Source organism: Bifidobacterium sp. ESL0819, from assembly GCF_052606245.1.
Map to the genome: position 1 here is coordinate 1672474 of NZ_CP199587.1, position 115343 is coordinate 1787816.

The 115343-nt window shown below is 60.4% G+C and carries 94 protein-coding genes, 3 tRNA genes and 2 riboswitches (1 of these 99 running past the window's edge); of the genes, 43 read left to right on the forward strand and 54 right to left on the reverse strand.

Annotated elements, in window-relative coordinates:
* Positions 1–480, forward strand: partial view of a response regulator gene (locus ACUIAD_RS07055; protein WP_445343167.1) — the 3' portion only. It extends 174 nt beyond the left edge of the window; 480 of the gene's 654 nt are visible here — the last part of the coding sequence; its start codon lies off the left edge, out of view; the stop codon is at positions 478–480.
* 51 nt (positions 481–531) lie between these two features.
* Here ACUIAD_RS07055 and ACUIAD_RS07060 read toward each other — a convergent pair whose 3' ends face one another.
* Positions 532–3087, reverse strand: a complete 2556-nt coding sequence (locus tag ACUIAD_RS07060) for a UvrD-helicase domain-containing protein (RefSeq protein WP_445343168.1) — start codon at positions 3085–3087, stop codon at positions 532–534.
* A gap of 204 nt (positions 3088–3291) precedes the next feature.
* Positions 3292–3585: a hypothetical protein gene (locus tag ACUIAD_RS07065; RefSeq protein WP_029678544.1), complete on the reverse strand. Its 294-nt coding sequence runs from the start codon at positions 3583–3585 to the stop codon at positions 3292–3294.
* A gap of 247 nt (positions 3586–3832) precedes the next feature.
* On the opposite strand from ACUIAD_RS07065, the gene ACUIAD_RS07070 reads away from it, so the two are divergent.
* Positions 3833–4423 carry a xanthine phosphoribosyltransferase gene (locus tag ACUIAD_RS07070; RefSeq protein WP_445343169.1) on the forward strand — a complete coding sequence of 197 codons (591 nt, stop codon included), beginning with the start codon at positions 3833–3835 and terminating at the stop codon, positions 4421–4423.
* Between the two features lie 38 nt (positions 4424–4461).
* Here the strand turns inward: ACUIAD_RS07070 and ACUIAD_RS07075 are convergent, their stop codons facing one another.
* From ACUIAD_RS07075 to ACUIAD_RS07085, 3 genes are all read right to left on the reverse strand, one after another.
* On the reverse strand, positions 4462–5454 hold the full coding sequence (locus tag ACUIAD_RS07075) for a D-2-hydroxyacid dehydrogenase (protein WP_445343170.1): 993 nt from the start codon (positions 5452–5454) through the stop codon (positions 4462–4464).
* Between the two features lie 73 nt (positions 5455–5527).
* Positions 5528–6697 (reverse strand): aminotransferase class I/II-fold pyridoxal phosphate-dependent enzyme, encoded by a 1170-nt coding sequence (locus tag ACUIAD_RS07080; RefSeq protein WP_110452175.1) that lies wholly within the window; start codon positions 6695–6697, stop codon positions 5528–5530.
* 372 nt (positions 6698–7069) lie between these two features.
* Complete coding sequence (locus ACUIAD_RS07085; protein ID WP_110452176.1) at positions 7070–8014, reverse strand: sugar-binding transcriptional regulator; 945 nt, start codon at positions 8012–8014, stop codon at positions 7070–7072.
* Between the two features lie 155 nt (positions 8015–8169).
* Between ACUIAD_RS07085 and deoC the strand changes: the two genes are divergently transcribed.
* The 8 genes from deoC (at position 8170) to ACUIAD_RS07125 (ending at position 13683) form a co-directional block, all read left to right on the forward strand.
* Complete coding sequence (deoC, locus tag ACUIAD_RS07090; protein WP_110452177.1) at positions 8170–8820, forward strand: deoxyribose-phosphate aldolase; 651 nt, start codon at positions 8170–8172, stop codon at positions 8818–8820.
* A 92-nt stretch (positions 8821–8912) separates the two neighbouring features.
* Positions 8913–10283 (forward strand): L-fucose:H+ symporter permease, encoded by a 1371-nt coding sequence (gene fucP, locus ACUIAD_RS07095; protein WP_445343171.1) that lies wholly within the window; start codon positions 8913–8915, stop codon positions 10281–10283.
* Positions 10284–10297: 14 nt separating this feature from the next.
* The gene (locus ACUIAD_RS07100; protein WP_445343172.1) at positions 10298–11314 is read left to right on the forward strand and encodes an aldose 1-epimerase family protein; all 1017 of its coding nucleotides are present in this window, start codon (positions 10298–10300) and stop codon (positions 11312–11314) included.
* A gap of 8 nt (positions 11315–11322) precedes the next feature.
* Positions 11323–12249 (forward strand): ribokinase, encoded by a 927-nt coding sequence (rbsK, locus tag ACUIAD_RS07105; RefSeq protein ID WP_445343173.1) that lies wholly within the window; start codon positions 11323–11325, stop codon positions 12247–12249.
* A 154-nt stretch (positions 12250–12403) separates the two neighbouring features.
* Complete coding sequence (locus tag ACUIAD_RS07110; RefSeq protein WP_445343174.1) at positions 12404–12529, forward strand: SDR family NAD(P)-dependent oxidoreductase; 126 nt, start codon at positions 12404–12406, stop codon at positions 12527–12529.
* Entirely contained in the window at positions 12526–12813 is a 288-nt protein-coding gene (locus ACUIAD_RS07115; RefSeq protein ID WP_445343175.1) for a hypothetical protein, read from the forward strand. The genes ACUIAD_RS07110 and ACUIAD_RS07115 overlap by 4 nt, the downstream gene beginning before the upstream one ends.
* 91 nt (positions 12814–12904) lie before the next feature.
* Positions 12905–13330, forward strand: a complete 426-nt coding sequence (locus ACUIAD_RS07120) for a TetR/AcrR family transcriptional regulator (protein ID WP_445343176.1) — start codon at positions 12905–12907, stop codon at positions 13328–13330.
* Entirely contained in the window at positions 13327–13683 is a 357-nt protein-coding gene (locus tag ACUIAD_RS07125; protein ID WP_445343177.1) for a hypothetical protein, read from the forward strand. Before ACUIAD_RS07120 ends, ACUIAD_RS07125 begins: the two co-directional genes overlap by 4 nt.
* 137 nt (positions 13684–13820) lie before the next feature.
* Here ACUIAD_RS07125 and guaA read toward each other — a convergent pair whose 3' ends face one another.
* Positions 13821–15383 (reverse strand): glutamine-hydrolyzing GMP synthase, encoded by a 1563-nt coding sequence (gene guaA, locus ACUIAD_RS07130; RefSeq protein WP_110452186.1) that lies wholly within the window; start codon positions 15381–15383, stop codon positions 13821–13823.
* 339 nt (positions 15384–15722) lie between these two features.
* Between guaA and ACUIAD_RS07135 the strand changes: the two genes are divergently transcribed.
* The 3 genes from ACUIAD_RS07135 (at position 15723) to ACUIAD_RS07145 (ending at position 21448) form a co-directional block, all read left to right on the forward strand.
* Positions 15723–18197 (forward strand): phosphoketolase, encoded by a 2475-nt coding sequence (locus ACUIAD_RS07135; protein ID WP_445343178.1) that lies wholly within the window; start codon positions 15723–15725, stop codon positions 18195–18197.
* Between the two features lie 158 nt (positions 18198–18355).
* Positions 18356–20044 carry a phosphate acetyltransferase gene (pta, locus tag ACUIAD_RS07140; protein ID WP_445343179.1) on the forward strand — a complete coding sequence of 563 codons (1689 nt, stop codon included), beginning with the start codon at positions 18356–18358 and terminating at the stop codon, positions 20042–20044.
* A gap of 177 nt (positions 20045–20221) precedes the next feature.
* Positions 20222–21448, forward strand: coding sequence for an acetate/propionate family kinase (locus ACUIAD_RS07145; protein ID WP_445343180.1), 1227 nt, complete (start codon positions 20222–20224; stop codon positions 21446–21448).
* Positions 21449–21590: 142 nt separating this feature from the next.
* On the opposite strand, the gene hisN is transcribed toward ACUIAD_RS07145, so the two are convergent.
* The gene (gene hisN / locus ACUIAD_RS07150; protein ID WP_110452190.1) at positions 21591–22391 is read right to left on the reverse strand and encodes a histidinol-phosphatase; all 801 of its coding nucleotides are present in this window, start codon (positions 22389–22391) and stop codon (positions 21591–21593) included.
* Between the two features lie 32 nt (positions 22392–22423).
* Positions 22424–23782, reverse strand: a complete 1359-nt coding sequence (gene aroA / locus ACUIAD_RS07155) for a 3-phosphoshikimate 1-carboxyvinyltransferase (protein ID WP_110452308.1) — start codon at positions 23780–23782, stop codon at positions 22424–22426.
* Positions 23783–23897: 115 nt separating this feature from the next.
* On the opposite strand from aroA, the gene ACUIAD_RS07160 reads away from it, so the two are divergent.
* Positions 23898–23971 (forward strand) — tRNA-Pro (locus tag ACUIAD_RS07160).
* A 339-nt stretch (positions 23972–24310) separates the two neighbouring features.
* On the opposite strand, the gene ACUIAD_RS07165 is transcribed toward ACUIAD_RS07160, so the two are convergent.
* From ACUIAD_RS07165 to ACUIAD_RS07185, 5 genes are all read right to left on the reverse strand, one after another.
* Entirely contained in the window at positions 24311–24994 is a 684-nt protein-coding gene (locus ACUIAD_RS07165; protein WP_445343181.1) for an NUDIX hydrolase, read from the reverse strand.
* A 36-nt stretch (positions 24995–25030) separates the two neighbouring features.
* On the reverse strand, positions 25031–25948 hold the full coding sequence (locus tag ACUIAD_RS07170) for a Nif3-like dinuclear metal center hexameric protein (RefSeq protein WP_445343182.1): 918 nt from the start codon (positions 25946–25948) through the stop codon (positions 25031–25033).
* A 42-nt stretch (positions 25949–25990) separates the two neighbouring features.
* Positions 25991–28879: a DNA polymerase I gene (gene polA / locus ACUIAD_RS07175; protein ID WP_445343183.1), complete on the reverse strand. Its 2889-nt coding sequence runs from the start codon at positions 28877–28879 to the stop codon at positions 25991–25993.
* A gap of 7 nt (positions 28880–28886) precedes the next feature.
* Complete coding sequence (locus tag ACUIAD_RS07180) at positions 28887–29534, reverse strand: ANTAR domain-containing response regulator (RefSeq protein ID WP_110452193.1); 648 nt, start codon at positions 29532–29534, stop codon at positions 28887–28889.
* A 49-nt stretch (positions 29535–29583) separates the two neighbouring features.
* Positions 29584–29657: transfer RNA gene (locus tag ACUIAD_RS07185), tRNA-Leu, on the reverse strand.
* A gap of 121 nt (positions 29658–29778) precedes the next feature.
* Between ACUIAD_RS07185 and ACUIAD_RS07190 the strand changes: the two genes are divergently transcribed.
* The gene (locus tag ACUIAD_RS07190) at positions 29779–30372 is read left to right on the forward strand and encodes an NUDIX domain-containing protein (RefSeq protein ID WP_110452310.1); all 594 of its coding nucleotides are present in this window, start codon (positions 29779–29781) and stop codon (positions 30370–30372) included.
* A 227-nt stretch (positions 30373–30599) separates the two neighbouring features.
* On the opposite strand, the gene pyk is transcribed toward ACUIAD_RS07190, so the two are convergent.
* The 6 genes from pyk to ACUIAD_RS07220 form a co-directional block, all read right to left on the reverse strand.
* Entirely contained in the window at positions 30600–32042 is a 1443-nt protein-coding gene (gene pyk / locus ACUIAD_RS07195; protein WP_110452194.1) for a pyruvate kinase, read from the reverse strand.
* Positions 32043–32153: 111 nt separating this feature from the next.
* Positions 32154–33155 (reverse strand): TerC family protein, encoded by a 1002-nt coding sequence (locus ACUIAD_RS07200; protein WP_445343184.1) that lies wholly within the window; start codon positions 33153–33155, stop codon positions 32154–32156.
* Positions 33156–33315: 160 nt separating this feature from the next.
* Positions 33316–35427 carry an excinuclease ABC subunit UvrB gene (uvrB, locus tag ACUIAD_RS07205; RefSeq protein WP_445343185.1) on the reverse strand — a complete coding sequence of 704 codons (2112 nt, stop codon included), beginning with the start codon at positions 35425–35427 and terminating at the stop codon, positions 33316–33318.
* Positions 35428–35465: 38 nt separating this feature from the next.
* A complete protein-coding gene (gene coaE / locus ACUIAD_RS07210; protein ID WP_110452311.1) occupies positions 35466–36098 on the reverse strand; it encodes a dephospho-CoA kinase in 633 nt (210 codons plus the stop codon).
* Positions 36099–36186: 88 nt separating this feature from the next.
* Positions 36187–37692: a 30S ribosomal protein S1 gene (rpsA, locus tag ACUIAD_RS07215; RefSeq protein WP_110452197.1), complete on the reverse strand. Its 1506-nt coding sequence runs from the start codon at positions 37690–37692 to the stop codon at positions 36187–36189.
* 103 nt (positions 37693–37795) lie between these two features.
* Entirely contained in the window at positions 37796–38716 is a 921-nt protein-coding gene (locus tag ACUIAD_RS07220) for a bifunctional methylenetetrahydrofolate dehydrogenase/methenyltetrahydrofolate cyclohydrolase (RefSeq protein WP_445343186.1), read from the reverse strand.
* 345 nt (positions 38717–39061) lie between these two features.
* Between ACUIAD_RS07220 and ACUIAD_RS07225 the strand changes: the two genes are divergently transcribed.
* Both ACUIAD_RS07225 and ACUIAD_RS07230 read left to right on the forward strand, forming a co-directional pair.
* On the forward strand, positions 39062–39937 hold the full coding sequence (locus ACUIAD_RS07225) for an ABC transporter ATP-binding protein (RefSeq protein ID WP_110452199.1): 876 nt from the start codon (positions 39062–39064) through the stop codon (positions 39935–39937).
* Positions 39934–40761 carry a metal ABC transporter permease gene (locus ACUIAD_RS07230; RefSeq protein ID WP_110452200.1) on the forward strand — a complete coding sequence of 276 codons (828 nt, stop codon included), beginning with the start codon at positions 39934–39936 and terminating at the stop codon, positions 40759–40761. The genes ACUIAD_RS07225 and ACUIAD_RS07230 overlap by 4 nt, the downstream gene beginning before the upstream one ends.
* Positions 40762–40767: 6 nt before the next feature.
* Here the strand turns inward: ACUIAD_RS07230 and ACUIAD_RS07235 are convergent, their stop codons facing one another.
* Positions 40768–41247 carry a 2-C-methyl-D-erythritol 2,4-cyclodiphosphate synthase gene (locus ACUIAD_RS07235; protein WP_110452201.1) on the reverse strand — a complete coding sequence of 160 codons (480 nt, stop codon included), beginning with the start codon at positions 41245–41247 and terminating at the stop codon, positions 40768–40770.
* 14 nt (positions 41248–41261) lie between these two features.
* Positions 41262–41882: a CarD family transcriptional regulator gene (locus ACUIAD_RS07240; RefSeq protein WP_110452202.1), complete on the reverse strand. Its 621-nt coding sequence runs from the start codon at positions 41880–41882 to the stop codon at positions 41262–41264.
* Positions 41883–42105: 223 nt separating this feature from the next.
* On the opposite strand from ACUIAD_RS07240, the gene ACUIAD_RS07245 reads away from it, so the two are divergent.
* The 4 genes from ACUIAD_RS07245 to ACUIAD_RS07260 all read left to right on the forward strand — a co-directional run bounded on the left by ACUIAD_RS07245 (position 42106) and on the right by ACUIAD_RS07260 (position 46022).
* On the forward strand, positions 42106–42837 hold the full coding sequence (locus tag ACUIAD_RS07245) for a response regulator transcription factor (RefSeq protein WP_110452203.1): 732 nt from the start codon (positions 42106–42108) through the stop codon (positions 42835–42837).
* A gap of 17 nt (positions 42838–42854) precedes the next feature.
* The gene (locus ACUIAD_RS07250; protein ID WP_110452204.1) at positions 42855–43985 is read left to right on the forward strand and encodes a sensor histidine kinase; all 1131 of its coding nucleotides are present in this window, start codon (positions 42855–42857) and stop codon (positions 43983–43985) included.
* 70 nt (positions 43986–44055) lie between these two features.
* On the forward strand, positions 44056–44673 hold the full coding sequence (locus ACUIAD_RS07255) for a LexA family protein (protein WP_110452205.1): 618 nt from the start codon (positions 44056–44058) through the stop codon (positions 44671–44673).
* A complete protein-coding gene (locus tag ACUIAD_RS07260) occupies positions 44670–46022 on the forward strand; it encodes a Y-family DNA polymerase (RefSeq protein WP_445343187.1) in 1353 nt (450 codons plus the stop codon). Before ACUIAD_RS07255 ends, ACUIAD_RS07260 begins: the two co-directional genes overlap by 4 nt.
* Here the strand turns inward: ACUIAD_RS07260 and ACUIAD_RS07265 are convergent.
* Both ACUIAD_RS07265 and ACUIAD_RS07270 read right to left on the reverse strand, forming a co-directional pair.
* Entirely contained in the window at positions 46019–46567 is a 549-nt protein-coding gene (locus ACUIAD_RS07265) for a ComF family protein (RefSeq protein WP_445343188.1), read from the reverse strand. The two genes, ACUIAD_RS07260 and ACUIAD_RS07265, sit on opposite strands and share 4 nt — an antisense overlap.
* 303 nt (positions 46568–46870) lie before the next feature.
* Entirely contained in the window at positions 46871–47683 is an 813-nt protein-coding gene (locus ACUIAD_RS07270; protein ID WP_110452312.1) for an HAD-IIB family hydrolase, read from the reverse strand.
* 92 nt (positions 47684–47775) lie between these two features.
* On the opposite strand from ACUIAD_RS07270, the gene ACUIAD_RS07275 reads away from it, so the two are divergent.
* Entirely contained in the window at positions 47776–48210 is a 435-nt protein-coding gene (locus ACUIAD_RS07275; RefSeq protein ID WP_258333147.1) for a metallopeptidase family protein, read from the forward strand.
* Positions 48211–48220: 10 nt separating this feature from the next.
* Here ACUIAD_RS07275 and ACUIAD_RS07280 read toward each other — a convergent pair whose 3' ends face one another.
* The 3 genes from ACUIAD_RS07280 to ACUIAD_RS07290 are packed head-to-tail and all read right to left on the reverse strand — an operon-like array spanning position 48221 to position 53191.
* Positions 48221–49744 (reverse strand): DUF5719 family protein, encoded by a 1524-nt coding sequence (locus ACUIAD_RS07280; protein WP_445343189.1) that lies wholly within the window; start codon positions 49742–49744, stop codon positions 48221–48223.
* A complete protein-coding gene (locus ACUIAD_RS07285) occupies positions 49741–52875 on the reverse strand; it encodes a glycosyltransferase (protein ID WP_445343190.1) in 3135 nt (1044 codons plus the stop codon). The genes ACUIAD_RS07280 and ACUIAD_RS07285 overlap by 4 nt, the downstream gene beginning before the upstream one ends.
* Before the next feature lie 58 nt (positions 52876–52933).
* The gene (locus tag ACUIAD_RS07290; protein ID WP_110452211.1) at positions 52934–53191 is read right to left on the reverse strand and encodes a WhiB family transcriptional regulator; all 258 of its coding nucleotides are present in this window, start codon (positions 53189–53191) and stop codon (positions 52934–52936) included.
* A 302-nt stretch (positions 53192–53493) separates the two neighbouring features.
* Between ACUIAD_RS07290 and ACUIAD_RS07295 the strand changes: the two genes are divergently transcribed.
* From ACUIAD_RS07295 to ACUIAD_RS07310, 4 genes are all read left to right on the forward strand, one after another.
* On the forward strand, positions 53494–54921 hold the full coding sequence (locus tag ACUIAD_RS07295; protein ID WP_445343191.1) for an LCP family protein: 1428 nt from the start codon (positions 53494–53496) through the stop codon (positions 54919–54921).
* A 73-nt stretch (positions 54922–54994) separates the two neighbouring features.
* Entirely contained in the window at positions 54995–56269 is a 1275-nt protein-coding gene (locus ACUIAD_RS07300; RefSeq protein ID WP_445343192.1) for an LCP family protein, read from the forward strand.
* A 174-nt stretch (positions 56270–56443) separates the two neighbouring features.
* Entirely contained in the window at positions 56444–58333 is a 1890-nt protein-coding gene (locus tag ACUIAD_RS07305; protein ID WP_445343193.1) for an FtsK/SpoIIIE domain-containing protein, read from the forward strand.
* Between the two features lie 77 nt (positions 58334–58410).
* The gene (locus ACUIAD_RS07310) at positions 58411–58689 is read left to right on the forward strand and encodes a WhiB family transcriptional regulator (protein WP_015021978.1); all 279 of its coding nucleotides are present in this window, start codon (positions 58411–58413) and stop codon (positions 58687–58689) included.
* 120 nt (positions 58690–58809) lie between these two features.
* On the opposite strand, the gene ACUIAD_RS07315 is transcribed toward ACUIAD_RS07310, so the two are convergent.
* Positions 58810–60297, reverse strand: coding sequence for a sensor histidine kinase (locus ACUIAD_RS07315; RefSeq protein ID WP_181414445.1), 1488 nt, complete (start codon positions 60295–60297; stop codon positions 58810–58812).
* A 168-nt stretch (positions 60298–60465) separates the two neighbouring features.
* On the opposite strand from ACUIAD_RS07315, the gene trhA reads away from it, so the two are divergent.
* On the forward strand, positions 60466–61386 hold the full coding sequence (gene trhA, locus ACUIAD_RS07320; protein WP_445343194.1) for a PAQR family membrane homeostasis protein TrhA: 921 nt from the start codon (positions 60466–60468) through the stop codon (positions 61384–61386).
* A gap of 162 nt (positions 61387–61548) precedes the next feature.
* Here trhA and ACUIAD_RS07325 read toward each other — a convergent pair whose 3' ends face one another.
* The 13 genes from ACUIAD_RS07325 to ACUIAD_RS07385 form a co-directional block, all read right to left on the reverse strand.
* Entirely contained in the window at positions 61549–62028 is a 480-nt protein-coding gene (locus ACUIAD_RS07325) for a GreA/GreB family elongation factor (RefSeq protein WP_110452216.1), read from the reverse strand.
* Positions 62029–62133: 105 nt separating this feature from the next.
* Entirely contained in the window at positions 62134–62541 is a 408-nt protein-coding gene (locus tag ACUIAD_RS07330; protein WP_110452217.1) for an FKBP-type peptidyl-prolyl cis-trans isomerase, read from the reverse strand.
* 89 nt (positions 62542–62630) lie between these two features.
* Positions 62631–62716, reverse strand: a tRNA-Leu gene (locus ACUIAD_RS07335).
* A 24-nt stretch (positions 62717–62740) separates the two neighbouring features.
* Positions 62741–63742, reverse strand: a complete 1002-nt coding sequence (locus tag ACUIAD_RS07340) for a Ppx/GppA phosphatase family protein (protein WP_181414446.1) — start codon at positions 63740–63742, stop codon at positions 62741–62743.
* Between the two features lie 11 nt (positions 63743–63753).
* Positions 63754–64479 carry a DUF501 domain-containing protein gene (locus ACUIAD_RS07345; protein WP_445343195.1) on the reverse strand — a complete coding sequence of 242 codons (726 nt, stop codon included), beginning with the start codon at positions 64477–64479 and terminating at the stop codon, positions 63754–63756.
* 69 nt (positions 64480–64548) lie between these two features.
* Entirely contained in the window at positions 64549–65145 is a 597-nt protein-coding gene (locus ACUIAD_RS07350; RefSeq protein WP_445343196.1) for an FtsB family cell division protein, read from the reverse strand.
* A gap of 102 nt (positions 65146–65247) precedes the next feature.
* On the reverse strand, positions 65248–66543 hold the full coding sequence (gene eno / locus ACUIAD_RS07355) for a phosphopyruvate hydratase (RefSeq protein WP_445343197.1): 1296 nt from the start codon (positions 66541–66543) through the stop codon (positions 65248–65250).
* A 43-nt stretch (positions 66544–66586) separates the two neighbouring features.
* Positions 66587–70207, reverse strand: a complete 3621-nt coding sequence (gene mfd, locus ACUIAD_RS07360) for a transcription-repair coupling factor (protein WP_445343198.1) — start codon at positions 70205–70207, stop codon at positions 66587–66589.
* Positions 70197–70796, reverse strand: a complete 600-nt coding sequence (pth, locus tag ACUIAD_RS07365; RefSeq protein ID WP_110452222.1) for an aminoacyl-tRNA hydrolase — start codon at positions 70794–70796, stop codon at positions 70197–70199. Before pth ends, mfd begins: the two co-directional genes overlap by 11 nt.
* Positions 70797–70836: 40 nt before the next feature.
* Positions 70837–71367: a GNAT family N-acetyltransferase gene (locus tag ACUIAD_RS07370; protein WP_445343199.1), complete on the reverse strand. Its 531-nt coding sequence runs from the start codon at positions 71365–71367 to the stop codon at positions 70837–70839.
* Positions 71364–74570 carry a UPF0182 family membrane protein gene (locus ACUIAD_RS07375; RefSeq protein WP_445343200.1) on the reverse strand — a complete coding sequence of 1069 codons (3207 nt, stop codon included), beginning with the start codon at positions 74568–74570 and terminating at the stop codon, positions 71364–71366. Before ACUIAD_RS07375 ends, ACUIAD_RS07370 begins: the two co-directional genes overlap by 4 nt.
* A gap of 9 nt (positions 74571–74579) precedes the next feature.
* Entirely contained in the window at positions 74580–75743 is a 1164-nt protein-coding gene (locus tag ACUIAD_RS07380; RefSeq protein ID WP_110452225.1) for a glycosyltransferase family 4 protein, read from the reverse strand.
* Positions 75740–76372: an NAD(P)H-dependent oxidoreductase gene (locus tag ACUIAD_RS07385; RefSeq protein ID WP_110452226.1), complete on the reverse strand. Its 633-nt coding sequence runs from the start codon at positions 76370–76372 to the stop codon at positions 75740–75742. The genes ACUIAD_RS07380 and ACUIAD_RS07385 overlap by 4 nt, the downstream gene beginning before the upstream one ends.
* A gap of 133 nt (positions 76373–76505) precedes the next feature.
* A riboswitch (M-box (ykoK) riboswitch) is annotated at positions 76506–76664 on the forward strand.
* Positions 76665–76761: 97 nt separating this feature from the next.
* Here ACUIAD_RS07385 and ACUIAD_RS07390 point away from each other — a divergent pair.
* The 4 genes from ACUIAD_RS07390 to ACUIAD_RS07405 all read left to right on the forward strand — a co-directional run bounded on the left by ACUIAD_RS07390 (position 76762) and on the right by ACUIAD_RS07405 (position 80905).
* On the forward strand, positions 76762–78501 hold the full coding sequence (locus tag ACUIAD_RS07390) for an ABC transporter permease (RefSeq protein WP_445343824.1): 1740 nt from the start codon (positions 76762–76764) through the stop codon (positions 78499–78501).
* Positions 78502–78521: 20 nt separating this feature from the next.
* Positions 78522–79874, forward strand: a complete 1353-nt coding sequence (locus ACUIAD_RS07395; protein WP_110452228.1) for an ABC transporter ATP-binding protein — start codon at positions 78522–78524, stop codon at positions 79872–79874.
* Positions 79875–79912: 38 nt separating this feature from the next.
* Positions 79913–79985: riboswitch (Fluoride riboswitch) on the forward strand.
* Between the two features lie 138 nt (positions 79986–80123).
* Positions 80124–80534, forward strand: a complete 411-nt coding sequence (locus tag ACUIAD_RS07400; protein WP_181414449.1) for a FluC/FEX family fluoride channel — start codon at positions 80124–80126, stop codon at positions 80532–80534.
* Positions 80531–80905: a fluoride efflux transporter FluC gene (locus ACUIAD_RS07405; protein WP_445343201.1), complete on the forward strand. Its 375-nt coding sequence runs from the start codon at positions 80531–80533 to the stop codon at positions 80903–80905. The genes ACUIAD_RS07400 and ACUIAD_RS07405 overlap by 4 nt, the downstream gene beginning before the upstream one ends.
* Positions 80906–80955: 50 nt before the next feature.
* Here ACUIAD_RS07405 and ACUIAD_RS07410 read toward each other — a convergent pair whose 3' ends face one another.
* The 6 genes from ACUIAD_RS07410 to ACUIAD_RS07435 form a co-directional block, all read right to left on the reverse strand.
* Positions 80956–81963, reverse strand: a complete 1008-nt coding sequence (locus tag ACUIAD_RS07410; protein ID WP_110452231.1) for a bile acid:sodium symporter family protein — start codon at positions 81961–81963, stop codon at positions 80956–80958.
* A 121-nt stretch (positions 81964–82084) separates the two neighbouring features.
* Positions 82085–82192 (reverse strand): L,D-transpeptidase family protein, encoded by a 108-nt coding sequence (locus ACUIAD_RS07415; protein WP_146208609.1) that lies wholly within the window; start codon positions 82190–82192, stop codon positions 82085–82087.
* A gap of 746 nt (positions 82193–82938) precedes the next feature.
* Positions 82939–83739, reverse strand: a complete 801-nt coding sequence (locus tag ACUIAD_RS07420; RefSeq protein WP_110452234.1) for an alpha/beta fold hydrolase — start codon at positions 83737–83739, stop codon at positions 82939–82941.
* Positions 83736–84842 carry a redox-regulated ATPase YchF gene (gene ychF / locus ACUIAD_RS07425; protein WP_110452235.1) on the reverse strand — a complete coding sequence of 369 codons (1107 nt, stop codon included), beginning with the start codon at positions 84840–84842 and terminating at the stop codon, positions 83736–83738. The genes ACUIAD_RS07420 and ychF overlap by 4 nt, the downstream gene beginning before the upstream one ends.
* A 56-nt stretch (positions 84843–84898) precedes the next feature.
* Positions 84899–85702: a pyrroline-5-carboxylate reductase gene (proC, locus tag ACUIAD_RS07430; protein WP_110452236.1), complete on the reverse strand. Its 804-nt coding sequence runs from the start codon at positions 85700–85702 to the stop codon at positions 84899–84901.
* Positions 85703–85712: 10 nt separating this feature from the next.
* Positions 85713–87092: an alpha/beta fold hydrolase gene (locus tag ACUIAD_RS07435; protein ID WP_445343202.1), complete on the reverse strand. Its 1380-nt coding sequence runs from the start codon at positions 87090–87092 to the stop codon at positions 85713–85715.
* A 434-nt stretch (positions 87093–87526) separates the two neighbouring features.
* On the opposite strand from ACUIAD_RS07435, the gene ACUIAD_RS07440 reads away from it, so the two are divergent.
* The 4 genes from ACUIAD_RS07440 (at position 87527) to ACUIAD_RS07455 (ending at position 93598) form a co-directional block, all read left to right on the forward strand.
* The gene (locus ACUIAD_RS07440; RefSeq protein WP_445343203.1) at positions 87527–88564 is read left to right on the forward strand and encodes a LacI family DNA-binding transcriptional regulator; all 1038 of its coding nucleotides are present in this window, start codon (positions 87527–87529) and stop codon (positions 88562–88564) included.
* 54 nt (positions 88565–88618) lie between these two features.
* Positions 88619–89602 (forward strand): ribokinase, encoded by a 984-nt coding sequence (locus tag ACUIAD_RS07445; RefSeq protein WP_445343204.1) that lies wholly within the window; start codon positions 88619–88621, stop codon positions 89600–89602.
* A gap of 274 nt (positions 89603–89876) precedes the next feature.
* On the forward strand, positions 89877–92636 hold the full coding sequence (locus ACUIAD_RS07450) for a DUF7134 domain-containing protein (protein ID WP_445343205.1): 2760 nt from the start codon (positions 89877–89879) through the stop codon (positions 92634–92636).
* A 272-nt stretch (positions 92637–92908) separates the two neighbouring features.
* Positions 92909–93598 carry a response regulator gene (locus tag ACUIAD_RS07455; protein ID WP_445343206.1) on the forward strand — a complete coding sequence of 230 codons (690 nt, stop codon included), beginning with the start codon at positions 92909–92911 and terminating at the stop codon, positions 93596–93598.
* Positions 93599–93617: 19 nt separating this feature from the next.
* Here the strand turns inward: ACUIAD_RS07455 and ACUIAD_RS07460 are convergent, their stop codons facing one another.
* Both ACUIAD_RS07460 and ACUIAD_RS07465 read right to left on the reverse strand, forming a co-directional pair.
* Positions 93618–96266, reverse strand: coding sequence for an ABC transporter permease (locus tag ACUIAD_RS07460; RefSeq protein WP_445343207.1), 2649 nt, complete (start codon positions 96264–96266; stop codon positions 93618–93620).
* 32 nt (positions 96267–96298) lie between these two features.
* On the reverse strand, positions 96299–97183 hold the full coding sequence (locus tag ACUIAD_RS07465) for an ABC transporter ATP-binding protein (protein ID WP_445343208.1): 885 nt from the start codon (positions 97181–97183) through the stop codon (positions 96299–96301).
* An 88-nt stretch (positions 97184–97271) separates the two neighbouring features.
* Between ACUIAD_RS07465 and ACUIAD_RS07470 the strand changes: the two genes are divergently transcribed.
* Positions 97272–97448, forward strand: a complete 177-nt coding sequence (locus ACUIAD_RS07470) for a hypothetical protein (RefSeq protein ID WP_445343209.1) — start codon at positions 97272–97274, stop codon at positions 97446–97448.
* A 197-nt stretch (positions 97449–97645) separates the two neighbouring features.
* On the opposite strand, the gene ACUIAD_RS07475 is transcribed toward ACUIAD_RS07470, so the two are convergent.
* The 3 genes from ACUIAD_RS07475 to ACUIAD_RS07485 all read right to left on the reverse strand — a co-directional run bounded on the left by ACUIAD_RS07475 (position 97646) and on the right by ACUIAD_RS07485 (position 102779).
* On the reverse strand, positions 97646–100297 hold the full coding sequence (locus ACUIAD_RS07475) for an ABC transporter permease (RefSeq protein WP_445343210.1): 2652 nt from the start codon (positions 100295–100297) through the stop codon (positions 97646–97648).
* Positions 100298–100350: 53 nt separating this feature from the next.
* Positions 100351–101241, reverse strand: coding sequence for an ABC transporter ATP-binding protein (locus tag ACUIAD_RS07480; protein WP_445343211.1), 891 nt, complete (start codon positions 101239–101241; stop codon positions 100351–100353).
* 218 nt (positions 101242–101459) lie between these two features.
* Positions 101460–102779, reverse strand: a complete 1320-nt coding sequence (locus ACUIAD_RS07485; RefSeq protein ID WP_445343212.1) for an O-acetylhomoserine aminocarboxypropyltransferase/cysteine synthase family protein — start codon at positions 102777–102779, stop codon at positions 101460–101462.
* A gap of 286 nt (positions 102780–103065) precedes the next feature.
* Here ACUIAD_RS07485 and ACUIAD_RS07490 point away from each other — a divergent pair, with 286 nt between their 5' ends.
* From ACUIAD_RS07490 to ACUIAD_RS07505, 4 genes are all read left to right on the forward strand, one after another.
* On the forward strand, positions 103066–103977 hold the full coding sequence (locus ACUIAD_RS07490) for a pyridoxamine kinase (RefSeq protein WP_445343213.1): 912 nt from the start codon (positions 103066–103068) through the stop codon (positions 103975–103977).
* A 743-nt stretch (positions 103978–104720) separates the two neighbouring features.
* Positions 104721–105239, forward strand: a complete 519-nt coding sequence (locus tag ACUIAD_RS07495) for a YraN family protein (RefSeq protein ID WP_445343214.1) — start codon at positions 104721–104723, stop codon at positions 105237–105239.
* The gene (locus ACUIAD_RS07500) at positions 105239–106825 is read left to right on the forward strand and encodes a YifB family Mg chelatase-like AAA ATPase (protein WP_445343215.1); all 1587 of its coding nucleotides are present in this window, start codon (positions 105239–105241) and stop codon (positions 106823–106825) included. The genes ACUIAD_RS07495 and ACUIAD_RS07500 overlap by 1 nt, the downstream gene beginning before the upstream one ends.
* Position 106826: 1 nt before the next feature.
* Entirely contained in the window at positions 106827–108488 is a 1662-nt protein-coding gene (locus tag ACUIAD_RS07505) for a DNA-processing protein DprA (protein ID WP_445343216.1), read from the forward strand.
* Here the strand turns inward: ACUIAD_RS07505 and ACUIAD_RS07510 are convergent.
* On the reverse strand, positions 108404–108748 hold the full coding sequence (locus tag ACUIAD_RS07510) for an MGMT family protein (RefSeq protein WP_445343217.1): 345 nt from the start codon (positions 108746–108748) through the stop codon (positions 108404–108406). The two genes, ACUIAD_RS07505 and ACUIAD_RS07510, sit on opposite strands and share 85 nt — an antisense overlap.
* Before the next feature lie 78 nt (positions 108749–108826).
* On the opposite strand from ACUIAD_RS07510, the gene ACUIAD_RS07515 reads away from it, so the two are divergent.
* The 3 genes from ACUIAD_RS07515 (at position 108827) to ACUIAD_RS07525 (ending at position 112760) form a co-directional block, all read left to right on the forward strand.
* Positions 108827–110728, forward strand: coding sequence for an FAD-dependent oxidoreductase (locus ACUIAD_RS07515; RefSeq protein ID WP_445343218.1), 1902 nt, complete (start codon positions 108827–108829; stop codon positions 110726–110728).
* Positions 110729–110935: 207 nt separating this feature from the next.
* Complete coding sequence (locus ACUIAD_RS07520; RefSeq protein WP_445343825.1) at positions 110936–112009, forward strand: succinate dehydrogenase/fumarate reductase iron-sulfur subunit; 1074 nt, start codon at positions 110936–110938, stop codon at positions 112007–112009.
* A gap of 73 nt (positions 112010–112082) precedes the next feature.
* Positions 112083–112760 (forward strand): O-methyltransferase, encoded by a 678-nt coding sequence (locus tag ACUIAD_RS07525; RefSeq protein ID WP_445343219.1) that lies wholly within the window; start codon positions 112083–112085, stop codon positions 112758–112760.
* An 18-nt stretch (positions 112761–112778) separates the two neighbouring features.
* Here the strand turns inward: ACUIAD_RS07525 and ACUIAD_RS07530 are convergent, their stop codons facing one another.
* Positions 112779–113546: an LOG family protein gene (locus tag ACUIAD_RS07530; protein WP_445343220.1), complete on the reverse strand. Its 768-nt coding sequence runs from the start codon at positions 113544–113546 to the stop codon at positions 112779–112781.
* Between the two features lie 235 nt (positions 113547–113781).
* Positions 113782–115134, reverse strand: coding sequence for a 3'-5' exonuclease (locus ACUIAD_RS07535; RefSeq protein ID WP_445343221.1), 1353 nt, complete (start codon positions 115132–115134; stop codon positions 113782–113784).
* Positions 115135–115343 lie beyond the last annotated feature (209 nt).

A 115343-nucleotide genomic window follows, 5' to 3' on the forward strand; every position in this document is an offset into this window, starting at 1 on the left:
CCTGGCATGAATGGCCTGGAATCGGCAGAGCGCATCATCGCCATGGATTCAACTGCCCGCGTGCTTTTTCTGACGACCTTCGCGGACAAGGACTATGTTTCCCGCGCCTTGGCCTTGGGAGCCAAGGGCTATGTGATCAAGCAGGACGTAGCTTCAGTGGTTCCGGCCCTTCAAGCCGTCATGGCAGGGCAGACGGTTCTTGGAGCTGAGGCTGTAGCTAATCTGTCAATTGTCAAGCAGGACGATCAGACACAAAAGAACCCAGCTGAGCCTGTTCCCCGGCGCTTCCAAACTCTGACAGACCGCGAACGTGAAATCGTCACTCTGGTTGCCGACGGACTCGATAACCAGGCCATTGCCAGACGACTCTACCTCAGCGAGGGCACCGTTCGTAATCACATCTCCGCCATCCTGGCCAAGACCAACCTGGCCAACCGCACCCAGTTGGCCGTGGAATGGCTCTCCTCGCATGAGTCGTGAGCATGCAGCTTCTGCGATCCGGCTTCTTGACTAGCGCCTGGTCTTGAACGTTCATAGCTTTTCGATTGGCGCCAAGCGCAGCATCAGCCTCTTTGTCCCCTCGGAGCCAAAGTCCACGGTCAGAACCGAATTGTGCCCCTTGTCCTGAATATCGACCACCTTGCCCAGGCCATACTGGTCATGGGCCACCCTGTCACCCAGGGAGAAGTCCTCTATGGACAGTCCGTTCGACTTAGGCTGGGCTGAGGCTTTGCCAGCGTGTGCGGATGACGACGAGCCTGCTGTGCTGCGCCTGGTCGTGACCCTTCCGTTTCTTGAGGAGAAACTGCCGGAAGACCAAGAACCGCCGCCTCTGCGGGAGCTGTAACCCGATGATCCGAACGACCGCCGCGCGGATGTCCGCGAGCGCCCATACCCATTGCGACCAGAGCTAAAGCCAGAACCGGATCCGCCGAAAGTCTGATGACCAAACGCAAGGCCATCGCTTACATCCTCAAAGCCGCCGAATTCGTCCTCGTCGTCCCCCAGGTCCCAGCCTGCGCGCATCCGCTCGCTTCCGGCCTGCCGACGTTTCCAGTCGATCAACTCGTCAGGGATATCGTCCAGAAACTGGCTGGGCAGCATATCATTGACCTGCCCCCATTGGGAACGTACGGCCGCCCGGGTCAGGTAGAGTCGACGCTTGGCGCGGGTCACGCCCACGTAGGCCAGTCGGCGCTCCTCCTGCATCTCATCGGCATCCTCCAGGCAGCGGGAGTGAGGGAAGGTTCCTTGCTCCATGCCGGTCAGGAAGACCACCGGATACTCCAGACCCTTGGCTGTGTGCAGGGTCATCAGCGTCACCTTGCCCGAGTCGTCGCCCAGTCCTGGCAGCTGGTCCGAATCGGCCACCAGTGCCGTGGTCTCCAGGAAGCCAGCAAGCGTAGCGTCTGGCGTCTTCTGCTCGAACTCGGCGGCCACGGACTGCAACTGGCCAAGGTTCTCCAGCCGGGAGGCATCCTGCGGATCCACCGACTTGCGAAGCTCGTCCAGCATGCCGGATTCCTCCAGCACCTTCTCAACGATCTGCGATGGCTTGGTACCGTGCTCTGCAGCGAAGTCGGTCAGGGAAGTAATCAGATCCCTGAAGGCCTTCATTCGCTTGACCATGAGCGTGGAAGCCCCGGGCACCTCCTCGATATGCTGCACCCCCTCCCAGAAGGAGACATGATGCAGATCCGCATAGGAGGTAGCCGCAGCCTCGGCGCGCGCGGCCAGGCCACGCTTAGGCACATTGAGTATCCTCCGCATGTTCACGTCGTCCTGTGGGTTGGCGATGGCGTGCAGGTAGGCCAGGGCGTCCTTGATCTCCTTGCGCTCATAAAAGCGGGTCCCGCCCACCAGCTGATAAGGCAGGCCTGCGTTGATCAGCCCCTCCTCCAAGGCACGGGACTGGGCGTTGGCCCGGTACATGATGGCCATGTCGGAGTATGGAATGCCCTCCTCGCTGCGCAGCCGGGCGATCTCGGTGGCGATCCAAGCAGCCTCCTGCTGTGCGTTGTCGGCGGCATAGCCCACGATGGGCTCCCCTTTGCCCAGTGCGGTCCAGAGCTTCTTGGGCTTGCGGCCCTCGTTCTTGACGATGATGGCATTGGCTGCGTCAAGAATGGTCTGGGTTGAGCGGTAGTTCTGCTCCAGGAGGATGGTCCGGGCTCCGGGGAAGTCCTTCTCGAAGTCCCTGATGTTGCTGATGTCGGCCCCTCGGAAGGCATAGATGGACTGGTCCGAATCCCCCACCACGGTGATCCAGGCCTGATCCTGCTTGTCGGCATCAGCACCGGCCAGCTCGCGCATGAGCACGTACTGGGCGTGGTTGGTGTCCTGGTACTCGTCCACCAGCAGGTAGCGGAAGCGATGGTGGTAGTACTGTGCCACCGTTGGGGACTGCTGGAGCAGCTGGACCGTGCGCACGATCAGATCGTCGAAATCGACGGCGTTGGCCTGAGCCAGCCGATGCTCGTACTCGGCGTAGACCACGGAGTAGAGCTCCTCCTCGTTGCCGAAACGGGCGGTGATCTGCTGGCCGCGCTGCCCAGGCCGGTAGTCGGGGGCGTACTCCTGCAGCTGCGTGCGCCAGTCCTGCAGGTTGTTCTTGTAATCAGATATATGGCTGAGAATGTTTCTGGGGGTGTAGCGTTTCAGATCGATGTCAAGATCCTTGCCGATCAGCTTGATCAGGCGCTCGGAATCGGCAGTGTCATAGATGGTGAAGCCTGATCCCAGCCCGATCTCCTTGCCATCCCGCCTCAGAATGCGCACGCAGGCCGAATGGAAGGTGGACACCCACATGCGGTCGGCTACGGGACCGATCAGCCTGCGCAGACGTTCGCGCATCTCGGATGCCGCCTTATTCGTGAAGGTGATGGCCAGTATCTGGCTGGGCCAAGCGCCGAACTGGCTGAGGATCCAAGCGATCCTGCGGGTCAGCACCCTAGTCTTGCCCGAACCAGCCCCTGCCCCGATCAGCAGGGCCGGTCCCTGGTATTGAACCGCCTCGGCCTGACGATCGTTGAGCCCCTTGAGCAGCTCCTTAGCGCTGCGCTGGATCAAGTCCGGTTCCTCGTTCACAAGCCACCTCTTGCCATCTGGTCTCGGTCACCGTCACAGGCCGGATGGCGCGCACCCGGCAAACAATTATTTCTACCACAATGCGGTGTCATCGACCCTGGCGCACAGATTTGCCGACTGACATAACGGCAGGTATAAAAGACCCCGTCCGCTTTTGAGAGGGGAAAGCGAACGGGGATGAGTCGGGAAGTCGAGATGACCCAGTCAGTTGCGCATTTGGTCCTTGGCGTTGTTGACAGCCTCGGTGGCGCCCTGCTCAGCCTTGGCCTTGCCGACCTTGACATCGGCCTTGGCCTGGTCCATCTTGTCGGAGGCGGCGTCCTTGGCGTCGCCCATCTTGTCCTGGGCAGCGTCCTTGGCATCGCCCAGCTTGTCGGCAACGGCGTCCTTGGCATCGGATGCCTTGTCCATAACCGTGTCCTTTACATCGCCTGCGACGTCGGAAATCTTCTCGCCGGCAGACTTCATGGCATCCTTTGCATCATCCAGAATCCCCATATGGTCCTCCTTAGGTCCTTTAACGCATCGCGACGATGCGTGACCATTGCGGTCGATTTTCACTGTAACAGTCAGGACCTTGAATCCTTGGATTGACGGGCTGACACGCCAGGAAGACACTCCAATCCGCTGGAGGTGAAACCTGGCGGATCAGGCCAGCCTGGCGACGGTCGCAGAACGGGGTTATGTTGGTTTCTATCCGTAGGGACCATAGGGGCCCCGCTTTCATGACGACAAGGACAATGACATGCAGGAACTTGAGGAGCGAATCCGCCGCCAGGGCACGGTCAAGCCTGGCAATGTACTCAAGGTGGACGCTTTCCTCAACCATCAGTGCGACGTGCGGCTCTTCGACCACATGGGCGCCGAATGGGCCCGCCTGTTCGCAGGTCACCGTATTGACAAGATTCTCACCATCGAAGCATCCGGCATCGGCATCGCCTGCCTAGCCGCCCGCCACTTCGGCGACGTTCCGGTGGTCTTCGCCAAGAAGACCCAGTCCATCAACCTTGACGGCGACCAGTACACGGCCCGGATATACTCCTTCACCAAGCAACGGGAGTATCCCGTCATCGTGGCCAAGCGCTTCCTCAATGAGGGCGAGCATGTGCTTATTCTTGACGACTTTCTAGCCAAGGGCAATGCCCTGCACGGGCTGATCGACATCTGCCATGACGCCAAGGTCATCGTAGAGGGCATCGGCATCGCCGTGGAGAAGGGCTTCCAGGAGGGCGGCCATACCCTGCGCAAAGAGGGCTACAACCTCAAGTCCCTGGCCATCGTGGAAAGCATGGACCCGGACCAGGGCACCATCGCCTTTGCTCAGAATCCAGCCTGAGTAGGTCGGCCCCGGTTCGGGTCGCTGCAATAAGAGGGTCAGTCCACCTGATGCTCGCTGGTGCCGCCCTCCAAGACGGTCTTCACGTCGTTCAGGGAGATATTGACCATGGCAGTCACGGCGGCATCAGTGTAGAAGCCGATATGAGGCGAAACCTCGACGTTGGGCATAGCCTTGAGGGTCTCCAGGGCCTGGTTATCGACCTTGGTCCCGCTCAGATCCTTTTCGAAGATGCCGGCCTCCCCCTCGATGGTGTCGATAGCAGCACCGGCGATGGACTTGGTCTGCAGGGCCTCAATCAGAGCCGGCGTGTCCACAATGGGGCCGCGGGCCGCATTGATCAGGAAGGCCGAGGACTTCATGGCATCCAGGGCCTGCGCGTTGATCAGATGATGGGTGGTCTCGTCCAGTGGCGTATGGACGGTGACGATGTCGGCCCGCTTCAGAAGAGTAGGCAGATCCACATAATCCAGGGTGTCTGCCAGCTCAGGGCGGTGAACAGGATCGTTGGCAATCACAGTGGAGCCCAAGGCACGGAAGATCCTGGCCACGGCCGATCCGATCTTGCCGGCTCCGATGATCCCCACAGTCAGGTTGTGGATCTCGTGGGCCTGAAGCCCGTCCCAGGTATAGTCGTCCTTGGCCTCGCGAGCGCTGGCCTCCCCCAGATGCCGAACCAGACGCATGACCTGGGCCAGGACCAATTCCGAGACCGACCGGGGCGAGTAGGCAGGCACGTTGGTGACGACCAGCCCGTTATCCCGGGCAGCCTGCAGGTTGACGATGTCATACCCAGTGATCCGCAGGGTCAGCTGCTTGAGTCCATATTCCTTGAGCCGCTGGTAGAGCTCTGGTTCGGACAGAGCAGCATGCTGCTGGATGACGATGCCGTCGTATCCCTTGATCATGTCCACGGTTGTCATTCCTAGATCGCGGTCGGTGGTATCCACCTGAACGTCATTGGCTTGGGCCCAGGCCTGAATGGCCTCCTGCTCGTCGGGGCGTACTGAATACATGAGAATACTGGTCATTTTTGCTTTTCCTTAATAACTGTCTTCATTGATGGTTGTCAGATGATGATTAGCGAATGGATAGCCGGAGCAATCAGCCACGATTTTCGCGCATATAGTCGCCAATTCGCTCCACGGCAGTGTGTAGATCCTCCATGGAGGCCGCATAGGAGATGCGGACGTAGCCTTCTCCCCCAGGTCCGAAGCTTGCTCCGGGGATTACCGCCACCTTGGCCTTTCGAGCCAGGTCGTAGACGAAGCTCCAGCTGTCCCGCATGCCCTCCGGCAGCCGGGCGAAGATATAGAAGGCGCCCTTGGGATCAATGACATCCAGACCGACCTCGGGCAGGGCCTTGACCAGATAGTCCCGCCGCTTGCGATAGGCCTCGCGCATCGGATCCGTGTCATTCATGCCCTTGGTCAGAGCCTCCTGGGCCGCATACTGGGCGTTGGTGGTCACTGAAGTGATAGTGAACTCATTGACCTTGCCGATCTGGTCAATGACATCTGCGGGGCCAGCGGCGATGCCGACCCGCCATCCAGTCATGGCATGGGACTTGGAAACCCCGCTAAGAACGACCGTCTGCTCGGGCAGGATGGTGCCCATGGAGACATGAGTGCCCTGATAGGTCAGCTCGGCGTAGATCTCATCACTGAGCACGAAGAAGCCGTGTTTGCGCGCCACCTGGGCCAGAGCTTCCAGATCCTCGCGGGCATAGGTCACGCCGGTGGGATTGGTTGGATAGTTGAGCACTAGGGCCTTGACCGGGCCTTCACTGTTTTCGACGGCAGCCTCCAGCTTGTCAGGTTTGAGAATGAAATCGTCATCAGAGGTGTCGACGAAAACGGTCTTGGCGCCGCTCAGCTGAGCAATAGGAATGTAGAGCGGGAAGATAGGCGTGGGCAGAATGACCGTGTCGCCCGGGTTGATCATGGCGGTCAGACCCGAGAAGATGCCTCCGGTGGCCCCGGCAGTAATCACCATTTGCGTGTTAGGGTCGTAGTCCAGCTCGTACTTGGCGCGAAGATAGTCGGCTGCTGCCTTACGAAGACTGGGCATGCCACGACTTTCGGTGTAATGACTCCGGTTGTCTTGGATGGCCTGGATGCCCGCCTGCTTGACGTGCTCGGGCGTAAAGAAGTCCGGCTCCCCAAGGGTCAGCTTCACGATGCCGTCGATTCCGGCGATCTCTTTGTTGAACCCGAGAATGTCACTCGGTGCCAGAGCTTTGACCCTGGCATTCATATGATCCGCCAATGTCATTGGCTTGTCCTTTCCCATGCGGTTACTGCAACCATTGTCGCTGGTGCTGCCCTACCGACTATGCGGTGACGATGCACGGGAAATGCTGTCGACGACTGCAGGGCCGGTGGGTTCCGATCCATGCAACCGTTCCTACAAGGCACGCGGCGTCACAGATCGAATCCGTGCCACCAATAGGTAAATCGTGTGCCCTGCATGCTGAAACCTCCTGCGGAATCTACAATCAGCATTGTCACCAAGCGTACAGCGAAGTTTCGGCAATCCTATAAACGCGACCATTATGTGACCAATCGCTTCCATGCTCCTGACGCGACAGGCATCCAAAGAGCCTATGGCAGACGGCACAATTCAGTCGACTGCATATAGGGTCGCTCATCCTTCAAGCAGCCGCATGGCAGCCTGCGAATCCGTGATCAGCACATTGGCATAACCGCCTAGAAGCGCCGCCCGCATGGATGCTAGCTTGGAAGGCCCTCCCGCCACCAATATGGAGTAAGGCTTCTTGCGCAGCCGATAAAGCTGTATCCCCACCGTTCTCGCATCAATGCTGTCATCCGCAATGGAGCCGTCGGCAACTATAAATCGTGAAAGCACATCGCCGACAGCCTTATGCTGCAACATAGCGATCTCCCTGCGAGAAAGATATCCTAGCTTGAAGAGCATGGTATCGTCACGAACGGTTCCGCAGGTAAACACGGCGATATCGGTCCGGTCCCCCTGACGGACGATCTCGTCTATGAAACGGTCCTTGAGCACAATGTCCCGTGTCAACGCATTGTCGAAAATGACCGGCAATGGCAGCACTGTTGTGGTGGTGCCGAAGGCCATGCCGAATTTCAGGGCGATATCCGCGGCATAGTTGTTGAAGTCGGATGCGGAGACGCTCCCCTTCAGCTGAACCACCGACACATCCTTGTGCTCATTGGGCCGCAGATGATCGGCTACGGCCTTGAGGGTCCTCCCCCAGCTGATGCCCAACCGGTCGTGGTCTCCGACAATCTCGGCGAGGTAATCTGCGGTGACCGCGCCCAGTTTGCCCCTTATAACGTCTTCATCACCGGTCGAGTCATAGGCAAGCCTGACGTCGCGCAGGCCGAATGCCACTTTGAGTCTTCTGGCAAGAGACTGCAGGTCAGTCTGCGGGTCCGCGATGAGCACGCGGACAAGCCCTTCCCGTCTGGCGAAGGCCAGGAGACGCGAAACCGTAGGACGGGAAACGTTCAGTCTGCGGGCGATTGCGCTTTGGCCCAAGCCCTCTTCGTAATACCAGTGACAGACTGTGACCGCTTGATTCCTATGCTGTTCATCGTTGATCATGAAACCTTCCCTTCTCATAGTCGCGCAAAACCAACATGCAAAAGAGCTTCACGGCTTGCCAGCGATTGAGCATTCATTTTTGAACATATGTTCATCTTAGTATTTTACTTTTGTGCATTCACTGTTAGTGTGAGGTCCACAAGGAGGTAACAACCATGCAGATCAATCGCCTCATCGATCACACACTGCTCAAACCAGACGCAACGCTTGCGCAGATTGACCAGGTCATCGACGAAGCCCTGAACAACCATTTCTATTCGGTCATGGTCAATCCCTACTGGGTTTCCCACGTCCATGAACGAGTCAAGGGGTCAGATGTCCTGACTGCCTGCGTCATCGGCTTCCCCCTGGGCGCCAACACCACGGCCAGCAAGGTAGCCGAAAGCCGGGAAGCCATCGCGAACGGAGCCGATGAGCTGGATATGGTGATCAACATCGGCGAAATGGCAGGTGGTCGGGAAGACCTGGTCGCCAAGGACGTTCGTGCGGTCGTCGAGGCCGTCCACCAGGCAGGAAAGGTCATCAAGGTCATCATCGAGACTGCTATGTTTGACGATAAGCAGATCGCGCGGGCCAGCACCCTGGTGGCTGACGCAGGCGCTGATTTCGTCAAAACATCCACCGGATTTGCCAGCCGCGGCGCCAGTGTGCACGACATCGAAGTCATCAAGCAAGCAGTCAACGGAAGAATTCACATCAAGGCCGCGGGCGGCATCCATACCAGGCAGGAGGCTGAGGCCCTAATCGACGCAGGCGCCGAACGGCTGGGCACCAGCTCCAGCATGGCCATCATCGGCAAGGCCTGACTTCGGCATCCGGGGGTCCGCCCCCGGACCGGCACTTAATACCCGGCGGACGCAGCGCGGCGGCCACCGAATGCAAACCCAAGGAGGGGTTCATGCAATCACCAACTTTACAGAAGCGTCCAACAGCTTCTTTCCATCTATTCAAACTGCATGCTCAGGAATTGGATGATGGATACCTGGACAGGACGCCTATGCTCCAGTACATTCTGCTCTCCTGTCTATTCCCTCTTTGGGGAGCGGCTGCCAGTCTCAATGACATACTCATAACTCAGTTCAAAACCATTTTCACCCTTTCCAATGTCGCCAGCGCCTTTGTGCAGACGGCCTTCTATCTTGGCTACTTCCTGATTGCTATACCGGCTTCACTCATCATCAAGAAGACCTCATACAAGGTCGCTATCATGATCGGCCTTTCGCTGTATACCATTGGGTGCTCGATCTTTTTCCCAGCCTCGCGCATGGCCACCTACGGATTCTTCCTAATCGCCCTGTTCGCCTTGGCCTGCGGCTTGAGCTTCCTCGAGACCTCGGCCAACACCTTCAGTTCTCTCATGGGGCCGAAGAAGTACGCCACCCTGCGGCTTAACATCTCTGAGACCTTTTACCCGCTCGGAGCCATCGCCGGCATACTCCTGGGCAAATACCTGATCTTCGGTGCGGGCCAGAGCCTGGAAAAGCAGATGCAGGGGCTTCATGGACAGGCCCGCATCACCTTCGGCGAGCGTGCACTTCAACACACCCTGCTGCCTTACAAATACATCATCTTCGTTCTACTGGTCGCCCTAGTGCTTTTCGCACTGACACAGTTCCCCTCAGGCAAGCCCAAGGTGGATTCGACCAAACAGCAGCCTCAGGCGCGCATAGGTGAAACACTGGTCTATCTTGCGCATAATCGCCGCTTCCTTTGGGGCATTTTCACCGAGTTCATGTATGTAGGAATGCAGACGGCCGTCTGGTCCTTCACCATCAGATTGGCCATGGAGCTCAATTCCTCGATCAACGAACGCTCGGCATCGACTTTCATGGTCTACAGCTATGCGGCCTTCTTCGTAGGCAAGGTCATTGCCAACTTCATGATGAAATCCATGCAGCCCGCTCGTGTCCTGCAATGGTTCTCGGCGTTCGGACTGGCAGCCCTGGTCTACATCCTCCTGGTGCGCAACATGAGCGCCGTCTATGCGGCCATCATCGTCTCGGGACTGTTCGGACCCTGCTGGGCCACTATCTACTCCGAGACCTTGGATACGGTGACCGACAAACGCCACACGGAAACAGCGGGAGCCATCATCGTCATGTCCATTGTGGGCGGTGCCTTCATCCCTGTAGCGCAGGGATTCGTCGCGGACATCTCGAACATGTCCCTGTCCTTCCTTGTCGATGTGGTCTGCTTCGCGGTCGTCTGCGTCTACTCCACAGCAAAGATGCGCGCCTTCAAAGCTGAGGGCGCTCGGCAAAACCAATGAAAGGAAAACCAATCATGCAACAGCTTCACCTCAATCATGACATGTTCGGCCCAGCCGAATTCACCCTCTATCAGGACGATAATTTCAAAGCCGTCACTTTCGTCTACCCTTCAGGAGTTGAAGCGGTCCGTCTGGAGAATTCCTGCGGACAGCTCACCGTCCTGCCCTACATGGGCCTGATCATCTGGGATGCGGTCTTCGACTCCATCAGTCTGAAAATGAAAGACATGTTCTCTCAACCCCTGCCCAGCACTGGCATCGCTGATACATACGGCTGCTTCCAGTTCACATCAGGACTCCTTGGCGGCGGAACACCGGCACCGGAGGATGACTATCAGCTCCATGGCGAGGCTCCGACCAGCCGTATGGACAATGCCTGGCTGGAATTCGGAGATGGGACCATGTCAATACATGGGCAATTCGAATATGTCAAGGGGTTCGGCGACCACTACCTGAGTCGGCCATCCGTAACATTGCACACGGATTCCGGTCTCTTCGACATCGGCTTGGAGGTCACCAACCTCTCCAACTGCCAAACCATGCCCCTGCAATACATGTGCCATATGAATTACGCCTACGTGCATGACGGACATATGGAGCAAAATGTGCCTGACGGTGCTTTCCGCCTGCGCCAGACCGTTCCCGCCCATGTTCATCCTACCCCGCAATGGCTGGCCTACAATGAAGACCTCAAGGCCAGCGGCGAGCTGATCAACGACCTGAACGACGAGAGCCACTACGATCCTGAAATCGTCTTCTTCTCCCAGAATCTGGCCAAGTTTACCGATGTCGCCGAGTTCCGACTCCACCTGGATGCCGAACACAACTTCCTGACAAGATTCAGCACTGAGCAATTCCCCATCGTCACCCGCTGGATCCTCTATAACGCCGATCAGCAGGTAGCGGCCTTTGCTCTGCCCGGCACCAGCACGCCCGAGGGCCGCGCCGCCGCTGAGAAGGCAGGCACCCTGATCCATCTGAAGCCCCAGGAAAAGCGTTCATTCCTGGTAACCACCGGCTTGGAAAGGTAAAGAAGAATATGGCTGACATCACTGTCATCGGTTCCAATATGTATGAGCTGACCACCTTTGTCGATCGCATGCCGGTCGAGGGAGAGACTGTGGAAGCTCCTGAATTCGAGATGGGGTTCGGCGGCAAGGGGGCCAACCAGGCCATCGCTGCCGCCCGCCTGGGTTCAAATGTCAATTTCATCACCATGGTCGGCAAGGACGAATTCGGCAGACAGCAGCTGGAGAACTACCGCAGCAATGGCATCAGAGCCGAGGGAATCGGCATCGCCGATGGAAGCAGCGGCGTAGCGCCGATCTTTGTGGACACCAGCGGCGACAATCGGATTCTGATCGTCAAAGGCGCCAACAAGCAGCTAACGCCTGCCGCCTTAGACGGCAAAAAAGACCTGATTAAGGGATCGAAACTGGTCGTTCTCCAACAAGAGATCGCCCTGGAGACGAACTACCATGCAATCGAACTGGCAGAGAATTACGGCGTCCCGGTCCTGCTGAACCCTGCGCCAGCCAATGACGATCTGAACATCGACTATGTCTCAAGAGTGGCCTTCTTTGCACCGAATGAGACCGAGCTGGCAACGCTCACCGGAATGCCCACAGGGACATTGGACGAGATCAAAGCCGCAGCACGGAACTTGATTAAGCGTGGGGTAGGCAACCTGATTATCACTATGGGCGGCAAGGGCGCCCTATGGGTCAGCGCCGACCAGGAGCTGCTGGTGCCTGCGGTCACGGTTGAAGCCGTGGATACCACTGGCGCCGGCGATGCCTTCATCGGCTCGTTCGCCCACTACTACACGCAGGGCGAGGATGTGCCAACCGCTCTGGGCCACGCCAACAGATATGCGGCAATCAGCGTCACGCATCGAGGCACTCAGAAAGCTTATCCAACGGCCGCCGAACTGAACAACCTCCTGCTGGAAATGGTGCAGGCATAAGGTCTTCGTTATAGTCGCATCGCCAGACATGGACGGGCAGACCGCCCTCGTCTGGCTTTTTATGTCCTCACTGCGAAATGCTGTCATATACTGTGCCTCAAAGACAGGTAAGAGACAGAGTTCTTGGAAATGTCGGTCAAAAAGGGGCGAGGAAATGACCAATCGAGTGAAGCTGGTCACTGGAGCCACCAGCGGCATAGGGTATGAAACCGCTCGAATGCTCGCCGATCATGGATACCGCGTATATGCGGCCGCCACCGGCTGGGAGAAGACATCATGAAAGGGTGCCTCTCCTATCGGATCGTCGCCCTGATGGGAAGTGGATTGACCCTTCAGGAGGCCTGCGATACTGCAGTCTACGGATTTGACGACCTCCTGAGGAACCGCTACGGCAAGGTCGGCGAGATCTCCATGATCGCTCTCAACGCAAGAGGGGAATGGGGAGTCGCCACCAACGTGGAATTCACCTTCTGCACAGTCAAGAAGGGCGAGCCGATACGCATACTCATGGCCAATCCGGATGGCAGGGGCGGAACACGAAACGAACCAGTGGCCAAGGAATAGTTGCAGGAATACGAACGCCCGCTGAAGGCGCCCATCAAATGACCGTTTATCATTCTTGACTGATTAGTCAACTAATGCTATCTTGATGGGCATGGGTCGCAAGAGAAGTTTCGATGATGATGAGGTACTTGCCCGTGCCCGCGGGGTTTTCCTGGAGCATGGCTATGAGGGAACGTCGATTGATGCTCTCGTCAAAGCCACGGGTCTGCTCCGGGGCAGTCTCTACGGTGCCTTCGGCAGCAAGCGTGGCATGTTCGTGGCTGCGCTACGCGATGCAACGGATTCAGAGTCGGGCGATTCGGGAGTGCTCAATCTGGTATTGGTGGCACTCATGGAGCTGTCAGATCATGATCTTGAAGTTCGTGGGCTGGTCTGGGATTACCTTGCGAAGCTGTCCAGCTCGGGATCTGACGATACTAATGCTGTGGCCCTTGATATCGCCACGCTCCTTGGCGAGACGCTGCTGCAGCGTGCACATATTCGGTTGCAGTCTGATGATGAAAGAAGCAAGTCATGAACAACAAGGTGGCAATTGTCGGACAAACGCTGGAGATTGAACCGCAGGGCTTGGATAAGATGTGGTCGTTCAAAGGGAAACTGGCCGTGCCGCTTGAGCATGTTCTGGGTGCGAGCGAGGATCCGGGCATTCTTGATGATGTCAAAGGCCTGCGTGCGCCCGGCCTTCATGTTCCCGGTAAATGGGCCGGCACATACATTGAGCACGGGGAAAAGACATTCTGGAATGTCACCAGACCGGAAAGTCCCATTGTCATCCAACTCAAGGACGAACACTATGACCGACTGGTGCTCGGGGTGGAACATCCCCGTGAGCTGGTTGACCAGATTAACGCGGCCATCACAAAGCAGTAAACAATGGAATGCAACACCTGAGTTCTTCCATCGACTATCGACATTCAATAGCCCGAGAACCAAATAACTGGGCCGACAAGTCATATGTGACCATACTGTCTTGGACCTATTACCGTATGATTTGTCGGCCCAGATGCTCACTCCCACTCGATGGTTGCCGGAGGCTTGGAGGTGCAGTCCAGGACCACGCGGTTGATGCCCGGGCACTCGTTGGTAATGCGTGTGGAAATAGTGGCCAGCACGTCGTAGGGCAGACGCGTCCAGTCAGCAGTCATGGCGTCCTCGGAAGAGACCGGACGCAGCACGATCGGCGAGCCATAGGTGCGCTCGTCGCCCTGCACACCTACCGAATGCACATTGGCCAGCAGCACCACCGGGCACTGCCAGATCTGCCGATCCAACCCAGCCTTGGACAGCTCTTCGCGGGCAATGGCGTCCGCCTCGCGCAAGGTCTCCAAGCGTTCACGGGTGATCTCGCCGATGATGCGAATGCCCAGACCAGGGCCCGGGAAGGGCTGACGCCAGACGATCTGGTCAGGCAGGCCCAATTCGGTGCCGATAGCCCGGACCTCATCCTTGAAGAGGGTGCGCAGGGGCTCGATCAGCTTGAACTTGACATCCTTGGGCAGACCGCCCACATTGTGGTGGGACTTGATATTGGCTGCTCCGTCTCCACCGCCCGACTCGACCACGTCGGGGTAGAGCGTGCCCTGCACCAGGAACTTTACTTCCTTGCCGGTCTTGCCGGCCTCCTCGATCACCTGCCGCTGGGCTTTTTCAAAAGTGCGGATAAACTTCTCGCCGATGATCTTACGTTTGCGCTCGGGATCGGAAACACCCTTGAGCGCAGTCAGGAAATCCTGTGAGGCATCCACAGCTATCAGCTTGATGCCAGTGGCGGCCACGAAATCATGCTTGACCTGCTCGGCCTCCCCTTTACGCAGCAGACCATGATCTACAAAGACGCAGGTCAACTGGTCGCCGACGGCCCTGTGGACCAGGGCAGCTGCCACTGCTGAGTCGACGCCGCCCGACAGGCCGCAGATGACCTGGTCGTCACCCACCGTGCGACGGATCTTCTCCACCTGTTGCTCGATGATGCCTGAGGCATTCCAATCCGACGGCAGTCCAGCGCACTGATGCAGGAAGCGATCGATCAGGTCCTGCCCCAGAGGGGTATTGGTCACCTCGGGATGCCACTGGACCCCGTACAGCCCCCGGGAAGGATCCTGCATGGCCGCAACTGGAGCACCTTCGGTATGCGCCAGAACCTCAAAGCCTTCGGGCGCGCGGTTGACGGCGACGCCATGGCTCATCCACACATCCTGCCGGGCGGGGGAATCCTGCAGTATTCCTTTGGCGCTGTCGATGAAGGCCTTGGTCTTGCCGTACTCCCCCAAGGCCGCCTTGTCCACCTCGCCGCCAAGCTCATGGGCCATGACCTGGAAGCCATAGCAGATGCCCAGCACGGGCACCCCCACTTCGAAGATCCGCCTGTCAATCGTAGGCGCCCCGTTCACGTAGACGGAGGCTGGACCGCCTGAGAGGATTACCGCCTTGGGATCCTTGGCTAGCATCCGGTCCAGGCTCATCGAATGAGGCACCAGCTCGGAATAGACCCCCGCCTCCCTGACTCGACGAGCGATCAGCTGGGCGTACTGCGCACCGAAATCGACCACCAGCACGGGACCCTGTGCCATAAGACTCCTTATATAATAAGTATGCTGTATCTGCCATGAATATCTGTGAACGACGATTCCGCGCCTACAGACATGTCCAGTATGGTTGTTGTTTTCGACAATGCTACCGTCATTGAGCCCTTATCGGCACCCCCGATAGGCAGTCGTGTCTGCAAAGCAGACAATTCCATCGCATTTTCTCACAAGAGCGAACACACACTGCAAGAAAACGTTCAGAAAAGTCGTCTCGTTCACGTACCATGAAGCCATTGGATATGGACTCGTCGGATGTCTGAATTGACACTGTTCGGGCCCATAACCGAGGTAAATAAACAATCGCACTAAAGTGCAGGAGTACACATGACGAATCCTGTTATCGGCACCCCTTGGGCGAAGCTGGAGACCCCAATCGCCGAGGAGACCCTCGAGGCCGTCGACAAGTATTGGCGGGCGGCCAACTATCTTTCCATCGGACAGATTTACCTTCGCAGCAACCCCCTGATGAAGGAGCCCTTCACTCGGGAGGATGTCAAGCATCGTCTGGTCGGCCACTGGGGCACCACCCCAGGCCTGAACTTCCTGCTGGGCCATATCAACCGACTGATCGCCGACCATCAGCAGAACACTGTAATCATCATGGGCCCCGGTCACGGCGGCCCCGCCGGTACCTCGCAGTCCTACCTGGATGGCACCTACAGCGAGTACTACCCCAAGATCACCAATGATGAGGCTGGCCTGCAGAAGTTCTTCCGCCAGTTCTCCTACCCAGGCGGCATTCCCTCCCACTTCGCGCCTGAGACCCCCGGGTCCATTCACGAAGGCGGCGAACTGGGCTATGCCCTCTCCCACGCCTACGGCGCCATTATGAACAATCCCAGCCTCTTCGTGCCCTGCATCGTGGGCGATGGCGAGGCCGAGACCGGCCCTCTGGCCACCGGCTGGCAGTCCAACAAGCTGGTCAACCCCCGCACCGACGGCATCGTCCTGCCCATCCTGCATCTGAACGGCTACAAGATCGCCAACCCGACCATCCTCTCACGCATCTCCGACGAGGAGCTGCATGAGTACTTCCATGGCATGGGCTATGAGCCCTTCGAGTTCGTTGCAGGATTCGACGACGAGGACCATCTGTCCATACATCGTCGTTTCGCCGACCTGCTGGAGACCGTCTTCGACAAGATCTGCAACATCAAGGCCCGGGCCGAAACCGACGACATGACCCGTCCCTTCTACCCCATGATCATCTTCCGCACCCCCAAGGGCTGGACCTGCCCCAAGTTCATCGACGGCAAAAAGACCGAGGGATCCTGGCGCGCTCACCAGGTGCCGCTGACCTCCGCTCGCGACACCGAGGCCCACTTCCAGGTTCTCAAGAACTGGCTGGCCTCTTACAAGCCCGAGGAGCTCTTCGACAAGAAGGGAGCCCTGCGTCCCGAGGTCACCAGCTTCATGCCCAAGGGCGATCTGCGCATCGGCGAGAACCCCAACGCCAACGGCGGGCGTCTGCTCAAGCCGCTGGAGCTTCCTGACATCCACGACTACGAGATCGATATCAAGAAGCACGGCCATGGCTGGGGCGCCACCGAGGCCACCCGCGTCCTGGGCTACTACACCCGCGACGTACTGGCCAAGAACCCCACCGATTTCCGCATCTTCGGGCCTGACGAGACGGCTTCCAACCGTCTGGCTGCCGCCTACGAAGTGACCAATAAGCAGTGGGATGCCGACTACCTGTCGGAGCTGACCGACGAGCACATGGCCCATACCGGTCAGGTTATCGAACAGCTCTCCGAGCACCAGATGGAAGGCTTCCTGGAGGGCTACCTGCTGACCGGCCGCCACGGCATCTGGAGCTCCTACGAGTCCTTCGTGCACGTCATCGACTCCATGATCAACCAGCATGCCAAGTGGCTGGAGGCCACCGTCCGCGAGATCCCGTGGCGCAAGCCCATCGCCGGCCTGAACCTCCTGGTCACCTCGCACGTCTGGCGTCAGGACCACAACGGGTTCTCCCACCAGGATCCTGGCTTCGTCGACATCCTGCTGAACAAGAACTTCAACAACGATCACGTAGTCAACATCTACTTCCCCGCCGATGCCAACATGCTGCTGAACGTGGGCGAGCGTTGCTACAAGTCGACCAATTGCATCAATGCCATCTTCGCCGGCAAGCAGCCCGCCGCCACCTATCAGAGCGTGGACGAGGCCGCCGCCGAGCTGGAGAAGGGGGCTGCCCGCTGGGATTGGGCCTCCAATGCCAAGGATGCTGAGGATGCTGATGTAGTCATCGCCACTGCGGGTGACATCCCCACCCAAGAGGCCCTGGCCGCCGACGACATGCTGCAGAAGCTGGGCGTGAAGGTTCAGTTCGTCAACGTGGTCGATCTGCTGAAGATCCAGGACACCGAGGAGAACAATCAGGCCCTGTCCGACGAGGAGTTCACCGAGCTCTTCGGCAAGGACAAGCCGGTCCTGTTCGCCTTCCACGCCTACCCCGGCTCCATCTACCGCCTGATTCACGGACGTCCCAACCACGACAACTTCTCCGTGCACGGCTACGAGGAGCAAGGCTCCACCACCACGCCATTCGACATGGTGCGCGTCAACAACATGGACCGCTGGTGCCTGGCCGCCTCCGCGCTGAAGCTGGTAGACGCCGGCAAGTACGCCGACCAGATCGACAAGTGGACCAAGTTCCGCGACGAGGCCTTCCAGTTCGCCGTGGACAAGGGCTACGACCACCCCGATTACACCGATTGGGTCTGGCCTGATGCCAACCGCGCCGGTCAGGAGACCATCTCCGCCACCGCCGCGACTGCCGGAGACAACGAGTGATACGCTGATCCGACTCTGGAACCGCCCGTCATGCATAGCCCGCATGGCGGGCGGTTTCCCTTTTTTACGGCCTTTGCAATCGCCAATAGCCCTATACTGGACAAGGTTGTGAACAAAGCAGTCATCGAGACAACCACGTCCGAACAGGAGAAGACACAGTGAGTCTTGCAAGCATCACCATCATCAGCCCAGAAGCCGCCAACGGCCGCAATGTTGTTGCCTACGGCCTGACCAAGGCCTTGAGTGCCAAAGCACAAACAGCCGTGTTCAGGCCAATCGCCTGCAGGAAGCACCCCTTGACCCCGGCACTGGTTGCAGCCAGCTCATTTCCTGACACGGATCCAGAGATCTGCCGCGGCAAGTGCCCAGGGCACGCCACAGAGGATCCCATGCAGACCCGTGCAGATGCCCTCAATGCCTATGACCAGCTGGTGGAAGCCACCCACCCAGAGCGCGTCCTGATCGTGGGCAGCGACGCTTTGAAGCTCTTTGACCCCGGTCTGTTTGCCCTCAATGCACAGATCGCCGCCGACCTGAGGTCCCCGGTCATGCTGGCTGTCTGCACGATCGGCAGGGAACCCAGTCAAGTCATGAAGACCGTGGCAGCTTGCCGACGGACCATAGAGGCCCAGGGAGCCGTCCTTGCCGGAGTCTTCATCACCGGGTGCAAACCAGAGCAGAAAGCGCCTCTTGCCCAGGCTTTCCAGGAATACGACCTGCCGACCTGGACGGTGTCCAAGATGGATTTCGATACGGATCCGTCCGCTGACCAGGCCCGCCAGGCCACCAGCCGGACATTCCAGCAGGAGGTGGATGTCGATCAGGTGCTGAAGGCCGCCGATGCTGCCAACCCTAAGGCCACCACTCCTGTAGCCTTCCAAAATGATCTGTTGGCCGAGGCCAAGGCAGACAAGAAGACCATAGTCCTGCCCGAGGGCGGCGAGGACCGCATCATCAAGGCGGCCGACTACCTGCTGGCACGCAACATCGTCGACCTGATCATCGTGGGCGACAAAGATTCCATCTTGGCCCGCGGCAAGGAGCTTGGCCTCAGCAACCTGGATCAGGCCTCCTTCCAGCCCATGGATGACGAGCAGGTGCTGGCTCCCATGGTCGAGCGCCTCTGCCAGCTGCGTGCCAAGAAAGGTATGACCCCGGACCAGGCGCGCAAGCAGCTGGCTGATCCTTCATATTTTGGCACCATGCTGGTGGTGCTGGGCAAGGCCGACGGCCTGGTGTCCGGCTCGATCAACTCCACTGCCAACACGGTTCGTCCGGCCCTGCAGGTGATCAAGACCAAGCCAGACGCTTCGCTGGTCTCCGGAGCCTTCCTCATGTGCTTCCCCGACCATGTGGCGGTCTTCGCCGACTGTGCCATTAACCTCAACCCATCCTCGGAGCAACTGGCTGACATCGCCATCCAGTCGGCCCAAACCGCTCGCTCCTTCGGGGTGGATCCACGCGTGGGTATGCTCTCTTACTCCACCCTGGGCTCGGGCAAGGGCCCGGATGTCGACCTGGTTGAAGAGGCCACCCGTCTGGCCAAGGAGAAGGCACCGGACCTGCCCATCGTGGGCCCTATCCAGTTCGATGCGGCCTGGTCGCCCACCGTGGCAGCGACCAAGGCCAAGGGCGATCCGGTCGCCGGAAAGGTCAACGTCTTCGTCTTCCCCAGCCTGAGTGCCGGCAACATCGGATACAAGGCCGTACAGCGCACCTCCGGTGCCCTGGCCATCGGACCGGTCCTGCAGGGGCTGAACAAACCGGTCAATGACCTCTCGCGCGGCGCTCTGGTAGCCGACATCATCAACACCGTGGCTCTGACCGCCGTCGAGGCACAGGACTGATCGCTGTCCCTATAGCTCAGGGGCTGTTGTTGAATCACTGCTTCGGCAAGAATTCAGCAGCAGCCCCGAAACCATTCCGGCCTGGCGATATTCCGCGCCTTGTAAGGGCCGACGAGTAATCTGGAAGACTGATTGAGGAGCGCAGGCTCTATACAAGCACATCAGGAGGATGCCCCAATGGCGAAAACCGTCCTAGTCATCAATTCGGGTTCAAGCTCGATCAAGTACCAGCTGGTCGATCTGGAGACCAGTAAGAGCCTGGCCTCGGGTCTGGTCGAGAAGATCGGTGAGCCAACCGACGGCCATTACAAGCATGAGGTCAATGGCGAGAAGCATGAGCTTGAGGAACCCATCCACGACCATGAGACCGGGCTCAAGCGCGTCCTAGGCTTCTTCAAGGAGTATGGACCGGATCTGGACAAGGCCGGCATCATCGCTGTGGGCCACCGTGTCGTCCAGGGCGGAGCCATCTTCCCCAAGCCTGCTCTCCTGACCAAGAAGACCCTGAGCCAGGTCAAGGATCTGGCTGTGCTGGCCCCCCTGCACAACGGGCCCGAGGCTGAAGGCGCCGAGGTTATGAGCCGGCTGATGCCGCAGACCCCGCAGGTCTTCGTCTTCGACTCCTCCTTCTTCTTCGAACTGCCCAAAAAGGCCTCCACCTACGCTCTCAATAAAGACATTGCCAAGCAGTACCACATCCGTCGCTACGGCGCCCACGGAACCAGCCATCAGTATGTGGGCCAGCTGGTTCCCGATCTGCTAGGCAAGCCTGCAGAGGGATTGCGGCAAATCGTCCTGCATATCGGCAACGGGGCTTCCGCTTCGGCGCAGGTCTCCGGACATCCCGTCGAGACCTCCATGGGTCTGACCCCCTTGGAGGGACTGGTCATGGGCGGTCGTACCGGCGATATCGACCCTGCCGTTGTCTTCCACCTGATCCGCAACGCCCACATGAGCGTGGATGAGCTGGACACCCTCTTCAATAAGCGCTCCGGCATGACCGGCCTGACCGGCCATGGCGACATGCGTGAGGTCCACCGGCTCATCGCCGAGGGCGATGAGGATGCCAAGCTGGCCCTGGACATCTACGTTCACCGCATTGTCGGCTACATTGGCAACTACACTGCCCAGATGGGCGGCCTGGATGCCATTACCTTCACGGCCGGCGTGGGCGAAAACGATGAGATCGTGCGCCGTCGGGTCATCGAACAGCTGGAGCCCTTCGGTGTAAAGCTGGACCAGGAGAAGAACGACCAGCGGTCCAAGGAGGCCCGGATCATCTCTACTCCCGACAGCACAGTCGCCGTCTGTGTCATCCCCACCAACGAGGAGCTCTCCATCGCCCGTCAGGCCGAGGTCGTCGCGAGCCAAGGCGATGCCTACGGCAACAAGTTCCAGGCCTGACCGCTGATCTGATCTGTCCTTTCAAGCTGATTGATGATTGAATGATGAATGATTGAGATCAAGGTTTGGTGCTAACAACCGAGAAGGCCGACGACCACAGCAATGCATGTGACCACCGGCCTTCTCCTATATGTCATTTGCGTCAATCCCCTAAAGCCGCCAATGCCTCCTTGTGCAGAAGGCCATTGCTGGCAAGACCATTGCCACCCCAGGGACCCGGGTTGCCTGCCAGATCCGTAAAGCTGCCTCCCGCCTCGGTCACAATGGGGACCAGCGCACCCATGTCATAGAGGTCAAGTTCCGGCTCGGCCGCAAGGTCGATGGCCCCCTGGGCCAGGAGCATATACTGCCAGAAGTCGCCGAATCCACGCAGGCGCCAGATCCGATCAGTGAGGTCGAGAAGCTGCTCTCGGCGCCCTATGGCCTTCCACCCAGTCAGCGACGAAATGGACATGGAGGCATCTTCCATCCGGTCCACTCCTGACACGTGGATATCCTTGGGTTCTTCTCCCTGGCGCGCCATGTAGGCTCCCTGGCCCTGCGCGGCATACCAGCGAGTGCCGAGCATGGGAGCCGATACCGCGCCGACCACCATCTGGCGGTCTACTTCCAAGCCGATCAGAGTTGCCCATACAGGAACTCCGCGCACATAGTTCTTGGTTCCGTCAATCGGATCGATGATCCACCGCCTGCCGTTTGATTCCTGCTTGCCCAGCTCCTCGGCATAAACGGTATCGTCCGGCCGTGCTTGGGCCAGAACACGACGAATCACCGCCTCTGCCTCCTTGTCAGCCTGGGTAACCGGCGTATTGTCCGCCTTGCGTTCCACCTTGAGATCCGATGACATGAAGTAGCCCATCGTAACCTGATCGGCCTTATCGGCCATGGTGATGGCCAGATCCAGGTCCTCCCGCAAGGACGGCCTTTCAGCCTCGACATTCATAAGACGGCTCCTTCCGCTCGAATCGCTGTGGCTCAATCTTGGTCTTCGCCTGCCAGCATCCGCTTCCACATACCTGGGAAGTCAGGCATGGTCTTGGCCGTGGTGCCGATGTCGCGCACCCGGATGCCAGATATCCTAAGCCCGATCATGGCGGCAAAGGTGGCCATACGGTGGTCGGCATAGGTCTCCATGACAGCCCCGTGCATATTCTGAGTCGGCACCGGTTCGATCTCCAGGCCATCGTCCAACTCCGCCGCATGGCCGCCTACTCTGGTGATCTCCGTGGCAAGCGCCTTCAGCCTGTTCGTTTCATGACCGCGCAGGTGGGCGATCCCGTGAAGGCGACTGGGTCCGTCGGCAAAGACCAGCATGGCCGCAATAGAGGGCACAATCTCCCCTGCCGGGGACAGGTCGAAGTCGCCAAGCCCATGAATGGCTTCCCCGCCGATCACCTTGCAGCTGGCACTACCTTGCCCATCGGGAACCATGTCTACCTTCGCGCCCATAGCCTCAAGATACCTGGGCAGGAAACCACCTGGCTGGGTGGTATGTTTCGGCCAGTTGGGTACGCTGACTCGGCCGCCTCCTATCAGAGCCGCTCCTAGGAAGGGTGCCGCATTTGACAGATCGGGCTCCACCTGGACCTGATCAGGCAGCTGTGTCCCGCCAGACCCCCGACCTTGAACGCTCCACCTGTAGCGGTCGGGATCGGCCTCGACATGGACTTCGGCCTGACGCAGGTCCTCTACAGTCATAGCGATGTGCGGAAGGCTGGGAAGATGCTGGCCAGCGTGCACGATGGTCATGATGCCATCAGCCCTGGCAGCCAGAAGCAGTAGGCCGGAAATGAACTGCGAGGATGCTGAGGAGTCTATGGTCACCTCTCTGCCAACCAGGCGAGGCGGCGGCGTGAGCACAAAGGGCAGAAAGCCCTCCTTGCCCAGATACTCGATCCTAGCTCCCAGCTGGGTCAGCCCCTCCAGCAGGGGCCTCATGGGGCGCCGATAGGCCTGCTTGTCTCCGTCGAAGAGCGTGGGTTCATCAGCCAGCATGGCCAGACCCGGCACGAACCGCATGACAGTCCCGGCCAGCCCGCAGTCCACCCGAGCGCCGCCATGGAAGCGCCCATCTGCCGGCGGGACAACCGTCACCTTCGTAGGACTACCCTTATCAACAAGACAGACCACTCCGAGGGCTTCCAGGGCACGAATCATCAGGTCCGTATCACGCGATCTGAGCAGACCAGCCAGCCTGACGGGGCGACTTCCCAGGGCCGCCAGAATCAGATACCTGTTCGAGAGGGACTTGCTTCCCGGTATGGTCACCGTCGCATCCAAAGGGCCACCTGTCTGCGGCGCTGTCCATGTCTCTTCCACTGTCATGGTCACCATGGTAACCATAGGCGCAGAGCTGTTCCCGCTTCTTGTTCGTCCCTACCAGGTCAGCAGAGATCCGACCCTGTGCTATATTGATAAACTGTGCCCATACGGTGATACCGTTGGGCCCCGGGCTATAGCGCAGCTTGGTAGCGCGCCTGCTTTGGGTGCAGGATGTCGCCGGTTCAAATCCGGCTAGCCCGACTTTTTTCCCATGCCAGGTGTCAGGTTCTTGCGTTCATGCCAGCAATCCTGTCAAGAAGGCCAATGGAGCCAGAAGGCCTGCAAACTCTCAAGCAGGGCTCTGGTGAAAAAGATCACGCCAAGATGCGAATGGTCGGCATGGGCGGCGACCAGCTCCCATCCCAGTTTTCCAGGTTATATTCCAGCCAGCACTCTGGGATAAGGGCGGGACCATACGTTCGGTAACCGCATGGTAAATGTCGCCGCAGAAAGAAAAACAGCAGATCGCTCCCATGGTCATGCCACCAAGACAATTGGTATGTTTAGGCTTAGTTTCCATGCATCCTGCCAGCCCCGGTCCTAATGCTCCTTCAGACGACGAATGGCCTCGTGCTGGATGGCCACCATCGCCTTGGCATCGGTGACTCCCGCCCCGCAGAGCTCCTGCCAGGAAACCCAGGTCGACTCGATATGCTCGCCCGGATCAAAGTCGGTGGGTCCTTGATGCCAGCGACGCAGATGAAGGACCATGATGTGTCCAAGCTCGTTGCTCATTCCCAAGGAGGAGTAGACGTCGGGGGCGGCATCGATCCAGCCGTCCTCAGGATTCAAATGACTTTCGGAGCCCCTAGCACCTTCAGGCCCGGGCACCAAACCAGTTTCCTCACGAAGTTCGCGCAGGACGGCCATGACTGGGCTCTCCCCCGAGCCAATGAAGCCTGCAGGCAGACCAAAGACATAGGCTTGGGCCCCCACCCGATACTCACGGGTCAAGAGATAGGCATCGGCAGCGCAGTCATGCACCAGCATGACCACGCAAGGAGCGTGACGGATGAGCTGTCGGTCGATGGTTTCCTTGGAACCGTCACGCCGGAACATGGCCACCTGCTGCTGGTTAATAACAAATATCGGGCCTCGGAAGACCTCCTTGTCATCAATCAGTTCGGGAGCGCGGGTCATATCGATGCCCTTGAGCCCCTGGCCATCCTGACCGGCCAGTCTTGCAGCCAATCGTGCCTGCAGCTCCGGTGCTTCAGCGCTCATGAAATCATCCTCCTCTTCATCCACAAACCGCAGTACTCAGCGCACCACCATGGTCCAGGGATCGGTGACGATGGATGAGACCTCCACTTGCGGACGAACACCTGTAGCCGTCTCCAGGACCCTGGCAATGTCTCCCTTGGCGTAGCGGAACCAGAGGCTCTCGATGGCCGAATGCGGGGTGTTGATCAGCATGGGCCTGGGCTGATTGGCCCGACCGGCCATTCGTGCCTCGTAGAGGGCCTGCTGGTAGGCATCCGTAGCAGGATGATGGCGCAGATCGCTGGTGATGTAGACATCAGCTCCCATAGACCGGACCAGATCAAACTCGGAGTCTCCTGAACCGGGCAGCAGAGCGACGGTTGAGACCATGGCCCGGGACGGACCGACCGCCTGAACTCCCAGAGCCGTCCTAGGCAAGAGATCAGCCACCTTATGGACCAGATCCTCAAATGGCATGGGCTCCGGAAGGCTTCCCCAACGACCCAGACCCACAAGAATCCCCTGATCGGCGTGCAAATCGCGTTTCGAGACCGGCTGAGGAGCCAGTGGTCGTGCATCCTGCAGGTTCAGGGCATCGGCCGCGGCTTGGGCCACGCCACGATAAGCAGCATCAGCATTGGTATGTCCCACCCAGAGTCCGCACCGGCCCTCGACCAGCCTGGTTATCACATCCCCACGGAAGTCCTGGCCGGAAACCTGGTGAACCGACCTGAAGAAGAGCGGATGGTGGGTAATCAGCAGGTCGGCCTTATGGTCCAGAGCCTCCTGAACCACATCAGGCCTAGGGTCCACAGCGCACCAGATCCGCCGGACCGGCCAGGACGGGTCTCCCGCCACTAGACCCGGATAGTCCCAGTCCTCCGCATAATCCAGCGGGTAGATCCCCTCCAGCAGATCCACCACCTGGCCCAAAGGCACCGAAGGCCTCTGAACCTCATTTTGTTCATCAGGCATGACGATCCCTCCTCGGATCTTACTGGGTCAGACCGCCGCGCATCAGTGAGCGGCCAGCTCCCAGTCCTGGCCGATACCGGTGGACACGTCCAGGGGCACGGCCAATTCAACGGCATGCTCCATGGAATCCTTGACCAGCTTGATGGCCTTGTCGGTTTCGCCGGGAGCAATTTCCACCACCAATTCATCGTGGATCTGCAGGGATATGCGACTCTTCAGCCCCTGATCCGACAAGGCGCGGCTGGCCTTGATCATGGCGATCTTCATGATGTCGGCGGCCGACCCCTGGATCGGCGCATTCAGGGCGCCCCTCTCAGCAGCCTCGCGGGTGGGACGGCGCTTGGAGCGCAATCCGGGGAAGTAGCGCCGTCGGCCAAACATGGTCTCGGTGTAGCCCTTCTCCCGGGCATCCGCCACTCGGGATTCCAGGTATTCATGGACCTTGCCGAAGGTGGCGAAGTACTTGGAGCGCAGCACATCGGCTGCTGCTGGACTGATCTTGAGCTGCTGGGCCAAGCCGTATGTGCTCAGTCCATAGGCCAGTCCGTAGCTCATAGCCTTCACGTGGGAGCGCTGATCCCCGGTGACTTCCTCCATGGGGATGTCATAGACCAGGCTGGCCACGTACCGATGAAAGTCAGCGCCGGACTTGAAAGCCTCGATCAATGCCTGGTCTCCGGAAAGATGGGCCATGATCCGCAGCTCCACCTGGGAGTAATCCGAAGAGAGCAAGGCCTCGTATCCGCTTCCGGGAACGAAGGCCGAACGAATCTCGCGGCCCCGCGCATCCCTGTTGGGGATGTTCTGCAGGTTGGGATCCACCGAGCTCAATCGGCCAGTGGCAGCCACGGTCTGCTCATAAGTGGTGTGCAGCCGTCCATCCCGAGGATTGACCGCCTCGCGCAAGGTCTGCACGATCTGTTTGAGCTTGTTGGTCTCCCTGTGCTTGAGCAGCGCGCCCAAAAAGTCGTTGGCCCGCTCATTGTTGACCGACTTGATATACAGGTCCTGCAGGACCGAAACATTGGTCGAGTAGGAGCCGGTCTTGGTTTTATGGGTAGGAACCAGGCCCATGTCATCGAACAGCACCTTGCTCAGCTGCTTCGGGCTCTGCAGATTGACCTTGCTGCCAGCCTTCTCCCAGGCGATTTCCTGAGCCTGATGGGCCTCAGCGGCGAACCGGTCATACATATCCTTCAGACGGGCATCATCCACCTTCGCGCCCTCAGTCTCCATCTGCGCCAGAACTGCGGAAGTGGGCAGCTCTATGGTGCGCAAGAGGCCATACTGGTGACGCTCGTCAATGAGCACCTGCAGCCGCTCGGAAAGCATCATAACGTACTGCGCCTGGCGAAGAGTCCGAGTCACCTGTGTTGGTTCCTCTTCATCCTCTCGCCCGTCCAAGGCCAGAGAACCCTGGGTAGCCTGAGGCTCTTCATCTACTGTGATATCCAAAAAATGAGCGACGGCGTGTTCCAAATTATCAGCATGAAAATCAGGCTGCGCCAGGTAGCCTGCCAGCTTGGTGTCAAACAAGGGCAAGGGCATGCTCAGCCCCTGACTCTCAAGCAGGTGCAGGTGCTCCTTGTAGCCATGGACCACGCAGGTGCCGATCCGCTGGTCGATCAGCTCCTGGATGGCCTTGCGCATGGCTTCGTCAATATCTTCCGCCTTCAGGATCAGACCATGACCGTCCATGGATAGAATGGCAAGCTCTTCCAGGCCGTAGTCACCATGATTGGCCCAGCCCACGGCATGAAGAACCCAGTGCTCCTTCATTGCTTCGCTGCACCGCATGGCATTCTGGTCGAAGTCGCCAATGTCCTTGATTTTGTCCAGAGAAGCGGCCATGGCATTGACATGGTCCGCTGAGTGTCGGCAAAGGGCCTTATCCGGCAGATGCTTGTCGCACCAGTCCCGCAGCTGGTCGGCACTCTCCGCCTGATCACGCTTCGGCTGTATGAATTCCTCCTGCTTATTGCTGACATCAACCTGAGCGGAGGCTGGAGAGTAATCAGCAACCGTGTTGAATCCGCGCAAGATCTTCTTGCGTGTCTGCTGGCCGAACTGCAACTGTTCGAATATAGGCAGAACTTGATCCATATGAATGGTGCCGAAACGCAGATCCCCCACTTTCACGCCCAGGTCCAGATCGCGAACCAGGGCGTTGACCTTCCGGTTGAGCCGCACCTGGTCAGCGTTTTCCGCCAGGGCCTGGCCCTTCTTGCCGCCGATTTCGTCGGCGTGCTCCAGAATGGAATCCAGCGATCCGTACTTGTTGATCCACTTGGCGGCATAACCGTCACCCACGCCAGGCACGCCAGGAATGTTGTCAGCGCCCTCGCCGCGCATGGCAGCCAGATCCGGATACTGCTCCGGGGAGACCTTGTAGCGGTCCTTGATGGTCTCGGGCGTCATGTGCTTGAGGTTCTTGAAGTGGTGGCCCGGGTAAAGCACCGTGATGTCGTCGTCCACCAGCTGGAAGGCATCCCTGTCTCCCGACAGAACCAGGGTCTTGAACCCGGCCTGCTCCCCCATGGTTGCCAGTGTGCCGATGATGTCGTCACCCTCGTAGCCAGGCTTTTCGATATAGGTGATGCCCAGACCCTTGAGCAGGTCCTGGATCAGGGGCAGCTGGCTCAGCAATTCCTTGGGTGCTGCCTCACGGGTGCCCTTGTACTGAGGGAGCATATCATTGCGGAAGGTGCCACCCTTGACGTCAAAGGCTACACCCATATGGGTGGGCTTCTCCTTGGCCATGACATCCGCAAGCATGGTGGCAAATCCCCATACTGCGTTAGTGGGCTGTCCGGTCGAGGTTGTGAAGCTCTCGACGGGTAGGGCATAGAAGGCCCGGAAGGCCAGCGAATGTCCATCGACGACCAGCAGGGTGCGGCCGTCCTTGTCCTGCTTCTTCGTCTGGTCTTCCATAGAAGGGCTAACGGTCGTTCTGATTGGCCACGTTGTTGATGACGACGTCGGCCACTTCCTGCATGGTCAGTCTGCGATCCATGGAAGTCTTCTGGATCCAGCGGAAGGCCTCGGACTCGGTCATGCCCATGCTCTCCATGAGCAGGCCCTTGGCTCTATCCACCCGCTTGCGGGCTTCGAAACGGGCCTTCATGTCGGTGACCTCGTCCTTCAGGGCGTTGATCTGATCAAAGCGAGAGATGGCTACTTCAAGAGCCGGCAGCAGCTTTTCCGGGGCGAATGGCTTGACCACATAGGCCATGGCACCGGCATCAGCCGCCTTCTCAACAAGGCTCTGCTGGGAAAATGCCGTCAGCATAACCACCGGGGCCAAGTTTTCCTTGCCTATCTCAGTGGCGGCCGTAATGCCGTCAGTGCCGGGCATCTTCACATCCATAACCACTACGTCTGGCCTCAGCTCGCGGGTCAGATCAATGGCCTCCTGGCCGCTGGCCGCCTGACCGACCACGTCATAGCCGGCATCCTCGAGAGCTTCAACGGTATCGAGCCTGATCAAAGCCTCATCCTCCGCCACAACCACGGTCCGCCCTTCGGGGGACTCGCTGCGGTTCTTACTCTCTGAAGCCACTTTCAACCTCGTTTCCTGAAAGTCCATCTGTACGTCACCGGACGACCGATGAGGACGGATGGGGTTCGCTTTATCGTGCCCCCGGTGAGACTCGAACTCACACTGCACGGATTTTGAGGCCGTTTCCTCTGCCAATTGGGATACGGGGGCTTTTCATCACCACAGAGAATCTACCATACTTTGGCGACGACGCAAGGTTATTCGTGTTGAATCTGCCTTAGAATGAAGACAGTTATGTATACAGGCACATCAGCAGTCGAAGGAGAGCATGATGACCACTCAGATCTATCGGCGGTTCGATCCTTGGCGCACCTCCCCCGTCCAGGAGAAGGCCCGCAAGCAGATCATGGACAGCCACTATTTCAGCGTCGACAGGGTCACCTATGAATCCAGCGACAACCAGACTTTCGATCGCAGCATCGTCAGCGAAAAGCATGGGGACACCATAGCAGTCCTGGCCATCACCGACGACGGACGAATACCCCTGGTCGAGCAGTACCGTCTGCCCACCCACCGCTGGACCCTTGAGCTGCCCGCCGGCCACCCGCTCAACGATAAGGAAGCCCCCATTGATGTAGCCACCAGACGACTGCGCGAAGAGGCCGGATACAAGGCTGCCTCCTTTAACCAGTTCGCCAGATTCATCAATACTCCCAGCTTCTCTACCCAGCACACCACGCTTTTCTATGCCGAAGGCCTGACCCCGGTCCAGCCTTCCAGCCTTGCACCAGAAACCCCCCACCAGAATGTGCGCCTTTTCACCGTGGATGAGGCCTACGACATGGTGATCGCAGGAACCATACTGGATGCCAAAACCACCATCGCCATTCTGCGGGCCAAAATCGGACTGTCTGACCTGCACTGACAACAGCACAGGAGCAACTGACTGCTGTCAATGCTTAAGCCTGGAACAAGAGCGGCAAGCTTAGCCGGGACTGGAGCCTTCATACAACGAACCGGCGGCCTCAGCCCCCCGTCGTCCTGGGCGGAGAAAGACCACCGGTTCGTTGCATTGCAATAACAGTGTCAAATGAACCTAACGGTTAACCTGCCTGACTGACGCAAACGACAGTCAGGCAGCAAACCGGAAAGTCACTCGTTGGCGCCTACAGTGTGCACATAGATGCAGTCGGTGTTTCCCGGTTCATACTCGCCTTGAGCGCTGCTGAGCACCACCAGGCAGTCGCCGTCGGAGACCTTGCCCTGCTTCTTCAAGGTGGAGTCCACGAAAGCCATGAGACCTGCACGGTTGAAATCGTGGTAGTCCTGCTCGCACATAAAGGCCTCGGTGCCCCAGCTCAGAGCCAGCCAATGATAAGTATGCTCATCGGTGGTCAGAGCATAAATAGGGGCGGCCGGACGCTCGCGAGAGACCCGGTGCACGGTGTTGCCTGTCTGGGTGAAAGCCACAATGGCCTTGGCGTTGATCTTGTCAGCCAGGTCCACGGCGGCGGAGGAGACGGCACCAGAGTTGGACATGTCCAGGTTGCGCATACCCGGGATACGGTCAAAACCGTGGGTGGTGGCGTATTCGGAGATCCGTGCCATAGTAGCCACCGTAGTGTCGGGGTAATCGCCGACGGCGGTCTCGTTGGAGGTCATGGTGGCGTCGGCGCCATCCAGGACGGCGTTGGCGCAGTCGGAAGCCTCTGCACGGCTGGGGATGGGCGAATGAACCATGGAGCCCAGGACCTCAGTGGCGACGATGACCGGCTTGGCATACTGGCGGGCCAGCTCAATGCAGCGCTTGGTCACCAGGGGGACCTGCTCGAAGGGCATCTCCACGGCCATATCGCCGCGGGCCACCATAATGCCGTCGAAGGCCTTGACGATCTCCTCCAGGTTCTCAACGGCCTGAGGCTTCTCGATCTTGGCGACGACGGGGATGCGGCGACCCTCCTCGTCCATGATCTCGTGGGCGCGGTCGATGTCGGTGGCGAAGCGGACGAAGGACATGGCGATGATGTCAGCGCCGGTGCGGATGCCCCAACGCAGGTCCTCCTCATCCTTGGGAGTCAGCGCCGGCAGGCTTACAGCCACACCGGGCAGGTTGATGCCCTTGTGAGAGGAGACCGGACCAGCCACGACCACCTTGGTGTAAACCTGATTGCCCTCGACCTTAGTGACCTCCAGACGGACCTTGCCGTCGTCAATCAGGACAGGATCCCCCGGATGGCAGTCCCCGGGCAGACCCTTGAAGGTAGTGGAGGTTATGTGCTCGTCACCCTCGACATCATCGGTGGTGATGATGAACTCCTGGCCTTCCTTGAGGATGACCTTATCTTCGCCCTGCTCGTTCTTCTTGAACCATCCGCAACGAATCTTTGGACCCTGCAGATCAACCAGAGCAGCCACGTTGCGTCCGAGCTCCTTGCTGGCCTGACGCACGTTGTTGTAAACCTTGAGATGATCTTCAGGGGTGCCGTGAGACCGGTTGAGCCTTGCCACATCCATACCGGCCTTGACCAGCTTGGTGATGTTTTCCAACGACTCGGAAGCCGGCCCGATAGTATCGACGATTTTGGCTTTGCGCATATGCTACCTGCCTGTTCTTTTCCATGTTTACCGTTCTATTGTACAGACTCGGCGCGATGAGAACCAGTATTTTCCGTTAGCGCTAACAAACCTTGTGATCCAAGGCTTTGCCTATTGCTTATCTCCATGTGAATCTGTTTCAGAGGATGCCAAACGACTCTTGATCACTGAAGCCAAGGCGGCAATGCCTACAGCCAGAACGATGACCAATAGGGAGACCCCAGTCGGGATATCCGGCACGGCTGTCAGAGGCCGTCCGCCATTGATGAAGGGCAGCGTGTTGCCGTGCAAAGCTTCCAGAATCAGCTTGACCCCGATGAAGGCCAGGACCACAGCCAGCCCTAGAGGCAGATACTCCAGCTTGTCCAGTAGGGAACCCAGCAGGAAGTAGAGCTGCTGAAGGCCCAGCAGGGCGAAGACATTGGACGTGAAGACGATGAAGGGATCCTTGGTCAGCCCGAAGATGGCAGGAATGGAATCGAACGCGAACATGACATCGGTGGTGCCGATGGCCAGGAAGACCACCAGCATAGGAGTGAAGTAGCGCTTGCCCTCAAAGGTGGTCCGCAGATGTTCACCGTCGTAGTGGCTGGTAATGGGGATGACACGGCGCAAAACTCTGATCATCCCGTTCTCGTGGTACTCCTCCTGCTTGCCCCGGCTGGATACCATGTTCCAAGCGGTATAAAGCAGGAAGAAGCCGAAAATGAAGAAGACCCAGGTAAAGCGGGTAATCAGCGCAGTCCCGGCTAGGATGAACACCCCGCGCAGCAGCAAGGCAATGGTGATGCCGATGCTGAGCACATAGCGCTGAAGACGCAATGGCACAGCGAAATTGGTCATGATAATGACGAAGACGAAGAGGTTGTCGATGCTGAGGGAGTACTCGGTCAGCCAGCCCGAGTAGAACTCTATGGCCGGCTTGGACCCGGCCATCTTCCATATCAGCGCCCCGAAGATCAGGGCCATGACCACGAAGAAGCCGATGTGCAGCACGCATTCGCCGGTCGAAGGCACATGTGGCCGCCGCCCGATCACCAGAAGATCGACCACTAGGAAGACAGCCAGCACAACCAGGCTCACAACCATGAACGGCAGAGGTGTTTCAGACATATTATCTGACTCTAGCGGCAAGATATGACGTGCTCATCTCCCCGTCTGCATGTCTGATCATCCTTTCCGACGGCGCTCTGTAGTTCAGGCCTGTGATGCTCTTGCCGGACATCACAGGCTCGCAATAAGGTCGAAGCTGGCCACTGACCAAGGGCCGAACTTACTTTTTAGCCTCGGTCATCTGCCGAAGCTCCCTCTTCAAATCCTTGATTTCGTCGCGCAGGCGGGCTGCAAGTTCGAACTGCAGCTGTTGCGCAGCCGTGTGCATCTGGTCGCTTAGCTGACGAATCAGGTCGGCAAGATCCTGCGCAGGCAGACCGGCCTGGAGGATCTCCTGATGCCGCTTGTCGGCCTCCTCCTTGTCGTAGAGGGGCACGCCCAGGTGAGAGTTGCCGGCCTTGTTAGCGTTGCGATAGCCGCCTGCAAGCAGGGTCTGAGTGTCCACATCCTCCTTGGCCAGCATGTCGTTGACGTCGCTGATCTTCTTGATCAGCGGCTTGGGATCCACACCGTGTTCCTTGTTGTAGGCGATCTGCTTGGCCCGACGACGGTTGGTCTCGCTGATGGCCTTCTCCATGGAGTCGGTGACCTCGTCGGCGTACATGATGACCTTGCCGGACACGTTCCTGGCCGCACGACCGATGGTCTGGATCAGGGAGCGGTAGGAGCGCAGGAAGCCCTCTTTATCCGCATCCAGGATGGCCACGAGGGAGACCTCAGGCAGGTCCAGCCCCTCGCGCAGGAGGTTGATGCCCACGATGACGTCGATCTTGCCCTCGCGAAGCTCCCGCAGGAGCTCCACACGCCGCAGGGTGTCCACGTCAGAGTGCAGGTACTCCACCTTGATGTCGCGCTCCAGCAGGTAGTCGGTCAGGTCCTCGGCCATCTTCTTGGTCAGCGTGGTCACCAGGACCCGCTCATGGCGGTCCACCCGCGTCTTGATCTCGTCCAGGAGGTCATCCACCTGGCCCTTGACCGGCCTGACCTCCACCTCGGGATCCAGCAGACCTGTGGGCCGGATGACCTGCTCCACCACACCGTCTGACAGACCAATCTCATAGTCGCCAGGAGTAGCCGACAGATAAACGGTCTGACCGACCTTGTCCAGAAACTCGGGCCACTTCAGCGGACGGTTGTCCATAGCCGAAGGCAGGCGGAAGCCGTGCTCCACCAGGGTCCGCTTGCGACTGGCATCACCCTCGTACATGGCACCGATCTGGGGAACGGTCACATGGGACTCGTCGATGACCAGCAGGAAGTCGTCAGGGAAGAAGTCAAGCAAGGTGTGGGGCGGCGTTCCAGGTTCGCGTCCATCGAAATGTCTGGAGTAGTTCTCCACTCCGGAGCAGGTGCCGATCTGGGTGAGCATCTCCAGATCATAGGTGGTACGCATGGTCAGCCTCTGAGCCTCCAGCTCCTTGCCCTGCTTACGCAGCTGGCCCACACGCCAGTCCAGCTCCTCCTTGATGGTCTTCAGTGCGCGCTCCATCCGCTCGGGACCGGCCACATAGTGGGAGGCTGGGAAGATGTGCACTGAGGACTCATGGGCGATTTCGTCCCCGGTCAGCGGGTGCAGCGTGGAGATGCGGTCAATCTCGTCGCCGAAGAATTCGATGCGTACGGCCAGCTCTTCATATACGGGGATAATCTCAACCGTATCTCCTCGCACGCGGAAGGTGCCTCGAGTGAAGGCGATGTCATTGCGCTTGTACTGCATGTCCACGAACTTGCGCAGCAGATCGTCCCGGTTGATCCGGTCCCCCTCGTGCAGGAAGAGCATGCGTCCGGCGTACTCTTCGGGCGTTCCCAGGCCGTAGATGCAGGAGACCGTGGCCACCACCACGCAGTCGCGCCTGGTCAGCAGGTTGGCTGTGGCGGCATGCCGAAGACGCTCCACATCATCGTTGATGTTGGAGTCCTTCTCGATATAGGTGTCCGTCTGGGGGATGTAGGCCTCAGGCTGGTAGTAGTCGTAGTAGGAGACGAAGTAGGAGACAGCATTGTCGGGCATGAGCTCGCGGAACTCGGCACAGAGCTGTGCAGCCAGTGTTTTGTTGGGCTCCAAGATCAGGGTGGGCCGCTGCAGGCGCTCGATCAGCCAGGCCGTGGTCGCGGTCTTTCCGGTGCCGGTGGCTCCCATGAGCACCACATCGTTCTCGCCATTCTCAATCCGAGTGGCCAGCTCCTTGATGGCTTCTGGCTGATCGCCGGAAGGCTTATAGGGAGACTTGACCACGAAGGGCTTGTCGGTCCGCTCAATGTTGAACCCCATGAAACTCCCTTCCAGGATGCGTCGTTTGCCAAGACCCGTCAGTAACTGCGTGAGGATCCCTTGGCCAAGGCCTTCAACTCTTCATATATTCTATCAACAGACTCGAACATTTGTTCGATAGGCTGGGATCCGTCCACCAGCAGATCAGCCTGAGCGCGTCGGGAACTGCTGCTGGTCTGGGAACCGATGCGCTCAACAGCCTGGCTCGGCGTCATATGCCGCTGATTCACCATACGCGCAATTCTCACCTGGCTTGGAGCTTCTACCAGCAGAACCCTGTCGAAATGAAAAGGAATGGCTGAGCCTACCTCGGTCAGCAGGGGCACCTCATGGACCACCACCTCGGAGCCGTCCAGCCATGGCTGCTCGACCTTTGCGGCCAGGTCATAGACCAGCGGGTGAATGAGGTCGTCCAGATCCTTGCGATCCCGGTCGGCCGTCGGCCCCCCAAAGACCCGTGCCGCCAGGGCTGACCTGTCCACTCCCCCCTGATCGTCCCCGCAGTCCGCTCCAAAGCGCTCCAGAACGGGCTTCACGCCCGTTCCGCCCGGAGCGATGACCTCATGGGAGAGCCGGTCGTAGTCGATGATCCTGGCCCCGTCCTGAGCCAGCCGAGCAGCCACAGTGCTCTTGCCAGCCGCTATCCCGCCGGTCAATCCCACACGTATCATCCCGACCTCCCACATGTAGCTGTTATGACAGCACATACAAATGGAGGGGCCCGACCGAGGCCGGACCCCTCCATTCACTGCTTAACGCTCACTTCTTTTCCTTGAGCAGCTGCTCGCGCAAGGCGGCCAGCTGGTCGTCGGAGGCCAGAGTGCCCTCGGAGCTGGACTCCGAGCTGTAGTTGGTGGTCTCCTCGGAGCTCTGACGGTGAGAGTGAGAACCAGAGGCAGGCGTCTGAGAGGACCTGCTGTCCTCCGCAGCTGAAGCCTCGGCGTTCTCCAGCTCCTTGGCCACGAAGGCCTTGTGCTGCTCCCAGAGGTCGTGGGCGGCCGCATACTGGGACTCCCACTCCTCCCGCTGCTTCTCGTAGCCGGCGATCCACTCGTTGCTCTCGGGGTCGAAGCCCTCGGGATACTTGTAGTTGCCGTCCTCGTCGTACTCGGCGGGCATGCCGTAGATGGCCGGATCGAAGTCCTCGGAGGTCGGATCGACGGAGTCGTCGGCCTGCTTGAGCGACAGGGAGATACGGCGACGATCCAGATCGACATCGATGACCTTGACGAAGATCTCCTCGCCCTGCTTGACCACGGTCTCGGGGTTCTCCACGTGGCGGTTGGCCAGCTCGGAGATGTGGACCAGGCCCTCGATGCCGTCCTCGACGGAGACGAAGACACCGAACTGCACGATCTTGGTGACCTTGCCCTTGACGATCTGTCCGGGCACGTGGGTCCGGGCGAAGCGCTGCCAGGGGTCTTCCTGGGTGGCCTTGAGGGACAGCGAGATGCGCTCGCGGTCCATATCGACATCCAGCACCTCGACAGTGACCTTGTCGCCCACCTTGACGACCTCGCTGGGGTGATCGATGTGCTTCCAGGAGAGCTCGGAAACGTGGATCAGGCCGTCCACGCCACCCAGGTCGACAAAGGCGCCGAAGTTGACGATGGAGCTGACCGTGCCTTCGCGGATCTGGCCCTTCTTGAGCTGGGCCATGAAGGTCTCGCGCACCTCGGACTGGGTCTCCTCCAAGTACTGGCGGCGGGAGAGGACCACATTGTTGCGGTTCTTGTCCAGCTCCAGGATCTTGGCCTTGATCTTCTGCCCGATGTAGGGAGACAGGTCGCGCACGCGGCGCATCTCGACCAGTGATGCGGGCAGGAAGCCACGCAGACCGATGTCGACGATGAGTCCGCCCTTGACGGCCTCGATGACGGTGCCCTCGACGACTCCGTCAGCATCCTTGATCTTCTCGATGTCGCCCCAGGCACGCTCGTACTGAGCGCGCTTCTTGGACAGGATCAGGCGCCCTTCCTTGTCCTCCTTGGTGACGACCAGAGCCTCGATGGTGTCACCGACCTGGACCACGTCGTCGGGATCGACATCCTTCTTGATGGAAAGCTCGCGGGAGGGAATCACGCCCTCGGTCTTGTAGCCGATGTCCAGCAGAACCTCGTCATGGTCGATCTTGACGACCGTCCCCTCGACCAGATCCCCATCGTCGAAGTTCTTGATGGTGGAATCGACTGCTTTGATGAAGTCTTCCTCGGATCCGATGTCGTTGACCGCGACCTGAGGGACTTCCTTCTTGTTCTCTGCCATTAATTAAATTGTTTCTTGTATAGTTGGTGGATATTTTTACCGTATTGAGTTATGCGTTCCCGCCGGTAGGCGCGAACATCCTCCATGATAGGAGACACCACGGTCATTGTCGCCGGGATGCCTCGGGCGTGTCGCAGGCGAGGATTCCGGCGGCTCGCTCAGCGGAATCGACCACGTTGGCCAGGAGCATGGCGCGGGTCATCGGTCCTACACCGCCGGGATTAGGCGTATAGGCGGATGAAGACGGCCTGGCGGCCGGATCGATGTCGCCCTTGATCCGCCAGCGCCCCTCCTGCTTGTCCCAGATTCTGGAGACGCCTACATCCACCAGTACGGCACCCGGGCGAACCTGATCCGGACCGACAAGCCCGGCTCGGCCCACGGCTGCGATGATCACGTCCGCCCTGCGCAGATGAGCATCAATGTCCCTGGTGCGGGTATGACAGAGCGTCACGGTGGCGTCCACCCCGCGATTGGTCAGGAGCAGTCCGATGGTGCGCCCCACGGTCAATCCTCGACCCAGCACGCAGACCTCCTTGCCGGCGAGGTCGATCCCGTAATGGTCAAGCAGATGCAGAATACCCCGCGGGGTACAGGGCAGAGGGGTCCGCACCCGGCCGTCGGCATGCAGGACCAGCTGGCCCAGATTGTAGGGATGCATGCCGTCGGCGTCCTTGGCCGGATCGATGCGCTCGATGATCTCAGTGGGGTCCACACCATCAGGCAGGGGCAGCTGGACGATGTAGCCGGTGCAGTCAGGATCCTGGTTAAGCTGATCCACTGCAGCAAGAATCCGCTCCTTGCCGGTATCGGCGGGCAGGTCCACCCTGATCGACCGGATGCCTACCTGGCTGCAGTCACGATGCTTGCCCTCCACATATTTGAGCGAACCGGGGTCCTCCCCTACCAGGATGGTTCCCAGGCCAGGAGTGCGCCCCAAGGCTGTCAGCCTAGCCACGCGAGCGCGCAGGTCCTCCTTGAGTTCTGCAGCCGCCGCCTTTCCATCTAGTTTCACTGCCGTCAATACATCTCCATCATCCAAGCGGGCGCAAACCCTCGTCGAATCCGTCTGAGCAAGCCTAGCGCAGATTCCTCCGCGACCGGAACCACATGTCCGAGGGACGGTCCGGACGGCGACCGCAGCCATGTTGCATGCAGGCGTGCGAAAAACCGGACCTTCGATTTGACTGACTGCCAAAGCGAATGCCGCATGAGGACATAGGCGGAAACCGGCCGGGTTGCAGCGCGGGCCACGATGAGAGGAAGACTTGGCTGACGAAGTTGCGCGCTACCCTTTCCCTCGTCATAATGAGAATCATGCTCAATAAGAGCAGGACCACCATCTTGAATCCCTCCCGGAAAGGACGCCATGGTTACGGACACGGATAGAACATCCACCCAGGCCTGCATCGTCTTCGACCATGCCGCCATCCGCCGATCTGGGCGGCTGATCTGGTCTGAGGGAACCTTCGCTATTCCCTCGGGGACCGTGACGGCCATCGTCGGCACCAACGGCACCGGCAAAACCAGCATGATGCAGGCCGAGCTCGGCCTGCTCCCCCTGGATGCAGGCAGTCTGCAGGTCCTGGGACAGCCAGCTGGGCAGGCCAACGACCGCATCGGCTACGTGCCTCAAAGCTACACCTCGGATATCGACTCCAACCTTACGGCCGAGCAATCCGTTCTGCTGGGGCTCACCGGCACCCGCTTCGGCATTCACCCCGTCACCCGGCAGGACCGCGAGCGCACCAGAAAGGCCATGCGCTTCGTCGGCGTGGAGGACAGGGCACACCTGCGCCTGTCGCAGCTCTCCGGCGGCCTGCGCCAGCGGGTGGCCATCGCCCAGGCTCTGGTCTGCGATCCTGATCTGCTCATGCTCGACGAACCCCTGGCCAATCTGGACCTGGCCGGGCAGCGCGCCACCGTACACCTGCTGGCACAGCTCAACAGCCGTCTGGGGATGACCATCCAGGTGGTGGCCCATGACCTGAACATGCTGTTGCCTGTGCTGACCGGGGCGGTCTACCTCTTGGATGGACACCCCCACTACGCCCGCATGGACGACGTGCTGGACTCGGATCTGCTCACCCACCTCTACGGCACCAAGGTGGAGGTAGTCACCACTCCCCAAGGGGACATGTTCGTGGCCCCCGACATGGACGAGCCGATCGGACCTGTCCACAATCGCTATCAACCCAGCCAGGTGGCCCGCCTGCACGAAACGGACAAGGAAAGGACCTCATGACCACATCAGTCTTCGATTCCCATTGGACGGAGATCCTCGCCGCCCCTTTCATGCGCAACGCCATGCTGGCAGGATTATGCATCGCTGTGGCCGCCGGAGCCATGGGCTACTTCACCATTGCCAGACATTCCACCTTCGCTGCCCACGCCCTGGCCCACATCGGGCTGCCTGGCGCCACAGGGGCTGTCTTGCTGGGGCTGCCGGTCTCTGTCGGCATGGGCCTATTCGCCCTGGGAGGGGCGCTGGTCATCGGAGCCCTGGGCAAGCGGGCCTCGCAGAGGGAGATCGCCACGGGCACGGTCCTGGCCTTCGCCACCGGCCTGGGACTCTTCTTCGCCAGGATGTCCAGCTCGGCATCCCAGCAAATGCAGGCCATCCTCTTTGGTTCCATCCTGACCATCACCCGAGGCCAGGTCATCGGCTTCATAATCTTCGACGCGATCCTGCTGATCCTGCTGGCCCTGATCTATCGGCCCCTGCTCTTCAGCTCCCTGGATGAGCAGGTGGCCCAGGCCCGAGGCGTGCCCATCGGGCTGATGAACCTGACCTTCATGGCCATCATGGCCGGGGTCATCACCATCGCCGTACCGGCAGTAGGAACTCTGCTTATCTTCGCCCTGGTCGTCACTCCAGCGGCCACGGCCAACATTCTGGTGGCATCTCCCCTTCGGGCCATGCTTGTATCAGGACTGATCTGCCTGGCTTCCATCTGGGGGGGCCTGGTGATTTCGGCCATGGTGCCCGCTCCTCCAAGCTTCGTCATCGTGACCCTGTCCACCCTCTTCTGGGCCCTGGCCAAAGGATGGGCGGCACTGCGCGCCTGATGCCGATCAGTCCACCAGGGCGGCAGCCATGGCGGCGATGCCCTCGTTGTGACCGGTGAACCCCATGCCATCAGTCGTGGTGGCGGTCAGCCGGACCGGTGCCCCGACGGCCTGGCTCATGGCCTGCTGGGCCAGGTGACGACGGGAAGAAACTTTGGGACGCTGGCCGATGATGACTAGGGAGGCGTTGAGCAAACTGCGGCCGTGCCCGTGCAGGCAGTCCATGGTCCTCTCCAGCATGGCTGCTCCATGCATGCCCGCCCCAAGAGCCTGTGGGCCCAGGCCGAACAAGGTGCCGATATCACCCAGGCCGGCAGCTGACAAGATGGCATCAATCAGGGCGTGGGCGGCCACATCGCCGTCAGAATCGCCTAGCAGGCCAGGAGTTCCGTCATTCCAGGGCAGGCAGGCCAGCCAGAGGGGACGTTCTCCAGTTGGATCGAAGCGATGAGCATCAAAGCCCAGTCCGACGCTTGGATCACCCACGACTGGTCCCGGCCTCAGTGCTTGGCCTTGGTCTTGCCCTTGCCCTTGGTCTTGGATGCCTCCTGAGCCACCCGTGCCAAGGTCTTGGAAGCTGGTTCCTTGGGGGATTTGGTATGGTGCTTGTCATCGCCAGGCATGGGCTCTGCATAGCCCAGATTGACGTCCAGCAGACGCTGGGCCTCGTCCTCGTCCAGCTTCTCGGACAGGGCGATCTCGGAGGTCAGAATCTTGCGGGCCTTGATCAGCATCCGCTTCTCGCCCGCCGACAGCCCGTGCTCGTCCACGTCCCGCTGAGAGAGGTCGCGCACCACTTCGGCGATCTTGTTGACCTCGCCGGTGGCTATCTTCTCCACGTTCAGCTTATAGCGGCGGGACCAGTTCATCTCCTTCTCCTCGACCACCGGGGTGCGCAGGATTTCGAAGACCTTGGCCACTGCCTTGGCGTCGACGATGTCCCTGACGCCCACCTTGGCTGCGTTCTCGACGGGAACGTTGATGACCAGCCCGTCAGAGGAGAGCACGGACAGCTGCAGGTATTTACGGGTGACGCCCTTGACGGTCCGTTCGGTGATGGCATCCACCCTGGCGGCCCCATGACGCGGATAGACGACCATGTCACCGACCTTGTAACCCATATGTCCTCCAGAACGAGTCGATAAAATACCATATAATAATGTCATCGCGCATGGACTTGCCGACAGGCGTCAGAAGACGACGCGATTCTCCGCGAGCACACTTCCCCTGGAGGCTCTGAAGACTATTCTGGAAGAAACGACGGTGGTGGAACGAATGCCAAAAGGCTCCACCCCGCATGACGACCATCGTTTTGCGGATCAGTGATCGAAGACAGAGGTAGGCATGATCAAAAACACAAGCCGCTACACTACACCCAGCACCATCCTGGTGGTTGAGGACGAACCCACCCTGGCCACCGCCATCGCCCAGCGCATCACCGCCGAAGGGTGGACGGCACGGGTGGCCTCGGATGGTGCCAGCGCCGTGCAGGCCGCATCCCAGATCAAACCTGACCTGGTCATCATGGACATCATGCTGCCCGTCATGGATGGTCTGGAGGCCACCAAGCGGATCGTGGCCGAGCGGCCGGTGCCGGTGCTGATTCTGACCGCCCGGGATGATGAGGCCGACAAGGTAACCGGTCTGGGAGCCGGCGCCGACGACTACATGACCAAGCCCTTCTCCATGCGCGAGCTGATCGCCCGCTGCAAGGCCCTTCTGCGCAGGGTGGAGCGAGCCAAGGTCATTGCCAAGAACTCCGAGAACGAGAAGGTGCTGGACTTCGGATCCCTGGTCATCGACCCGGCCCAGCGCATCGTGACCCTGCGTGGGGAGCAGATACACCTGACTCCCACCGAATTCGACCTGCTGGCCACGCTGGCCCGTCGACCCAAGTCCGTGCTCACCCGTGAGAAGCTGCTGGAGGAGGTCTGGGACTGGGTGGATGCCTCAGGCACCAGGACGGTGGATTCCCACGTCAAGGCGCTGCGCCACAAGCTGGGCTCGCAGATGATCCGTACTGTGCACGGCGTGGGATACGCCTTCGAGCCGCCCGAGGACCAGGACCAGCGGTAGCAGCTGCAGTGCAGACAATGGGCAAGGACGGCAGAAACCGGCGCAAGAGGCCTAATCTGAGTGCGCGTGTGGACCGCGAACGACCCATTGGGTCCTTCGCCTCATTGAAGGTGGAGCTGAGCGTCCTGATCATCATCTCCACAGCCATCGCCTTCGTAATGGCCTGGTTCCTGCTGAAGATGGGCTGGAGCGGCTGGATTGCCATGCCCCTGACCCTGGTGGTGGCCCTGGGGATCACCTACTTCTTCTCGCGGGGGCTCACTGCGCCCCTGCGCCAGATGCGGGATGCAGCCGAGGCCATGGCCGACGGTGACTACACGGTTCGGGTCCACGCCACGACGACCAGCCATGACGAGGTGGGACTCCTGGCCCAGTCCTTCAACGAGATGGCCGAGGAGCTCCAGCACGCCGACCAGATGCGCCGTGACATGGTGGCCAATGTCAGCCACGAGCTGCGCACCCCTGTCTCGGCTCTGCAGGCCATGGTGGAGAACATGGCGGACGGAGTGACCGACCCCACGCCAGCCAACCTGGAAGGGATTCTGGAGCAGACCCACCGCCTGTCCGACCTGATCGCCTTCCTGCTGGACCTGTCGAGGATGGAGGCCGGGGCCGCCAGCCTGCAGATCGAGGACTTCGACTTCGGGGACTTCATTGACGAGACCCTTCAGCCCCTGGTCATAGCCGATGCCGGGCATGCCCACGACATCCAGGTTGATCTGGAGAAGGGCCTGAGAATGGAGGGCGACCAGGACCGGCTGCGCCAGCTCTTCACCAACGTCATCAGCAACGCCCTGAAGCACTCGGCCGACAGCACTACCGTGCTGATCCAGGCCCACGAGGACCGGCAGCACGAGGCCATAGTCACCAACGTGGTCAACTTCGGCTCGCAGATACCTCCCGAGGCCCGCACCGACATCTTCCGGCGCTTCGTCAAGGGCAAGGCCGGACCGGGCACGGAGTCGGGAGGCACCGGGCTGGGGTTGTCCATCGCCCGGTGGGCGGCTCAGCTGCATGGAGGACAAGTGCAGGTGGTGGACGATCCGCGCGGAGCGGACTTCGAGATCACCCTGCCCAGATACCACCGCGATCCCGACGAGGACGAGGTGGACGGGGACCGCTCCGGCGGGTCCGACGCGCCGCATTGACGGGGAGGCGAACTTCGACTCATAATGAAATCGAACATTTGTTCGAATATCATCGAGTTCGAGGTGTGCCATGGTAGCTGCTATCCATGGGTCGCCGGAGGCGGCCCCTGTTTCCCTGCCGGAGTGCCGGGTCGACGCCCTGAGCATCTTCCGAGGGCGCCCCAGCCCCATTCCCCAGGCCCTGGAGGCCGTCCACGCCGGTTTCCCTTCAGTAGCCCAGGACTACTTCAGTGGCGATTTCAGCTTCGATCAGAACGTCATCGTCCACCCCGATTCCACCTTCATCATTCATGTGGCCGGCGATTCCATGACCGGCGCTGGCATCTTCGATGGGGACCTGCTAGTGGTCGACCGATCCCTGGAGCCCCGCGAGGGAGACATCGTCATCGCCATTCTGGACGACGAGCTGTTGGTCAAACGGCTGGCCAGGCGCAAGGGACGGACCATGCTGCGGGCCGAGAACCCCGCCTACCCTGACTTCCTGCCCCAGGAGGGCGAGGAACTGGTCATCTGGGGAGTCGTCATCGGCAACTACCACTGGCAGCGAGTGGATGCCAAGGGCGAACCCCGGAGCGGCTCTCCCCTGCCTCAGGTCACCTACCCCGGACACACTCCGCATAGACACAGGCCCACGGGAAGCCAGAGCCGGAAACCCGTCTACCCTTCCACGGGCTGGGGGTCGGCGTGAGCGCACAGGGATCGGCCGATCCTGCAGCCGGGACCGCTCTGACGAGCCGGGTAGTCCTGGCCGATGCCAATTCTTTCTATGCCTCCTGCGAGGCGGTCTTCGATCCCTCCCTGGCTAACCGTCCGGTGGTCGTGCTGTCCAACAACGACGGCTGCGTAGTGGCCCGCAATCGCTCGGCCAAGGCCTTGGGCATCACCAATGGCACACCCTGGTTCACCATTCGTGACCGAGCCCTGCAGGACGGGGTGGTGGCCCGTAGCTCCAACTATGAGCTCTACGCCAGCCTCTCCCGGCGCATGATGGCCATCATGGCCCATTTCCTGCCCAACCAGGAGGTCTACTCCATCGACGAGTGCTTCATGGACAGCATATGGAACGACAAGCGCACCGTCGAGATCTGCCGGAAACTGCGCGCCGCGGTCCTGCGGTCCACCGGCATTCCCGTCAGCGTAGGGGTGGCGCCTACCAAAACCTTGGCCAAGGTGGCCAACCACTGGGCCAAGGATCATCCCTCGACCGAGGGGATCACCCTCTGGAACCAAGTGGAGGCCCAGTATGGCGACCAGATTCTGGCATCAGTGCCCATCGACCAAGTCTGGGGGGTGGGCCGACGGCTGACCGGCAGGCTTATGGGCATGGGCATCACCACTGCTTTGGATCTGCGCAATGCAGATCCCTCCCTGATCCGGCACCGGTTCTCCGTTATGCTGCAGCGCACCCTCCTCGAACTGAGGGGATGGCCCTGCATCGAGCCCGAGGCGGATGCCGCCAGAGGCGTGCGCACCGATCAGATTCTGTGCTCACGCATGTTCTCTCACCCCATCGAGGGCTACGCCACACTGGCTCAAGCGCTGAGCATCTATGCCCAGAAGGCCTGCCGCCGTCTACGCCGGCAGCACGGCCTCTGCGGCAGGGTGCGGGTCTTCTGCTCCACCAGCCCCTATGCGCCTCAGCAGTTCTGCGCAGCCAGCCGGACCGTCGTCCTGGAGGATCCCAGCGACGACCCGCTGGTCATCGCCGGCGCAGCCAGTCGAGCGCTCAAGGGCAGGGTGGATCCGTACGCCCGCTGGATCCGGGCCGGGGTGGTTCTGTTAGATCTGACCGATGCCGGCCGCTTCCACACCCTGGAAGGTCTGGACGCAGCCCGAGACACCCATGGTCTGGGAGATGTCCTAGAGGATGTCACCCGGCGTTTCGGCCCCTTCCGGGTGGGCATAGGCTATGGAGGCATCCGTGGCAAGGGTCGGAGTGACGAGGATATGGGGGCCGACTGGGCCATGAACCGGGGCATGCTCTCCCCCCGGGCCACCACCCGCTGGGATGAGATGGCCGTAGCGCAGGCCCGCTAGAGGTCCTCATGACCTGGAGGAACAGCCGCCAGAGCCAAGGCGGCCAGCGGCAGAGCACCTGCGTTCTCCAGGGCGCGAGCACACTGGCGAATGGTGGATCCCGTAGTGATGATGTCGTCCACCACCAGGACGGGATGGCCTGTCAGCCGTGCGGGATACGCAACCGCGATCCGCCCTGTCAGCCGATGGGAACGATTCCGGCGGCCACCCACCTGAACGGACTTGGTTCTGACGGAGTTCATGATCAGAGCTGGTTCCACACGGGCAGTCAGGCCCTGCCGCTGCAGGGCCTGGACCAGGGACAGAAGGATCGGCTGCAGATGAACCCTCCCCCGCCTTCGTAGGGAGGCGGCCGAAGAGGGAGCAGGAACCACCAGAATTGCCTTCGCAGGCTTGGATCGAAGCAAAGGGTTGATCAGCCTGGACAGGGCTGGAGCCAGATCGGCCATGACTTGGCCCAAGGGCCCGTCCAAGGGTCGGTTGTCATGGTCCTTCCAGGCCAGAATGATCCGCCTGACAGGACCGCGATATGGAGCGCAGGCCAAGGCCAAACCTGCGGCATAGGCAGGCGCAGGCACCGAGAAAGGCCGGAAAAGCAGAGATCTGCAACTGGGGCATAGCAGAAGGTCGGGGCGGTCGCAGCCGGCGCAGGCTCGAGGAGCCAACAGGTCCATGGCTGAGGCCGCCAGGGTCGAAGTGACAACGCAAGCGGCCCGTCGGAGTCGGCCAGATGCCAATGAGAGGTTGTGCATATCGCCCAGCCAACCCTCAAACATAGAGAATAGGCAAACAGAGCTGGACCATGTGCATGGACAAACCACCGTTCACAGGATCGTCTGCAGGCCGATTCAGTCCAGATCAGCCTCCATGACCCGGATCAGATCCAGGGCATCGGCAGGGTCATGCACACGCAGGGCCATAGCTCCGGCCAGAGCTGCCGGATAATCGTTGCCATCCGGATCCATCCGGTCGCCCACGAAGGCGATATCGCCTACCTCTACGCCCAGCATCCTTGCCAAGGAAGTCACGGCATAGGCCTTGTCGATGCCCTTGGCCGAGATGTCCACGCTGGTGGAGCCGCCGGAGCGCACTTGTAGGTGGGGCAGGTCAGCGGACACGGCCCGGGCCAAGGCATCCTTGCGGCTGTTATCGGGATCCCAGGCCTCCTTGGCTTGAACAGGAGCCTGCTGACCCAAGGCGGAGAAGGTTATCTGGCTACCACGATCCTCAATGCGCGGCCCCCAGACCTGCTCCTCCCAGTCGCCCAGCTGCTTGGCCCTGCGCTCAAGACTGTCCTCGGCCGCCTGCCGATCCTGAGCGCTCAGGTCGTGGGCGTAGACGCAATCCCAGCTTCCGTCCTGCCAGCGGTAGTAGCGGGTGCCGCTGGTGGGCATCAGATGCAGCTGGTCGAAACGAGTATCGTCAGGCAGGGCATCCAGCACCTGGTCACGAAACTGACTGAACCGCCCGCCCGATACGATAGCTACGGGCCGAAGCCGGGTCAGGGCAGCGAAATGGACGGCCATGATCTGGTCCATGCGCGTCTTGGACAGCGCCAGGGTATTGTCCAGATCAAAGGCCAGCACTCGTGTTCGTGCGCAGATGGACCTTATGTCTTGGCCGCCCCACCAGGCCACGTTCAACGCACCATCCTCCGCCATGATTGCTCCCATCCGCTTGTGAATCATCGCACCATGCTACAAGACACCCTGAATCAAAACCGACTCAGAGTTGAGGCGCTATGGTGAGTGTCATGATCAGCGATCAGCCGCCTTGGTCCCGCAGCGTCTACCGGGACAGTCATGGCCGCGGGATTCGTCGGCCCACGTTCGGCACCCGCCTGCCCCGGTACCGCACCAGATGCGGGATCTTCGACGATCTGACCGCAGCGCAGATCCGGCGGCTGGGCGCCGGATGGCCCCAACTGGTCAAGCCCGTCCAATTCGCTGTTGAGGACGTGCCTCCCTCCGACCCCACCCCATGGGAGGACAGATCGGACCTTTTCTCGCGCAGTTTTCCGGCGAGCCGCGGCATTCCCGCCAGAATCGTCCTCTACCGACTGCCCATCCAAAGCAAGACCCGAGACCGCACGGAGCTGGAGCTGATCATCCGCGACGAGCTGGTCATGCAACTGGCCGATCTCTATGGGCGCGATCCTGAGGAGATCGACCCCATGTGGGGACGCTAAGCACCCGCTCTCAGGGCAGGACAGTGGAGTCGGGGCCTGAACGAATCAGAGTGGTTACAGGCATGAGCCCATCAGGAGCCATGACTGCCAGACCGGCCAGGCCAGCCTGGTTGACCGCATCCACGCTCAGGCGCGCGTTCCATATCAGCCGGGAGGAGTCATGCCCAGAGTCCTCATTCAGCCGAACAGCGGCCACCTGATCGCCCAGATCGTGGGCTGAAAGCTCATGGGCACGGCCTGCCTCAACAGTCAGCGTGCGCTCCCCCAGCTTGTTGCCCTTTTCGTCGAATCCAACCAGTTCGGCCTTGATCGGATCGGCCGATGGATTGGCAAGGGTCAGCGCGGCTTGGGCAGGATGCGATACGGTCAGAGCCGAGGAGGCGGCAGCAGTCCCCGCAGGGATCAGGGCCAGGTCGGACTGCGACCGGTCCTGACTACCCTGGCCGGTCACCTGCAGGACTGCCCGGATAGGCTGGTCGGCATGCGCATGCAGAGCCAGCTTGCCATCAGGCACCCCGCCCAGGTCCACCGCCGTGGCCCGTGAACCCTGCAGATCCAGCCGCCGCAAGGATTGCTGACCGCCTTCATCCATCCAGGACAAGTCCACCGCCGTGGCCCGTGTGCTCTGAAGAAGCAGAGTAGCCTGGTCCGCCCCGCGCAAGCCGGGAATAACCAGATCACGGCCGGGAGCCGCCAAGGCAACCACCTGATCCGACCCGCGTGGATCAAGTCCAGCCATGACATTGACAGAGACCGACATGGCCACCGGAGCCTGGGAGCTGCGAGCCCGGACGTATATGGCCTGCTGGTCAGGAGCCGCCGCAGATAGGTCGTATGAGGCATGACTACCGGGTGCCACGGTCATGGTCTTTCCAGTCTCCAGAGACAGGTTGCCTGAGGAGTGCGAGCCCTGGGCATCAAGACTGATCACCGTGGCCTTGGATGACGGGTTGTAGACCACCAGCCGCTGGGTGGCTCCTCGGCCGGTGGCGGGCAGCAGGAAATCCGCGTCCATGACGGCCCGCGGGCAGGCAAGCGCCTGGATCCCTCGCAGATCACCCTTGGTGGCCCAAGAGACCATACCGATCGCAGCCCCCGTGCCCGGCTGGGATTTGAGCATCCGGGAATCGAAAGCAGCGGCCGAGGCACCGGGATCGAGCGAAGCGGCCATGGCCTTCTGCCCGTCCAAGAGATCAGGATCGGTCACCATGGTACGTCGCCCGCCCTCAAGTAGAGTCAGGCTAGAGCTGCCAATGGATCCGAAGGCGGCGGCTGTGACACGGGCACTCAAATCCCCTTCCGATGCTTTGAACTGGTCATCGCCGACCTTATCCTCGTCCGCTACCGCCATTCGAGCCGGGCAGTAGGCCGTCACATCCCGCTGGCTGACTCGGCTGGCAACCACTGTCGAACCCTGGGCCTTATCGGCCAAGGAGGCCGGAGGCGTCCAGACCAGCAGAGCGGCGATCAGGACCGCCACCAGGGGCACTGTGACCAGAGCGGCCGCCAAGGATCTCTTGCTTCGTGCACTCATAGTTGATCCCCTCCAAAATAACCCGGTCGAGGCAGGGCAACCAGGCAGTATCCCAGCAGTACCAGTCCCAGGGTCCAAAGCCAGACCCTCCTCCAGGTGCTGGCTTCTGCCCGACGGACACCAGCCATGTCAACGCCCACGTTCTTGCCGGACTGCGAACTCAAACGGAAATAGGTTCCCTGGGCGTTGGCCATCACCTGCTGGGCACCATCGCTGGCGGTGATGTTGGATACCAGGTCATCGTTGGGCGTGGGCCCCAGGCCCGCGGCTCCAGAACGGTCAGCGGGCACGTAGATGCCACCGAAGCCCAGGTCGGTCACAGCGGCTACGGCTTTGGAGTCGGCATTGGCCATCAGAGCCGCCGCCGAACGCGAAAGGACCTCCTCGCCTGCCATCTGCCTGCCATTCACCCTCTGAACACGAAGGGCAGGCGAGGCATCGATCAGTTCTCCTCGAGAGGTGTGCAGACCGGTGTAGGCCACGCGGCCGTGGGAGGGCGAGGTCAGCACCAGCACCCGATGGGACGGATCCTTGTCCATATAATCCACTGCTACTGCCGGAAGCTGCCGTCCATCAGCAGACAGGGGTCCTCCGACAGGCGCCACCAGACCGGCCACTGCCACACCTGCAGTAGCCAGAGCCAGTACCAAGCCCAGCAAGAGCCTCGGAACCCGTCCGCCACCATCGACCACAGCCACCGAATTCACTGACTGCGCAGAAGGCAGAGGCGGACGATCAGCATCATCTTTAGCCTGATCATGTCCGGGAGCAAGAGGCGAGAAGGGACGGACTGCCCTGCCAGCCAAGAGGCCCAAACAAACCAGCAGCCCCATGAACGCCATCATCATGCCAGGAAGGACCGAACCGGCCACCGGACCGGTCTCATCAAGTCCGGTGCAGACCGCCTGCGAGACAATCGCCAGGACCAGGCCAAGCAGGACCGTGATCCAAAGAATCCTGGCAGCCTTAAGCGCCCGAGGCACAATCAAGGCAATAAAGGCAAGCAAAGCAATCGTCAGCAGACAGCAGGCCAGCGTGATTGGACGCCAGAGCTCAGGTCGCCATTTGAAGGGCCATAGGGCCGAAACATCCAGGCCCAGCAGGCGGGTCAGCAACTCCCCCAGGCTCCCGACTCTCGGGTGGCCTGTCAGGTCTGCTGAGGGGATCATAAGGTCTGCGAAAAGCTGTCTCCAAAGCCCCTGATTTGCATGATGCAAAGAGTTGGCCAGGGTCGGCGCCAAGGCCAGCGCCGAAGGCAGCGGAATCAGCAGCAGCATGACCCGATGAGAGGGCACTAGGCAGATCGCCATGATGAAGAGCGGAATCATGGCCAGCATGAGCTGAGGTTCGGCTGCCAGGACCGGCAGGAAGCAGATGGAGGCCAGAGCCGCCTGTTGCACCGAAGCCTTGGGTTGCACAGGAGCCTCGGCCTGGTACAACCCCACGGCCTTGAAAACGAAAGCGAAAGCGGCAGGCATGAAAGCCATGACCGTCAGCATGGGCAGCTGCAGACCATCCACAATGCCCAGGGCGAATGCCAGGCAAGCCCAGAGCAAGCCCAGCAGAACGCGGATGGGGTTGGATCTGGTCACTACGCCGGCCAGGGCCCAGAAAGACAGAGCAGTCAATCCCGTCTCAGCCAGGAGCATCAGAGCCACGGCCTGGGCCACATGACCGCCGGTCAGCAGAGCAAAAGGCAGGAGCACCAGGAGGAAGGGGGCAGGAACTGCGGGCTGCCCCACGCCGCCGGCCCAGGACCAGGAGGTTGTAGCCGCCGCAAGCAGGCGGGACCAGTCGGCTCCAGACGACGGCAGCGAGGGCGCATGGATGGCCCCTCCCGAAAAAACCGTTCGGCACAGGGGCCAGTGGGTGGCCACCAAGGCAGCCAATACCACTAGAGTCATCCCTGATGCCCATGCTAGGCGCCGCAGGAGCTGCTGGCGCAGATGCGCCAGAGCCAGGTGGCTGAGCATAGGATGCTCCTGCTGGTCGCGAAAGGCCTTTCTGCGCTGCTGCCACTGCCGGATCTGCTGGCTGTTGGCCTGAAGAATGTCTAATCGACGGGGACCGCCATGACAGACAGCAGTCAGACGGCGACGCATGGTCAGCAAGGCTGCAGGGCGAGCCAGGATCCGCCAGGGTGCGCATAGACGGCAGAAGGCTCGGTATGGCCGCTTGCCGATAAGATCAACAGCCATGAACCAGCAGGCAGCCAGGATCCGCCAGAGCCAGACCAACGGCCACCAGAGCAAGGCAAAATCGGTCAGCAGATAGCGTTCCCGAGCCAGCACGGGACCTATGAAGGCTTCCAAGGGGCGATCAGACTGCACCGGCCGTCCATTCCGATCACGCAATCCGCTCATCCGGGCGCAGGCATGGGCCATCCGGGCGCTGGGTACCACCACCACCCGTCCGCCTGAAAGGCAGATGCGGCGACAGAGATCATCGGACTGGCCAAAAGTGCCAGCCCAGGCACCAGGTCCACCCAGGTCCTTCATGGTCTGCATAGGCACCAAGGCGCCAGCCAGGCTCACTGCAAAGACATCCTGACGTGCGTCATACTGCTCTTGGTCGGGCTCGTTGTCCACCACTAGACTCACCGTTCCGTGATGGTAGGCATACCGACCCACGTCTCGCAGCCCCTCGCCCTGCCAGTCATACTGCTTGGAGCCCAGCAGGGAGGCAGTGGGATTGCTGTGCCAGGTGTCAACCAGCTTATCCAGACAATGCCTATCCAGCGGACGGCTGTCGTCATGCAGAAGCCAAAGAGCGCGAATCCGGCCAGGCAGACGGGCGTAGCCAAGCGCCTTGTCCAGGGCATCGCCGAAAGAGGATGCACCTCGCGCGCGAACCACCTGCACCTCCACCCGCGCTGGCCCATCCAACGGAAACTGCGCATAGAGAGGCTCGGCAGTGGCTCCCGAGCAGTCCGCGATGACCAGGATCCGAGGCAAAAGACTCTGCCGCAAAAGAGCACGCAGGGTGTCCGGCAGGTAGGTCAGATCATGCTCAACCGTGATCACCGCAGCCACGGCATCCTCCACATGAGGACTGGCAGCAGGCGAACATTCGTTCATGACTGAAGAGAGGACCTGCCGGACATCCTGGGCTTGAGGCGCGACGAAACTCATGCGTTCCAGTCTACGCAAACCAGGTCACCGGATGTCCAGCTAAGACACCTGCGGCGATTCAGACTTGACGCTGTGCGCGCATCATTTTCTTGTAACGGCGGCGCTCCCGTTCACTCATGCCGCCCCAGATGCCGAAGCGCTCGTCATGTTCGACGGCCCAGTCCAGGCATTGCTTACGGACGGTGCAGTCTGCGCAGACCCGTTTGGCCTCCTGAGTGGAGCCCCCCTTGCCCGGAAAGAACGCCTCCGGATCGGTTTGTGCACAGAGCGCCTCGCTCCGCCATGAAGGTCCGATATTGGCTTCGAACCATTGCATCAGCGGCGTCAGCCTTTTTTTAGTTGTACTGCTGTATCGAGTGTCTATAAAACCACTCATAGCGACCCCCCAGTCCCTAGTGTGTTTACACACTTTTATTACAGTCGCTGCGGGGGTCGTCTGTCAACCCATAACGCCTCTTAACGGATATGTATCGCCCAAGGAGGAGCTCCGGATGGGGGTCAGACTATACTATGACTGGTTCACGCACGCGTCATCGCCATCCCGGTTCTTCCCGCCGGAATGACGCTACAGCGACAGCCGATGAGGAAGGCATACCATTGACGTCCCCAACCAGAAAGATGGGTCTGCCCAACATCAAGGCGGGCAGGAACAGCAAGCCCCGGCACAGCGGCGGGTTCCGCAGCAGCCACCGCCTTCGCACCGGCATTTGCCTGGCCCTGACTTTCGTTCTATGCCTTGTGGCCTCGATGGCGGCGGCCTTCTGGACAGACATCAACGGGCACATGCACGTGCTCAAGCCCGTCAATCCCCTGACCCAAGCGCACAAGGATCCGGAAGACATCTACAAGGGCAAAACCCTGAACGTACTAGTGCTGGGTCAGGATACCCGCGAAGGCAAGGGCAATGCGGACGTGGGCGGCAGCGGGGACGGCCTGGAGGAAAACCACCAGTCGGACACGGCTATGGTGGTCCAGATCGCCGCCGATCGCTCCTATGTGAACGTGGTCTCCATTCCCAGGGATTCCATCGTAGACGCGCCAGTCTGCACCACCAGCAAGGGCAAGACCATCCCAGCCCGACGTCAGGTCATGTTCAACTCAATTTTCGCTGAGGGCTACAACCAAGGCGGCGACGTAACTTCAGCCGCCAGCTGCTCCCTGGCTGCAGTCCGCTCCCTGACCGGCCTGGACATCCAGCAGTTCGTGGTGGCCGACTTCAACGGCCTCAAGTCCATCATCGACGCTCTAGGCGGGGTCGACGTGTGCATCCCTAAGGACACGCGGGACAGCTACACCGGCATCGATCTGAAACGCGGTCTGCACCATCTGGACGGGACCCAGGCCACCGAGTACGCCCGTATGCGCCACGGAACCAGCGCCGACGGATCGGACATCATGCGCACCACCCGCCAGCAGTACCTGATCAAGAGCCTTGTCAACGAGGCCAAGACCGTTGATATTTATTCAGACCTGCCCAAGGCCTACCGTCTGGCCACCACGTCCATCTCCACCCTGCAGCTGAGCGAGGGGCTGGGCAGCTTCCAAACCCTACTGGGCCTGGGCAACTCGCTCAAGCATATAGACACCGCCCATATCTACGCCCGGACCATACCTGTCAAGGAATGGCCCCTGGACCGCTACCGGGTGGTATGGACCGACCAGGCCGAAACCATATGGGACCTGCTGCGCAAAGGCGAGCCGTTGACCCAGGCCAATGAGGATGCTGGCTCGACCTCCTCGTCGGACAATCAGACCAACAGCGAGCAGAAGGCGCAAAGCACGCAGGGTGACGTTCAGACCCAGAGCAAGAGTTCGGACACAGGGACCAGCAGCCAGGCCCCCTCTGCATCTGCATCCGCTCAGCCCGGGCCGGATCCGAGCACAGGACTGATCACCATGCCCGACAAGACCTTGATCGATCCGAGTACAGGCGGCATCGTGGATCCGAACGACGGTACCATCAAAGACGCGCAAACCGGACAGTACATCGGCATGGCAGACCGCTACCTTTTCGCCACGGTCTGTGCGGTTCCGGCGCAGAGATAGCCGATTAACCCCATTAGGTCGTTCAAACATGCTATTGCTTGCCTAGTTGGTCAAAGCTATGGAGGATGAAGGCATGCGGACTGGTTCAGACCAAGGCGGACAAGAGCAGGAGCCACCTAGTTTCATGCCCTCCAGGCATCGCCATCCCGAAGCCGCCCCCAACGCTCCCGCCAAATCCGCCAGGCACAGCCGCAGAAAGCAGGAGCCACCCAGCTTCTCGCCCTCCTCAAGGAGCGTGAATCAACCGACGCGGGCTAACACAACTCGGACAGCCAGGCGCACCAGCGGCTCCTCACGGACCACGCCCAGGCCAGCTGTCCCCACTGCTCCCCGCACAAACGACTGGAGCACCAGCGGCAATCAAGGCAACCGGCGCTTGCGGACCAGTGCCGCCCTGACCCGCAAGCATCCGCTACGTAGGTTCATAGCCATACTGCTGCTGGTCATCCTGCTGGCCCTGTTCGTACTGGCGGGCTGCGGCTGGTTCTGGATCAATGCCAAACTCACCCGCGAGAAAATGCTGACGGACACCCCGGGTTCTGGAGCAACCACCTGGCTTCTGCTGGGATCAGACCAGCGTGACGGCTCCCCAGGAGCCGGCCAAGACACCAGCATCACCGGTTTCCGGACCGACACCATCCTGGTGCTGACCAAGCCCCGGCATGGAGCTGCTTCCTTGATTTCAGTTCCCCGCGACTCTCTGGTCAAACAGGACGGGAACTACATGAAGATCAACGCCGTTGCATACACATCGGGCTATACGGCTCTGACCAGCAAGATCGAGGACATTACGGGCCACAAGATCGATCATGTGGCTCTGATCCGCTTCGGAGGCCTCAGCAAGGTAGTCGACGCCATGGGCGGCATCAATCTCTGCTATGACGCGGACGTCAACGACCCCAAATCAGGCATGGTCTGGTCCAAGGGCTGCCATCAGGCCGATGGCGGCATGGCCTTGGCTTTTACCCGCATGCGCTACTCGGATCCCAAGGGTGACTTCGGGCGGGCCGAGCGGCAGCGGCAGGCCATATCGGCCATTGCCTCAAAGGCTCTGCAGCCTTCGGTCTTGCTCAACCCTGTCGCAGCCAACAAGGTTCTTTCGGCAGGCCTGGATGCCCTCGTGGTGGACGAGCGCACTAACCCCATAGACCTGGTGCGCATGGTTCTAGCCTTCCGCAGCGCCAGTGGCGGAAAAGGCATTACCGGAAGCCTTTATTGGACCAACCCCAACTATTACCCCAACAGATGGGTCGGCTCCACCGTTCTGCTGGATCAGGCCCGCAATACAGACCTGTTCAATCAGCTGATCCAGGGCAGTCACGCCCCAGGCACTGTCGGCGGCATCTAACAGCCAGCATCAGGCACACGCTTCTCGAATCCTGCCAGCCCCATCCACATTCGACCACATTGCAGGTTCTCCCTGGCAATCAACAACGGGAACTTTCATGCTAAGAACATGACCAAGGCCCATTCGCTAGCAAGTGCACTCCCCGCATCAGCGACAGTCGGCTCGAAGAAGTCGATGAAAAATAAGAACGACCATCTGCGCCCCGCTAATAAGCGCAGAGCCCAGGTCATTCTGACCCTGGTTGCACAGACAGCTCCAGTCTTGGCTCAAGCGGGCATGATCTGGTACGTGGTCGGCCAGGGTCGCTGGATACTCCTCCTCCTGCTGCTGCCCAGTCTGATAGGAACTCTAGCCATAGTGCTTTTGAGCCTGCTGCGAGCGCATGGACGGCCATCGTCCTCTCCCCTTGCCAGCGCACAACTGGAATACGACACAGTGTCCAATAGTGCATCCCTATCGACGAACACAGAGGACAAGGCTCGACAGGATCTGGTTGAGCTAGCCTCTGACCCTGGCCCTCAGCTTGAGTCCCGGCTGTCGGAATCAGGGGCTTCAGGACCGCACGGTCTGCTCTGGCAGAGCATCGTGCACGCTTGGCTTGCCGCATCAGGGACGACGGCACCAGCAGTCATCGGAATCCGCTCTGACCATAATCCGCTGATCATCGACTTGCCGCACGACGGGCCCCACGCTCTGGTAGCTGGTACCACAGGATCAGGCAAATCGGTCTTTCTGCAGACCTGGTGCTTGTCCCTGGCCGCCAGCCAGCCGCCGGATCGGCTCAATCTGGTCCTGCTGGACTTCAAGGGCGGTGCCGGATTCAGTCTGCTGGCGCGACTGCCGCATACCGTGGGCTGTGTGACCAATCTGGACCTGGACCGGGCCGTACGCGCATTGAACGGTCTTCAGCGGGAGTTGGAGCGGCGCCAACGCCTGGTTGCCAAAGCAGGAGTAGCAGACACTTCACTGATGGCAGATCCACCGGCACGCTTAGTAGTGGTCATCGACGAGTTTCAGGCCTTACGTCAGCTCCTGCCTGACTATCTGGACAAGCTGACTTCTCTGGCCTCTCAGGGAAGGTCCCTGGGCATGAACCTGGTAGCCTGTACCCAGCAGACCATGGGGCATGTCAGTACTCAGATGCGGGCCAATATGAACCTCGGCATCTGTCTACGGGTACGTGACCCCCTTCAGTCCAGGGAGCTACTGGGCTCCTCCTGCGCCACGGCAATCAATCCGGCATGCCCAGGTTTGGGTTTCCTCGAGCGGGGTCAGGGCCTACAGGCCTTCCGCACTTGCCCAGCGACTGACCCAAAGGCCCTGGTGGAACAGATCATAAAAGCCAATCGCTTCTGCGGCAGCCGACCGCCAGCGCCGCTCTTCTCCCATCCACTGCCAGAGCATGATCCGGCCTGCGGACATGTCCTCTGGCGGTCGGGACGGCCCTTGATACCCCTGGGACACATCGACGACGGGGTCCTGCTCCACATCTATCGGCTGCCGCTCAAAGGCCATACAGCCCTGATCGGACCGCGTGGCCGAGGCAAAAGCACTCTGCTGGCCCTTCTGGCCCGTTCCCTGCTCGCCCTGATGAAGCCGGGAGCTCAGCCAAGCCCGAACTTCGACCTGCGCATTACGCGTCGGACTGGTCAGGACTACAGCAGCAGAGACTTCCCAGGCTCGGTGCCGACACCGCCTCATAGTCGTCAGGATGGCGAACGGGGGCTGGTTTGGATTCTTGATGATGCCCAGGATCTGCTGGATCCGCTCTGCCAGGATCCTCTGGCCACTCTTCTGCAGGAGGCTTTAGAGCAGGAGGACACCACTGTGATTCTCGCCGTGGATACAGCTAGCGCACTGCGAAGACCAGAACGTTTCAGACGTCGCTTGGTGTTTCCTTGTGGCGAACGCGGGACCGATCTGGCAGCTGGCATCCCCGCGGATCGGCTGGCGACCCTATCCTCCCGTACCAGTGCCATTCCTGGACGGTGTCTGATCCTGGATGCGGGCAGCGGTATTCCACTACAGGTGTTCTCTTTAGCCGTAAAACAAATGGACCCTTGAAAAAAGTCGCTCATCGTGCTTATCTTGCATACGGTAGTGATAAATTATCGATAAAAACTTCTTGGAGGCTTAGGTAGATGAGTAATGCGTTTGATTGGCGCGCCAAGGCTGCTTGCCGTGACAAGGACCCTGAGCTGTTCTTCCCAGTCGGCAACACAGGTGCGGCCTATCAGCAAATCGAGGAAGCCAAGGCCGTGTGCCGGACCTGCAAGGTCATTGACGCCTGTCTAAAGTGCGCGCTGGACACCAACCAGGATTATGGCGTCTGGGGCGGGCTGAGCGAGGACGAACGCAGGGCTCTGAAGCGTCGGGCCATGCGAGCGCGTAGATCCCAGGCCATGCAGATGCAGTCCTGATTCTTTGATTCTTTCCAGATTGCAAAAAGAAAGGGGCGATGGCTTAATGCCATCGCCCCTTTCTTTTCCTGAAAAACACCCCCTGGCTGAAAGGCGTCCTCCGTTAAAAGTCGCCCAGCATCACACGTCCTGAGCCACGCGCAGCTTGATGTTGATGACCGCTCTGGTGCCCCCATCCCTGCGGGGCTCCCACTTGACCGTGCCGCCGAAGTCATTGGTAACAAAGGTATTGATGATCTGCGTGCCAAGCCCGGACCCAGTGGAACGAGCCTGGCCCTGATCCGACTCTGTGCTGTAGCCGTTGCCATCATCCTCGACCACCACATTGAGGTTGTTGCCGCCACGGCCCACCGATATGGTGATGTGACCCTCGTCACGCCCCTCAAAGCCATGTTCGACGGCGTTGTTGACCAGTTCGGTCAGCACCAGAGACAGGGGCGTGGCATCCTGGGCGGGCATCATACCGAACTTGCCCACGTATGAGATGGTGATATGTTGGTCGCTGGTCGTCGCCAAGTCCACGCTCATCTTCAGCAGGTTGGCGATCACCTTGTCGAAGTCGACAATCTCGTCAGCGGTCTGGCTGAGGCCCTCGTGAACTACAGCGATGGTCTGGACGCGACGCTGGGCCTCCTCCAGCTCCTTGCGGACCTCGTCGGACTTGGTGCGTCTGGCCTGCAGCCGGAGCAGGGCCGACACGGCCTGAAGGTTGTTCTTGACCCGGTGATGAATCTCCGAAATGGTCGCATCCTTGGTCTGCAGTTCCATCTCCCTGCGGCGCAGCTCCGTCACATCCCGGCAGAGCACAATGGCACCCGTTCTACCCTGCTTGCCGTACAGGGGCAGAGAACGCATGGAGACGGCCGACCCGTTGGCATCCAGCTCCGAGTCCACGGCCGCCTTGCCCGACAGGACCAGTGGCAGGGAGTCGGGCACTGGATCATTCTCCTTGAGCAGAGAGGTCCCGATCTCGCTCAGATACTGGCCAATCATGGTCTCCACCGAACCCAGCCTGCGGAAGCAACTGATGGCATTGGGCGAGGCATAGCGCACCACGCCGCCCGCCGTCAGCACGAAGAAACCGTCAGCCACCCTGGCGTTATGCCGCTGGTTGAGTACTGAATCCGCATAGGGAAACTCACCGCGGGTGATCATCTCGAAGAGCTCCTTGCCCGAGTTGATGCTCTCGCTCTCATAGCGGCCATTGGACTCGCGGGTAGCCATATTGGTCTCCCTGACCACCAGACCCAGGGTTCTGCCCTGGTGACGGATGGGGGCGTAAACGTCGCAGACCGTGGCGCGGCCGATGGTGCGCAGCTTGGTGGACCGCAGCACCCCCTTGGACCGCATGGCCGCCTCCAGCTCCTCGCGACGATCAGCAGAGAACTGCTCCCCAACCACGTCTTCGGTGCGCAGAGACATGACCGTGGAGGGTCGGCACTGCTCGGCCACAGTAAACTCCCCCTCACCGGTGCGCAGCAGGAGCAGCAGGTCAGCAAAGCTCAGATCGGCTATGACCTGCCAGTCGGCCACCAGATGGTGGAGCCACTCTCGGTCCTCCTCATTGCAGTCGTCGCACGATGCCAGAATTTCGGAAAAATCAGCCATGTCCTCCATCATACAAAGGACCCGCAGAAGCAGACAGACTGGTCATGCCAAGGGCGATGATGCCATGTGCGTTCAATACACGGGTCTGAGGTAGGGTTGTTCACGGATATTTCGCCCCGATGGCCGGACAAAACAAGTCCGGACCGATCAAGGAGCTAAGGGAGGGCCATGGCAATCAGGACCAGCGAGGACGGCAGACCGCCTGAAGACCAAGAGGTCGATCCCGATCTCGAGCGCCGCCGTCAACAGCGTCGTCAGGAGCTGACCTACCTACGCCGAGATTCAGAGGTGGCCCACGAGGCCCATCTGCAGGCCAAGGCTGATGCAGTGCGCGCCAAGGCCAAAGCCAAGGCTGCGCGAATCATGACTAAGGCCGAGATCAAGGCATCACGCATTGAGGGCATCCCCGACATGGAGATCGAGCGTAAGGTCCGTTTGGATGTGCACGGTCGTCCTAAGCCTCTCCTGCGCGGCTGGATCCACGCCGTGGCCGCCCCACTGGCCCTAGCCGCCGGCATCGTGCTGATCTGTCTGGCCCACGGCACTGGCCTCAAGCTGGCCTGCGCTGTCTTCATGGTCGCTTCACTGGCCCTCTTTGGCAACTCGGCCCTCTACCATCTGGGTGACTGGACGCCAGGTACTACGGACGTGCTGCGCCGACTGGACCATGTTAATATCTTCCTGCTCATCGCTGGCACTTACACCCCTATCTCCTTCGCGCTTGACCCCTTCTGGAGACGGATCATCATCCTGGGCATGTGGGGGGCAAGCCTAGTGGCCATGATCGTCCACGTCTTCTGGATAGAGGCTCCCCGCTGGCTGTATACCCTGGTCTATGTGGTCTTCGGAGTCTCAGGTGTGGGCTTCCTGAAGCTCTTCTGGGACTCACCCATGGCCGGTCCGCCGGTGGTTTGGCTGATCGTGGCCGGCGGCCTGGCCTACATCCTGGGAGCCGTGGTCTACGGCCTGCGCCGACCGGACCCCTGGCCGCGGGTGTTCGGCTTCCATGAGATCTTCCACTGTGGGACGGTCATCGGCTACGCCTGCCATATCGTGGCCATCTACCTGGTGGTCTGCAATTTGCGCTGAGCAGCTCGCCAGTCCCGTGCCTTTTGAATAAAAACATCGGTCTGCCTTAAGAATCAACCGATTATACACAGAGCACTTACTCATAGACAAAGCCGCCCTTCGTCGACCATGGCGAAGAGCGGCTTCATTCAGGCCGGGCTGGGGCGGTGAGGGGTCGTCCCGCTACTTGAGGGGCCGGGCATCCTTGACAGTGACCGAGATATCCTTGCCGTTAGGGGCCTTGTAGGTCACGGTCTGGCCCTTCTTGGCGCCCATGAGGGCTGCTCCGATGGGCGACTCGGGGCTTATGACATCGTAGTCGGTGGCCACGGTCAAATCCCTGGAGCCCAATACATAGACCATTTCGCTGCCGGCCATGGTCAGGGTGACCAGGGAGCCATTGCCCACCGTGCCGGCCTTGGGAGCCTTGAGAATCTTGGCGTTGCGCAGCTTGACGATCAGCTCGTTGATCCGCCCCTCATTCTTGCCCTGCTCCTCGCGGGCAGCCTGGTAGCCGCCGTTTTCGCTCAGATCACCCTCAGCGCGGGCAGCCGCGATGCGTTCGGTAATCTCATCGCGGTACTCGCCCTGACGATGGTCAAGCTCCTCCTTAAGCTTGTCATAAGCGGCCTGTGTCAGCAGAATCGTCTTTTCCTCAGCCATCTGATTCCTCCTTGTTTGATCCACTTGTCTCGTGGCCCGACCTTAACTGCAAAGTCAAGGGTATGAAAAAGGCGCCGGCCCTCACCGGCGCCTGAAGACCCTTGTCTACCGTGTCGATATGATGTCGATCACGAAGACCAGGGTATCGTCGCCGCCGATACCCGCCTGGGGCATCCCCTGACGGCCGTATCCGTACTCCGGCGGAATGGAGACCAGCAACCTGGACCCCACATTGTGGCCGGGCACCGTCTGGTCCCAGCCGCGAATGACCTGCCCCACGCCAATGCCGAAGCTGGCTGGCTGATGACGCTGGAAGCTGGAGTCGAAGACCTGATCCGAACCCCAAACGACGCCGTGATAGTTGACGGTAACGGTATCACCCTTGCGGACAACAGGCCCGTCCCCCTCGACCAGTTCCACGGCGCGCAGCCCGCTGGGTGCCGGACCATGGAAGGTTATGGTCGGCGAGGCACCGAATTCGGCGTTCACCTCGGGCATGGATTGGTCACTCATCACAACTCCTTTGGTTTTCTTGCATACCAGCGTATCGGTTCGTCGGCCTTGTGACAAGTTGCAACACTGCCGCCAAGCCGATCATGCCTTGGTGCCCCGGGTGGGAATCGAACCCACAAGCCGGTGAAGGCGGCGGATTTTAAGTCCGATGCGTATACCATTTCGCCACCGGGGCCGTTACACATAACGCCTTAGTATATCATTTGCGCAGGAGGGTCCGACCATAGTCCAGGACCAGGCCATCCAGGAGGCCGTGCTCGCTGGCCACATAGGTTCCCGAAGCCAGCGCGCTCGGACTGGCCTGGCCTAGACGCTCCAGCAGACGGCTCCAGATCAGAGCGCCGCCGCCGATCACATCCACACGTCCGGGATGGATGGCCTTGAGCTCCCGACGCTCCTGCCGCCTCATATTCAGCACCTGATCGTCAACCCGGCGGGTCGCTTCAACCGAAATGGACTGGCCGTCGACGGCATGGCGATCGTAGATCTGGCATCCCAGAGCCAGGGCGCTCATGGTGGTAACCGTGCCGGAGACTCCGATCACACTGCCGACCTCGGCTACAGGAACCTGGTCGAAGGCCCGGTCGATCCAGCAGTCGACATCCTCAAGCGCCTGGTCGATCTGCTCCCGGCTGGGCGGATCGTCCAGCAGATGGCGCTCGGTCATCCGCACGGAGCCGATGTTCATGGAGCAGGAAGCCATGACATGGTCCGCAGGCAGATCGCTCCCGTCCCCACCCAGGACAAGCTCGGTGGAGCCACCACCCAGGTCAACCACCAGGTAGGGCGCAGGAGGCATATTAGCGCTGCCCCGCTGCTCCAGCACACTGACCGCGCCCAAAAAACTCAGCGAGGCCTCCTGGGAGCCGCTGATGACCTCAGGCGTGACCCCTAGGATGGAGCGCACCCCCTCTTCGAAACTCTCGCGGTTGTCGGCATCTCTGGTGGCCGATGTGGCCACAAAGCGCAGGCCATTCACCGGGTGCTCCTGCAGCTGTCGGGCGAAGAGCCGACAGGCCTCAAAGGCGCGCTCCAGAGCCTGATTGGAGAAGCGGTGGTTGCGGTCCACGCCCTCCCCCAGCCGGATAACCCGCATCAGCCTGGGAGCCACCGGGTGGAGTCCCTGTCGGTCCACCTGGGCTATCAGCAGACGTATGGAATTGGTGCCGCAGTCCACGCCCGCCACCGTTACCTGATCCATGGAAGCCCCCTTCATCGCCTCTCCTGCCGATCCTCTTGCCGGAATGCTTCAGCCCAGGGCTGGGCGCACCTGCAGAGCTGTGGGTCGAATACCGGCCGCACCAGATCCAGGACCCGGTCGCCCAGGGGATTGATCCCGGGACCCATAACCAGGGACTGGGCGGTCAGAGCATGCAGACACTTGACGCGCTTGGGCATGCCACCGGCCGAGATTCCGGCGATGCGCCCTTCATCGTCACCCAGCCGCTGGGCCAGGGCTGAGCGGAAGGCCAGATAGAGTTCATGCGCCCTGCGGTAAGAGTCGGCCAGATCCGCATGCGAACCTAACTCGGTATTCCAGTCAGCCATGATGCCATCGGCCTCCAACCGTGAGACGGCCTTGACGACTTCAGGACTGGTCAGATAGCACGTGGTCGGAAAGGGCGTGTCATCCTCCAGCTGGGGCCGAGTGACCACAGCCAGCGGATTGCCACAGACGCAACAGGCGCCCACGGCCACCATGCCACGCGGATAGCGGCCCAGCTGCCGGTTCACGACGGCTATCTGATCTGGCGTAGCCGGAGTGGCCAGAAGCTCCTGTACACGATCTCTGACCGCTGCCAATCCTCGGTCGCTAACCAGACTGGAGACTTCGACCTCATGCTGCCCAACCTCGGACTCGACCTGGACCTTGTCTGCGGCTTGAGATTCCACTGCTGGCTGGGGCCGTCCCTGGGCCTTGATCACGCCTGACCTCATCTTTCCTGATTGTTTTGCTGCTGCTATGTTCATTAACCGCTGGGGCGACAAAATCCGAGCCTTCGGAGTTCACTGCGCTCCCCCGCCATCGGATGGAGAAGGGCCACCAGAACCACCAGGACTGCTGGGACCAGTCGGACTAGCTGATCCGCTCGGACTGGCGGATCCTTTCTGACTGGTTCCGTCGCCAGGATGCTGTCCTGCACCCCCTTTGCTCCTATTAGCAGCCGGATCCTGATCGGCCTTGGCGAAGGAGTAGGCCATCTCCTGATACCAGGGCAGGGAGTTCTTCCTGGGGGCCCGGACCCCCTTGCTCCCGGCATCGTCCTTGTCTTTGCCGCCCGTAACCGCCTCCGGATGCAAGACGCGGATGGCCTCCTCGTCAGGGAAGACGAATCCCAGCCGATCCCGGGCCTGGGCGGTTACATAGGCCTTGTCGTCCCAACGCCGGATCTGGTTCTCCAGGTCACGCTTGTGCTCGACAAGCTGGGCCTGTTGGTTGCGCAGACCGTTGAGCTCGGAAAGATTTATGGCATAGGCATGGAAGGTCGAGACCAGTTGGATCAGCCCCAAAGCCACGATGATGACCGCTACAAAGAACGTGATGGGTCCCGACGACCACCTGTCTGTCCGCCGATCGACGTCGCTTCGTTTGTTCTCGGTCATACTCACAAAAATACCCGCGGCAGCCGACGCGGACCGCCACGGGTGAAAAGACTGCCCTGTCGGGTCAAAACCTGCGAAGGCTCCGATCCGGCCGGCAAGGCCTTACTTGGTGTACTTCTTGCAGGCCTTGAAGGCGCTATAGCCGGCGTACTCGGCGGTGGAGCCCAGCTCCTCCTCGATCTCCAGCAGCCGGTTGTACTTGGCGATGCGCTCGCCGCGGGCCGGAGCACCGGTCTTGATCTGGCGGGTGTTCTTAGCCACGGCCAGGTCGGCGATAGTGGTGTCGGAGGTCTCGCCGGAACGGTGGGAAACCATGGATGTGAACCCGTTGGCGGTAGCCAGCTCAATGGCGTCCAGGGTCTCGGTCACAGTGCCGATCTGGTTGAGCTTAACCAGCAGGGAGTTGGCTGCCTTCAGGTCGATGCCCTTCTGCAGTCTCTTGGGGTTGGTCACCAGCAGGTCGTCGCCCACGAACTGCAGACGGTCGCCCATGGCGGCGGTGATCTTCTGCCAGGCGCCCCAGTCCTCCTCGGCGAAGGGATCCTCAATGGAGACCAGGGGATACCTCTCTACCAGCCCCTGGTAGTAGTCCAGCATGTAGTCGGCATCGCGATCCTCGCCGTCGAAGTGGTACTTGTCAGTGTCCTTGTTGTAGAACTCCGAGGAGGCCACGTCCAGGCAGAGGCCGATCTGTTTGCCGGGCTCGTAGCCGGCGGCCTGAATGGCATCGACGATGTACTTCAAGGAGTCCTCATTGGACTTCATCTTGGGGGCAAAGCCGCCCTCGTCGCCCAGACCGGTCTCATGACCGTCCTTCTTGAGAATGCCCTTGAGGGTGTGGTAGACCTCGACGCCGGCGCGCAGAGCCTCCCGATAGGAGTCGAAGCCGTAGGGGGAGATCATGTACTCCTGGATGTCGGTGGCAAAGTCAGCGTGGGCGCCGCCGTTCATGATGTTCATGTTGGGCACAGGCAGGATGTGGCCGTTGGTGCCGCCCAGATAGCGATAGAGAGGCAGTTCGGCGGACTCGGCAGCCGCATAGAGCGCAGCCAGGGAGACGCCCAGAATGGCGTTGGCGCCCAGCTTGCCCTTGTTGGGGGTGCCGTCCAGATCAATCATGGTCTCGTCCAGGGCGCGCTGATCGGTGGCGTCCATGCCGATGACATTGGGAGCGATGGTCTCATTGACCGCCTTGACGGCGTCCAGCACGCCCTTGCCCTGATAGCGCTTCTTGTCGCCATCCCTACGTTCCCAGGCCTCGGCCTCGCCGGTGGAAGCACCGGAGGGAACCAGACCACGCCCCTCAGCGCCGTCCTCAGTCTGCAGAACGACCTCGACGGTCGGGTTGCCGCGGGAATCAAGAATTTCGCGCGCGAACACGCTTTCAATTGCTGCCACAACTGCTCCTTCAATAAGTTGTTGTGATGTCTCTTACAGAATACTAGTTTTGTTGGACGGGCGAGGGACCCGCTGGCGTGCCATCATCGGAGGACTTGGGCAACCCCCAGGCAAGGTCGTCCAGCAGGGTGCCCACCCAGGCGGTCATGGCCGCTGAATCCATGGGTCCCGAACCCAGCGAGCCCGCGAAAGGCGCCGGAATCAGCAGGGTCTGTGTCACTGGGCGGTACTGGCTGCCCTTGTATATTCGTGCGATCCTGGCCTGGAGAGAGTCGGGCATGGTTACGGGCCTGATGCGCACCCTGGAGCCCTGGGAGGCGATCTCCGCTATACCCAAGGCGCGAGCCTTGGCGCGCAGCCTGGCTACAGCGAAGAGGGTGTCGAACTGGGCAGGCGGACGACCGTAGCGGTCAGTCAGCTCCTCGTGCAGGTCGCGCAGATCCTGCTCGTTGCGGGCCGAGGCCAGCTTGCGGTAGGCCTCCAGACGCAGCTTGTCCGAATCGATGTAGTCCACCGGAATGGAGGCCTCAAGGGGTAGGTCGATGCTGACGGTGACCGGCTCTGTCCGCCCGGGCTCCTTGTACTCTTCCACAGCTTCAGAAACCATGCGCACGTAAAGATCGAAGCCGACTCCCTCGATATGGCCGGACTGCTCGTCGCCCAGCAGGTTGCCGGTTCCGCGTAGCTCCAGGTCCTTCATGGCCACATCGTAGCCGGACCCCAGCGCCGTGTTCTGCGCGATGGTGGCCAGCCGATCGTGGGCGGTCTGGGTCATGGGCTTGCTGGGGTCGTAGAGGAAGTAGGCGTAGGCGCGCTCCCGGCCGCGTCCCACCCGGCCGCGCAGCTGGTGGAGCTGGGAGAGTCCGAAGCGGTCTGCCCGGTCCACTATCAGCGTGTTGGCGTTGGGGATATCCAGGCCGGTCTCGACGATGGTAGTGCAGACCAGCACATCGATGTCCCGGTGCCAGAAGTCACGAATGACCCCGTCCAGCTGCTTCTCCCCCATCTTGCCGTGGGCCACGCCCACCTTGGCCTCGGGGACCAGCGTCTGCACTTTGGCTGAGACCTTGCCGATGTCCTCCACCCGGTTGTGGATGTAGAAGATCTGGCCCCCGCGCAGGAGCTCTCGGCGAATGGCTGCAGTCACCTGGGCATCCTCGTAGGCGCCCACATAAGTCAGCACCGGCAGACGGTCCTCAGGGGGCGTAGCCAGCGTGGACATCTCACGGATGCCGGTCACCGCCATCTCCAGGGTGCGCGGAATAGGCGTAGCCGACAGGGACAGGACGTCAACGTTGGTCCGCATGGCCTTGAGGGTCTCCTTGGCCTCCACGCCGAAGCGCTGCTCCTCGTCGACGATCATCAGGCCCAGATCCTTGAAACGGATGCGCGGGTTGAGCAGCTTGTGGGTGCCGATGACTACATCCACGGCCCCGCTGGACAGGCCCTCCATGGTGGCTTGGTTCTCCTTGGCGGTCTGGAAGCGGCTCATGGCTGCTACATCCACCGGGAATCCTGCAAACCGCTCGGTAAAGGTCTGATAGTGCTGCTGGACCAGCAAGGTCGTGGGCACCAGAACCACCACCTGTTTGCCGTCCTGAACGGCCTTAAAGGCGGCACGGATGGCTATTTCGGTTTTGCCGAAGCCTACATCACCGCAAATCAAGCGGTCCATGGGCACGGGCTTCTCCATATCGGCCTTGACATCGTCGATGGCCGTCAGCTGGTCCGGAGTCTCCTGGTAGGGGAAGGCGTCCTCCAACTCCTTCTGCCAAGGAGTATCCGGGCTGAAGGCGAAGCCCTTGGTGCGCTGCCGGGCCGAATAAAGCTTGACCAGGCCCTGGGCGATCTTATGGACATGCTTGCGGGCCTTGGCCTTGGTGGCCGACCAGTCGGAGCCCAACTTGTTGAGTCTCGGGATCTCGGCGCCAATGTAGCGGCTGATCTGGTCCAGCTGGTCGGCAGGCACGAAGAGCTTATCTGGAGGGGCGTTGCGCTTGGAGGGGGCGTACTCCAGGACCAGATACTCCCGACTGCCCTTGCTTGGGCCTACGCCCACGCTGCGCTGGCGCATGCCCAGGAAGCGACCGATGCCGTGCTGGTCGTGGACCACATAGTCGCCGGGCTTGAGCTCGTCCAGGTCGATGGCCTTGCGTCGACGGTTGGAAGTCTTGCTTCCGGCAGCCACGCTGGTGCGCCCGGTCAGGTCACGCTCGGTCAGCAGGGCCAGATGGGCAGACTGGTCCACGAAGCCGTCGACGGCCAGGGAGCGGTGGTACTCCACCCCGACGACCCCCGTGGTCTGCACGGCCCGACGCAGACGGCTCAGCGTTCCTTGGGCCGGAGCGGTGACTACAACCCGATCGCCGTGCTCCAGCAGGGAGGCGATGCCCGATGCGGCCCGATCCTCGTCGCCGCGGTACTGGTCCGGTGCCAGAGCATCCAGACGCTCGGCCCCCTCCTGATCCGGGTCCACCGACAGGTCGGTCAGCTTCCAGACCTCTCCCTTGCGGTACTCCAGTGAAGCGATGACCTCGTCGTAGTCCAGGAAACTGGCCCTGTCGAAGCTGATGGGCGCACCCGAGCCCTGCCCGGAGGCCGCCACATGCCAACTGGCGGCCAGGAACTCGTTGGCGGTCTTGACCAGGTCTTGGGCGGAGCGGGCCAGCAGCTGCGGCTCAGACAGCAGAATCAGAGCGCCCTCAGGCAACATGGATCCTACCGGCACCAGGTCGTCGACCAGGGCAGGCAGGAGGGATTCCATGCCCTCCACCGGAATGGCTTCGGCGATGGATTCCAGCATGTCATCGGCGTTGGGGATGCTCCCGATCAGGGAGCGAGCGCGGGCGCGGACCTGGTCGGTCAGCTGCAGCTCGCGGCAGGGCGGCGCCCAGATCCGGTCCAGATCGGGGCCGTAGGTTCGTTGATCTGAGGCGTGGAAGCTGCGGATAGTGTCCACTTCGTCGCCAAAGAACTCGATGCGCACCGGGTGAGCCATGGTGGGAACAAAGACGTCAAGGATGCCGCCTCGGACGGCGAACTGGCCACGCTCCATGACCAGATCCACGCGGGTGTAAGCGTTGCGAACCAGGGCCTGGACGGCCTGATCCAGAGGCAGCTCCTGGCCACGCAGGAAGACCAGGGGCTTCACATCCTGCAGACCCTTCACCACCGGCTGCAGCAGGGAGCGCACAGGCATGACCAAAATGCGGATGGGTCCAAAATCAGGATCGTCCTGAACAGGATGGGCCAGCCGCCTGAAGACGGCCATTCGTGAGGCCACGGTGTCTGCCCGGGGCGAGAGCCGCTCATGAGGCAGGGTCTCCCAGGAGCGCAGCAGAGCCACGTCAGCAGGATCGCCCCCATACCAGGAGCGGACGGCGCCGCTCATCTCCTGAGCGTCACGTTCAGAAGGGACCACCAGGACGACTGGGGCACGCCCGGCTGCGGCTGCTGCCAAGGCTGGCCTGATGCCCTGAGGAGCTTGAACCATGAGGGGGATATCAGTGTCCTCCGCAGGCTGGGAGTCTCCTTTGACCAATCTGGCGAAGGCAGCATCCGTCTGAAGAGCGTCCAGGAGAGGATGCAAGGGCCCATTCAGGGATTCCTGGGGCTCTGCCTTCTTGCCGGCCTCCTGCCCTGACCGGGTATCCTCATCGACCATTGAACTGCTCCTGAGCCTGGCTGAGGCCCTTGGTGATCACGGTTTCTGCGGCATCAGCGCCATCTGCCAAAAACTCAGGCAGACGCTTGCGCTGATCGCCGGCAAAAGTGCCCAGAACCCAGTCCACGGTACGCCTATGGGCATCTGGACCTCCTCGGACATGCCCCACGCCCATGCGGACCCGGGCGTAGACGTTGCTGCCCAGTGAGCGATCGATGGAGCGGATGCCGTTGTGCCCGCCCGAGGATCCGCCGGCCTTGACCTTGATTCGGCCGAACTCCAGATCCATATCGTCATGGATGACCACGACCCGGCTAACTGGTATGTGATAGTAAGAGCAAATGGAGGCCAGAGCATCGCCCGAGTCGTTCATGAAGGTGAGCGGCTTAGTCAGGAAGAAAGCCGTGCGATGTCCGTCGAGATCCAGGGTGCCGCGGCCCAGCAGAGCCAGACCCTTGTGGTCGCGCATGTTGACCGACCATCGTTCGGCCAGCAGATCGGCGCACATGAAGCCCATGTTGTGCCTGGTGCCCTTATACTCGTCACCCGGGTTGCCCAGTCCGGCTATCAGCCAGAAATCGGATGCCATGTAGGTGATACCTCCTGCTCTCAAACGCGACGGTGAGATTCTACACAGGCTCCCCGACCCCGTTTCGCTCAAGGGACAGGCTCCAGTAGGAGACGTCATGCAGGACGAACCGGTCCCAGGCGGCTTGATGAAGAAGGCCGAATCGGCTGAAACCGAACCGATGCAGCAGGGCCTTGGAGGCCGAATTGTCATCGAAGATGATGGCCACGGCCAGACGCATGCCCTCCTGTTGGGCGCGCTTCAGCAGGGAAAGGACCATCAGGGCACCCAGGCCACGTCCACGGCTGTCGCGATCCACGTAGTAGCTCAGCTCGCAGGTCTCCTGGTAGCCGGGACGATCGTAGTAGGCCGACAGGGAGCCGAAGGCCAGCACCTTGCCCTCCTGCTCCAGGACCAGGACCGGATGGCCCTGGTCCGGATCGTGGGCCAGCCACCATTCTAGGCGCTGGTCCAAGCTGACCTGAGCAGTATCCGCTGTGGAACCGCCATCCATGACCGCCTGATTATAGATGGCGGTGACCGCCCCCAGGTCCCCGCGACGGCAGGGCCGGATGAGCGGAGTGGCGCTCACTTGTTGCCGCCCTCCTGGTCGGAGGCCTCCTTAAGGGCTTCACGCAGACGGTGCTGCGCCTCGCCGTAAGCGCTGAAGTCGCCCTTCTTCAGGGCGGCATCGCCATCGCTCATGGCCTGATTGGCCTTGTCCAAGGCCTGTTTCAAAGCCTGCCCTCCTGCCGCCGACGCCCCGCCGGGCCCGGCGGTCTTGTCCGGGGCCTGCCCGGATTGCTTGCTCTGGTCAGCATCGGAATTGGTGCGTCCTGTGTTGTCGGCATCGCCGGCCGATGCACCCGAGTTGCCTTGGAAGGTCTTGTCAAGGGCCGCATCAAGGGTGGCCGAGGAGGAGACCTTGTCTCCAAAGGCCACCAAGACCCGCTTGAGCAGGGGGAAGCTGGTGGCGCCGCTGGACTGGACGTAGACCGGCTGGATGTAGATCAGTCCGCCGCCTATGGGCAGGGTCAGCAGGTTGCCGCGTTTGACCTTGGTGGACCCGGACTGGAGCAGATTGAGCTCGGTGGAGACCGCAGCATCCGAGTTGAAGTTGTTCTGCGCCTGCCCAGGGCCAGGCACATTGGAATTCTTGGGCAGCTCCATCAGCCGGATGGTCCCGTAGTCCGGGCCTATCACCCCCTTGGTCGACCCGGCGTCGGAATCCACAGACAGGAACCCGGTCAGAATCTCCCTGGTGGAAGTGCCGGCGGGGATGAAGGTGGAGGTCAGCGAGAAAGCGGGCTTGTCAGTCCCCGGGGTCTGCAGGGTCAGATAGTAGGGAGGCTGCTTGACCCCGGCCTTCTGCTCCTTGCTGGTGCCGGTCGGATCCACGGGGGTCTGCCAGAAGTCCTCGCCGGAGAAGAACTGGCTGGCCGAGTTGACGTGGTACTGGGAAAGGAGCTGGCGCTGCACCTTGAACAGGCTCTCCGGGTAGCGCATATGGCTCATCAGATCGCCCGAGATGGACGAGAGCGGCTTGAACTGGCCGGGGAAGACCTTCTGCCAGGCCTTGAGCACCGGATCCTGGGCATCCCAGGCATACAGGTCCACCGAACCGTCATAGGCATCGACTGTAGCCTTGACGGAGTTACGGATGTAATTGGCTTTTTGGGAGCCCAGGCCTTTGACGGCCTCGGAGCTCAGGGTGGTCGTGTCCTGGGTGATGGGCCCCAGATCCACCTTCTGGGAGTAGGGATAGGCATCAGAGGTGGTATAGCCGTCCACGATCCACTTGACCCGGCCGTCTACCACAGCCGGGTAAACGCGCCCGTCCAGGGTCAGATATGGTGCGACCTGGGCCACGCGCTCCTTGGGCGAACGGTTGTAGAGGATCTGCGAGTCGGGAGTGACGCGATCCGAAAAGAGGATCTGGTCGGATCCAAAGCGGATGGCGTAGAGGACCCGGGACAGGAAGTTACCCACCGAGGGGCCGCCGTTGCCCTTGAACGTATTGGTGGCTCCCTTGGAGCCGGTGGGATAGTCGAATTCCCAGCCTGATGAACCCTGGGGCGCACCGACGATGGAGTACTCGGGTGCGTTGGGCGAGAAGTAGATTCGTGGCTCGTAGTGTTGGCTGTCGGTCAGCTTGCCCCTGGTGGGGATGTCCTGCTCGAAGAACTCGGGCTGTCCGTCCGGAGTGACCTTGTTGCCGTAGGCGGCCACGATGCCGTAGCCGTGTGTGAAGACCGTGTGGTCATTGACCCAGTTACGGTTGTCGTTGCCCTCCAGGTCCAGCTCGCGGGCCCCGATGACCGTATCCTGGCTGACCCCGTCAATATCGTACTTGTCGACAGCCAGGGTGTCTTCGAAGGTGTAGTACTGCTTGGACTGCTGCAGCTGACGGAAAGTGGGAGAAACCACCTGGGGGTCCAGCAGACGAATCTGTGCAGTGGTCTCCGCATCCCGGGAGAGGGCACCCGACTGAACCTCGGTGGTGGCGTCATAGGCTTCAGTCTTGAGCTTATCCAGCCCATAGGCCTTGGCGGTGGCGGCGATGTTGCGCTGGATGAAGACGGACTCCATTTCCTGAGCGTTGGGATTGACTCGGAAGCGCTGGACCAACGCCGGCCAGAAAACAGTCAGCAGCAGGAACAGCACAATGGTGACGGCCACAGCAAGGGCCGGAATCCGCCACTGCTTGACGGCCGACCCTAGCGATCCTGCACGGACCCGGCCTGGTTCCAGAGTACGTGACCTCAGAATCCAGACGGCCAGGATTATACCCAGCAGGGCCAGAACCACGGCCATGATCAGCGTGACGGGTATGGCTGCCTTGACTGAGGTATAGGAGGCACCAGTGATCCGATCGCCCTCCTCGGTCAGCCTGCCGAAGACGCCCAGGGCCGTGTCGCCGGCCCAGACCAGCATGAACAGGAGCAGCCAAGCGGCCACCTGCCTGCGGGCGGAACGAGTCATCTCCACAATGCCCCGACCGTGCACGGGCATGGTCAGTCGAATACCGCCCATGAGGAAGTTGGTGACCAGGCTGAAGACCGTAGCCGCCAACAGCATCATCAGCAGGGAGGAGACCAGCAACCGTAGCCCGGGCAGGATGAAGACATAGAAGCCGGTGTCCAAGCCGAACTGGGGGTCGCGCGCCCCGAAGGACTGGGCGTTGAAGAGCAGAAGCACCTGCTTCCAGTCAGCGTTGAACTGAAAACCAAAGAAGACACCGACAACCAGGGAGACCACCGCGGCCACCTTGAGCGCCTTGCGTGAAGAGACCCCCTTGCCGACCTCAATCAGATCGCCCCTGACCCTGATGGTGGACCCGTCGGGTGAATCGGGACGGCTGCGGATGGCCAGGAAGGCCGAGAGCAGGGTCACCGCGGCCAGCAGCAGAGCGTAGGCCAGCCACAGGCCCACCTTGATGCCCAACTGGGTCCAGACAATCCGTGCCGCCCCCAGCTGGGAGAACCACATGACATCGGTAATGAAGCGGCTGAGCCCAAACAAAAGCAGGAGGACGACCAGGACGACAGCGACAACCACGGCCAGAATCCGCATGCCCCGGGAAGGTCCGTTATTGTCCTTCTTACGGGAGGTCAGCCGGGGGTCACTTGGTCCGGCGAAGCGGAAACGGGGCGTGCTGCCGCCCCCTTGGCCGGGACCCTCCCCATCGGTCTGCACATGCAGGATGACCGGGTCGTCGTCATTGCGACGCCGCCCTGGTCCGCCTGGACCGCCCTCAGGGTCGAACATGGATCCGAAGAAATCAAAGAATGACATGTACCTAGCCTACATGAGATGGCGGTCTTGGATGGCTTGCCGGTAGACCTCCTCCACCTGATCGGCCACCGTGGTCACGTCGTAACGGGCCAAGAGCGCCAGCTGGTCATGGCGCACATTCCGCCTCCAGGAGGGGTCCCCCAGAGCCTGAGCGATTCGCCGGGCCAGCAGTTCGGGGGTGTTGGGCGAATCGACGGGCACCAAAGCCCGCTCATCGCCCATCAGGGTGGACCGGTAGCCGGGATTATCCCCAGCCAGCACCGGAGCCGTGCCCGAGGCGATGGCCTCCAGCAGGACGATGCCGAAGGACTCGCCCCCGGTGGAGGGAAAGACGGTCAGATCGGATGAGGCCAGCAGGGCGGGCTTGTCCTTCTCGTCCACAAAACCAGGGAAGGCCACCGGGGTGCGCAGGGCTGCGGCATTTCGACGGCAGTCCTCCAGCAGCGGCCCTTTGCCGGCCATGGTCACATGCAGGCCTTCGGGCAGGATGCCGTACCGCTCCCCCGCCTTAAGGGCTGAAAGCAGGATCCCCGCCCCCTTGCGGGCCACGAACCGCCCCAGAAAGACCAGATGCGGCCCATGGCCGTGCAGGCGCGCTACCCCTTGGTCGCCAGCGGCCTGTCGGGCCCGGCGCAGGGCAGCCACGTCCACGGGGTTGGCCACCACCCTGCTGGGCACACCGGCAGTCTGCCGGGCATAGCTGGCCGCCACAGGCGAGACTGCAATGACCCTGTCGACGCGCCTGTGGGTCCTGCGGTTGATCATCCCCAGCAGCCGACCGCCCAGCAACTGCAGGTTTCCTGTGGGTGCGATATGATAGGTGGCCACCAGTGCTGTTGCCGGGTTCGCGGCACGGATGACCCGCCCGGCCAGGAAGGGGCTGTAGGGGGCCTGAACGTGCAGCAGGTCGAAGTGCCCGGCCTCCAGGACCCGGCGGATGGGCGCCTTGGGCGCTGGCAGAGGTATGCGCATCCTGTTGCCGTTGAAGGAGACCATGACGTTGCGGGACAGGGAGTGAACCCCGTCAACCGGCGGATGGGCGGTCTGACCGACCAGATACTGGACCCTGTGACCCCGCTTGCCCAGCTCCCGTCCCAGGGTCAGAATGTGTTGCTGGACCCCGTCAAACACATCCAGGGTGTCATCGAAGATGAATCCGATGCTGAGCGTCACTGAGCGTCCTGGCCTGCTCCGGGCTCGGTCCCTGCGGCCAGTCGACGACCCTTGAGGGCCAGGGCCACCAGGTGCCGGTCGGCGGCCTCCCGCGCCTCCTGTTCGTCGTTGCCCGAGTCCAGATTGTCCACATAGATGGTCTCCACCTGAGCAACCTGGCAATACTTGAGGAAGGTCTGCCTGCGCAGCTGGTTGTCCAGGGCCTCCCCGATGCCGCTGGACTGGTACCATTCCTTGTCTCCGCCGGTCAGCATAACGAGCTCCACACGGCGCCCGGCCAGGGCTCCGGGAGTTCCATCAGCGTTGTAGGCGAAGCCCCGGCAGATGACGCGGTCGATAAAGCCCTTCATGATGGCAGGCATGCTGTACCAGTAGACGGGGAAGACCAGGGCCAGTACATCCGCATCCTTGATGCGCTCCTGCATAGCCTGCGCATCCTCGGGCATAGGTCCTTGGCCCAGGTAGTGGGTCCTGTCCTCCATGCCGAAGACGGGATTGAACCCTTCGGCGCAAAGGTCAATCAACTCGGTGCGAGCCCCGCCCTCGGCCGCCCCGTCTAGCAGGGCGTTGCCCGCCGCATCGGTCAGACTCTTGGGTTCGGGGTTGGCCGTGACTGCCACGATCTTCATAGGGATTCGCTCCTTACATTTCATTTCGCGCCTGCACCGACTGCGTACAGACCCTTGTCATTGTCAGTCCTGGCAAGGACGGCAACGCCGGTTTGGCAAATGCTTGACACTGCTCCTAGGCCCATCTATGTTATTGCGTGGTCGGTAGGTGAAGCTACCGCATGGACAAGGCATGCTGCCGCAAAGTGGTGGAGACACCCCGCGCAGGTCAACAGTCCCCGTCGGATCAAGGCAGGGACTAATGCAGGGCCAAATACCATGCGAAGCCGAAGCTTGAACGATGACAATGGTCGGCCCAGGGCCGATCGCTACGCCGTCTTCGAGGCTGCCGACAGGGATGTTCCGCACCTTGGAGGGAGGCCATCGTGAATACTGTCGCACTGCCAGGAATGCTCCGTTCTCCACTGAACGACGACCGCAGCCAGGCATCGCGCTCCACCCGCATATGGACGGGCCTGGCCGTAGCCATAGGCGCACTGGTCCTGCTGGGGGCCCTGGCCTATCTGCTGCCCGCCTTGGGCGCCCCCATCGGCCCCGCCGGCGTTCCCTCGCACGTTTCCACGGACCCGTCCAACCTGCCCTACTACGCGCTGCGCTCCCTCTTACGCATGTTTACAGCCCTGATCATCTCCCTGGTCTTCGCCTTCCTCTATGGACTGGCCGCCGCACGCTCACGCCGCCTGGGCGCGGTGCTCATCCCCCTGCTGGACATTCTGCAGTCGGTGCCCGTCCTGGGCTTCCTGTCAGCCACCATCTCCATCTGGCTGGTCCTCTTCCCCGGGTCCATCATGGGCGTGGAGGCGGCCTCCATCTTCGCCATCTTCACCAGCCAGGCCTGGAACATGGCCTTCTCCTTCTATAACTCGCTGACCAGCGAGCCTGCCGACCTGGACGAGGCGGTAAGGCTGATGCGCCTGACCCGCTGGCAGCGCTTCTGGAAGCTGGACGTACCAAACGCCATGATTCCCCTGCTCTGGAACTGCATGATGAGCATGGGCGGCGGCTGGTTCTTCCTGACCGCTTCCGAGATGATCTCGGTCAACAACAGGACCCTGGCCCTGCCCGGCATTGGTTCCTTCGTTGAGGAGGCCACCGCCGAGCAGGATCTGGGCAAGGTGGGGCTGGCCATCCTGACCATGATCGTTGTGGTCCTATTGATTGACTTCCTGCTCTGGAAGCCATTGACCGCCTGGGCCGAGAAGTTCCGCTACACCAGCAGCCAGTCCACCGAGCCCCGGCGCAGTCTGGTGCTGACGGTCATTCGCCTGTCCGGAGTCAAGGACCTCTTGAGTCTGATAGGCCATCCGCTAGCCGACCTGCTGGACCGAATCACCCGCCCTCTGGGCCGCACCGGAGCACAGTGGAGCCGTGACGCCGAGCGCAGGCGAGCATGCGACCTTGTCTGGTGGGTCTGCCTGGCCCTGATTGGCTTGTGGGGGCTCTGGCAGCTGGATCGTCTGGTAATCCGCCCGCTGGGCCTGGGCGAAGTCGGGCATGTCTTCCAGCTGGGCCTGCTGACCTTCCTGCGAGTGCTGATCCTGATGGTGGCCTGCACGATTGTCTGGGTCCCGATAGGCGCCCTGATCGGCATGAATCCGCGCATCTCCCGTTACCTGCAGCCCCTGGTGCAGATTCTGGCCTCCTTCCCGGCCAACTTCATCTTCCCCTTCGTCACCATGATCTTCATCGTCTGGCGGATCGACATCAACTGGGGAAGCATCCTGCTCATGGCCCTGGGCACCCAGTGGTACATCCTCTTCAACGTCATCGCCGGAGCCTCGGCCATTCCCGACGACCTGCTGGAGATGTCGCGCAGCCTGGGCCAGAACCGCTGGCAGCGATGGAAGACTCTGATCCTGCCGGCTCTGTTCGGATCCTGGTGCACCGGCGGCATCACAGCGGCCGGCGGGGCCTGGAACGCCTCCATCGTCTCCGAGGTGGTCTCCTACGGCAAAACCGAGCTGACGGCCAAGGGCCTGGGTGCCTACATCGCCCAGGTGACCACCACCGGCGACACCCCCCGAATCATCCTGGGGGTGGCCGTCATGAGCATCTTCGTGGTCCTGGCCGACCGGTTCTTCTGGTCTCCCCTGCAATCACTGGCACAACGGCGCTATTCCCTGACATGAGAAGTCTGAGAGGTTCGACAATGACCAAGATCAATTCCAACGGGATCATCACGGCCGAGCACGTGACCAAAACCTACCAGTCCGACAAGGGTGCAGAGCTGACCGTCCTGGACAACATCGACTTCACCCTGCACGAGGGCGAGGTGGTGGCCATCTTGGGCCGTTCCGGCGCCGGCAAGTCCACCCTGCTGCGCATCCTGGCCGGCTTGGTCCCAGCCAGCAAGGGCAACGTCGAATACCGGGGCAAGCAGCTGGAAGGACCCAACCCCGGCGTGGCCCTGGTCTTCCAGAGCTTTGCTCTGATGCCCTGGCTGACCGTCAAAGACAACGTCGAACTGGGCCTGCAGGCCCGCGGCATACCCAGGAAGGAGCGGGAGAAACTCTCCCTGGCTGCCATCGATGCCATCGGCCTTGACGGCTTTGAAAGCGCCTACCCCAAGGAGCTCTCCGGCGGCATGCGCCAGCGCGTAGGCATTGCCCGGGCCCTGGTTCTCAAGCCGGATGCCCTCTTCATGGACGAGCCCTTCTCGGCCCTGGACGTGCTGACTGCCGAGAATCTTCGCCAGGAGGTCCTCAAGGTCTGGTCTGAGGAGGCTGGCAGCGTCAAGTCGGTCCTGATCGTCACCCACAACATCGAGGAGGCCGTGGAGATGGCCGACCGGGTCCTGGTCCTGGACTCGCATCCCGGCCGGGTTATCGCCAATGTGCCCATCAACCTGGACAGGCCCCGGGACAAGCAGTCCGACCTCTTTCAGTCCTGCGTGGACTACCTCTACTCCATCCTGACCGGTCAGCGCGACAGCGAGGACATCCGCCGCCGTCTGCAGACCAAGGTGCGCAACCGTCAGGCCGTGCGGGACTCGGTGCGGGACGAGGACACCGCCGAGCGCAACCTTCCCGACGCCACCCCCGGCGGTCTGGCTGGTCTGGCCGATGTCATGGTCAACCAGCCCAACGGCATGGACCTCGCCGACCTGGCCGCCAAGCTCTCCTTCGAGGTGGACGACCTCTTCCCCCTGATCGACGCCGGGCTCATGCTGGGCATCTTCCAGGCGGACAACGGGCACGTCAGGCTGACCGACCAGGGCCGGGTCTGGCACGATGCCGACATCCTGGAGAGCAAGGAGATGTTCTCACGCATGCTGATGAATCATGTTCCGCTGATCCGCATCATCGACCGGGCTCTGAAGAACAGCGACGACAAGAGTCTGCACGGCTCCCTGATCCTGGACCTGCTACGGGCCCACCACTCGGACAGGGAGGCCGTCCAGCAGTTCGACACCGCCATCACCTGGGGCCGCTACGGCGAGCTTTTCGACTACGATGCCGACGACGACCGGCTGACCCTGGACCCGGAGAACCACGCCGAGTGAGCAGCTACGGCCGTTGCAGTCCTCTTCCGCTCCTAGAATGAGCCTCGGGCGATGGAACCCGCCCGGGGTTTGAGCCCCGAACCGCAAACTGCTGATAGTTCCTGCACTATGATTCGACGACCCCGTCTGCGGGCCGGGTGCAGGCGCATGCCATCCAGCCCGACCCCCGGATGCTGATCCGTCAGGAACCGAGATCCAATGACTCAACCCCTTACAGAAGCCGCAGAATCTCAGCGACTCGAACCCGATATGGCCACGACTCTGGTCGTAATTCTAGGGGGAGCTCTAGGCACCGGCTGTCGATACGCCCTGAGCCTGCTGCCGGGCCAGAGCGGTCCACTGCATCCGGGAACCCTCCTGGCCAATTTGATCGCCTGCGCAGGCTACGCCCTCCTGACCGCCTTCCTGGCCGAGCTGCCAAAAAGCGCACACGCGCGCCGAATTCAGTTGACCAATAAGGGCCTGGGTATGGGCTTGTGCGGTGGGCTATCGACCATGTCCACTCTCTCGCTGGAACTGGTCCAGGGTTTCTCTGGCAGTCGAGTCCAGGCAACAGCCACCTACCTGTTCATCTCCTTTGCCGGAGGCCTGCTGGTCTCCTGGGCCATGGCCACGCTAGGAGCGCATATGGCCGCACATATGCAGGCGGGTTCGCGATGACCGCCACATTGCTGATCTGCCTGTGCGGCGGTTTGGGTGCCGGACTGCGCTACTTGTTGGACACCCTGATCAAGGCCCGCTGGCAGGTGGATCTGCCCTTGTCGACCATGATCATCAACCTGCTGGCCGGTTTGGCTGCGGGACTGGTGGCCGCCCTGGCCGCCTTCCACGGACTGCCCGCCTGGGGACGGATGCTACTGGCCACAGGCCTGATAGGGGGATTCTCCACTTTTTCGACGGCTGTCAACGAGGCGCTGGCCCTGGCTCGGCAGAGACGGAACCTGGCAGCCCTAGGCTATCTGGCAGCATCCATCTTTCTGCCGCCGCTGCTTACGACCACCAGCTTTCTGATGGCTGGACCAGGCCTTTAGAGACCAGGTCTTGACCGGTCAAGCTCGCCCAGCAGGAAAGGAGCCCAAAATCAGGCGCGAGCCGGTTCCGGACGACCCTGGGCGGAGTCGGCGGCAATCCCCAACCGGTCATCATGCCGACGCCACCAAGCGGACAGGACCGAGCCGGAGATGTTGTGCCAGACGCTGAAGAATGTGGAGGGGATGGCCACAATCGGGTCGGTGGCGAAGGCTTGCAGGGCCAGGGTTGCACCCAGTCCTGAATCCTGCATGCCCACTTCGAAGGTGATGGCCTTCTGCTGGGCATAGCGGAACCCCTTCGGATAGATGCGGTACATGAGCCTGCTGAAGAGGAAGCCCAGCCCATACCCGCACAGGTTGTGAAGCATGACCACTGGCAGGACCAGGGCGGTGGCGGCGGTGAAGAGCTTGGCATGGTTGACGGAGACGACCACGCCGATGATGACCAGGATGGCGATCTGCGAGACCGCCGGCAGGGCCACGGTCACTTTCTTCACCTTCTCCTTGAAGAAGGCATGGACGGCCAGACCCAGAGCGATGGGAATGAGCACCACCTCAAGGGCGGTCAGGAAGAGCTGCTTGGTGGGAATGGCCACATACTGACTGGCCAGCAGGCTCATCAGCATGGGGATCATGAATGGTGCGCACAGGGTGGAAAGCAGGCCTATGGACACGTCCAGGGCCACGTCGCCACGCGACAGGTAGGACATGACGTTGGAGGAGGTCCCCGAGGGGCAGCAGCCCACCAGGATAACTCCCACGGCGATCATGCCGTCCAGGCGGAAAATGCGGCAGAGCAGCACGGCCAGCAGGGGCATGATCAGGTAATGGGCTATGGTGCCCACGATGACCATGAGCGGCATCTTGACGATTCGCTTGAAATCGTCAAGGCTCAGGGTCAGGCCCATGCCGAAGAGAATAATGCTCAGGAAGTAGTTGGTGTAGCTGCGGGCCCAAATGCTAATCTGCGGAACAAAGAAGTTGATGGCGGCCCAAACTAGGACCACTAGGATGAACCATTTAGTCAACCAGTCACTGAATCGCTGCACCTTTTGCATGATTCCTGACCACTTCCTCTCGATAGTTCTCTCTGTGGTAGAGCAAAGGTAGAAAACCGAGGGCAGACACGACGGCGAATGGTCACATTTTGGACGAGGCTGTTCCTGCAATAAATGGAATTCACTTGACCTGAACGGGAGTGTCGGCGGGCACAGCCTGCATGCTCCACAGGGCATCGGGTACCGTCAACCGAATGCAGCCGTGGAACCCGGGTCGGATGCCCAGCATATGGCTTCCTCCTTGATACAGCTACCGCTGGAATCAGTGGAAACCGAGTGGAGGAGAAAGACCCCTTGGTTCAGAAAGCTGGTGTAGTAGCGAGCGCCCGTCCCCTCGCTGGGATCGTAGAAGTGGTCGCCGCGCTCGGCCTGGATGCGGAAGCTGCTCCTGCGCGTGGAATCATCTATGCCCGTTAGGCATGCATGATGAGAGCAGGTCAGACCCATCACGTACGCACACCCGCTGGTCCTGAAGGCTGACCGCCAGGGAGAGGCCGGGGTGGGCCGCAGGATTCAGGTAATCGACCTGCTGCGAAGGCTCGTCCAATCAACAGGACAGGCAGATTTGCCAGCCGGGTCAGTCTTCTGAACATTTGTCTGCCGCTTTGCTGGCTTCTTCGTCGCTGATGAAAAGGAGAAGGCGGATTTGCCGGGATGCTGCGTCTTGGGAAATCGTCTCGCAAAACAGTGGATCTGCTAGAAGCGCTCGCAGCTGCGATTCGTTCAGCATGGGCCGCATCCACCGGCTGGCTCAGGTTGGCGATCAGGACTGTCAGCAGCAGCGTCAACAGAGCGGTTGTCACTACTACAGGAGTGCTGCTGGACAGGGTCCAGCAGCCAACTGAGCATGGCAAGCACACGCCGCTTAAGGCGTTTGCTCTCCAATCCCCAGACAGCCATATCCTTCCCCTTCGTCGCCATTGAACGAACATCTATGCACAGCTCATTTTAGCGGCAGAAGAAGCCAGCAGGGACTCAGCCTTTCAACACCTGCCTGCCCCAATCCGCTAGTAGGTCGCAAACCAGAGCGGTCTGCTCGATCTGCACATTGTGGCCGGCACGGTCCAACGCCGAGTAGGAGGCCCGAGGGAAGCGACAGGCCAGGTCGAACTGATCCAGGTAGCCCACATGGTCGTCCTGACGGCCGCAGACGAAGAGCACAGGAGCTATGAAGCCGGACCAGACCTGGTCGAAGTCCATATCCAGCTGGTAGTGCCCCTCCATTCGCGCCACCGTGTCGGCATCGGCCGAACGAATGCCGGGCATAATGGTGCGTTGGTAAGCATCCAAATGCTTCCGGGACTCAACCACGGCCATCTGCCGGTAGGCATGCCTGGTGAATTCGTCCACGTCGGCCAGGCCTTGGTCGTCCCGGACCAACACCTGACGCGGGGGCAGGCGCCTGTGGGCGGTCACCGGATCGACCACCGAGGAGAGCAGGGCCATCCCCCGGCAGCGATCCAAACGACCGGCGGCGGCATGGCGGCTGAGCAGCCCACCCAGGGAGTTGCCCACCAGGGCGAAGGAGCCGCCGCCGCTGAAAATGTCCACCTGGTCATCCAGCCACCGGGCCAGACCGTCCAGGTCGAGGATGGACGGGTCGGGCGGCGTACGGCCGAAACCGGGCTGGTCCAGATAGATCCGCTCGAAACCGCCCACCCGTTCGAAGACGGGATCCAGGTCGTCGAAGATGTGATGGTCCACGCCGGACCCATGCACGAAAATCAGCGGCAGCCCATGGCCCCGGCGAATGGCGAACCCGGGCTTGGCGCTCACTTCTTGGAACCGGAGGGAATGCCGGTCTTGAACTCCACGATGTCGCCGTCCTGCATGATGTAGTCCTTGCCCTCAAGGCGCATCTTGCCCTCCTCGCGCACCTTGGCATAGGACCCGTCGGCGGCCACGAAGTCGTCATAGGAGACCACCTCGGCCTTGATGAAGCCCTTCTCGAAGTCGGTGTGGATGACCCCCGCGGCCTGGGGGGCGGTCCAGCCCTTGTGAATCTGCCAGGCGCGCACCTCCTTGACCCCGGCGGTCAGGAAGGTCTGCAGACCAAGGATGTCGAAGCCCACCCGGGCCAGCTGGTCCAGGCCTGACTCCTTGAGTCCGGCATCGGTCAGCATCTCGCGGGCGTCGGTCTCGTCCAACTCGGTCAGCTCGGACTCGAACTGGGCGTTCAGGAAGATGGCGGGTGCGGGAGCCACGGAATCGGCCAGCTGCTTCTTCATGTCCTCGTTCTGCAGCTCGTCGTCGTCCACGTTGAAGACGTAGATGAAGGGCTTGGCAGTCATCAGATGCAGGTCGTAGAGCTCGTCCTTGTCGATGTCCCCGGCCTGGGTCGCCTGGTCGATGGTCCGCCCCTGGCCCAGAATCTCCTTGGCCTTGCGGACGGTGTCCAGGTAGGCGGACTTGATCTTGCCGCCGCGCTGGTCCTTCTCCAGCTTGGGCAGGGCTTTGTCGATGGTCTGCATGTCAGCCAGGATCAGCTCGGTGTTGATGGTGTCGATGTCGTCGGCTGGATCCACCTTGCCGTTGACGTGGACGATGTCGTCATCATTGAAGGCGCGGACCACCTCGCAGATGGCGTCGGCCTCGCGGATGTTGGCCAGGAATTGATTGCCCAGCCCCTCTCCCTCCGAGGCCCCCTTGACGATGCCGGCGATGTCCACGAAGGTGACCGTGGCGGGCACGATCTTGTCCGTGTGGACCAGCTTGGCCAGAACTGGCAGCCGGTCGTCGGGCAGCGGCACGATGCCGGTATTCGGCTCGATAGTGGCGAAGGGGTAGTTCTCCGCCAGAACGTTGTTGCGGGTGAGGGCGTTGAAGAGTGTGGACTTGCCAACGTTGGGCAGTCCGACGATTCCTATGGTTAACGACATATCCACCAGTCTATTGCCCGGACTGCCCCGGCGTGGCTCCTCTTAGAGCAGCAGGCTCAGTCGTCGCGCTCCACCGCATCGATGGCCTCGATGACCGCTCCACGGAAGCCGTGCTTCTCCAGGGAGGCGACGCCCTTGATCGTGGTTCCGCCCGGCGAGCAGACCGCGTCCTTCATGGCCCCGGGATTGGTGCCGGTGGCCAGGTAGAGGGCTCCAGTCCCCTGAACCATACGCGCCGCCAGCCGGTAGGCCGCCTGCCTGGACAGCCCATGCTCCACCCCGGCATCGGCCAGGGCCTCCATATACATGGCCGTGTAGGCGGGCGCACATCCGGCGATGGTCGTACCCACCGAGACCTGCTCCCGGGGCAACCGTTCAACCATGGCCACCGGGTCGAAGACCTCGGTGAAAAGCTCACGCTGTTGATCCGTCAGGGTATCGTCCTCCTGGGTGACCAGAATCCCCTGCCCTACAGAAATGGGGGTGTTGGGGATGGCGCAGATCAGGTGGGTGCCTTCTTCAAGGATGTCGGCATAGTCCTCAAGGGTCATGCCGCCCACTACGGACAGGACCATACGGTCCGGATCAGCCAACTCATGACGGATGGGTTCGCAGACCTGAGCCACCTGCCCCGGTTTGACGGCCAGAATCACCAGATCGGCGGCCGCAGCCACCTCGGTGCCGGAATGCATGGGCCGCACCCCCAGTTGCGCCGCCCGCTCCACCAGTCGGTCATAGTGGGCCGCACAGGCCACAATCCGGCCGCCGGGGAGCACGCCCGCGTCGACCAGGCCCTGGGCCATGGCCTGTGCCATGTTGCCGTATCCAATGAATCCGAGAGTCAATGAATCCGTGTTCATGCTCTCAAGTCTAGCCGCGCGCCGGGAAGAGCCCCTCTAGATCGCCGCGCTCCAGGGCCAGCTTGTAGAGGTGGGAGAAGACCTTGTCCCCGTGCAGGCCGTCGTGCTCGAACTCGTTGGTCACCCAGGCATGGGCGTGGCCCACGCGGGAGAGGGTGTCCAGCTGGAGCTCGGAGGGCACGTAGAGGTCGTCGGCATAGACCGCGGCCTGCAGGGGAACCTGATTGTCGGCCAGACGGGCGGGATCGTACAGGTGGCCCCAGGAGCCCTCCTCCATAAGCAGACTGACTGCCGGACCGAAGGGACGCAGGGCCGACTCCTGCTCGAACATCCAAGGGAAGATCACCTCCCCGGTGAACATGAGCGGGCGGGCAGCAGTATCGAATTCAGGGCGGGCATCGCGCACCCGCTGCCCGGCCCAGCGCAGGGGGCCGCAGTCCCCGTCAGCGTAGATGAACTCCTGCAGAGGCCAGTAGAGCGGGCTGACCGTCGTGGCCGCCCGCACCTCCTCCAGGAAGGTCTGCGACAGGGTCGCCCGGGAACCGACAGCACCGGAAACGGGCAGGCTGCCGTCGCCCTCCGGGAAGGCCGTGTCCAGCAACCAGTGGAGGCGCTCGAAACCGCCGCTCTTGCCCAGGTCGGCGCCTAAAGTCTGCAGCCGCTCCACGCTCAGTGGGTCGCCGCCGGGCAGGACCACATCGCCCTGGGCCAGCCGGTCGGCAATGGCTGCTACACGTTTTTGGTCCCCCGGATAGCGCTGGTAAAAGATTTGGGACCTCTGGGCCATTTTGGTGAAGGTATGAGAGTAAAGCTCATAAGCATCAGTGGGGATGTGCGGAACGCCCCCAGCAGTGAAGGCCGCAGCCAGCCCCTGGGGGAAGTTCGACAGGTAGGCCATGGTCAGAAAACCGCCGAAGCTCTGCCCCAGTGCCACCCAGGGTTGACCGGCGAAGACCGTGCGACGCAGATGCTCAAAGTCCCGGATGATGGAGTCCGCCAGGAAATGCTTCAGATAGTCAGCCTGGGCTTGGGGCTGACCTAAGGAGGCCATGGTAGAGCCGTCAATGGCGCTGGACCGGCCCGTACCCCGCTGGTCGGGCAGAACAATGCGGAAGTGGCGCAGGGCCTCGGGCATCCACCCGTCGGCACTGGCGCTCAGCGGCCGCGGTGCCCCATACCCGGGTCCGCCCTGCAGGTAGACCAGCAGCGGCAAGTCGTCGTGGACATGTTCGGGGGCACAGACCACGCGGTAGAAGCAGCGGATGACCGCCTGGTCCGAATCATCTTCGGCTCGCCAGATGCCAGGTTCACTGCCCGCCCAGTCCAGGGGAACGGGGATGGACCCCTCACGGACGTAGAGTCCCGGCAGATAGTATCCCTGGTTGATCATGCGCTGGCTCCTTTCTTTTCGATCAGTTGGGTTTATTGTCGTCGGGCAGTTGGACCTGGCTTGTGTGTTGTTTTTCCGGATAGCACGGTAGATGCAGCGATGCTTTGGAACTGGTCGGATTTTGTTGTGGCCTGTTTGGCCGGCGCGATGTCCGCTAACGCGGATGCTCCTGTGCTCACCCCCTCCCAAAGGAAGCCGACGCACTTCGCGCGCCCGCCACGCTCCTGTAAGCAGCCGCTTCCTGCTAAGCATTTAGCCTCGTCTGACTTCACCCATAGCCAAGCCTCGACTGGCCATGCTGTGAAAGTTGCGGTATCGTTACCGCACTGATATAACTGAAGCCTGTCAGAACCGTTCGCCTCCCCATGGCAGCGGTCAGGCAACCGCCAAGGTCGGCAGTCCGGCCCGGCGGCCGTCCACTTCGACGAAAGGCCATGATGGCGTACGCGACGATCAGGGATGTGGCCCAACGGGCCGGTGTCTCCGTATCGACGGTCTCCCGAGCCCTCAACGACTCCGGGCGAATCTCCCCCGCCACACGACAGCGCATCAACCAGGTCATCCACGACTTGCACTACGTGCCGGACTCCCGCGCCCGGTCCATGCACTCCGCTCACTCGCGCACCATCGGCCTGCTCATCCCGGACATCCGTAACTCCTACTTCGCGGACCTGGCCTATCTGATCCAAGGCCAGCTGCTCAACCATGGCTTCCAGACCCTGATCTGCACCTCCACCCAGGATGATTCTGGCGAGGACCGAGCTCAGGTGCGCAACCTGCTGGGACAGCACATCGACGGTGCCATCATCGTGCCTGGACCGCGTTCCTCGCGCACCCTGGAGGAGCTGACCAGACGCGGATTGCCGCTGGTCTACGTGGACAGGGCTGCCGAAGATGCCGCCGGACGCGGCGGGCGGACCATCCCCTGTGTGGACGCCGACCCTGAATCCGGCATCAGGCAGGCTCTTGAGGATCTGCACGCTCATGGCCACCGACGCATCACCCTGGTGCCCGGACCCCTCAAGGAATCGGCCACCTTTCGAGAGCGCCTGGACGTATACCACAATCTGCTGGCAGGCTTAGAGGGCATGGACGACCCGCTGGCCGACGAGGCTGAGCCCGGCACCTTCGACCCCGATATGATCGACCTCTGGGCCCGGCAGGGAATCACCGGAGTGCTCTTCGGATCCTCACTGGATGCCATACACGCCATAAAGACAGCCCAGTCCCGAGGAATCAGCATCGGGACGGACCTGTCCATGATCACCTTCGACGATCTGCCGGTCTTCCGCCTCCTGACCCCGGCCGTGTCGACCATCTCCCAGCAGATCGATGTCATGGGGACCCGCTGCGTGGACATGCTCCTGCAGCTGATGGCGGGCTCGCCGGTGCGATCGGTCCGGCTGCGGACCAGCTACCGCCACTGCGCCTCGGTAGGCCGCCCGCCCGCGCACACCGGTCAGGATCCCTGAACCTTTCACAGCGCGATCATCAAGGCGAACAAGCTCATCAAGGAACGGAGAAACATGATTCAAGATATGGCGGCAGCACCCGAGCAGGTGCTCAAGGGACTGGACACCATCAAGGGATCCATCTCGGTGGTCGGTTCCATGAATGCGGACTACACGGTCAACACCGACCGGCTGCCCAAGCCAGGCGAGACCATCAACGGAGGTCCCCTGCAGGTGCTGCCCGGGGGCAAGTCGGCCAACCAGGCAGCGACTGCGGCCCGCATCGGTGCCCAGGTCAGGCTCTTCGGGGCAGTCGGATCCGATTCCAACGCCGACTTCCTGCTGGGGCAACTGGGAAACGCCGGGGTGGACGTCTCCCATGTGATGACCGTGCCCGGAGCCAGCGGAACCACAGTCATCACCGTAGACGCGCGCGGCGAGAATACCATCGTCTACTCCCCCGGCTCCAACGGGAAGGTGGATGTGGACTACGCCCACCGCTCCCGCCAGGCTCTGACCTCGGCCAAGGTGCTGGGCCTGTGCCTGGAGAGCCCCATCGAAACAGTCACTGAAGCCGCACGCATGAGCCACGAGGCCGGCATGACCGTGCTGCTCAACGACTCCCCCTTCCGCGCCGACCTGCCCGCCGACCTGATCGCCAACTCGGACCTGATTCTGGTCAACGAGCATGAGATGGCCCAGCTGCTGGGCATCGAGGAGCCCGAGGACGGCGACTGGCTCGGAACCGACTGGGACCGGATCAACCAGACCATGCAGGACTTTGGGTTCCGCCGGGCCATCGTCACTCTGGGCGGCGAGGGATCCATGGTGCTGGACCAGGGCCAGACCTACCGGATCCACGCCGTGCATGTTGATGCCGTGGACACCACTGGCTGTGGGGACGCCTTCATGGGCACCGTGCTGGCCGGTCTGGCCTCCGACATGACCCTGGTGCAGGCCGCCCAGCTGGCCTCCTACGTCTCCGCCTACGCCGCCACCGGGCAGGGCGCGCAGGCCTCCTACGGGACGGCCGAGCAGATCCGGCTGCGATTCTCCTGAGTCTGAGCGTTCGGGGTCGAGCCACCAGGATTCGGACAATCAGACAAGTAGAGCGCTTTTGACCCCATCCCCGCATTGTCAGGCCGACGAACCGTTGCAGAATAGACGACGGAACGTCGGCCTGACTGGCATCTAGGAGTATATGCGGAATGGATGGCTGCCAGCTGTCGGATGCCCCACTGCTAGCTCGATTGCCTCAGCTCGAAACCACATTCGACAGCCTCATTCCTGGGACTGATGGCGCCCTCCGCCACCCCCGGATATCGTTGATTGCATGAACCCAGTCAGTCAAACAGCACAGCGACCGATCGCCAAGCCCAACAATCGGACGCTGCTGACTGACGCTCTCTTCGCCATCCTTCTGTTTTTGCTGGTAAGCGGCTCCAGCGCCAATCTACGAGATGGGGCCCTGATCCCTTTGCAGGAAAACCTTGTTCTGATGTGGATGGTCCTGCTCATAGCCCCTGTCGTTATCCGTCGTCGATTCCCCGACGCAGCAGTCTGGCTTTTCGTTGCTGCGGCTTTGGCTCAACTTCTATTGGGGCCGGCAATTATGCCGGCCGATGCAGTCTGCCTAGTGATGATCTATTCCTGTCTGCTCTACGGACGCCCATCCTTGCGCCGACTCTACCTGACCGTGGCCTGGATCATGATGCCTCTATCCTGCCTGACCTTCACATTGGTCGATTTAGGTTTTCTGCCTCCAGGCAGGACACAGCCGGACCACACCTTAATGTTGCCGATCTCATTCAGAGAACTGGCAATCACCTTCCTATCGAATTTTCTGATCGAGGCGCTTCTCCTGCTCGTAGCCATCGTTGCAGCCTACTGGACACGGACCAGGCGAGACGCCCTTGACGAGGTTCGGCGACGCAACGAAGCCTTAGCCATGCAGGCAGAACAAAATGCGGCCCTGTCTGCCAGCGCTGAGCGTGCCCGCATAGCGCGTGACATGCACGATGTTGTCGCCCACACACTGTCAATCGTCATCGTGCAGGCAGATGCTGGCAGGTACGCAGCCACTGACAATGCGAATTTGGCCCTCAAGACCATGCACACCATTGATCAAGAAAGCCGCCGCGCCCTACGCGAGCTGAGCTCACTCTTCGGCAAACTCAAGGCTCCAACCAACCCAGCACTCAAAACTAGCCAAAAAGCGGTGGATTCCCCTCCAGACCAACGCCCTTCTTCCCTAGCATCAACAAACCCAACCCATATCCAAACCCTTGACCAATCTCAAGCAATCGCCCAAACGAGTTTCACTCATCAATCTGCGCACACTCATGATCCGCGTCCAGTCGGAACAGATAGCACTCAGACAAGCCAGGCCAGCGGCTATCTTCACGCCATCAAAGAGACTCCAGCTGCCAGCACCGCCCAGGTCAACGCAGATACGGCCGACAATATCCCTACCTGGCCCTCGCCTGCCACCTCTTCTAGCAATCCGCCGACCAGCTACGGATTTTGGACAGACTTGATAGATGCGGCACGACTCGCTCAGCCAAAATCGCAATTCAGCCGACGCATTGAAGGACGACCCTCACCAGAAAAGTTGGGTCGAAACCGTGCTACAACCGCTTACCGGGTCCTTCAAGAGGCTCTGACCAACGTTCGCAAGCATGCCGCCCCAGCTTCAGACGTGCTGATTGAAGAACAGTGGCTCACGGATGGTCTGAGTCTCACCATTGACGACCACCCGCTCAACCATGCCACGACAATTGCAAATTCCACATCTCAGATGGAACGACCTGAGCATTCTGGCTTCGGCCTTTTAGGAATGCGCGAACGACTGGCTTCTCTGGCAGGCAGCCTTCAAGCTGGTTCCAAACCAGAAGGCGGTTACCACCTCCAGGCATGGATTCCTTTTGCCGCCCCGCCAAAATCCGAACCCGAAACGGAGGCACATGCAAGCCGAAAAGCTCGATGGTCCCTGCGCTCGATTGTCTCCACGCTCTTCGTTTGGTTTCAACGCCACCCATTGACTGCCGACCTAGGTTTGGCAATCGGACTCGTGTTGGTAGAGAATCCTGGTCAAGCCCTCGCTATATCTCCTGTCACGCCACAATATGATCCGGACCGGCCAGTCAGGATCATCATCACGCTAGGTATCGTTTTGCCTCTGATTGTGCGCAGGGTCCACCCCGGTTTTTGCGCCGCTATGGTGGCTGCAGCTGCCGCCCTGCTGATGCTCTTCTCACCTTGGCTGCCAGGAGCAGCAGTCTGGTCCCCGGTCGCCGTCTATTCGGCAATGGTTTACGGTAAAGACGCCATTAGGCGCTGGGTTCCGTTCGCAGTTATTACCGATATGGTTTTATGGGCTGTCAGATGTGCAGTCAATAACCAAGGGTGTCCAACCATTCTGTCCTATATGACGGAGCGACCAGCAGAATCACCTTTCCCTGAATCCCGTTTAACGCTTTTCATAGTGATGACGGCACCGGCCCTGATCTGTCTGCTGACCATTCTGATTGCCTCACGCCGACGCACTCGTGGTTCGGTCCTGCTTCTGCAGCAGGAACGCGAGCGCGCACTAGGCCAGACCCTGCAGGAAAGCCAGGCCCTAGCCGCCAATCAAGAACGGGAACTCATCGGCTCTACCATGCAAGCAGAGGTGGCCGCCACACTAAATACGGTCATCGCATCCACTACCAAAGCCATTGCCGAGCTCAACGTGTATCAAGTCAAGGGTGTGGACCCTCCCCAAGAGCAAGTAGCGCAAGCCTTCGGCGACATTGCAACTCAAGGACGCAAGGCCCTGGCTCGCATGCGGCAATTGCTCACAGTCCTGCGCCACAATTCCATCACCAATTTGCACGCAAACACCGACACCGGCGATTCCACAGACACGAGCCTCAATTCAGACAGTAGCCACAAGGCCGAGCCCGCCCGCAAAAACCCACCTTTGCCAGCTCTTCACCCAGCCAAACCTCTGCCGGTGGATCTTGACGATCAGGTTGACAACCATTCGCAACAGGATAAGGAACCAGAGCATGCCCAATCGAATCAATCGGACTCCAGACATGGGCGTTCTTGATAATGAGCATGTCAGGTAATCAGCACACTCGAAGAAGCGAGCACCCTATGAATAACGCACCCGAAGATTAGCCCACCCCAGGATTCGATGGTTGACGAGCATCACTTCACCATTGAACAGTCACTCCGACAACGGTCGCTTAGACGACAATCAACCAGACAACAATTATCTCGGCTGCTAATTGAAACCAGTCGTAATTCCTCGCAACACTCAACTCAGATAAAATCGGATGGTGACGCTGACCACCATCTATCAGAAAGAAGCAGGCAGTCATGGAACGGACCGAACCCATCAGCGTTGCCATCGTGGATGACCAGGATCTGGTTCGGGCCGGTTTTGCCATGGTCATCGGCTCCCAGGATGACATGACCGTGGTCGGCCAAGGCGCGGACGGCGAACAAGCGGTGGACCTGGCCTCACGTCTGCAGCCCGATGTGATCCTTATGGATGTCCGCATGCCCGGCATGGATGGTTTGACCGCCACTCGCCGAATCACTGCCTTGTCACCTGACCGTCCGGAGCCCAGGGTCATTGTGCTGACCACCTTTGATCTTGACGAATACGTCATGGCAGCTATAAAAGCCGGCGCATCAGGATTTCTGCTCAAGGATACCGAGCCTGAAACCCTCCTTTCCTCCATCCGTACAGTTCACCGGGGCAATGCGATCATCGCCCCTTCGGCTACCAAGCGCCTGATCGAACATATGGCCCATGACATGTCTGCGACCGGGTCCTTGCCATCGGAATCGACCTATCGCGATCCCGAAGCAGATCTGCTCACCGATCGCGAGCTGCAGGTTCTGGTTCACATAGCCCAAGGTCTGAGCAACCAGGAAATTGCCGACAATCTGGGGATCTCACTGCCCACGGTGAAAACTCATGTCACTCACATTCTCCAGAAGATCAATGCCCGTGACCGTGTCCAAGCAGTGGTCTTCGCTTACGAAAACCATCTGGTATGAACCCGGCCATCAGGCAGCATCAATCGTCACTGAGGGCCTCAATGGGTGAAACCTTGACTGCCTCCCTGGCTGGCAGCACACTGGCTGCCACCGCAGCCAACAAGGCCACTGGCAGCATCAACGCAAAAGCCGACCATGGCACGGTGAAGGTCACGGACCCTAAGGACACAAAGACCTGGTAGGCTCCTATCCATCCGAAGAGCGTTCCTAGAACGATTCCAGCCAGACCGGCTCCTAGGGCTATCATGCAGGCCTCGACTCCCAAGGATCGACGAACCTGTACGCTGCTCATGCCGATTGCCCTGAGCGTGGCAGTCTCACGACGGCGTTCCAGCACCGACATCATCAAAGTGTTGGAAACCCCTATCAGGGCGATAATCACAGCAACGCCCAGCAATGCCACCATGATTGCCAACAAGGAATCGATTCTTTCGTTCCATGTCCTCATTTGCGTCAGCCCTCCGCTCATAGCCATGTCGTCATGCTCTCCTACAGCCTGACGTATGTCATCCAAGAGCAGTGCGGTATCGCGATCTCCCTGCGTCCTAATCCAGATTTCATGCGTCTTGGTGTCAATCCCAGCGATATTCCGGGAGTCCGTGATTGCATAGACGCCACTGGTATCCAGCCCGCCGAAGCCGGCAAAGAACCCGGTCAATGTCCTTCTTGCATCTGCCTCCTTTTCACGTTCATCGTCCGCCTGAGGATCAGCTATCGACAACTTCAGCTGACTTCCATCCCGGTAACCGGAATGCTTGGAAATCGTTCTGTTCGACACCAGCAGTGCATCCGACCTTTGCAGACCCGGACCCAGATCGGCATGAAGCACACGCCTGATCCGAGAAGTATCCAAAGCATAGACAGTCATGGAAGCTTGTGAGGGGCCTCCTGACTCGATCTTGGCATTAAATCGCTGCACCAGCTCTGCATCTGCAACACCTTCGATACGCTCAATGGCCCGCACATTTCTCTTGTTCAGCCCCTGACCAGATATTTCAATATCCACGGAATAACGCTGATCAATATCCTTGAACAAAGTACGTTTAGCGGTTACGGCACCTGTAGCCAGAGTGGAGACCAGGGTTACACCAATCAGCAGAGCAACACCTGTGGCAGCGACTCGTGAGGGATTTCGAGCGATATTCGCCACTCCGACCCTGCAAGATGGTCCAATCCGGGAGACGGGTCTTCCCAGGAAACGCAGAAAAGCCGGAATCCATCGACGCGCACCGATCAGCGCACCCAGGAAAATCAGCAAAACACCCAATATCGCGAGACCTAGCAATAGTTCCTGCTGATTACTGGTCTGCACTGTATCGCTGGAGTTTGTCCTGACCAGCTCTGTGACGCGCCAAGAGGACCAGATCACGAGTACCAAGCCGCTGACCGCCAGCAGGATGCTGATCCGCCGACCGGTCCGCCTCCTTCTTCCCTGCTCCTGATAATCCACTGGCTGCAGGGCTTCAAGCGGCCTGACTCTGATCGCCGTACGAGTAGATCCAAAGGCGGCCACCAAGGTTGCCAGAACGCCGAGCACAAACGGGAACAGGAGGGCAGCAGGAGTAAGCAGGAGTTCAAGCTTCATAGTGCCCGAATGCAAACCAAGACAACCGGCAAGGCCCATCAAGCCCATGGCCAGCAGGATGCCGATCAGGGACGATATGACGCCAAGGAGCAAAGCCTGCTGCAGCACGCCGACCCTGATTTGCCGTCGATCAGCACCAATGACTCTCAGCAAGGCCAGGTACCTGCGCTGTCTTGCCACCATAATCTGGAAGGTGTTGGCAATCACCAAAGCAGCCACCACCATGGTCAGTAGACCAAAAGTCATGAGGAAGACAGTCATAATGTTCACACCATTGCCTGTCTGCTCGCTAAGCAGCCTGTCCTCCATGGCACGACGGTCCTCCAGCCGGTATCCGTCAGGAACGTATCGACTGATGCCGCGCAAAGTGTTCTGAAGTTCCTTGCCTTGGCCACCAACCTGCAGATAAACGTTTTCCACAGGAGGGGACTCTGGTCCAACCATTCCCGCCATACTCAGCAAGCGGTCAATCAGCGAATCCGTCAGTACTGCAGCTCCGCCGAAATCGTCGTACTTTCCACCGTGGCTCTTGCTGATGCCTGAGATGGTCAAGTCCACAGTGCCTTGGTCGACAAGGCGTTCTGTACTTGAAGCATCCTGAGCATGATCACTTCCTGGCAGCATCAACGGGGATAACTCGAGGCGCACCGTATCGCCCAAGCCCACTTGAAGTTTGTCTGCGACCGAATGCGGCAGGACAACCTGATCGCCTGAATCCGGCCATTGCCCACGATCCAGATCGATAGGCATGAGCTCCTGCCTGGCACCCACAATGGCCAGAATCCCCTTGCTGGACTGACCGTTTGCTTCCGTATCCACCAAGAGGTTGACATCAGGGCGCAGACCACGAACCCCTTGAAGTTCCGACAGCCCTTTGCTGTCGAACTGGTCGAACAGGACCGGCTTATCCTGATCCCTTCTGGCGGTCACAGCATAGTTGGCTTGACCGGCATCCAGGCTGATCTCGCGACGCATGAAGGCATTCGCCACGTTCCCCAAAAGGAGCGTCAGACACATGAAGAGGGTGCCGATCACGATGGCCAGACCAGCCGGCATCATCATTCGCGCATCGCGCTTCATCATCGTACGGGTTATCCGCCACACAGTGCACCCCCCTAGTTCCGAACCTGAGAATCGTCCACAATGCCAACCGATACTTGTTCAGCCAGAAGATCGTTCATGGCTTTCACTGTCGGATCCTGCCTGTCCGCAACGATCCGTCCATCGGCAAAGACCAGCGCGCGGTCGGCATACGATGCGGCATAGGCATCATGAGTGACCATGATGACGGTCTGATTCAGCTCGCGCACGGAATCGTGCAGGAACTTCAGAACACCAGTGCTGGCGGCCAGGTCCAGATTCCCCGTCGGTTCGTCCGCGAAGACCAGCCCGGGTTTGGTTATCAGCGCTCTGGCGATGGCGACCCGTTGCTGCTGCCCCCCGGATAATTCACCGGGAAGATGGTCCAGCCTCTCCGACAAACCCAGAGTCTCTACCAGCTGCTCCATCCACGAGCTGTCAGGCCGAACGCCATCCAGTACCAGCGGCATGAGGATGTTCTGTTTAGCGGTGAACATGGGCAGCAGGTTGAAGCTCTGGAAGATGAATCCCAGGTGCCGCCGCCTGATCAGGGTCAGCTGACGGTCGTCAAGTCGAGTCAGGTCGACTCGGCCAGCCTGATCGATTGATGGATGGTGACGATCTCCGCTCTTCGGGTGCAGAAGATCAGCGGCCATATAGACATGGCCAGAGGTGACAGTATCCAGACCGGCCAGAACATGCATGAACGTTGACTTGCCCGAGCCTGAAGGGCCCATGATGGCCGTGAACCGGCCACGCTCAAAATCCACGTCAATTCCACGCAGGGCATGGACAGCATTGGGACCTTGACCGTAATCCTTGGCCAGCTGCCTAGCGCTAACGGCCGGCGGTCCCGCGACTCGTTGGCCTGCTCTGTCTATTAGTCCTTGTGAAGACGAAGTATCCGCTTTATGCTGCATGGTGCTCCTTATCCGCGAGGAAGCCTTTCTCCCGTCAGCTTCCGACCCTATGCGGCTATCGACTGCCGCGATATGGTCCCTAGGAGCGATGAAAACAATCATCCTTGCGGATGAGTGCGCTGAAGAACTTCTCCTGTCAGGCTGGCACCATCCGAATCAACGCTGGGCGACGGGGATAGACATCAGCGGAGATGAAGAACATCATGTTCAGCACGAAAGACATGAACCTCAAGACATGGAACCTTCAACCAGATGGTTGAAGTAGCTGTTTCGATCTCTTTGACTGACTACAAAAGTGGCAATTCCCCTTCAATCAAGCCGGATCGTTTCCAGGCAGCATCTAGAAAAGCAGTATCTGACAGAATGAGTCATTCATTCCAGGCACCAACCAAGTCCAGGCACCAACCAAGGCGCCCCCGGGAGGCAGGCTGACTGCTTCTGATGCGCGCTAACTGTTTTGCGTCATTCTTCAGCAAGAGCCACGACCGGCGAAGTGCGGTTGACGCGTCTTGCAGGCAGGATGCTTGCCAGGATCGCCGCTACGAGCGCCACCAGCAGAATCACCAGGCCAGTGGACCAGGGAATGGGTAACGCCACCGTACCGAGAGAGGAGAAGATCTCATAGGCTGCAGCCCAGCCGAAAAGCAGGCCCAGAACCATGCCGGACAATGCTGACCCCAAGGCTATCAGCCCTGATTCCACGGCCAAGGACCGTCTGATCTGCTTACGGGTCATTCCAATGGCTCGCAAAGTGGCGGACTCCCGCCGACGTTCCAGCACCGAAAGGGAAAGCGTGTTGGCCACGCCGATCAAGGCGATGGCCACCGCCACCGCCAGGAGAGCCAGGATGATCATGAGCAGGCTGTCGATAGTCCGGTCCCACTGCTGCTTTTCAGCCAGCCCGCCCTTCACGGCAACAGCCGAATATCCAGAAAGCGCACTTTTCACCTTGTCCATGAATGCCGAGACTGTTGGTGAGCCATCGACCTTGGCCCAGATCTGCACAGTCTGAGGCTGAACGCCATTGAGCGAGAAGGAGTTGGTCAGGCCATAGAAATTGCTGGCAGCAATACCATGGAAGGGTGCATAAACACTGGTCACAAAGAGTCTTTGAGCCACCGATGCGGATCCGCCATGAACATCGTCTTGAATCGGGTTGAGTATATTGAGCCCCAGATTCCCGCCGTCGTGAAAATCCTTCTGCTTATCCATAAGGCTCTCCGGCAGCAGAAGGACACCCTGCCTGGAAAGATCCTTGCCAACCTTGGCGTTCAGGAGACGATCGGTCTTGTGCGCATCCAAGGCGAAAATAGTCATTCCCGCACCGTTCCTGCCGCCTGATTTGACCATGGCCGCATACTGGGGCACCAGCTCAGCCTGCGCGACCCCGTCGATTCGTCGAATAGCGTCCAGCGCCTTGGCATCCAAGCCATCGCCGCTTATCTGAAGATCCACCGAGTAGTGCTCATCCAGCATGTTGGCCATGGTCTGCTTGGCGCTGGCGGCGCCTGTAGTCAGGGTGGCGACCAGGGTCACTCCGATCAGGAGAGCAGTGCCTGTGGCCGCCACACGGGAATGATTCCGCTCTATGTTAGCCACTGCGATTGCGGACGAGGGCCCGATCCGGGAGACCAAAGAACCGATTCCCTTGAGCATGAAAGGAATCCAACGATTGGCACTGAACAGGATACCGAGGAAGGCAAGGACAATGCCGATGACAGCCATTGCAGCAACAATGTTCGGCCTGCCTCCGGATGCCTTGCCGGCCTTGTCTGCCGTGACATCAAGCCTGACCCGCCAGAGGGACCAGACCGTCATAGCAACGCCCAGCAGAATCATGACCACGCTGACAACCAGACGTATCCTGCTCGTCCTCTTGTTCTCCAGAAGATCGGCAGGCCTCAGCGCTTCCAAAGGACTGACCTTGATGGCAGCCCATGAAGACCCCAGAGAGGCCAGGACCGTAACAACGATGCCGAAGACAAGAGGTACCAGGATGACTGGCGGAGTCAGCTTCAATTGGAAGTATAGGGAGTTTGTATGAGCCTTGGCCGCTCCCAAAAGGGCCATAATGCCGATGGCAGCGCCGACCCCGATCAGGGATGCCGCAGCGCCCAGGATGATGGAACGCATCAGGACGCTGGCCCTGACCTGTCTCTTATTGGCGCCAATCGTCCTCAGGAGGGCCAGGTAACGACGTTGCCGAGCGACCATGACCTGGAAGGTATTGGCTATGACGGTGGCAGCTACGAACATGGCCAGTGTGCCGAAGACCAGAAGGAAGGTGGTTACGGGGTTTTGAGAACCACCGAGTGCAGTCTTGACCAGTCGGTCCTCAATAGTGTGACGGTCCTCGAGGGAATAGCCGGAAGGCATGAGCTTGCGCAGAGATGACAGACTCTCATCGAGGGCGCTGCGCTGCCCGCCAACATTCAGGTAGACATTCTGGGCATACAGGTCACCCATGTCACCAAGACCTGCTGCGGCCATAAAGGCATCTATGGTCTTGGGGGCCAGCACGATTGCGCCGCCCGACTCGCCGAACTCGCTACCTTCATGGCCCTGGTCCGAGCTGACCCCCGACAAAGTCAGGGGCTTCGATATGAACCTGCCCGCCGCCTGGTCAGCCTTGGTCTGCCCTTCGGACCCGAGGTCGTCGGAAATATACAGCATGTTAGGCGACAGGTTCAGATTCACCTTGTCGCCTAAGGAGAGCCTGAGCCTGGACACAGTCAGCCCAGGTAGGACCACCTGGTCATCGGCGCTGGGCCAGGATCCTTTGGCCAGACCGATCGGCATCAGCGATGAATCCGCCAGAGGAATGGCAGTGATGTTCTCGCTCTTGATCTTGCCGGCGCGGACATCCGCCATGAGCTGCGTATCTGATCTGACACCCCGAACCCCTGGGACTTTTGCCAGCTCCTCGGTTTTGAAGTCCTTCACCCTTTTCTGATCTGGATGGCTGCCTTCCGCAGGGATGATGGCGTAATTGGCCTGGGCAGCATCAGACGAGACCATCCGTCGCATGGAAACGTCCATGGTGTTGCCAAAGAGAAAGGTCATGGCAATGAACAGTGTTCCGACGACAATGGCGATGCCGGCGGGAATCATCATGCCCAAGTCATGCCGCATCATTTTTCTGGCAACGAACCACATGAGCGTTCCCCTCAGCGATGAGCAGCCGAGTCAGCTGTAGCCGCGGAGGCCATGACTTCCTCGGAGAGCAGAGCGTTGATGGAGTCGACAGTGGGTCCGTCCTGATCGGCAACGATTCGTCCATCCGCGAATACCAGGGCACGGTCGGCAAAGGATGCTGCAAAAGCATCATGCGTCACCATGATGATGGTCTGCCCCAGCTCGCGAACCGAATCCCGCAGGAAGCTGAGCGCCTCAGTCGAGGAGGCCGTGTCCAGGTTTCCCGTGGGCTCATCAGCAAAAACAATGGAGGGTTTGGTGATGAGAGCCCTGGCGATGGCCACACGCTGCTGCTGACCACCCGAAAGCTCGCTGGGCCGATGGGTCAGTCTCTCTTCCAGGCCCAGGGTCTTGGCCAGAACGTCCAGCCAAGCTGTATCTGGCTTGGCCCCATCCAGAATCAGTGGCATGAGGATGTTCTGCTTGGCCGTAAACATTGGCAGGAGGTTAAAACTCTGGAAAATGAAGCCCAGGCGCTGGCGTCTCAAGAGGGTCAGCTGATCGTCGTTGAGCTTGGTCAGATCGACCACTCCCCTCCGCCCTCCATGACGGCTGGTCCGCCTGCCCTTCACCCCGTCAGCATCGGCCCCGTACAGGTAGACATGTCCGGAGGTTGCTGCATCCAAGCCGGCCAGAGTATGCATGAGAGTGGATTTGCCCGATCCGGAGGGCCCCATGATGACTGTGAACCTGCCCCGTTCGAATTCGACATCCACACCCCGTAGGGCATGAACCAGATTCTCCCCGCTCCCATAGTCCTTGGTCAGTCCCCGTGCCTTGATGGCCACTTGAGCGATCTGCCTCGGTTTGCCCTCACCGTACGACGAATCGGAAGACGCCCTTGTCTTTGCTCCATGTTTCATGCCCCCATCTTATCCACTGCAAAATTTCCGCCTGATCAGTCAGGTGCTGTCTGCCGCTGGAAAGGAGTGAGAAGATGGCATGTGCAAAGATGCCTATCAAAACGTAATGAGGTTTCAACAGGCATCTTGGCTTCTAAGCCTTCTCGGTCATGTATCACGCATATACGGGACCAAAGATTCCTCCATGGCGTGGGCCAAGAAGGAAGCGAGATTACCGGCTACTTGGCTAGACCGGACTCCTTCAATGCCTGGAAGGCATCCTTGAGGTCATCCAGAATATCCTCGATGTTCTCTGTGCCGATGGAGAGCCTGATGGTACCGGGATGGATGGCCTGATCCTCCAGCTCCTCCGGTGTCTCCTGGGAGTGTGTGGTTGAAGCCGGATGGATGGCCAGCGACTTCACGTCAGCCACGTTGGCCAGGAGCGAGAAGAGATGCAGGTTATTGATGAAAACCCTGGCTGCATCCTTGCCTCCCTTCAGATCGAAGGTGAAGATAGAGCCGGCACCGTTGGGGAAGTAGCGCTTGTAGAGCTCATGGTCGGGACGCCCTTCGATGGCCGGATGGCTGACCGACTCCACCTCCGGCACGGTCTGCAGGTAATCCACTACCTTCAGGGCGTTCTCAACGTGCCGCTCAACCCGCAGCGAGAGCGTCTCGGTCCCCTGCAGAAGGAGGAAGGCTGCAAAGGGCGAGATGACAGCACCGGTATCGCGCAGAAGGATGGCTCGAATGCGGGTGACGAAGGCCGCAGCGCCTAGATCCTGGTAGAAGCGCAGGCCGTGATAGCTGGGATCCGGTTCCGTCAATGTGGGGAACTTGCCGGGCACTGCCGCCCAGTCAAACTGGCCTCCTTCCACGACGACCCCTCCCAAAGTGGTGCCATGGCCGCCGATGAACTTGGTGGCCGATTCCACAACGATATCGGCCCCGTGCTCCAGCGGCCGGAACAGGTAGGGAGTGGCGAAAGTATTGTCTACGATCACCGGCAGGTTGTGGTCATGGGCAATCTTGGAGATGGCCTCGAAATCGGGCAGGTCAGCGTTGGGATTGCCGAAGGTCTCGAAGAAGACCAGCTTGGTGTTGTCCTGGATGGCCGACTCGAAGTTGGACGGGTCTGAAGGATCCACGAAGGTGGTCTCGACACCATCGCGGGGCAGGGTGTGCTTGAGGAGGTTGAAGGTGCCGCCGTAGATGTTCTTGGAGGACACGATATGGTCTCCGGTCTGGGTGATGTTCCGGAAGGCATACTCCACGGCAGCTGCTCCAGAGGCCACGGCCAAACCTGCGGTGCCATTCTCCAAGGCGGCGATCCTGTCCTCGAACACCCCTTGGGTGGAGTTGGTCAGACGGCCATAGATATTGCCCGAGTCCTTCAGCGCAAACCGAGCCTCGGCGTGGTCGAAGTCGTGGAAGACGTAGCTGGTGGTGGCATAGATCGGCACGGCCCGGGAATCCGTGGCCGGGTCGGCCTGCTCCTGGCCCACATGGAGCTGAAGCGTCTCGAAATGGTACTTATGCGGGTTCTGGTCGGTCATGTCGATTCCTATCTGTTGCTGACGAATGAAGCGCCTGCGGGTGGTTCATCCTTGGCCAAGTTCTTGACTGCGACCATAAGCGCCCCAAGCCCGCCTGTTCAAGCCAGAAAGGACTTTTCGGTATCGTCCTTTTTTATAACAGCTTCCAAAAGGTTGAAAGCGGGCCTTTTCATCTCGAGATTCCACACGCGGCGGTGCCCGTTTAACCCCTCCGCTGTAGAGTCGAATAAGCAACGGAGAAGGCTCCGCTGCGAACAGCCTCAGCAGGCATGAAGGAGTTCAAGAGATGGCCGGACAGACGGACGATCAGAACAGGCTCTACCAGCGCGACAGCAAGTACATTCCCCGAGTCGCCGCCGTGCATGACATGTGCGGGTATGGCAAGTGCTCGCTGACAGCCGCCATCCCCATCCTTTCGGCAGCCGGATGCGACGTCTGCCCGGTGCCTACGGCCCTGTTCAGCGCGCACACCATGTTCAAGGACTACACCTTCCACGACACCACCGAGATGCTGCCGGGATACCTGGATGCCTGGCGGAAAGAGGGCGTGGAACTGGACGGAATCTACAGCGGATTCCTGGGCAGCGCCGAGCAGGTCGACATCATTCAGCGCATGTATCGGGAATACCCCAAGGCGCTGCGGCTGGTCGACCCGGTCATGGGCGACGGCGGATCCATGTATCCCACCTACACCGAGGAAATGTGCCGGGCCGTGACCAATCTGGTCGATGGGGCCGACCTGCTCATGCCCAACTTGACCGAGGTCAGTCTGCTGACCGGCATCGACTATGAAGGTCAGGACCTTGACGATGCCCAGGTTGGCGAGCGTCTGGGCCGCCTGCTGGACATGGGCGCGAAAAACGTCATCATCAAAGGCATCGACCGGAAGGATGGCAAGCTGCGCAACTTCGTGGCTTCGGCAGATCATGGCGGAGTCAACGAGCGCACCGAGCTGGTCCATGACAAGCTGCCCTTCATGATCCACGGAACCGGCGATGCCTTCGCCTCCAGCCTCTGCGGGGCGCTCTTTGCAGGACGAGGCCTAGCCGATGCCGCTCGGATCGCCGGCGAATTCGTCCGCTCGGCCATGCAGCACACACGCAATCAACCCGACTATCAGCAGCGCGGGGTCAGCTTCGAGCTAGATCTGGGGCAGATGACTGCTCTGATGCAGGAGCAGTGGGCCCGAGGCCGTTGAAAATCGCCTAAGAGTCTGGGCATTTGTCAAGAGCGGAAGACAAGGGTGGATAAATGGAACCCAGACCGCCCCAATCGCCTCATTCCTTTCAGACAAATACTCGGCTGACAAGGTGATCAATCAGTCATAAAGATCAGTTGACCACAGCAGGCCGGAAGGCGTTGCCAGCGAATTCGCCGGCGATGTCTTCCGGCCTCTGTCATCTTCTTTGCTTCTGGTTCTTTTGACTGCCTATTGCCCCGCTCCCCTGGTTCATTTGCTTTACCTGGTGTCACTCGTTTCTATTTCCCTGGTTTCTGTTTCCTAAGTTCCGCTTAGCTTAGTCCTGCTTTGCTTGGTTTCTGCCTACCTTGATTTCTGTTTCGGTCCTTCTTGCCTCTGCCGCATCTGCCTGATGCAGAGATGAGTGCGATAGCTACAGCATCAGTATCGTCAATCCACTCGTTCATCCACTTTCGTGCGTGCGCAGGTTCATTCGACCACATGCCTGGTTCGACTAGTCACCGACTTCCCTCCAGTGGTCTCCTAGAAACATGGACACACAAGCACTGACTAGACCGAGTAATCTCCGCACAGTTTTCAACGACAGGGGCGGCAGCACTGACGCCGATGTTATGGTCACAGACCCAATGGACGCGCAACCCATAAGCGCTCTGCCTGCTTCCACCAGGTCCGCCGACAATCCAGAAACCAGGCGGCCTGGAAGAACAAGGTTAAATACGAGCAACCATGAATCCATCGACATGGAGCTGGCAGATGTTGAGCGACAGATCAGGGCCAAGGGCGTAACCAGCCGAGAACTCGGACGTTTGGGCGAAGACTACGCCTGCCAGTGGCTGCGGCAGCGCAACTGGAAAATCCTGGCCCGAAATTGGAGAAGCCGGTTCGGCGAGCTGGACATCATCGCCCTGGATCCCGAGTCAATTCTGGTATTCGTTGAGGTCAAAACCAGACGCACCGGTCGGTTCGGATCCCCAGAACAGGCTGTCGGCCCGCGCAAGCAGACCCACTTGCGTCGCGCCGCAGTCCAATGGCTGATCAGCCATGACCGAGATCCCAGCGCACGGCATCGCGGCACCCGTTTCGATGTCATCAGCCTGTCAGTCAAGTCCAACCCCAGCAGAAGCATGCATTCCGAGAACCCCTATCCCCTGGCTTCCAGTCAGGCATCCGCCGAGGCCGCCAGGGGATCCAATCGCTCGGGCAGAGGCGGATGGAATCCAGGATCAGTCTTCCTCAAGCACACCAGGGAGGCCTTCTGATGCGTCTTGGATCCGCTGAATCCGTGGGATTGATAGGCCTCAAGGCCTTTCTGATCCACGTGCAGTCCTTCATCTCCCCAGGGCTGCCCTACTTCTCCATCATCGGCCTGCCGGATGCCTCCTTATCGGAGTCACGCGAACGGGTTAAATCCGCCTGCTCGGCCTGCGGATTCCGGTGGCCGCAGACCAGGGTCACCGTCAACATGTCCCCAGCTTCGAAACCCAAGCATGGCTCCTCACACGACCTGGCCATTGCGACCAGTGTCCTCGAAGCCGGCGGAGCGTTGCCGACGGAATGCCTGGACCATACGGTCATCCTGGGCGAACTCAACCTGGATGGCACGATTCTGCCCATCAACGGTCTGCTGCCCATCCTGACGCAGGCCAGAGCCCAGGGAATCACACGGGCTTTCGTCCCTGCAGACAACCTGGACGAGGCTCATCTGGTACCCGATATCGAGGTCGTGGGACTACGCCACCTGGGCCAGCTCATTCAAACCTTGGGCGGGCGAAGTAGGATCACCGCCCCTGAGCTAGACAGCCACCTAGACACCGACAAGTCAACCACCATAGCGAGTGTGCATCCCAATAACTTAGGTCATGAAGACAACTCCCCCGCCAATGCCGACCCCTCTCCGCCCAAGCCGGACATGGCTGACGTGATTGGTCAGGAGGAGACCAAGTGGGCCATGATGGTGGCTGCAGCCGGCGGTCACCACATGCTCATGGTCGGCCCTCCAGGAGCCGGTAAAAGCATGCTGGCTGAACGGCTTCCCAGCATCATGCCCGCCTTGGACGCTGTTCAACAGCTGGAGGTGGCCTCCATTCGATCCCTGTGTGGCACGCTGAGCCAGTATGGGATCTCCGATGTGCCACCCTTCGAGGCTCCTCATCATACGATCTCCATGGCGGCCATGGTTGGAGGCGGCGCCGGACTGGCCACCCCCGGTGCCATCACTCGTGCCCACCGCGGCGTCCTCTTCATGGATGAGGCCCCGGAATTCTCTCCAAGAGTGATCCAATCCCTGCGCGAGCCCCTGGAGATCGGGCGAATCTTCCTGTCCCGGGCCAAGGGCAGCACCACCTTCCCGGCTCGTTTCCAGCTGGTCATGGCCGCTAACCCCTGCCCCTGCGGATACGGATACGGCACAGGAGAGCGCTGCACATGCACTCCCCGCGAGCGCCTCCGCTACTGGAACAGACTGTCTGGACCCATCATGGACCGCATCGACATCCAGACCACAGTCCCCCCTGTGACCGACTCGGGATTCGACGATCACCGTCCACGCCAGCACAGCGCTCAGATCCGCCAGCGTGTGACCCGCGCCCGCCAGACAGCAAAAGAGCGTTTCCGCAAGGAAGGCTGGACCTGCAACGCTCAGATCAGCGGCGAATGGCTGCGCCAGAACACATCAGACAAGGCACGTTCGGTCGTCGACCAGGCCTTGCGCAAGCAACGGATCAGTCTGCGCGGTGCCGACCGGACCATGCGCCTGGCGTGGACTCTGGCTGACCTGGACGAACGGACCAGCCCCGGTGCCGACGATGTGACCACCGGCCTCCTGCTCAGGACAAAGGCCGTCTGAGATGGCCGACCCCTTGATGAAGACCATGCCCGGCGACCAGCCGCGACCGATGACCATGGTCGAAAGCGACTGGCTTGCCAGAACCGTGCTAACTCTGGCGGCAGATGGTCCCGATGCTTTTATGATTGCCTGTCTTCTGGGTTCGGACCAGGCGGCCGACCTTTGTCGAAATCTGATCGAACTAAGAGCGGCAAACCAGGCCGGGACTGACAGCTCTCATGATGCTACTCGCACGAGACTAGATGAACGCTTTCTGAAGGGGACGGCTCGGTGGGGACGACAAACGAGCCCCGAGGACCTCACTCGGTTCCACAAGATCAGCAACTCCTGGCGGAGACGCCTGACACCCTTGCTTGCCATGGACACCGACCAGGTGCGGACCTTGATGACTGGCGGTGGCCGATTCTGGGTGATGACCCCTGGCGACCCTTGCTGGCCAGACCAGGTGGATGACCTGGCACGCCGCTCCGACTGGGCCCCTCCCCTCTGCCTGTGGGGGCAAGGCAATCCCGAAACATTGATCAACTGTGACCGACCCTTGGCCGTAGTCGGGTCAAGAACATGTGACGAGTATGGCCGGTCCACTGCTCACCAGATAGCCAGACAGGCTGCTGGCGAAGGCCACCTGGTCGTATCCGGCGGGGCCATGGGCACGGATGCCGCCGCCCACTGGGGAGCTCTGGCCGCTGGTGGCGGACGTACAGTCGCCGTTTTTGCCGGAGGCTTACTTCATATGGGTCCCAAACGCAACAGCCGTCTGTTCGAAAACATCGAGGCAGACGGCGGCGCACTGATCAGCGAGTTGCCACCCGGAACCATCCCCGAGGCGCGTCGGTTCCTGCTGCGCAACCGGATCATCGCCGCTCTCGCCTCCGATATTGTGGTAGCACAAGCCCGTCACCGATCCGGCGCGTTAAACACAGCCAACTGGGGCGTCGAATTGGGCCGTCGCGTACTGGCCGCTCCTGGCAGAATCGACCAGCCGGAAAACACTGGCTGCAACAGACTGATCCATGAGGGCAAGGCGGAGCTACTCCTGTCTGCATCCGACATCCGAGACATTTGCCACCCTGCCCATGGACCGGTTCACCCCGGCAAGCCTGTCCGTCAAGAAGCCTCCGCTTCAGTCAATACCGCCGAATCACGCGGTAATCAAACGAACAGGCAGAACGCGCGACGCACACCGACGATTGGTTCGGATCATCCGAACCAGACCATAAACGGCGGTCAACCGGACCCAACCGTGCTCAAACAATCCCGGACCAATAGAGACGGACCTTCAACCCACTCTCAGCACAAAGAGGATTCTTCAACCCAGCCATCAAATTCAGGGACTGACAGTGAATGCAAAAAGGCAGATGACGAGCGTCTAACCAAAGAAGAGGCAACCGTGCTGGCGACAATTCGCACCTACCAGCGTCGGGAAGGTCCACCAATGACGGGACAGCTTCGCGCCGAGCTAGCGGATCAGGGACATGGGTTCTCCGTCAGACATCTGATGCAACTGCTGGGATCCCTGGAGATTCGTGGTCTGATCAGCCTGAAGGACGGATGCGTCATAACTGAGCACCCGAAGAATCAGGCCTGCCAGCGGCAGCGGTCCAAATCCACCACCCAGCCGTCTGCACCAGCCGATTCACCGGTACTGGGAGGAACAAAATGAACGCCCTCATCCTCCAGCAGCTGACGCTGACGTTCAGGACCGCCAAAGGCGAATCCCGGTGCCAGAGAACCGTCGCGGAAGACCACGCGATGGCAGGGAATCACCCCGGGTTCGGGGTTGTCATGAAGTGCATAACCTACGAACCTGGCGTTGCGCGGATGACCAGTCAGGGAGGCGACCTGACCGTAGGTGGCCACCTTGCCGCGAGGAATCCGCCTGACGACCTGATACACCTGCTGGGAGAAGGAAAGTTCGGTCATAAGACCCATTCTGCCCGCTTTAGCAGACATGGCCCGGAAGGGCCACCACTATCAACGGGTTGTGACAGTATCGTTGGTATGAATCCGCAGAAGGTCAGAAGCCGCTATGATGCCGTCATCGTCGGAGCCGGAGCGGCCGGGTTGTCAACCGCTCTGGGACTGTACAGGGCTCTGGAGGGCAACAGAAGCAAGAGCGGCTTATCTCCAAAGGTCCTCGTCGTCTCCAAGCTGCAGCCTCTGCGATCCCACACCGGCTCAGCAGAGGGCGGTATCGCGGCCAGCCTGGGCAACCAGGAAAAGGACGACTGGCATTGGCACTACTACGACACCATCAAGGGCAGCGACTGGCTGGCTGACCAGGATGCCGTGCGGATTCTGGCCGAGCAGGCCCCGGGCATCGTCATCGAACTGGAGCATGACGGAGTGGCCTTCTCAAGGACTGAAGACGGGCACATCGCCCAGCGGAAGTTTGGCGGCCATACCGCCGATTATGGCGGCCACCCAGTCAGGAGAGCAGCCTATGCAGCCGACCGTATCGGCCACCAGATCCTGCACGCCCTGTGGCAGCAATGCCTGCATCTGGGAGTCGAGTTCGCCGAGGAATGGTATGTGACCGATCTGGTCGTCGACCCGCCTGCTTATGAGGAAACCGGCGGCCAGGCCCGTGGACTGATCGTCTTGGACACCCACGCCGGCAAGCTGCAAGCCATCCAAGCCGACAATATCGTCCTGTGCACGGGTGGGGCTGGCCGACTCTTCCATACGACCTCCAACTCCTGGGATTTGACCGGTGACGGCATGGCGCTCGCCCTGCAGGCCGGTCTGCAGCTGGAGGATGTGGAGTTCATCCAATTCCATCCCACCGGCCTGGGCCACACTGGCATCCTGCTGTCGGAGGCCTCTCGCGCAGAAGGCGGCGTGCTCAGGAACAGTCAGGGCCGGGCCTTCATGCAGGACTATGCGCCGGGACACGGCGACCTGGCCGCCAGGGATGTGGTCAGTCGTTCCATCATGGCCGAGATTGATGCAGGTCGCGGGGTGGCCGATCCATCGGACCCGGACGGGCCTCATGATTGCGTCTGGCTGGACATGACCGGTATTGATGGCCAGCGCATGACTGCCCTGCTCCCCCAGGTCACCGAGACCATCCATCGCTACGCCCACCTGGATCCCACTGTGGACATGGTTCCGGTCAAACCCACCGCCCACTACACCATGGGAGGCATCCCCATTACCGATCGTGGCCGCGTCTATCGCTGGCAGAATGGCCACCGTCGAATCGTCGACGGACTGTTCGCCGCCGGGGAATGCTCCTGTGTCAGCGTTCACGGAGCCAACCGACTGGGCGGCAACTCCCTGCTGGACGCCTGCCTCTTTGGCACCAGGACCGGGCAGACCATCGCCGCCGCCATGACCAATGCCGACGAGCCAAACGACATGACCGACACGTCTCCGCTCACACAAGCTCTGCAAAAGCGTCAAGCCTTCCTGGACGAGATGCTGGCTGGCGCGAGTGAAGCCAAGCCCTCAGAACCAGCATTGGCTGACGACCAAGGCGAAGCCTCCGACCCCGGAGACGAGGCCAGCCTGAACAACCCTTATGCGCTGATGGGCCGATTGGGACGGCTGATGGAGGAGGCCGTTGCTGTCCGATGCGATCAGGGCAGCATTGAAAAAGGTTTGCGCGGTCTAGATCAACTGGATGCTGACGCAAAACAGCTGCGTGCGCACAGTGAGACAGCAGTGCTCAACCAGGAGGTCACCGCCATCATGGAGGTGGACAACCTGCTGACACTGGCCCGGGCTGTGTTGAATGCCAGTCTGCAACGTCAGGAATCCCGCGGTGCCCTGTATCGGAGCGATTATCCGCAGCGCGATGACGAACACTATCTGGCTCACACCATGATTGATGCCAAGGAAAAAGTCTCCTGGCAGCCTGTTCATATCGTCAACATGCCTCCCAAGGGCCGCAACTACTGATGGACCTCGATTATGGACTCTGAGCGCAATCTGGTCAGGCAAGCACCTGTTCGACACCGATCCTGGTCAGACAGGGATTAGGATGGAGTCCGCGCATATCAATGGACATCGGGCCATATCCCGGCAAGGATAGGAGCAACCGTGACATCACAGTCCACCGGCTCAGACGGATCCAAGACATCCGCACCTGACCGCGATCCCCGTCCGGTGACCTTCCGAATAGCCCGGTTCACTCCACGACCTCAATCAGAGCGTCCGGCACGAACCAACCCATTCGCCAAAAGCAACCCCTTTGCCGCAGCGGGCAACCGACGCGCCCGAGGCCGCCGCTGGACGCAGGAGTACACGATCCGCATTGCCCCACAGCGCACTGTTCTGGATGCCCTTCTGCAGATCAAGCGGGAGGTGGACCCCACACTGAACTTCCGGTACTCCTGCGGACATGGCATGTGCGGATCGGATGCCGTGCTCATCAACGGCCGTCCGGATCTGCTCTGCACAGCCACCATCGCCGACTGCCTCTCCGCATCCAAAACCATGCCGAAACCATACGCCACACCCGGTGTAGCTACTGGAAATCCGCAGGCTCAGCAGCCTCCAGCCTTCCGCCGCACGGGCACAGCGACCACCGCAACGGCCGTATCCCCGTCGTTATCGCATTCGGATTCGGTCTCAGACTCAACGGCAATAGACTTCTCGGCTACAAATCCTGTGGAAACCGAAACCGTTACAGCAACTACAAGCCATACTGACACACCACACCCTACAGAAACATCAGGTCTTTCAGAATCTTCAGTAGTAGAGATCCGCCCGCTTCCCGGCTTCACTCCACTCAGAGACCTGATAGTGGACACCGATGCCATGTTTGAGCAGATTCAACGATTCAAGCCTTATCTGCTCCATGATGATTCCTCTGTTGATAGCAGCCGAGCAGCTCAGGCAAAGCCAGCCAAGGCAGAACCAGCGTCGGAATACCGGCAAACCCCGGAAGAGCTGGGCCGATATGAGCTACTCAGCACCTGCATCGCCTGCGGACTCTGCCAGGGGGCCTGCCCTATTTATGCGGGCGGTGAGGCCTTCGCCGGGCCGGCAGCCATGATCGCAGCGGCTCGATTCGTCAACGATTCCCGTGACAGCCATCGGCAGGAACGACTTGAGGCCATTGACCAGGCGGACGGAATCCAGGCTTGCCAGTCCATACGGGCCTGCACCCGACCCTGCCCCCTAGGGATCGACGTGGGCGAAGAGATGTGGAAGCTAGTCGAAGCCGTCAAGGAGTAGCCGAACTCATACGCACACAAGTCAACAAGAGCCGGCGACAGGCTTGTGCCCTCTAGTCGTTACCATGGTTAGCATGGACAAAACCTCGTACAACAACATCGCCAGAGGATGGGAATTCGCCGAGGCAAGCGCTCTGAACGTCGAATCCGACAAGTTGCAGACCTTGCGAGACAAGGCTACAGAGGCCGGATTCGCCCAATGTTCCCGGTCTCAAGGCGCCTTCCTGCAGTTCCTGGCCGGCCGGAACGCTCCGGCATCCATCATCTTGGTAGGCAACGGCTCCGTGGTCGAAGCCCTGCGCCTGATGACGGGCCTGCATGGTCATGGCCAGTTCACCGCCGTTGACTCCACAGCCCAAGGCACCTCGCTGGTCAAGAAAATTTTCGCGGGTATGGAAAAAGCCCACCCAGGCATGAGGCTGCGGGCGGTCAACGCGGCTGCCCGAACCTACTTTCCAAGGCTCAACCCCAGCGACTACGACCTTATCGTCGTCTCAGGCAATGGGGACAACTACCAACAGGTTATGGACCAGGCCCCGCGCCTGCTCAAGGACCGGGGACAGCTGATCTTCACGGATGCCTTTGACCTGCTGGACGATCCAGACAAGGGCGGCGTGCTCAACCCGGCCAATAGATCCGCCAAAACGACCACCTTACGCACCATCATGGAGGCCATAGGCAAAGACACTGCCTGGGAATCCTGTCTGCTGCCCATCGGCACGGGCATGATCATGGCCACCCGCGCCCACTGACTACCGCGCACCTATTATTCAGGCACGGTGACGCAGGATGGCCTGCACAGCCTCATCCGGATCATCAGTGCGGATGACCAGATCGGGATCCAGCTCAGAAATCATGCCCCGCTGCTTCACCGTGTCCGAAATCCAGTCAAAGAGCCCCTGCCAGTAGACCCTGTCGAAGAGAACGATGGGCATGCTGGGTGCCTTATGGGTTTGGACCAGAGTCAGCACCTCGAACATCTCATCCAGGGTGCCGAACCCGCCGGGGCAGACGATGATGCCCGAAGAGTATTTCATGAACATCATCTTGCGTACGAAGAAGTAGCGGAAGGTGATGCCCAGATTCACCCAACGGTTCAGTCCCTGCTCCATGGGCAATTCGATGCCCAGGCCGACGGACTTGCCACCGACCTCAGCAGCGCCCTTGTTGGCCGCCTCCATGATGCCAGGCCCTCCCCCGGTAATGACTGCCATACCGGCCTTGGCCAAGTCGCCGCCCATCTTGCGCGCAGCAGCATAGTTAGGATCCTCCTTGCCGGTCCGAGCTGAACCAAAGATGGCGGCTGCCGGACCCAGCTCCGCCAACGCACCGAACCCGTCGACGAACTCGGCCTGGATGCGCAGCACCCGCCAAGGATCCATATGCAGCCAGTCAGTGTCACCGCCCGACGAAAGCAAACCAGCATTGGCATCCGCCTCGGGAATCATGGGCCCGCGCATGATGACCGGACCGCTGTGGTAGGTCCGGCCCAGGTCCGGACCTTCATCGTCATTGTGATTGTCAACCATATCCGCCATGTACGCATTCCTTCATCGGGCCCCAATCCGAAGGACCCGCTCGATCCTGTTCCGGCTCTCATGATAGCGGCCCCTGCCGCCCGGCTGACGCCAAGGTAGCCATCGGCACTCGACTATTCAGAATGCTGTCTGCCTAGGCAGAGCTCACCCGGAATACGAATTATTGAGCCAAGTTTCTTGCTTCCGTGCTTTACGGTTCTGTTCGATAACTATCAGGGCAGATCTGAATATTTGGCTACATCTGAAACTTCATCTGCGCCGAACCAGTCATATCAACTTCCTTCAGTGAAGCTGTTTGCGCGAATTGGCTCAATTCCATCTCGGCATGGGCATAGGGAAATGAGACCCGCAACTGGCAGGTTCCCCTTTTAGTTCTCGCGCCGAAATGTGCGTACGATACGCCGCCTTCAGGCGGAACCTGGCGGTAATGGCGTGATGTCTGCAATACGGTGAGGCATCCCGCATATTCTCCGTCAAGCCAGACTTGTATTGTCGGCCAACCTTTGTACTTACCTGTTTTGATGAATCCATGCAGCAATCTCACCCAGACCTCGTCACTGGAAGAGAATCGGTTAAACAGATCCTGGTGCTTTGCCGCACCCGATACACCGACGGTCTGCCGCTTGTCTATACCCTCTACGATGCACTGACCATCAGGACGCTGATTGCATGGGCAATGCACGCCCCTCCCCTTGAAACGCCGGGATTGCCTGGGCTGCTTCGATACCGTAGAAGCACTGGATGAAGAATCTGACGAATTGAAGACAGTAGTGAACCCACCACCTAGTTCGCTCATATACCGGCGCATCCATTCAAAGCACTCCTGCGTCTGCGCGGCGTCAGACAATGCACGATGCTCCTCGTTCTCCGCGATGCCGAATCTGCGAATAAGATCCTGCAGCCGATGGTGCTTCTCCTGGGGAAACAAAGCTCGGCTCATTTGCAAAGTATTGATGCACACTGGGCCGGGCATAGTATACCCCACTCGTGCACTCTCAGCTTCGAAAAACCTCATATCGAAACGCAAATTATGACCTACAACAGGATCGTCGCCGACCCAGGACCAGAACAAAGGCAACACATCGCCGATTTTCGGTTGACCCTCCAGCATGGCATCAGTAATGCCGGTCAATTCGACAATCCTGCTGTCCAAACTCCTGCCAGGATCGACCAGGGTATCGAAACTGTCGACAATGCTCCGGCCGCGAACCTTCACTGCCCCGATCTCGATGATCTGATCCATCTGTGCACGCAGACCCGTCGTCTCGGTATCAAGCACCACATAATCCACAGGCAAGCCGTCATCGTTGTCGGCGGGTTTCGCATTATCGTTCAAAGGAACCAGCTCGTCAGTAGGCCGTTTTGCGTGTTTTCCTCTCGGACCATGCCTTTTCTTAGCAGTTGGTCTTATATGCTCATTTCCGAGGTCTTGAGTCTGCTGTTTACGCGCCATCGCATACAGCACTGCCAACAGAACGATAACCGCAATAATGATTCCTGAGATCACCGGATGCATGATGATCACACCAAGCAACGCAAGAATGACAATACCCAGCAACGTGCCCTTGTCATTCTTCCTCTTCCTCACGCTTGATAAGCTACACCGCAGCCTGGAAACCCATCAACATTATTCGGATTCCTTCTATCAGTGCGTGTAAACATCAGCGGACACCTTTGCAGGGAACGAAGAGCATGACTCATGCAAGGTCCAATGTGGATATATCGCTTTCTGCATAAGCTCGCTCACTTACAACATGCCATAATCAAGTAACTCGGCAAAATGATATTGGACATCGG

Bases quoted from the DNA above. Each gene is read 5' to 3' on its own strand.
- ACUIAD_RS07065 (WP_029678544.1), bottom strand. From the start codon at position 3,585: ATGGGGATTCTGGATGATGCAAAGGATGCCATGAAGTCTGCCGGCGAG.
- ACUIAD_RS07070 (WP_445343169.1), top strand. From the start codon at position 3,833: ATGCAGGAACTTGAGGAGCGAATCCGCCGCCAGGGCACGGTCAAGCCT.
- ACUIAD_RS07075 (WP_445343170.1), bottom strand. From the start codon at position 5,454: ATGACCAGTATTCTCATGTATTCAGTACGCCCCGACGAGCAGGAGGCC.
- ACUIAD_RS07080 (WP_110452175.1), bottom strand. From the start codon at position 6,697: ATGACATTGGCGGATCATATGAATGCCAGGGTCAAAGCTCTGGCACCG.
- ACUIAD_RS07085 (WP_110452176.1), bottom strand. From the start codon at position 8,014: ATGATCAACGATGAACAGCATAGGAATCAAGCGGTCACAGTCTGTCAC.
- deoC (WP_110452177.1), top strand. From the start codon at position 8,170: ATGCAGATCAATCGCCTCATCGATCACACACTGCTCAAACCAGACGCA.
- fucP (WP_445343171.1), top strand. From the start codon at position 8,913: ATGCAATCACCAACTTTACAGAAGCGTCCAACAGCTTCTTTCCATCTA.
- ACUIAD_RS07100 (WP_445343172.1), top strand. From the start codon at position 10,298: ATGCAACAGCTTCACCTCAATCATGACATGTTCGGCCCAGCCGAATTC.
- rbsK (WP_445343173.1), top strand. From the start codon at position 11,323: ATGGCTGACATCACTGTCATCGGTTCCAATATGTATGAGCTGACCACC.
- ACUIAD_RS07110 (WP_445343174.1), top strand. From the start codon at position 12,404: ATGACCAATCGAGTGAAGCTGGTCACTGGAGCCACCAGCGGCATAGGG.
- ACUIAD_RS07115 (WP_445343175.1), top strand. From the start codon at position 12,526: ATGAAAGGGTGCCTCTCCTATCGGATCGTCGCCCTGATGGGAAGTGGA.
- ACUIAD_RS07120 (WP_445343176.1), top strand. From the start codon at position 12,905: ATGGGTCGCAAGAGAAGTTTCGATGATGATGAGGTACTTGCCCGTGCC.
- ACUIAD_RS07125 (WP_445343177.1), top strand. From the start codon at position 13,327: ATGAACAACAAGGTGGCAATTGTCGGACAAACGCTGGAGATTGAACCG.
- guaA (WP_110452186.1), bottom strand. From the start codon at position 15,383: ATGGCACAGGGTCCCGTGCTGGTGGTCGATTTCGGTGCGCAGTACGCC.
- ACUIAD_RS07135 (WP_445343178.1), top strand. From the start codon at position 15,723: ATGACGAATCCTGTTATCGGCACCCCTTGGGCGAAGCTGGAGACCCCA.
- ACUIAD_RS07145 (WP_445343180.1), top strand. From the start codon at position 20,222: ATGGCGAAAACCGTCCTAGTCATCAATTCGGGTTCAAGCTCGATCAAG.
- hisN (WP_110452190.1), bottom strand. From the start codon at position 22,391: ATGAATGTCGAGGCTGAAAGGCCGTCCTTGCGGGAGGACCTGGATCTG.
- aroA (WP_110452308.1), bottom strand. From the start codon at position 23,782: ATGGTGACCATGACAGTGGAAGAGACATGGACAGCGCCGCAGACAGGT.
- ACUIAD_RS07165 (WP_445343181.1), bottom strand. From the start codon at position 24,994: ATGAGCGCTGAAGCACCGGAGCTGCAGGCACGATTGGCTGCAAGACTG.
- ACUIAD_RS07170 (WP_445343182.1), bottom strand. From the start codon at position 25,948: ATGCCTGATGAACAAAATGAGGTTCAGAGGCCTTCGGTGCCTTTGGGC.
- polA (WP_445343183.1), bottom strand. From the start codon at position 28,879: ATGGAAGACCAGACGAAGAAGCAGGACAAGGACGGCCGCACCCTGCTG.
- ACUIAD_RS07180 (WP_110452193.1), bottom strand. From the start codon at position 29,534: ATGGACTTTCAGGAAACGAGGTTGAAAGTGGCTTCAGAGAGTAAGAAC.
- ACUIAD_RS07190 (WP_110452310.1), top strand. From the start codon at position 29,779: ATGACCACTCAGATCTATCGGCGGTTCGATCCTTGGCGCACCTCCCCC.
- pyk (WP_110452194.1), bottom strand. From the start codon at position 32,042: ATGCGCAAAGCCAAAATCGTCGATACTATCGGGCCGGCTTCCGAGTCG.
- ACUIAD_RS07200 (WP_445343184.1), bottom strand. From the start codon at position 33,155: ATGTCTGAAACACCTCTGCCGTTCATGGTTGTGAGCCTGGTTGTGCTG.
- uvrB (WP_445343185.1), bottom strand. From the start codon at position 35,427: ATGGGGTTCAACATTGAGCGGACCGACAAGCCCTTCGTGGTCAAGTCT.
- coaE (WP_110452311.1), bottom strand. From the start codon at position 36,098: ATGATACGTGTGGGATTGACCGGCGGGATAGCGGCTGGCAAGAGCACT.
- rpsA (WP_110452197.1), bottom strand. From the start codon at position 37,692: ATGGCAGAGAACAAGAAGGAAGTCCCTCAGGTCGCGGTCAACGACATC.
- ACUIAD_RS07225 (WP_110452199.1), top strand. From the start codon at position 39,062: ATGGTTACGGACACGGATAGAACATCCACCCAGGCCTGCATCGTCTTC.
- ACUIAD_RS07230 (WP_110452200.1), top strand. From the start codon at position 39,934: ATGACCACATCAGTCTTCGATTCCCATTGGACGGAGATCCTCGCCGCC.
- ACUIAD_RS07240 (WP_110452202.1), bottom strand. From the start codon at position 41,882: ATGGGTTACAAGGTCGGTGACATGGTCGTCTATCCGCGTCATGGGGCC.
- ACUIAD_RS07245 (WP_110452203.1), top strand. From the start codon at position 42,106: ATGATCAAAAACACAAGCCGCTACACTACACCCAGCACCATCCTGGTG.
- ACUIAD_RS07250 (WP_110452204.1), top strand. From the start codon at position 42,855: ATGGGCAAGGACGGCAGAAACCGGCGCAAGAGGCCTAATCTGAGTGCG.
- ACUIAD_RS07255 (WP_110452205.1), top strand. From the start codon at position 44,056: ATGGTAGCTGCTATCCATGGGTCGCCGGAGGCGGCCCCTGTTTCCCTG.
- ACUIAD_RS07270 (WP_110452312.1), bottom strand. From the start codon at position 47,683: ATGGCGGAGGATGGTGCGTTGAACGTGGCCTGGTGGGGCGGCCAAGAC.
- ACUIAD_RS07275 (WP_258333147.1), top strand. From the start codon at position 47,776: ATGATCAGCGATCAGCCGCCTTGGTCCCGCAGCGTCTACCGGGACAGT.
- ACUIAD_RS07280 (WP_445343189.1), bottom strand. From the start codon at position 49,744: ATGAGTGCACGAAGCAAGAGATCCTTGGCGGCCGCTCTGGTCACAGTG.
- ACUIAD_RS07285 (WP_445343190.1), bottom strand. From the start codon at position 52,875: ATGAGTTTCGTCGCGCCTCAAGCCCAGGATGTCCGGCAGGTCCTCTCT.
- ACUIAD_RS07290 (WP_110452211.1), bottom strand. From the start codon at position 53,191: ATGCAATGGTTCGAAGCCAATATCGGACCTTCATGGCGGAGCGAGGCG.
- ACUIAD_RS07295 (WP_445343191.1), top strand. From the start codon at position 53,494: ATGGGTCTGCCCAACATCAAGGCGGGCAGGAACAGCAAGCCCCGGCAC.
- ACUIAD_RS07300 (WP_445343192.1), top strand. From the start codon at position 54,995: ATGCGGACTGGTTCAGACCAAGGCGGACAAGAGCAGGAGCCACCTAGT.
- ACUIAD_RS07305 (WP_445343193.1), top strand. From the start codon at position 56,444: ATGAAAAATAAGAACGACCATCTGCGCCCCGCTAATAAGCGCAGAGCC.
- ACUIAD_RS07310 (WP_015021978.1), top strand. From the start codon at position 58,411: ATGAGTAATGCGTTTGATTGGCGCGCCAAGGCTGCTTGCCGTGACAAG.
- ACUIAD_RS07315 (WP_181414445.1), bottom strand. From the start codon at position 60,297: ATGGCTGATTTTTCCGAAATTCTGGCATCGTGCGACGACTGCAATGAG.
- trhA (WP_445343194.1), top strand. From the start codon at position 60,466: ATGGCAATCAGGACCAGCGAGGACGGCAGACCGCCTGAAGACCAAGAG.
- ACUIAD_RS07325 (WP_110452216.1), bottom strand. From the start codon at position 62,028: ATGGCTGAGGAAAAGACGATTCTGCTGACACAGGCCGCTTATGACAAG.
- ACUIAD_RS07330 (WP_110452217.1), bottom strand. From the start codon at position 62,541: ATGAGTGACCAATCCATGCCCGAGGTGAACGCCGAATTCGGTGCCTCG.
- ACUIAD_RS07340 (WP_181414446.1), bottom strand. From the start codon at position 63,742: ATGGATCAGGTAACGGTGGCGGGCGTGGACTGCGGCACCAATTCCATA.
- ACUIAD_RS07345 (WP_445343195.1), bottom strand. From the start codon at position 64,479: ATGAGGTCAGGCGTGATCAAGGCCCAGGGACGGCCCCAGCCAGCAGTG.
- ACUIAD_RS07350 (WP_445343196.1), bottom strand. From the start codon at position 65,145: ATGACCGAGAACAAACGAAGCGACGTCGATCGGCGGACAGACAGGTGG.
- mfd (WP_445343198.1), bottom strand. From the start codon at position 70,207: ATGGTCGATGAGGATACCCGGTCAGGGCAGGAGGCCGGCAAGAAGGCA.
- pth (WP_110452222.1), bottom strand. From the start codon at position 70,796: ATGGCATCCGATTTCTGGCTGATAGCCGGACTGGGCAACCCGGGTGAC.
- ACUIAD_RS07375 (WP_445343200.1), bottom strand. From the start codon at position 74,570: ATGTCATTCTTTGATTTCTTCGGATCCATGTTCGACCCTGAGGGCGGT.
- ACUIAD_RS07385 (WP_110452226.1), bottom strand. From the start codon at position 76,372: ATGAAGATCGTGGCAGTCACGGCCAACCCCGAACCCAAGAGTCTGACC.
- ACUIAD_RS07390 (WP_445343824.1), top strand. From the start codon at position 76,762: ATGCTCCGTTCTCCACTGAACGACGACCGCAGCCAGGCATCGCGCTCC.
- ACUIAD_RS07395 (WP_110452228.1), top strand. From the start codon at position 78,522: ATGACCAAGATCAATTCCAACGGGATCATCACGGCCGAGCACGTGACC.
- ACUIAD_RS07400 (WP_181414449.1), top strand. From the start codon at position 80,124: ATGGCCACGACTCTGGTCGTAATTCTAGGGGGAGCTCTAGGCACCGGC.
- ACUIAD_RS07405 (WP_445343201.1), top strand. From the start codon at position 80,531: ATGACCGCCACATTGCTGATCTGCCTGTGCGGCGGTTTGGGTGCCGGA.
- ACUIAD_RS07410 (WP_110452231.1), bottom strand. From the start codon at position 81,963: ATGCAAAAGGTGCAGCGATTCAGTGACTGGTTGACTAAATGGTTCATC.
- ACUIAD_RS07415 (WP_146208609.1), bottom strand. From the start codon at position 82,192: ATGCTGGGCATCCGACCCGGGTTCCACGGCTGCATTCGGTTGACGGTA.
- ychF (WP_110452235.1), bottom strand. From the start codon at position 84,842: ATGTCGTTAACCATAGGAATCGTCGGACTGCCCAACGTTGGCAAGTCC.
- proC (WP_110452236.1), bottom strand. From the start codon at position 85,702: ATGAACACGGATTCATTGACTCTCGGATTCATTGGATACGGCAACATG.
- ACUIAD_RS07435 (WP_445343202.1), bottom strand. From the start codon at position 87,092: ATGATCAACCAGGGATACTATCTGCCGGGACTCTACGTCCGTGAGGGG.
- ACUIAD_RS07440 (WP_445343203.1), top strand. From the start codon at position 87,527: ATGATGGCGTACGCGACGATCAGGGATGTGGCCCAACGGGCCGGTGTC.
- ACUIAD_RS07445 (WP_445343204.1), top strand. From the start codon at position 88,619: ATGATTCAAGATATGGCGGCAGCACCCGAGCAGGTGCTCAAGGGACTG.
- ACUIAD_RS07450 (WP_445343205.1), top strand. From the start codon at position 89,877: ATGAACCCAGTCAGTCAAACAGCACAGCGACCGATCGCCAAGCCCAAC.
- ACUIAD_RS07455 (WP_445343206.1), top strand. From the start codon at position 92,909: ATGGAACGGACCGAACCCATCAGCGTTGCCATCGTGGATGACCAGGAT.
- ACUIAD_RS07460 (WP_445343207.1), bottom strand. From the start codon at position 96,266: ATGATGAAGCGCGATGCGCGAATGATGATGCCGGCTGGTCTGGCCATC.
- ACUIAD_RS07465 (WP_445343208.1), bottom strand. From the start codon at position 97,183: ATGCAGCATAAAGCGGATACTTCGTCTTCACAAGGACTAATAGACAGA.
- ACUIAD_RS07470 (WP_445343209.1), top strand. From the start codon at position 97,272: ATGAAAACAATCATCCTTGCGGATGAGTGCGCTGAAGAACTTCTCCTG.
- ACUIAD_RS07475 (WP_445343210.1), bottom strand. From the start codon at position 100,297: ATGATGATTCCCGCCGGCATCGCCATTGTCGTCGGAACACTGTTCATT.
- ACUIAD_RS07480 (WP_445343211.1), bottom strand. From the start codon at position 101,241: ATGAAACATGGAGCAAAGACAAGGGCGTCTTCCGATTCGTCGTACGGT.
- ACUIAD_RS07485 (WP_445343212.1), bottom strand. From the start codon at position 102,779: ATGACCGACCAGAACCCGCATAAGTACCATTTCGAGACGCTTCAGCTC.
- ACUIAD_RS07490 (WP_445343213.1), top strand. From the start codon at position 103,066: ATGGCCGGACAGACGGACGATCAGAACAGGCTCTACCAGCGCGACAGC.
- ACUIAD_RS07495 (WP_445343214.1), top strand. From the start codon at position 104,721: ATGGAGCTGGCAGATGTTGAGCGACAGATCAGGGCCAAGGGCGTAACC.
- ACUIAD_RS07500 (WP_445343215.1), top strand. From the start codon at position 105,239: ATGCGTCTTGGATCCGCTGAATCCGTGGGATTGATAGGCCTCAAGGCC.
- ACUIAD_RS07505 (WP_445343216.1), top strand. From the start codon at position 106,827: ATGGCCGACCCCTTGATGAAGACCATGCCCGGCGACCAGCCGCGACCG.
- ACUIAD_RS07510 (WP_445343217.1), bottom strand. From the start codon at position 108,748: ATGACCGAACTTTCCTTCTCCCAGCAGGTGTATCAGGTCGTCAGGCGG.
- ACUIAD_RS07515 (WP_445343218.1), top strand. From the start codon at position 108,827: ATGAATCCGCAGAAGGTCAGAAGCCGCTATGATGCCGTCATCGTCGGA.
- ACUIAD_RS07525 (WP_445343219.1), top strand. From the start codon at position 112,083: ATGGACAAAACCTCGTACAACAACATCGCCAGAGGATGGGAATTCGCC.
- ACUIAD_RS07530 (WP_445343220.1), bottom strand. From the start codon at position 113,546: ATGGCGGATATGGTTGACAATCACAATGACGATGAAGGTCCGGACCTG.